The following is a 106,264-nucleotide window of genomic DNA, read 5'->3' as shown; positions in this document are numbered from 1 at the left end:
CGACTTCCTCCACACCTACAATCACGACCGCGGCCACACCGCACTCAAAGGCGCCTCACCCGCACACCGCGTACCCAACCTGGCGGGTCAGTACAGCTAGCGTGGGGTCCATGACCACGCGCGCGACGACACCGGCGGCCGGGGACACCCCCGTCGGCCGGGTTCCCGGCCCCGACGGCGACCGGCGCGCCCACCTCGACCTGACCGGCGCCGGCTGGACCCTCACCAGCCCGTGGCGTCGCCCCCTTCGCGGTGCGTGGGCGCAGGCCGGCGGACTTGTCGACGGGCTCTCCCGGCTCGACCACGTCCACGCCCTGTCCGTCGAGGCCGAGCCCTCGGGGCCGGCACCCGACGCCGGGACGACCGCGGCGCTCGCCGACTTCGTCACCCGCGCCGTCGCCCGCGGCACCTTCGTCGTCGGCGACCTGCCCGCCGTCGTGGCCCGCCGGGTGCACGCGGTCGTGCCGGGCGCGGCCCACGGGCGGCCCGGCGACCTCGCCTTCGACGTCGCGGCGGTGCGGCAGCGGCGCCAGGTCCTCGCGCCGTTGGTGCACCACGAGCTGACCCCGACGATCTCCGTCCTGCTCGCGACCCGCCGCCCGCAGCTGCTCGGCGCGATCACGGCGATGATCCGGGCGCAGACCCTGCCCCCGCACGAGGTCGTCGTCGCCGTCCACGGCGGCGACCCCGATGCCCTGCCCGTGCCCGACCTCGGCGACATCGGGGTCACGGTCGTCGCCGCACCGGGCGACCGCAGCCTCGGCCACGCCCTGCAGCTCGCGGCCGACGCCGCCGACGGGCAGCTGCTCACCAAGATGGACGACGACGACCACTACGGCCCCGACCACCTGCTCGACCTGGCGATCGCCCGCCACGTGTCAGGGGCGCCGGTCGTCGGCAAGAGCAGCACCGTCGTGCACGTCGAGTCCCTCGACACGACCGTGCGCCGGGTCATCGGGACCCCCGAGTCGGCGGTCCACCGGGTGGCCGGCGGCACGATCCTCGTCGGCGCCGACGAGCTGCGCGACCTCGGTGGCTGGGCCGACGTCCCCCGCGCCGTCGACAGCGCGCTCATGCGGGCGGCGACCGCCGCCGGCGCGATGATCTACCGCCCGCACGACATCGGCTACGTCTACGTGCGGCACGCCGGCGACGGCCACACGTGGTCGGCCGACGCCGGGCACTTCCTCGCCAATGCCCGCGAGCAGTGGCTCGGACTGCTGCGGCACCCCGACTTCGGCACCTGAGCGGTCCGGCGTGTGGCGGCAGAGGGCCCCGGGCGCCCGTGACACACTGACTGGCTGTACGTCCCACCCGAGAGCGAAGGGCTGACATGGCTCCCCTTGTTGTGCACGTCACCGGTGCGCGTCCCAACTTCCCCAAGGCCGCCCCGGTCCTCGAGGCCCTGGCCGGATACGACGTCGAGCAGCTGCTCGTGCACACCGGCCAGCACTACGACGACAAGATGTCGGACGTTTTCTTCCGCCAGCTGGGCATCCCCAAGCCCGACGTCAATCTCGGTGTCGGTTCCGGCGCGCACGGCGCCCAGACGGCCAAGGTGATGATCGCCCTCGAGGAGCTCTTCACCGAGCGCCGCCCCGACCTCGTCGTCGTCTACGGCGACGTCAACTCCACCGTGGCCGCTGCCCTCGTGGCGAGCAAGCTCGGCATCACCTTCGCCCACGTCGAGGCCGGCCTGCGCTCCTTCGACATGACGATGCCCGAGGAGATCAACCGCCTCGTCACCGACAAGCTCTCGGACCTGCTCCTCACGACGAGCACCGACGCGATCGGCCACCTGGGCAACGAGGGCACCGACCCCGACAAGATCCACTTCGTCGGCAACCCGATGATCGACACCCTGCTCAAGAACAAGCCCCGCTTCGACGCCGACGCCGTGCGTCAGGAGGTCGGCATCGAGGGCGACTACATCGTCGCCACGCTGCACCGCCCGGGCAATGTCGACGACCCGCAGGACGTCAAGGCGCTCGTCGCCGCGATGCACGCCGTCGCCGACCAGGCGCAGGTCGTCATCCCGCTGCACCCGCGCGGTCGCGCCCGCCTCGAGGAGGCCGGCTTCCTCGACCACCCGGGCATGCGCGTCATCGACCCGCTCGGCTACATCGAGTTCATGGGCCTCGTCCGCGGTGCTGCCGCGGTCGTCACCGACTCCGGCGGTGTCCAGGAGGAGACGACGATCCTCGGCGTCCCCTGCCTCACGCTGCGTCCCAACACCGAGCGCCCCGTGACCATCACGCACGGCACCAACCAGCTCGTCACCCGCGAGATCCTCGCCGAGCGGGTCCGCGAGGTCCTCGCGGTCGGTCCCCTCAGCGAGTGGGACACCCCGCCGCTGTGGGACGGCCACGCGGGTGAGCGCATCGCCAAGGTGCTCGCGGCGTCCGTGTCCGCCGCCCGACGAGGCGAGGCGTGACCGCAGGACCAGGGGACACCGCGGCCACGGCCGAGGCCACGGAGGCCGCGGCGGAGGCGCACCACGGGGCGAAGGGGAAGAAGAACCTCCGTGGCGACATCGAGGGTCTGCGGGCGGTCGCCGTCGGCACCGTCCTGATCTATCACGTCGGCATCCCCTTCATGCCCGGCGGTTTCGTCGGCGTCGACATCTTCTTCGTCATCTCGGGCTTCCTCATCACCTCGCTGCTGCTGCGCGAGAGCGTCAAGACCGGCGGCATCTCGATCGCCGACTTCTACGCCCGGCGGGCCCGGCGCCTGCTGCCCGCGGCCTCGCTCGTGCTCATCGTGACCGCAGTCCTCGGGTGGGCGCTGCTGCCCGGGCCAGACCGGCTCAACCTCGGCACCGACGTCATCGCCGCGACCTTCTACGTCATCAACTGGGCGCTGGCCATCAGGTCGGTCGACTACCTGGCGGAGGACGCCGCCCCCTCGGCCCTGCAGCACTACTGGTCGCTGTCGGTCGAGGAGCAGTTCTACGTCGTCTGGCCGCTGATCATCATCCTCGGGCTCTTCGTCGCCCGGCGCACCCGGCTGCGGCCCAAGCCGCTGCTCTTCGGCGTGCTCGCGGTCATCGCCGCGGCCTCGCTCGCCTACTCGGTCGTGCACACCAAGAGCGACCCGGCGACGGCCTACTTCTACACGACGACCCGCGTGTGGGAGCTGGCGATCGGTGCACTCCTCGCCTTCCTCGTGCTGCGGCTCACCGCGCTGCCGCGCATCGCCGCCGAGGTCCTCGCCGGCGTGGGCCTGCTGCTCGTGCTGTGGTCGGCCTTCTTCCTCACCGGCAAGACGCCGTGGCCCGGCTCGTGGGCGCTCGCCCCGACCGTCGGTGCGGCCCTGATCATCGCCGCCGGCTGCGCCTCGCAGAGCACGGTCACCGCGCGTCTGCTGAGCCTGAAGCCCATGGTGTGGATCGGCGGCATCTCCTATGCGATCTACCTGTGGCACTGGCCGCTCATCACCATCGCCAAGCAGACCTGGCCTGAGGTGCGCATCCGCCACCTCGTGCTCATCGGCCTGCTCTCGATCGTCCTGGCCTGGATCACCAAGCACCTCGTCGAGGACCCGGTGCGCTTCCACCCCGGGCTGAGCGCCAAGGCCTCCCGCGGTCTGCTCTTCGGCGGCGCGTCCATGCTCGTCACCGCCCTCGTCGGCGGTGCGGTCTGGGCGACCGTGCCCAAGCTCGACGAGGACGCCCAGGTCCGGGGCGCCACCGCGCTCGTGGCCGACCCCGACAGCGACGCGTGGAAGGTGCGCGAGGACCTCGGCGACGTCGTGGCGACATCGGGCACGACCACCCCGGACCCGGCCGTCGCCCCCGAGGACGTCCCGCGCTACTACGACGACGACTGCCAGGTCCAGCCCGGCGACACCGAGGTCGACACGACCTGCGTCTACGGCGAGACCGACGGCGACCAGACGATCGCCATGCTCGGTGACTCCAAGATGGGGCAGTGGTTCCCCGCGGTCGAGGCCATCGCCAAGGACGAGGGGTGGCGCCTCGAGCTCTACCTCAAGTCGGCCTGCGCCTTCACCTATGACGGCGCCAAGGACGACTGCGAGGAGTTCGGCAAGAACGCCAACGCGCACTTCGACGTCGAGGGCGCTCCCGACATCGCTCTGGTCTCCCAGGGCGCGGGCAGCTCGCCCGAGCTGCGCGCCGGCATGACCGAGGCGATCAAGGAGCTGCGTTCCAAGGGCACCGAGGTCGTCGTCCTCGCCGACAGCCCCCGCCCGCAGGGGCAGGTCTACACCTGCGTGGAGGACAACCCCGAGGACTACTCGGCGTGCGACTTCCCCGCGGAGGGCAATGGCCGCAAGGGCCGCGGCTCCAAGCCGCTGGAGGCCGCCGCCGAGGCGACGGACACCCCCTTCGTCGACCTCAACCAGTGGATCTGCCCGCCGGGCGAGACCTGCCCGCCGGTCATCGGCGACTCGCTCGTCTACCGCCAGGGCAGCCACGTGACGGCGACCTACATCCGCACGCTCACCCCGATGCTCTACCGGGCCCTGGCTGCGGAGGACCTCACGGCGAAGAACTCGAGCGAGGTCTCCGTCGACGACATCCCCTAGCAGCACCAGCACGGCGAAGGGGGGCGCTCACCGCGAGGTGAGCGCCCCCCTTCGTCATGGGCACGGGCGGTCAGCCGAGGAGGCGGTGGTAGGCCTCGTCGGCGATCTTGGTGACATCGCTCCAGTCGCGCTCGGCGAGGACCCACTCGCGGGCCTGCCGGCCCATCCGCTCACGCAGCGCCGGGTCGTCGAGGTAGCGCGCGATCTGCCGGGCGAAGTCCTGGGCGTCGCCCTTGGCGAAGACCAGGCCGCGCTCGTCGGGCTTGACGATCTCGGTGAGGGCCGCGACCGAGCTGGAGATGCAGGCCTTGCCCATCGCCATCGACTCGAAGGGCTTGATCGGGCTGATCAGCTCGCACACCGGCAGCGGCAGACGCGGGAAGGGGGTGATCTGGAAGATCGACAGATAGCGGGCGACCTGCTCGTGCGGGACGCGCCCGGTGAAGGTGACGACGTCGAGGACGTCGAGCTCGCGGGCCATACGGTGCAGCTGCCCCTCGAAGTGCCCGTCGCCGACGATGATCACGGCGAAGTCGTCGCGGGTCTTCTTCAGCTCTGCGGCGGCGAGCAGCAGCAGGTCAAGGCCCTCGTAGTCGACGAGCCCGCCGGCGTAGCCGATGACCGTCTTGTCGCGCAGGCCGAGCTCGTCGAGCAGCTCCTGGTCGGGCTCACGGGGCTCGAACTGCGCGGTGTGCACGCCATTGGGCAGCACGGCGATCCGGTCGGCGGGGCCGCCACGACGGATCATCTCCTCGCGCAGCGCCTCGGTGATGACGAAGGTGAGGTCGGCCTGCTGCACGATGTGCAGCTCGAGGCCGGTCATGTAGCGGTAGGCGTCGGTGCGACCGAACTCGGGGTTGCGCGAGATCTTCATCAGGTCCTCGAGACCGCGCATCTCGTAGACGAAGGGGATGCCGAGCCGGCGGGCGGCACGCAGCCCGGCGAGGCCGTTGTTCTGGAAGCTGCTCGCGTGGATCAGGCCGGCGCGGTGCTCGCGGGCGACCTCCTCGAGGCGCTCGGCGAAGCGCTCGATGTAGCCGGCCATCGGGGTGGTCCGGTACTCGCGCTCGCCCGGCTCGAGCAGGCGGCGGTAGGTCATCGTGTCGACGACGTCGAAGGGCTCGACCTCGCGGGTGTCGCCCTGGCCCCAGAAGTCGTAGGGGAAGCCCAGACGGGTTGCGGCGAGCATGTCCCAGCCAAGGCCCTGCAGCCCGGTGAGGATGCCGTGGCTGCGGGTGGCGTAGCCGCCGGAGCGGTGCGGCAGCGACTGGGCGAGGACCGACAGGACGGCGCGCGGGCGGGGCTCGTAGGAGCGCTCGTGGGCCTCGTCGACGGGCCAGCCGGTGCGGCCGATGTGGATCTGGTCGGAGACCTGGTCGTGGGTGGCGCGCGACTTCTTGTGGCCGAGCTCGATGAGCCGCCCGGTGATGACCTGGGCGGTGTCCAGCCAGCCGGCGCGGGCGGCCCGCTGGGCCAGCGAGAGCGAGGTCTTGTTGGGCACGACGGCGATGGTCTCGAGGTCGTGCTCGCGGTAGAGCTCGCGCAGCTCGTCCCAGCCCTTGAGGTTGCCCAGGGCGCGGGTGGCCGAGCGGAAGCCGGCCTTGCCGCTGCGCCCGACCTCGAGGGCCGTGGCCCGCTGGTCGTCGGGCTCGCCCGCGGCACGGATCGCGGTCTCGGTGCGGATCAGCTCCAGCGAGTGCGAGGAGTGGCTGACCTTCCACCTGTCGACATTGGCGAGGAAGGCCTCGGCCTGGTCGACGTCCTGGGAGGTGTACCACCCGAGGAGCCGCTCGGCGTCCTTGGTCGTGCGCGGGGTCGTCGTCGCCGCGAGCTCGTTGACCCGGGTGATGAGGTCCTTGTGGTTGGCCCGCTGGGCCACGGCCATCGACAGGCCGATCGCCTCGGCGTCGGGCTCCAGGCGCACGGCCGCCCAGGCCTCCTCGACGGCTTCGTCGAGCTGGCCGAGGGACAGGTGCGACCAGGCGCGCAGGCCGTGGCCGGTGGCGCCGAGGGCCGACTCGGGGACCCTGGCCAGCAGGCGCAGCCCCTGCTCGAACTGCCGCCCCGACAGCACGAGCAACCGGGCCTGGGCGAAGATCGCCCGCTTGCCGACGGAGCCACCCTGGTTGGGCAGGGTCGCCAGCGGTTCGAGACGCACCCGGCGCACGACCGCGCGGGCGGCGCGCTTGCCCTGGGACTTCGCAGCTTTTTTGTCGATGGGGGCCAATGGGGGTCCTTGTCGTCGTCGGGGCGCGGGGTCGCCGCGGGTCAGAGGCTCACGTGGGTCGTCGGGTCACCGTAGAAGAGCAGGCGCCCGGTCGCGGTGAGGAAGGTCGAGTCGGTGACCGTCCAGGTGTGCGAGTGCCGGTCGTCGCCGCGCACCGACACGTAGTTGTAGCGGTCGCCGGAGTAGACGCGCACGCCCTGCTCCATCGAGCGGTCGAGGATGTCGGAGTCGACGGCGCGCGGGATGTCGCTGAAGCGCACCTCGCGGGCGACGTCACCGGCGAAGAGCATCGAGCCGCCCTGGATGCGCCGCTCGTAGCGGTGCTCGGAGTCGGGGTAGCGCAGGACGACGGCGCCGGTGGAGCGCAGCCACACGTAGTGCGCCCACTTCCCGACGATCCCGGCGTCGGTGTAGGCGAAGGCGGCGAGCAGGTCCGACAGGTAGCGCGGTCCGTAGATGTTGTCGTCGTCCATCTTGGCGATGTACTGCCCGCCGGCGGCGTCGACGCCGAGGTTCATGCACGCGCCGAGGGTGAGCGAGCCGTCGGCGTGGACGATCTGCAGGTCGCGCACGCCCGCCTCGGTGGCCCGGCGGCGCAGCTCGGCGTCGTCGGTGTCGAGGCCGTGCAGCACGAGGACGAGCTCGGTCGCCGGGTGGTCCTGACGGCCGAGGTTGGCGAAGACGTTGTCGAGCTCGTGGGTGCGGTTGGTCGGCACCACCGCGGAGATCGTCGCGGGGGCGATGGCGGGCACGTCGAGCCCGGCGGCGCCCGCGAGGGCGCGGGCGCGGTGGGCGAAGGTGTGCCCGGCGAGGACGGCGCGCTGCAGGCGCAGCCCCTCGCGGGCGACCAGCTCCTCTTGGTTGACCCGGGCGACGAGCTCGCTCCGCAGCGACTTGGCGTCCTCGACGCGGGGGACGAGCGCGTCGACCTCGGCGGGCAGGTCGGCGTGCGTGGTGGTGCCGACGACGGGGGTCTGCGCCGCGGCGGCGGCGACGGTGGTCCACGCGGCGGCCGGGGTGGTGGCCGACAGGTCGAGCAGCACCCGGGCGTCGCCGAGCGGGCGGTCGTCGCCGGCGCGCTCGGCGAGGGCCGGTGGAAGGGTGACGACGGAGGACTTGCCGGGTCGGCGGGTGAGGTGCGTGGCCGAGCGCTGCATCGGCGTGAGGGCGTCCGCCACGAGACGAAGGGAGGAGTCGTCACCCAGTCGGGACAGACCGTCGACGACGACGAGGGCGCCCGAGCGGCGGCGGGTCGTCGCGTCCCCACGGGCCGGGCCGAGGGCGCGCGGCTGGGCTGCGGGGGCCCAGTCGTGGACCTCGCCGCCGGTGGCGGCCAAGGCCTCGCGGGCGGCCGTCGTGGAGGTGCCGACGACGTCGACGTCCGCGACCCACGGGCCGGGGGCGGTGTCGTCGGTGACCCACAGGACCGACGGGACGCCGGCCCCCTTCGCCGCGGTGAGCAGGTCGGTGAGGGCGCTGCCGTCACCCCAGCCGGGGACGGAGCCCTCGAGGCCCTCGAGGAGGAGCAGGTCGGCGCCCTCGAGCGCCTCGGCGTGGCTACGGCGCTCGACGAGGCGCTGGTCCCACTCGGGAGCCAGCAGGTCGGCCAGGCGTGGGCTGGCGGCGACGGCGACGGTGAGCGCGAGGGTCGGCACGGGGGAGTGCGGCGCGGTCACGGTGGTCGCGGTGGTCGCGGTGGTCGCGGGCTCGCTGGCGGGCTCCGGCTCGGTCGCCGTCGGCGCGCTCGGTCGGGGCTTTGGTGCGGCGGCCGGCTCCGTCGGTGTCTGCGGTGACGCGGCCGGGCGGAGCTCGGCCAGTGCGGCACGTGCCGCCCGCCGCACGCGGAGGGGGATGGCAGCTGTCGTCGATCGGCTCACGAGCGGTCAGTCTTCCACGTCACCGTACCGGTCGACGAAGGGCGCGACGGCCCGGCGTGGTCAGCGCGAACCGGTGACGAGGTCGCGCAGCGGTGCCTCGAGCGCAGGTGCCGCGGCCCGCACGAAGGTGTCGGTGAGGTGCGACCCGTCGCGCTGCACGAGGACGTTGCCGAAGACCGGTCGGCAGGTACCGCCGGGGCACACGGCGTCGGTGAGGTCGACGAGGGTGGCGGCCCGGGCGCGCTCGGCCGCGGCGCGCATCGCCGGTGTCCCCATGCCCTCGGCCGAGTCGAGGATGCAGGCGTCGGTGTCGTCGCGGTGCTTCGCGACGCACTCGGGGGCGTTGCCGCCCCGGTCGACGGTGGGGGTGTCGGTGAGGGCCGCGACGGGGATCCCGGCGTCGGCGAGCTCGTCCCACCGGCTGACGAGGCTCCGTGTGGCAGCCCCGGTCGTAGGCGTCCGGGCGGTCGTCGAAGGCCTCCTCTGGGGCCGGTCGCAGTCCGTCGCCCGAGGGCGTCGGCGCGGCGGTGGCGGTGATGACGTCGGGGGCACTCGTTGGCCGCGGCCGAAAACGTCGAAGGGCGCCACCGCTGTGCGCTGGCGCCCTTCGAGACGAAGCTCCGGTGGACCTGGCTGGGTGCTTCTCAAACCCCCGCAAGCCTCTGCGGACGCTGATTCACCGCGTTCTTAGGGGGTCGAGGCCGTCGAGACCGGCGCGAGTGCGTGGTCCGATCATAGATGAGCGGGGCCCGGTCACGGAAAATTCGACGCAGAGTCAAACCCGTTTGAACGCCTCGACTCGCGCTGAACTGCTCGATGGCTATGCCTCGGGTGTCCCGGTGAGGCTGCTGGCGGAACGGTTCGGTGTGCATCGTTCAACGGTGCGCGAGATAGCCGCGAAGGCCAAGATCAGCCCGCGTCGACGTTCGCTCTCGGAGCGAGACGCGCAGGAGGCGACTCGCCTCTATACGGATGGGATGACGCTCGTCGAGGTCGCCGCTCGGCTCGGTGTCGGTGATGAGGCTGTGCGTGCCGCGGTGGTCGCCTGCGGCGGAACCATCCGCCCTCGTGGGCGGCGTGCCATGTGAAGCTTAAGGATCCGCTCGGTGTCGCTCATCTATGAGGATGATCTTGAGCTTCAGAACTGGCAATAACGTTGGCACGCTGCCAGTTCTAATCATTTGGTTCAAGCGATCGCAACTCTTCCTGAAGAACAGCAACGTCAGCAGCTGCCTTCCGCAGCATCGCCGCTCCACATTCAGCACAGTACCCCTTCTCCGGCGTTCCTGGGCCCGGCTCCTTCACGACGAATCTCGTATTGCCCTTCATGATTTCGTGGTTCTTGTTTCGAGAACATCGCGATAGCCGCTCAGCAGTCCTCACGGACAACTTCAACAACACTGATCTAGTCGCTGGCATCAGCGAGCTTCCCTTCAAGCTCGTTTTGAACGACATCGGCGATGTCATCCAGCATGGAGATTGCTCGCTCAAGCGCCTGAGTGTTCTGATCGCGACGCTCGTTGTTTTCGATCCCCAATTCAGTGTTCACCGCACGATTCATGAGTACAATCACCGCGGCCAAATTATTCTGTGCGCCGGTTCCTCCAAGGAGTGCGATGCGGCGTCCTGCGGCACGCTGTCCGAGCGCATCACAGATGCGATTGGCCGCCGACCGAGTTTGCTCATTGAGTCGCCGACGCAACATCTGGCGGTGTGCCTGAGGCTGGACTGGGATGCGCTCCGGAGTGTCTGGAACGGGACGGTGACGCGCCTGCCCAAGGCGTCGTTGAAGCTCGCTTCGGTCGAGGCCCAAGCTCTCAAGGTCTAGACCTTGTTCACGGAGGACGTTCATTGCGTTGTCGATCAGCGTGTCGTCAGCCGGGTCCAAGTAGGGGTCTGCGAGAAACCGATCAATGATCTCTTGAGTGACGTCCATGTCGTGAGCAAGGCGACGACGGCGCCCCGTAGAGTCGCTGTCGCCACCGGGTACTATCTCATCAGATTCGAGCCAGTCGTGAATCAGCTCTTGATCACCGCGGTCAATTGACTTGAAGTCATCCCAGAACCGATCAATGTTCAACCCGACATGTGAGACGATGACTCCTTGGTTGTCCGCATGCCCTGGAGCGTTCTGCACGTTTACTCTCATTGCACGCCCGACGAACTGAATATATGGACTAAGCGAACGGAAAGGACGGAACACTGCCGCAACAGACAAGCGCGGGTGATCGAATCCCTCACCGAGCATTTGAACTTGGACGATCGCATCAAGGGTGCCGTTTCGCAGTTCCCGGAGGACTTCTTCGCGTTCATCTGCGTTTTGTCCACTATGAATTTCTCGTGTATTGATGCCTCGCTCCTGGTAGAGGCCACGAATCTGTCTGGCGTGGTCGACCGAGCAGGCGACAGCAATCAGTTGATGCGGTAGGCCACCTTCTTGGAGATGGCGAAGCCACTGTATCGAATGGTCAACGATAGAGATGTTGCTCTGTGGTGCAAGGGCAACACCCTTGGAGTACCAGTCGTTCTCACGCATCTCCATAACTTCCGAGAGGGTGTGCTGGTATTCATCGCCACGATACGTGAAGTACAACTCGCTCGGCGCAACGTTCGACGACGTCATCTCCTTGATATAGCCGCACTGCATCGCATCTCGAAAAGTGTACTGGTAGATCGGCTCACCCTCGACGGGCTGTTCATCAGCGCGGAACGGTGTAGCGGTAAGGCTGAGAACGCGTGCCGACGGGAATCTCGCAAAGACGTTCTGCCAACTTGGCGCAGCATTGTGATGCCCCTCGTCGACGATGATCAGGTCGAAATAATCTTCGGAGAAATGAGGTAGCCATCGATCTGCACGTTCAGCTAGCTGGTGAATATTGGTGACCACGATGTGTGCGTCGTCGCAATCGCTGAGGTTGGCATCGGCGTCCAGAACCGCACGGAAAGGGCCGGCGCTCATGTCGGCCAGCACACCTGCTCTGCGGTAGAAGTTGTCCGAGCTGGAGACGTTGACGGCCTCTGCGATCTGATCGCGGATCGTCAGGTTGGGCGCTATGACAAGCACCCGGCCCCTCGCAATCCCAAATGGTAAGACCGAGATCAGCCCAGTCTTTCCGCATCCCACAGGAATTTGCTCGATAGCACGTTGACCTCCTCCGTTGAAGAACTCCATCGCAGAGGTCCAACCTTCTTGCTGAGGTTCACGGAGCGATTGGTTGCCTCTGATTGCAGCCGGCGTCTCCTGGAAAAGGGCTGCTATTTCGGTATTGGTCAGCATCTCTTATCCCTTAGAAGACCGAGGATCGTTACCTGGAGCGATAGTGTCTTGCTCACGGATCGTCCCTCGCCGCGACCGGACTTGGAGCTCGCCACCCCATCACCACTGAGAATCTCGCGGCCGCGTTTGATCCCATCGGATTGCGTAGGGGTGATAGCACTTGCCCGCTTGGCACCAGGTTTGCGCACCTCCCACTTTCCGTCGTCACGAGCCTGCACGAGGCGCTTGTTCGGCTTGCCCATTTGGGTTCTCCCTTACTGATCACGAGCTTGAGGGCTCGCCTGGTTCAATCGTGGTAGTAGTGAGACGACCTTGCGCCCGTCGCTCGTTTTCTGCGCCGTTTGAGAGTCCAAGGCTTCCTCGGATGGAAGCGGAGTCCTTGCCGTCACCGTTCGGAAGAGCTCGGTCGGCACACGGCACTGTTCGACGAGATCGTGTTCGACAACGCCCTCTTGTCTGAGGAGCTCGATAGAGCGTGGCAGAAGGGAGGGGTGCTCTATTGTCGTGATGAGGCCGGGCTCACTGCGTCGCCATCCTCGTGACGACAGCGTCATCATCGCGTTGCGGTAGGAAACATCGTTCAGTCGACCAAGTCGACGTGCCCTGAAGAGAAGGGCCTGGATGCTCACGCCCCAGTGCTCTTTAAGTTTACCGAGGGCTACCCACGCAGCCCGGTTCATCGCCGACGGTAGTTCGTCTGCAATCTCCGCAGCTGGCATGAGGAGTTCTGATGCGAAGCGGTGTGCCTGTTCCTCGACAATGCGGCCGCCTGGTTCGGCGTCTGCGTGCATGACGAGGTGTCCAAGTTCGTGGGCGACATCGAAGCGCTGCCGATAGTAGTCTCGCTTAACGGGGTTCAACACCACGACCGGCCGCAGCCTGCTGTCGAAGGAATATGCGTCAACTGAAGCAGCTTGCTCAGGACTGAAAACAACGAGCACCCCGTGATTTTCTAGGGCGCGAACAAGGTGTCCAACGGAGCCAGCGTCCATACCCCATGCGCTTCTCAGCTCTCGGGCCGCCTCTTCCGGTGAATCATTGTCAAGTTCGTCAGTGTTTACTGGCGAGCTTGGAATATCTATCCCCGGGAACTCGACGTGGCGCTCAATCGATTCGGAAATGTCGAGAGCCACCTGTCCGTAGGCGAATGCCTGATCTCGTGCAAGTTGGCTAGTTGATCTCAGCGAGCGGAAATGCGGCAGTGCGCTGACTTTCGCGATGTCGTTCGGTCGCGCAGCGAAGAATCCGGGGTTTACAGATAGGCCGAGCGCAAGCTGAGCCACGGTGGCCGCCGTTGGGCGCTTGGCTCCAGTTTCCCATGCGGATACGGCGGTCGGGCTCTTATTGACTAATGATGCAAGCTGGCTCTTACGAAGACCGGCTAGATTACGTGCCAGGGTTAGGCGTGCGCCATCAAAGAAGACGGCGGCCGAGGCCGTGCGATCGGTATCGCTCACTCTCAGGCGTCCTTCCGGAGATCGTGGTGTTCGGCCGCGGGACGGCGCAGACGGACGGGAGCGTCAGGTGCATCCTCAGGACCTGTCGGCGCAGGCTTAGTCGGGCGGAGTCGACCACCGTCATCCGGCGGCAGCTGCAGTAGGTCGTGGCGCCAATACCAGGCCGAACCGCCCCCGGCGTTCAAGCGGGGCTGACCGATCGTCAACTCGCGGTTGCCATGGTCAGCTTCCAGTGAGTGAGCTACAACGAGGGTGCGCAGATCGAGTTGGGGTTCGGACACCGCAGTGGCGAGTCCAGCCTGTTCGTCTGCCGTGAAGTGGTCAAACAGCGTGGGCTGATCGGCGTACGTGCTGGGTTGCTGTGCGACTCGCTGCTTGGTCGGGCTCTTTTGGGGCCACGAAAGCCCGTCAAGCTTGCCGAACGGTGCGGAGGCGAGAAGCCAGCGGACTCCACCGTGCGCCCAGCCAGGGCTACCACTCAAGTTCGCCCGTGACACCAAGGTCGGATCGATGTCGGGAAGCGTCGCGATGTCGCGATCGGACAACTCAGCATGAAGCACATCTAGGCTCAGCTCGCCGTCGATGTTCTCAGGTACGGAATAGTTTCCGCAGGAGAAGACACGGTCAAGCCGGTCCCGGAGTAGCGTGAAACGGCTCACGCCGACCCACGTCGCATCATGGCCGGCCGCCGCGGAGTAGTCCGTAAGTACGCGCTCGGTCGCCGAGAGGTAAGCCCAGCGGATCGCCCCGAGTACACCAGTGTCGTTCAGCTCCGCAATCAGCTCATCTCGATCGATCATGTAACGAGTCTACACCCATAGGCAGTAAGCTTGGCCCCAGACTGAACCAGAGGCGTGTCTGACGGGCCGCACTAGCACCGCGCTGCCCTGCGAACCCGTGCGTGGCGGCTGGACCCGCCCCGTCGTTATCGCCGTCGACGCTCGCTGGCGAGAGTGTGGGGCAGAGCCTCCTGAGTAGCGTTTCGGCGCAGTTGCCGACGTCGGTCCGCGTGTGGGTTGCGGGGTGTCCTGGCCTACCTGCTCTCTAGCGATGAGAGGAGAGCGTGATGGATGGGCTCAGTGCGCTGGGGTTCAACGAACGGTACGGGCGCGTCGTTCTGGCGTCCCTGGTGGACCCTGGTGAGCCACTGACGGGTTGGGTGGTCTCGCAGGTCGGCGCGGCAGAGGCCGTGCGAGCGTTGACCGGTGATGGTCCGGCGCCGGCGCTGAACAGAGTCGAGGCGGACCTGTGGCGGGCGAAACGGAACCCGAACGTCGATGCCCGCACCGTGCAGGCCACGATGGTCGCCGCCGAGCGGCACGGGTACACCACGCTGATCCCCGGCGATCCGAACTATCCGACCTCGCTGGAAGACTTGGGCGAACGGGCACCGCTGGTGCTGTGGGCCAAGGGCGCGGAGTCGCTGCTGGGAACCCACGTCGGTGAACGGGCCACGATCACCGGGGCACGAGCCTCGACCGCCTACGGCGAACAGGTCGCCAGCGAAGTGGCCGCCGAGCTGGCACGTAACGAGATGGTCGTGGTCTCCGGTGGGGCGTACGGGATCGACGCTGCGGCGCACCGTGCGGCTCTCGCGGAGGGCGGTCACACGATCGCTGTGATGGCCGGCGGCGCCGACCGGCTCTATCCTCGCGGCAACGCCGACATGCTCGACCGCATCGGTGACGTGGGCCTGCGCATCAGCGAAGCGCCCCTGGGAGCACCGCCCTCGCGGACCCGGTTCCTGGCGCGGGCACGGATCGAAGCGGCGCTCTCGGGTTCCACAACGATCGTGGAGGCCGGCGCCCGCTCGGGCTCGCTGGTGACGGCCGAGCAGGCACGCCGCCTGGGCCGCCCTGTCGGCGCGGTGCCCGGCCCGGTGACCTCGGCGGCGAGCACGGGCACGAATCTGCTGCTGCGTGATGGCACAGCACGGGCGGTGACGAACGCACGCGATGTCACCACCCTACTGGACCGTGCCCCTACACAGAACAGGGAGTCAGCCGGCCTTGCCGGCCCTGATTCGTTTCGACATGCTCGCGGAAGCATCGAACGCGGCCATCACGGCCATGAGCTGTAGCTGGCTGGCCGACGCCACCGGTTGATCGCACAGATACAGCGTGATTCCCGCCGCCTCGAACTCGTCCACGAGCGCCCGGACGGCAGGGTAATGGCGACCCAGCCGGGCGAGGTTGATAGTGACGAGCACGTCGAACTCACCAGCTCGGGCACGGTCGAGCACCCGTTCCATCTCCGTCCGATCCCTTCCGACGTCGTAGACGATGTCGAGGACGGTGTATCCCTTCTCTCCGGCATGCCGGAGACATAGGGCCTGCTGGTACTCGCGGTGCTTGCGGTTCACGCTGGCGTTGGAGGTGTAGATGAGCGCTCGCATCAGGCCACCCCCGCCAGGTCCGCATCGGAGGTCTGAGCATGCTCGGGTGCTGGGGCGTGCTGCCTGCGGTTGCCGCGTTCGGCCAGGCGGGCACGCAGCAGCCAGGCGATGCCCAGCGGGCCGAGCCAGAGCATCTTGAACCCGTTCCAGATCGCCAGCAGCACGAGCAGATGCAGCCAGCCGGGGCCGCCGGTGTCGATGAGGTGGACGAACCAGACAGCGAGCAGGAAGTACGGGCCGGCCAGCAGCATTGCTGCCGGTCCCCACTTGTGGCCGCGCCGGGTACGGATGGCGTCGGCGAGGATGTTGGTGGGCATGTAGCAACGCAGGAAAAACCGGATGCGGATGCTGGCTGCGGCTATCAGCCGGAACATGATGGGCTCCTCTCAATCGCACGTTCGATGAACGAGACGGTGCGTTGAGAAAGGGCCCGGTGAGGGCCGACCGCGAACGGCCGAGTGAGCGAAATGAAACCCGCCTCTGCTGCCAGGATACGCCCGAACGGCGTGGACCGGAAGACGCCCGTGACCTCTACTCGCTGGCCTATAGGCCGAGGTCGCGGCCTTGCCGCTGGGCGACAGCGCGGTCCTGCTCGGGGCGGCCGGGCTTGGCTGTGAGGCGGCGCAGCGCGGTCTCGGCGCGGGCTCGATCGACCTTCTGCGCGTCGTTCTGCGCCGGTGGCCCAAGCGGGCTGGTGTCGGTGATCTGGTAGCGATCGCGGTAGGCGGCGACCACGCGGGCACTGGATCGCCACCGTCTCGCCGCCTTCTCCTCATCCGGTGTGGGGCCGAGTTTCCGGGTCCAGGGCTGCTTGTCGGTCAGGGCGGTGTCGAGGACGGCTGATGCTCGCTGCTCGATGAGCCGGTGGCGTTCATCGAGAGCCTGGCGCATCTGATCGGTCATCGGGCCATCGGCGCGGGCGATGAGACCAGCGATCAGCCGTGGGGCCACGCGAGCGCGGGCCGAGCCGGCCGTCTGGGCGGTGGCGCGGGCGAGCCGGTAGTGCAGCACCTTGGCGATGTCCTCGGCATCGTCGAACCCGCGAGCAGCCACCAGACGCGGAAACAGCCGGTCGATGTCGTGGTGGTTGGCCTCGGCCCGCCGGAGCTCGGCGGTCAGCGCACCGAAGGCATCGGAGACCAGCACCGAGTCGGCCTGTTCGTCATCGAGGCCGCTGTCACGGATGAGGGCGGCCCAGCGGTCCTTCTGCGCGGCGGCAGCGACGGTTTCGTATTCGGCTGCCAGTTGCGCGATCGAGCCCCAATGGTCCTGCTCGGCGGTGATCGTCTCGTGGGCGGACAGCTCGGCGCCGGAGTGCTGCACGACCCCGTAGAGCACGCTGCGCGAGCTCGCGTCGGGGTTGTCCGAGGGGTGGGGTTCGGTGTGGTCGTCGTCGGCGCGGTCGAGGATCACATAGGCCTGGTTGGACTGAGCGCCGCGGGTCATCGCGACGTAGAAGTTCTCCCGCGTGGTAGCAGGCTCGACCAGCACATGGGCGGTATCGACGGTCAGGCCCTGGGCGCGGTGGGCGGTGACGGCGTAGCCGAGGTCGACGTGCTCGGCGACATAGGAGGCTGGGAGCACGATGCTGCCGCCGGCCCGTTTACCGGGCTGGCGGATGGTGACCGATCCGTCCTCGCGCACGTCGGTGACCTTCCACCTGGCTCCGTTGCGGACCCAGTCCTTGCCGTTGCGTAGCCGGCGGTCGTTACGGCGGGTGATGATCAGGTCACCGACCCCGGCGCTGGTGCCATCGGTGAGGGTGACCTCGCGGCTGGGACTGATGGTGCCGTCCAGGATCAGGTCGGCGCGGGCACGAGCGTTGAGACTGATGACATCCTCGCGGGTCTCGGCGATCAGCAGCGAGGAGAGGCCTTGGTCGCGGTCGGCCCGCCAGGCCGCATACGCCGCGTCGATCATCGGCTCGGAGTCGCCGCCGGTGACCCGGCCGTGGTCGAGATAGGTGTCGATGACGTCGGTGCGTCCGTGGCGCAGGTCCAGTGAGGCGGTCTTCTCCCACTCGTGAGTGAAACGGTGGATGTCGACGAGCTCAGGAGCGTCGTCGCGCTCATGCACGAGCAGTCCGTAGGCGCCGCCGGCATCCACGGATTGGAGTTGGGCGTAGTCGCCGACCAGCAGCACTTTCGCCCCGGCCCGTTCGGCGACGTGGGTGAGCCGGTCCAGTGAGAGGGTGCCGGCCAGGGATGCCTCGTCGATGATCACCAGCTGCCCGGCATCGAAGGTCGTGCCGTGCATCAGGTGGTTCTGCCACCACTTCGCGGTGTTCTCGGTTGCGATGCCGAGGTCATCGGCCAGGGCCTGCGCGGCGACCGCCGAGGGCGCCAGCCCGATCACCGACCCGGTGCCGTGCTCGGCCTCCCACGCTCGGCGCAGCGCCGACATGGCGGTGGTCTTGCCCGCACCGGCCGGGCCGACCAGCAGATCGAGCATCCGCCCGGACACGGCGATCTGTTCGAGCGCGGCCGCTTGATCCGGCCCGAGCCGTCGACCGTAGGCGTCGGGCTTGGCGATGGTCTTCTCCACCGTCGCCAGTGGCACAGTGGGCGCTGACCGATCGCGGGTGCGGGCAAGGAGCCGGTCTTCGGCTTCGAGGAGCTGGGTCGAGGAGTAGACGGTGGAGTGTCGGGGACGAAACACCGAGGACCCGTCGTCACGTTGGAAGGCGACCGGGCTGGTCGCCAGCTCCGGCGGAGTCAGGCGCAGCGATCCCTGCTCGGCGGCATCGGCGATCATCGCGACGATCGCCTCGCGGTCCTCGGGCGAGGCGAACCGCCAGCCCATGGTCTGCCTGCTCGCCTCGGCGTGTAGGTTCCACCGGCGCCACGTCGCCCGCTTCTCACTCACCGTGGCCACCACCTCGCCTGCGAGCTCGGCCACCGTGTCCAGCGGGATGTCATCGGCCCGTAGCAGCATCGCCGCCGGGTTGTCGGTGACCGTGCGGGACCACTCGGTCGCGTCTGTGCCCAGCAGGCCGGTGGCGCGGGTGCGCCAGTCAGCGGTGAGGTCCGCCAGCGAGCGGACCTCTTTCTCGGGCCGGGTCGCCAGCGTGGCCTGTGCTCTGAGCTTGACGATCGTCCTGGCCGAGGGGCGGCGGCCGTGCTCGCTGACGAACGCCTCGATGAGCCGGTCGGTCTCGGCGTCGATGTCGCGTGAGCGGGTCGAGAACGCCTCGATCAACGACTCCGGCACACCGGCAATCTCCCATGCCGGGTTCCGGTCACGTCCCCGGTCGCGGGCCTCCCACTCGATCCCGAAACTGCGGGTGAGCCGGTCGGCCAGGATCGCGTTGTAGTGCTCGGATAGCGCGACCACAGCCGCGTGCATCGGCCGGCCATCGAGCGAGCGCCATCGGTCATCGAGCACCGTCTGGACCTTGTTCGACACGACCACATGCGTATGGAGCTGCGGGTCGCCGCCGCGGCTGTCGTAGTGATCGAACCCTGTGGCCAGCAGTCCCTTGACGTCGACCTGGGCGACCGCTCCGTCTCCGGCGGTCGTGCCGGTGCGGGTCGCGGCGACCTCGCGCTCCATCAGATCGAGCACATCGCCGATCGCCTCGTGGTGGGCTTGGGCGATGAGCGCCTGCGTACCGGCATCAGAGATACCCCACAGAACCGAGACAGACTTCGGCACCGAGAACGTGTAGTCGAACCCAGCCACCGGCCGGCGGACACGGCGGCTGCCTTCCTCGGTCTCGATCTCGGCGATCGCTGCATCCCGCGTCCCGAAATCCCACTCCTCTGGCAACGCATCGACTCGCGCCCTCACCCGCTCAGCCAGCGGCCGATAGGCCGGGAACGCCCGCCCCAACGGGTCTCCCGTCAGCGGGTCACGGCCCATCCCGATCAGCAGCTGCAACTGCGCCTCGGAGACCTGATCACCCGTCGCGAGCTGCCCGTCACCCAGGCCAGCGAGCCCGGACCCCAGCCATTGACCCGGCGGAGTTCCCTCCTCCGTGTAATACCTCGTCAACGGGGTCGACAGGCTCCGGTCACCATCGGCAGCCGCGATCGTGCGCAGCAGGTACCTATACCCGTCGCCCGCACTCATCACCCGCATCGAGACCGTCACGCCGACCAGGTGAACCAGGCACTCCGCACGACCTCGCCGCCGACTGTCGGTGGCGAGGTCGCCACCCCAACATGCGAGATGGCCATCGACACGGCTGTCTCGTGAGCGGTGAAGTGACGTGCATGTTGGTGGACGTGTTGCAGGTGACAGGGCTCCTTCGCGCTCTGGTGGTCGAGACGCCGATCGCGGGCGACGACGGTGCAACACGGTTCCCGCTGGGAGGTTTCGGCATCGAGTGGTCGGGAAGCAACCTGATTGCATTCCGCGCCCGCCATCGAGGCCGTAGTCCGCAACCCCATCGACGCGCAACTGGCCTCGCGGCTCGACGCCGGTGAGACCGTCCTGGTTGCAGGGCTCCTGCGACTGCTCAAAGCCAACGACACCGCATCGCGTCTCGACAGCGGTCTGGTCCTCGCACACGTCGAAATGGATGTACGGATCATCGGGGCGCCACTGCGATGAAGAAGGTCGACGATCACGAGCGGTGGTCACCTCGCGGTCCCGGCGACGAGGTGCTACTGGATGCCGAGTACCACGTCGATGACGACATCGGCCGACCAGCGGTACTGCGTCTGATCCCGCCATGGCCAGGCAGGGAGCAGGCTCATCTGTACGTTGAGGCCGAGACGGCTACCGGGGAAGTCTCCTTACTCATCGCCTGCTCCCCTGTCAGAGCTCGCGCTGTGGTGTGCCAGCACTACAGCAGCCAGGTTCATCGCCACCGGCGGCACCGACGACTTCACCGCCACCCTCGACGACCTCTGAACCGAAGTAGCGATAGCACTTTCGGAAGGTCAGCTTTGCATGCGGCTGGGCGTTCCCCCGCGATCTGCAAGAGGTGTGATCGCTCGGAACGGGAGCTTGGAACGATGAGCGACGACAGGCTCAAGTGGTGCCTCTCGACGGTCGGCAGACAGTTCAGGTGAACAGACGATGAGGGTGCTGATAGCTGGCCTTCTGATGGGTGAGGGCGAGCGAGCACCTGGCAGGTGACCTGCCTGACGAAGGACCCAGAACGGGGTTCGGAATCGGGCTCACCGACCCGCCGGAGCGCTCATGCACGACACACCTTCCAGCGATGATCGCCCGCCACGGATCGGGTCGCTGTTCAGCGGATATGGCGGCCTCGACCTCGCCGTCGAACACGCTACCGGCGGCCAAACGATCTGGTTCTCCGAGGTAGACACTCCTGTCGCTCGCGTCTTCACTCATCACTGGCCGGAAGCTCCCAATCTCGGTGACATTGCGGCCGTGGACTGGACCGCCGTTCCTGCAGTCGACGTGCTGATCGGAGGGTTCCCCTGTCAGGACGTCTCGACCGTCGGCAAGGGCGCGGGCCTCGCGCCCGGTACCCGCTCTGGTCTCTGGTCGTACATGGTCTCGGCCATCGAGGCGCTGCAACCCCGGCTCGTAGTAATCGAGAACGTGCGTGGCCTGCTCTCCGCAACCGCAACCAGACCCCAGAGACAAGGAGCAACCCGTGCCCGCAATCACGATGATGCAACCTCCGCACACGCAACCCCTCGCGACGTGGAACCCCGACCTCGGGTGCTGGGAGACGAGCCAGCTCGACCTCTTCGGGCACTCGGAGCCGTACTCGGCGATCTGGCCGACCTCCGGTATGACGCGCAATGGATCGGCCTACCCGAATCCCTGGCCGGCGCACCACACCACAGGTTCCGAGTCTTCATCACCGCACACCCCCAGAACCTTGTTTCGCACTCCGCTGGCTTCGGACTACTCCCGAGGCGGGGAAACGCTGGATCAAGTACGAGCCCGGCGGGGAACGATCGCCCTGTCTCACCAGGTCATCGACTTCGCCCTGCACGGACCGGATGGCTCACCGACCAACAGGAACGACTCGGAGACACTGTTCAACCTGATCGAGACCGTGTTCGCCGATGGGGACGTTACGCCGAGGCCATCGCACGATGGGAGCACATCACCGGACACGCCGCCCCTGCCCCCGCAGTTCTGAACGAGGACAGAGGGCCACGTCCGTCGCCGAAGTTCGTGGAATGGCTTATGGGTCTGCCAGCCGGATGGATCACCGATCCGATGGGTGAACTGACTGCAAATCAGCAGAAGACCGCCTTGGGTAACGGGGTCCTGCCACTTCAAGCGCTCGTTGCACTGCGCAGTCTTGCATTACGTATGCAACCACGCTGAGTCGGGCGACCATCAACTGCCGCGCAACGGTCGGCGGAGTTCGGGAACAGTTCGACGGCCGAGCCTCAGATAATGCCTTCGAGGCGTTGCTCGATCTGCGGCTTCGGCATCGCCCCGATGATCTCGCGCACGATCTCACCCTTGTCGAAGACCTTCATCGCAGGGATCGAACTGATGTTGTAGCGCGAGGCGATGTCGGGATTCTCGTCGACATTGAGCTTGGCGATGAGGAGCTTTCCATCCTGCTCGGCCGAAATCTGGTCCAGGACCGGCGCGATCGCACGGCACGGGCCGCACCAGGCCGCCCAGAAGTCCACGAGAACGGGAACCTCGCTCTGGAGCACAACCTCATCGAAGGTCTGGGTGTCGACGGTGATGACTTCGCTCATGGGACTGCTTTCCTTCCTGTTACACGTCGCGTGCGATAGACCGCACGCACACCACAACGCCCTACCCTGTGGGGGTATTCCCGTGGTGCTGGTTTCAGACCAGTCGCATCGTGGTCAGGCAGGTTTGCGCATCGTCGCCGACGGTCGAAAGTTCGGAGGTGGCGGTCTGGCCGTCGTGGGTGATCGAGATCGATGTCTCGATGCCTCGGGGCAGCCAGATCCCGACGAAGCCGTTGTCGAGGGTTCTCAACTCCTCGTCAACGATCGTCTCGCCGGTCGTCGCATCCGTCACCGTTACGGCCACGTCTGCGTTGCGCAGCTCACCCAGGCATCCGGTCGGGCTGTGGTAGTAGCAATCATGGGTCTGCGACCGATACGGGGCGACGGATACGTAGATCTCGTCACTGGGCAACCGCACCTCTGCCGTGCGTTCGTGCTGATCGGTGAGCGTGACCGTCTCCGCAGTGATCGACGTGGTCAAGGTCTCCGTGCGATCGTCCAGCGGGATCGCATCGAGCGTTTCGATCAGCTCCCGCACGTCGAGGCCGTCGAGGCCATTCTCGGCAAGGATCTCGGCTCCGCTGGCCGAGGTGACTGAGGGTGAGTCGTTGGCGGCCGTGCATCCGGTGAGCAGGAAAGCGCCGACCACGACGGTGATTGCAGCGGTTTTCTTCCCGCCGTACTTCGGGAATGACCTGAGGTTCTTCATGGGATTCCTTGTCGTGTCTGCCCGCGGTGCCAATTGGCCATAGTACCCCATAGGGGTAGTGCCTACCTGCGTGATGCGGAAGCGCCCCCGCCCGGTACGAGCCCGGGAGGGGGCGCTGCGTTCAGTCGTGCTTGCTGACTTCCGGTTCATGTTCGGCAATGTGCTCGGTCTCGATCTGGAAGGTCGAGTGATGGACGGAGACCTCGAAGTGTCCTGCGACGCAGTCTTTGATCTCTTGGAGCGTCTGGGCGGCATGACCGTCGGTGAAGCACTCGTCGTCGACGACGACGTGGGCGGTCAGGGTCGGTAGGCCGGTCGCCACAGTGGAGGCGTGCAGATCGTGGACATCCTGGACGTGGTTGAGTTCGAGGATGTGTGAGCGGACTTTGTCGAGGTCGAGGCCCTTAGGAGTGAACTCCATGAGGACGCTGGTGGTCTCGCGCATCAGCTTGAACGCGCGAGGCACGATCAGTGTGGCGATGAGCAGTCCGGCGATGGCATCGGCCTGCATGAACCCGGTCGTGGCGATGACGATCGCCGCGATGATCACTCCGAGCGAGCCGAGAGCGTCGTTGAGGACTTCGAGGAACGCGGCGCGCATGTTGAAGTTCGAACCGCGGCTGGAGGCGAGGATGGTGATGGCGATGATGTTCGCGACCAGGCCGATGATGCCGAAGATCAGCAGTTCGCTTGCGGGCACCTCCGGCGGCTCGAACAGTCGCCGGATGCCTTCGATGGCGGCGTACGTGCCCACCACCAGCAGCAGTGCCGACTGTCCGAGGGCTGCGATCACCTCGATACGCCGGAACCCCCAGGTGCGCTTGGAGTTGGCGGGCTTGAGCATCAGCGTCGCGGCGATCAGTGCGACCAGCAGGCCGGAGGCATCGGTGATGGCGTGGGCGGTGTCGGTCAGCAGCGCGAGGCTGCCGGTGATGACCGAGCCGATGGCCTGGGCGACGACGATCGTCGCGGTGATCGAGAATGCGATCCAGAGTTTCTTGCGGAAATCTCCGGGGTGCCCGGTCTCGCTAGCGGCGGGGCCGTGATTGTGTCCTGCGCCCATGTCTACTTCTTCTCCGTATCTGTCGCGTGGTGGATATGTGGGAGTCGCAGGTGCGTGCAGAGCAGGGCCTGCGTGCCGGTGGCATCGAGGAGGGATTCGGCAGCGGCGATGAGGGTACGCAGGAGCTCGGGCTGTGTCAGCGAGTACCAGGTGGAGCGCCCTTCCGGGCGCATCGTCGCCAGGCCGCACTCGACCAGGAAGCCGACATGTTTGCTCACCGTGGACTGGGCCAGGCCCATGTGCTCGACCAGATCGCGGACCCGGTGCTCACCCGAGGCGAGGTGCTGCACGATCGCCAACCTCGTCGGTTCCGCAAATGCCTGGAACAGGTGGGCGTACGCTGCCGTCGCCACCTCGTCGAGGGTTGCCCCCTCCTGTTGAATCATCGTCATAGGACGATCATATCGCTCTAGGGCGATATTGTCGAGTGTGATCTGTCGCTCGACGCGGAATGAAGCTCAGAGGTCCCGGCGCGCCCGAGGGTGGACTACCGGCCTCCTGCGACGCGTGTCCTATTGGACTCAGCGGAAAGTGGAGGTGCCTACGGGACTCGAACCCGTGTAAACGGTTTTGCAGACCGCTGCCTATCCTCTCGGCCAAGGCACCAAGTCGCCGGCGAGATCAGTCGCCCGGCGTGAGGCCGGCAACCAGGTTGAAGGCGCCGGTGAGAATGTTCAGCGACACGACCCCGACGACATCAGAGATCTCACGGTCGCAGTACCCGTATCCCCGAAGCTCGTCGATCTGCTCGTCGGTGATCGACGCAGGCTCACGGTAGACCTGGAGGCCGAGCGCGATCATCGCCGCGACCGGGCCGGTCATCGCCGTACCCTGCTGGGCGAGTGCGATCTCGTCATCGCTGACCCCGAGCGATCGTGCCGCGCTGATGTGCGAGGCCAGGCACATTCCGCATCCCTGCTGCGACTGCACGGCGATCGAAACGAGCTCGCTGACCTTGCGGTCGAGCTTGGCGCGACGCATGGCTTTGCTCAGCTGGAGATAACCGCCGAGCACCGCCGGGGAGTGCGCCATCGTCGAGACCATGTCTCCGACCTCGCCGTGCCGCTCGACGAGATCGCCGAGCAAGTCTCGTGAGGCCCCCACTGCGGTCTCAGGGGTCAATCGGGAAAAACGGGGCATGATGCCTCCTTCGTCAGTTCGGTCGCGAGTTCGAGGTGGGAGAACCCGCACGAATGCGTTCCTGCTGCTGATGCTCGGCATGGAAGATCGCAGCCTCAGCCAGCGCCCCGGCATGCACACCGGTCAATAGGTAGAAGTCGCCGGACTCGCGTCGCTGCCGACTCACAATCCCGGCCGACTCCAGACGGTCAAGCTCGTGGGAGGTCTGGTCGATGGGAAGGTCGACCATGTCCGCCAGGTGATTGGCAGAGGCCTCGATGTCGCGAATGGCGAGGATCATCTTCACTCGCACCGGATTCGCCAGCAACGCGAAGACTTCGACCGCCGCATCCAGGTGCGGTGTGTCATACGTGGCGTGCGCGTGTTCAGCCTCTCTCATAGTCACCAATCTTACCCATTACCCCTATGGGGTATCAAGTATCATCCGATTGGTGTGAAGGACTCGGAGACGCGTGGCCGGGTGCGGCGGATTGAGGTGAGGCCAGAGACGACGGGCCCGCGCAGGAGCACGTGTCCAGTCGGGAGGGTCAACCGCGTCCAACGGCCGGCGGTGGAGATCGCGGCCTCTCCTCCGGCGCTGAGGAACCCGAACACGTAGGCGGCGAACGCGACGCCTTGCGGCAGCGACGAGAGGGCTGTGTCCGGGGTGCCCCAGACCATGCCCCGGATCTTGCGGACGACATCGTCGCCGGGTTTGTCGGGAAGTGCTTGGGCGACGGCCTCGATGCCGGCACGGGCGCTACGCATCAGCGTCAGACTGGACACAACCGCAATGTGTCTCCACCCGTGTTGCGGGGGTTCGACGCTGGTCCAGGTGGGTGCCAGCGAGGTCTCCGGCAGTTCGAGGGCCAGGGGGTCGACGGTCGCGGTCAGGGTTTCGACGGTGACGTCGCACTGCAGCTCGGCGTCGGAGCGGAGCGTGCGAAGGACGAGGATCGTAGGGGTGCGGTCGAGCGGACCACGGGGCGTTAGCGCAGCCGCACTCATGCACAGCAGCCCGGCCGCGGCCTGCAAGCGCACGCCGTGGGCGCCGGCCCACGCGGCCCGTTGAGCGAAGGTGAGCGCATCGCGGGCGGACGGCGCGTCGGCGAGGATCAGGCGCGCTGGCATCGTGAGGGTTTGTGCCCGCCGTGTCCTGGAACGCGGCCGTCGGGGTCCGAGATCAGGAGCGCACGAGCCGGTTGATGGCGTCCGTGGCTTCCTGGATCTTCTCGACGGCCGCCTCGTCGCTGAGCTTCGCTGCATCGAGCACGCAGTGCTTGAGATGATCGTCGAGTAGACCGGTCGCGACCCCCTGGAGGGCGCGGGTCAGGGCGGATACCTGGGTGAGGATGTCGATGCAGTATTTCTCCTCATCGATCATCTTCGCGATCCCGCGGGCCTGACCCTCGATGCGCTTCATGCGGCCGAGGTAGCGCTCCTTGTCGCTGATGTATCCGTGCTGATGAGGATCAGTGTCGACAGACATGGGCATGTCCTTACTTCTGGCGTTCCAGGACGGAACGCGTGCTGGCTTCGGGTGTGAGGTCGATGCGCCGCAGGAGTTGGGCGTTGAGCGCAACCACCACGGTGGAGGCCGACATCAGGATCGCGCCGATCGACATTGGCAGGACGAATCCCACCGGTGCCAGGATACCGGCCGCAAGCGGCACGGAGATGAGGTTGTAGCCGGCTGCCCACCACAGGTTCTGCTTCATCTTGCCGTATGCGCGTCGTGAGAGCTGGATGATCGAGAGCACCGACCGGGGGTCGGAGCTGGCGAGGATGACCCCGGCCGAGGCGATGGCGACGTCGGTGCCGGCGCCGATCGCGATGCCGACGTCGGCCTGGGCCAGTGCCGGGGCGTCGTTGACGCCGTCGCCGACCATGGCGACCTTCTTGCCCTCGTGCTGCAATTGGGCGACCTTGGCGGACTTGTCCTCGGGGCGGACGCCGGCGAAGACGCGGTCGATGCCGAGCTCCTTGCCGACCTCGTTCGCCACTGCCTCGGCGTCGCCGGTGATCATGACGACCTCGACGCTCAGGGCGTGGAGGGCGTCGACGGCGTCGCGGGATTCGGGGCGGACCTCGTCGGCGAGCTTGAGGCCGCCGACCACCTGGCCGTCGCGGAGGACGTGCAGGATGATCGCGCCCTCAGAGCGCCATTCCTCGGCTGTGCCGACCTCGTCCTGGCCGGTCTCCTCAAGCAGCCGGGGGCCGCCGACGCGGACCTCCTGGCCGGCGACGGTCGCGGTGACTCCGACGGCGGGCGAGGATGAGAAGCCGCTGGCCTGCTGAAGGGCGAGTCCCTTGTCCTTGGTGGCGGTGACGATGGCCTTGGCGAGCGGGTGCTCGCTGTCGGCCTCGGCCGAGGCCGCGAGGGCGAGGACCTGGTCGGCGTCGAGGTCGCCGGTCGGTTCGACGCCGGTGACGGTGGGCTCGCCCTTGGTCAGTGTGCCGGTCTTGTCGAAGAGCACTGCGTCGACCTGCCGCATGGACTCCAGGGCGAGGCGGTCCTTGACCAGCACGCCGCCGCGGGCGGCGCGCTCGGTGGCGATGGAGACCACGAGCGGGATCGCCAGGCCGAGGGCGTGGGGGCAGGCGATGACGAGCACGGTGATTGTACGGACCACGGCCTCGTCGGGCATGCCGATGAGCGTCCAGACGACTGCGGTGACCAGCGCCGCGCCGAGGGCGAACCAGAACAGCCAGGCCGCGGCCTTGTCGGCGATCCGCTGGGCGCGGGAGGAGGAGTTCTGGGCCTCGGTGACGAGCCGGTTGATGCCGGCCAGGGCGGTGTCGTCGCCGGTGGCGGTGATTTTCACCCGCAGGCCGGAGTCCGTGGCGACGGTGCCGGCAGTGACTGTCTCGCCCTCGCCCCGAGAGACCGGGCGGGACTCGCCGGTGATCATGGACTCGTCCATGTCGGCGCGGCCGTCGACGATGGTGCCGTCGGCCGGGACGCTGCCGCCGGGACGCACGATCACGACGTCGCCCACGTCGAGGTCGGCTGGGGCCACCTTAACGACGTTCTCGCCCTCAACGCGCTCGGCCTCGTCGGGCAGCAGTTCCGCCAACGAGTCGAGCGCCGAGGTGGTCTGGGCCAGGGAGCGCATCTCGATCCAGTGGCCCAGCAGCATGATCACGATCAGCAGCGCCAGCTCCCACCAGAACTCCAGCTCGTGATGGACGAGCCCGAGGGTCGCGGCCCAGGAGGCGAAGAAGGCCACCGTGATCGCCAGAGCGATGAGCAGCATCATCCCGGGCTTGCGGGACTTCAACTCGCTGACTGCGCCGGTGAGGAAGGGCCTGCCGCCCCAGACGTACATGACGGTGCCCAGTACCGCGGCGACCCAGCCCGCCCAGCCGGGGACCTCGTAGCCCAGCAGCATGGCGAACATCGGCGAGAGGGTGACCGCGGGGATGGCGATGACGAGGTTGATCCAAAACAGCCGGCGGAACTGGCCAACGTGATCACCGTGACCGCCATGGCCGCTGTGATCTCCGTGGCCACCGTGCTGGGCGTGCTCACCGTGGCCGCCGTGCTCGTCGAGGCCCGTGTGGTCTGAGTGCTGCCCGTGGTCCATGGCGTGGCCCTGGTGCCCGGTGTGCTGACCCTCGCGCGTGCCGTGCGCCTCCGCCGAGGCGTGCGCGGACACAGACCCGTGGTGATGCTCGCCGTGAGCGGGTGCATCGGTTCCGTGACCGTGGTGCTGGTGTGAGTTCGGGTCCGTCATCGTTCCCCTCCTCCGTCATCGAGCCATGCCGATTGCCGCTCACCCGGTCGCCGGGCAAGCGAACGTCGGCTCAGGACGCTGGTTGGATCTCGCTCTCGACGACCCACTTGTGGTTCGTCATCTTCATGCCGTCCGTCTCGTAGTCGACCATGTAGACCGTCTCATCGGTGGACGAAGCGATGGTGGCCGTCGCACCCTCCATGCCCTCCATGTGCTCGGCGAGCAGCGTCACCTCTGTGCCATCGGCCAGGCGCTCGTCGCCGGCATCCTCGATTTCTTCCTGCACGACCCACTTGTGGTCCGTGACGGGGGCGCCGCCACCTGCGGGCGTGTAGTTCACGGAGTACGTGTACGTGTCGAATGCGCCGGAGATCGTCGCCGTCGCACCGTCCATGCCTTCCATGTGGTCGGCCGTGAGCTGTACCTCTGTGCCGACCGGGTAGGCGGGGTCGCTGGCTTCGGCGATACCCTCGGGTGCCGGTCCGCCGTCCATCGGGTGCTCCATCGAGTGATCCATCTCCTCATCACCGCTTTCTGCGTTGTCGCCGCCGTGGCCCTGATGCTCCTCAGTAGCCGAAGGGTCGGCCTGCTGGTCTTCGTCTGCTCCGCTGCCGCAACCGGCGAGCACGAGTGTCACTCCGAGCGCTCCTGCTGCCAGCCCTGCTCGCAGTCTCCTCTGCATGTCAGCTCCTTTCATCAACATGCCTACCTTATACCCCCAGGGGGTACTAGTCAAGGATCGCGCGTTGTACCGGTGTGGATAGATCGAATTGTCCTTCTCAGAGGGACTGCTCATGTTGGATGGGCAATGCGGCGATGAGGGGATGGTCGAAGCCCGCCGGTCCGATCTTCGCGGCTCCACCGGGAGAACCCAATTCGTCGAAGAACTCGACGTTGGCCTTGTAGTAATCAGACCATTCGTCGGGCAGGTCGTCTTCGTAGTAGATGGCCTCGACGGGACAGACCGGTTCGCAGGCTCCGCAGTCAACGCATTCGTCGGGATGGATGTAGAGCGAGCGTTCGCCCTCGTAGATGCAGTCGACAGGACATTCGTCGATGCAGGCGCGGTCCTTGACGTCCACGCAGGGAAGCGCGATCACATAGGTCATGGCTGCTCTTCTCGGTCGGGTGCGGATCGGCGGTGAGAGTCAGTGGGAGGCTCGGGGAGGTCGTCAGTCTCTGCCGGGCCTGCGACCGCCTGCGGGATGCGCAGGCGCAGGACGGTGGCTGCAAGGCTGAGGGCGATGATGATCGCACCGAGGATTGTCATGGTTCCTGACAGGGTGAGCACCGGCACGAGCAACCCGGCGACAATGGTGGGCACACCGAATGCGAGGTAGGCGACCGTGTAGATCACAGCCATCACGGCGGCGCGTTCCGACGATGCCGTGTGGGGCATGAGTGTGCGCAGCACCCCGAGGAACGCTGTGCCGAACCCGGAACCGACGATCGCGACCGACGCGACGTAGGCCGGGTAGGAACCGAGTGCGAGGGCGCCGATGCTCACTGCGGTGCCGAATGCCAGGGCGCTGGTCGCATACAGGCTGATGGTGCGGGCGGAACGCCGCTGCAGGACGGACGAGGCGGTGACTCCGGAGATCGCCAGTGCGAAGATGACGATGCCCGCGTGGGTGTGCGTGGAGCCCCCGAGCTCACTGCCGACGAGGCCGGCTCCGAGCGCGAGGAAGAGTCCGTTGGTCGCCCACCCAGCGATGATCGCGGGCACACCGGCGGTGAACATGCGGCGCAGGTGCGGTGGCACGGTGAACCGCGGGCGGAGGTCGCCACGTCGTAACCGGGTCTTGGGGACCAATTCCGGTGTGATCCACACCGTCGCTGCCACGATGAGGAAGGCGAGCACGAGCAGGCCGAAGACCGCAGCTGTCGGTTCGGGGGTGAGATCGAGGAGAAGCGCAGCACCGAGTGCCCCGGTCCCGAGACCGATCATCGGCCCGATCGTGTTCCACAGGGCTGCGATGTTCGGATGCGACGGCGGCTCGAAGTCGATCATCATCGCCGACAGGGCCGGGATGAGCAGACCCGCTGCGAGCCCTTGCAGAGCGCGTGCGACCAGGAGTGTCGCGAGGCCGCCGGCGAACCAGAACATGGCCAGGCTCAGTGCCAGCGCCAGGGAACCGGCGGTTACGACCGGACGTCTGCCGATGTAATCGGAGAGCGGTCCGAGGTAGAGCAGCGCGGCCAGGAGGGTGAAGGTGTAGACCGCGAATACGAATGTGGTGGCGACGGGAACGAGCTCGAGCCGTTCGGCGATCTGGGGGTAGAACAACGACGGCGCGCTGGCAGCCGCCATCATGAGAATGGTCGCTGCCAGCGAGAGCAGGAAGCCCCGCCGTGGGATCTGCCTGGTACAGTCTCCCGCCATCGCCTAGGCCTGCACGCCGTGGAGCTGCTGTCCCCACTGGTAGACGGTGCCGACCGCGTCGATGCCGGTGACGCCGACGACCATACCGTCGGTCTCGTGGCGGACGATGAACTCCTCGCCGGCTTCCAGGTAGGTGTTTGTGCCGGCCGTGTACCCGACTCCGGAGATCATCTGACCGTAGACCATCGCCATGTAGGGGCTGCGTGGCAGGTAGGTGCTCGGATCGTCGCTGATGCCGAGGTCGTGCAATGCGGCCTGTGCGGCGTGCGCACCCTGCGCGGCGGCGTCTTCCCAATGGTCGATGCGCCAGGCGCCCAGTGCTTCGTCGTGATGCGTGGCCACACCTCCAGCGGCGTAGACGTGGTCTGCTGCGGCGCGGAGGTGATCGTCGACGTCGATGCCGTTCGTCCACGGTGACGGGGCTGCGGGCGTCGTGCCGAGCGCAACGAGGAGGAAGTCGGCCACAATAGGATCGCCGTCGTCGAGGGTGATGGCGACACCGGATTCTGTTTCGTCGACATGCTGGAGAGTGCGACCGAATCGAGTCTGCACCTTGGCGGCATGGTCGGCGGCGAGGCGTTCAGCCACGGGCGCCCCAAACGCTCCGATGCCGGGAACGGAACTGCGAGAGACCAGCGTGACCATGTGTCCGTCGGCTTGCAGCGACGAGGCGGTCTCGGCTGCGATGATTCCGCCGCCGTAGATCGCCACGCGCGCCGGCCGTCCCAGGCCGGTCAGCAACTTTCGGATGCCGAGGGCATCCTCCACGGAGTGAAGAGCGGTGACCCTCCCTTGTCCGGCGTCGTCGCCGAACACGTCAGCGGGCAGGGAACGGGGCATGCTCCCGGTCGCGACGATGAGCGCGTCGTAGGAGACCTGTGCGCCGGAGGTCAGCCGGACCTGCTTCGCCGAGGTGTCGACTTCGAGCACGGTGTCGGCGATGACCTCGATCTGAGGCAGCGGGAGCTTGATCATCTCCGGCGGTGTCGGACCGAACGCGATTCCCTTGATGAGCATCCGCGTATAGGGCGTCTCCCCGGTGCGGGTCACCAGCGTCACCCGGACATCGTCGCGTGAGGCGAGAGTGCGGGTGGCTGCGGCCCCGGCTGCTCCCGAGCCGAGGATGAGGACGTGCTGGGTGGTCATAGAGGAACTCCTGGGCTGCTGGTCGTGGTCGAACTGGTGCGTCGGCGTCAGGAGCGAACGAGGCGGGCGATGGCCTCGGATGCCTCGCCGAGCCTCTGCTCGCTGACTGGTCCGCCGGCGACTGCGGCGTCGAGGACGCAATGCTTGAGGTGATCGTCGAGCAGGCCGAGGGCGACGTTCTCGAGTGCCCTGGTGGCTGCGGAGATCTGGGTGAGGATGTCTATGCAGTAGCGGTCCTCGTCGACCATCCGATCAATGCCGCGGATCTGGCCTTCGAGGCGTCGCAGGCGATTGCGGTACTTCGTCTTGTCGCTGATGTATCCGTGGTCGGACGCGTCGCCGTCGCCTCCTGCGGGGTAGGTGTCGAGGTGGGTTTCGGTGGTGGGGGTCGTAGTGGTCATGTCGGTTCGCTCCGATCAGGTGGCGGGGTGCCGCAGCGGTGCCGCGGCACCCCGCACGCTGGTGGATTACGCCATGTTGGCGGCGTACTTGGCCGGATCCGAATCGAACGCGGGGCCGCAGCCGGCGCAGCAGAAGTAGTAGCGCTCGCCGTCGAAGTCGCGGTAGAGTCCGGCGGCTTCGGCGGTCTTCTTGCTGACCGGGGTTCCGACCATGACCGGGCAGGTGGTCATGTCATCGGCTCCCCCGCCGAGCAGGTTCTCGCGTCCACCGTTCTCGGCGGCGGGGTTAGTCTCGTTCGTGCTGCAGCAGCTGCTCATTCTCTGGTGTTCCTTCGTTGTTGGATTCGTGTGGATGGGTGGGTTCTCGTTCGTCACTTCGTGGCGACGCTCTTGAACCCGCGCAGGCGGAGGCTGTTGCCGACGACGAAGACGCTGGAGAACGCCATCGCCGCGCCTGCGAGCATGGGGTTGAGCATGCCCAGCGCTGCGACCGGGATCGCGGCGGTGTTGTAGGCGAATGCCCAGAACAGGTTGGTCTTGATCGTCGACAGGGTCTTACGGGACAGACGGATCGCGTCGACCGCGGCCCGCAGATCACCGCGGACCAGGGTGATGTCGGAGGCCTCGATCGCGACGTCGGTGCCGGTGCCCATCGCCAGGCCCAGGTCGGCCTGCGCGAGCGCGGGGGCGTCGTTGACGCCGTCGCCGACCATCGCGACGATCTTGCCCTCGGATTGAAGACGGGTGACGACGTCGACCTTGTCCTTGGGCAGCACCTCGGCGATAACCTCCTCGATGCCGACCTCGGCGGCGATCTGGCGGGCCACGGCCTCATTGTCACCGGTGAGCAGCACCGGGGTCAGGCCGATCTCCTTGAGCCCGCGGATCGCCTCTGCGCTCGTGGGCTTGACGGTGTCGGCGACGACGAGGATGCCGCGCGCAGCACCGTCCCAGCCGATCGCGACGACCGTCTTGCCTTCACCCTCGGCCTGAGCCTTCGCCTGTGCGACCTCCGGAGAGAGCTTCTGCGACCAATCGGCCAGCAGCGATTCGCGTCCGACGACGACCGGGGTGCCCTCGACGATGCCCTGCACGCCCTTGCCCTCGACATTGGCGAAGTCTTCTGGCGTGGGCAGCTGGCCGACTTCCTGGGTGGCGCCCTTGGCGATCGCCTGAGCGATCGGGTGCTCCGAGGAGTCCTCCAGCGCACCCGCGAGGCGCAGCAGCTCGGCACGGTCCACACCGGCTTCGGTGATCACATCGGTAAGGGTCATCTTGCCGCTGGTGACGGTACCGGTCTTGTCGAGCACGACGGTATCGACCTTGCGGGTGGACTCCAGCACCTCCGGGCCCTTGATGAGGATGCCCATCTGCGCCCCGCGGCCGGTGCCGACGAGCAGCGCGGTCGGAGTCGCGAGCCCGAGCGCGCAGGGGCACGCGATGACGAGCACGGCGACCGCTGCGGTGAACGCGGCGGCGACGGGGAATCCGCCTCCCAGCCAGGCGCCGAGGGTGATGAACGCGACGACGATGACGATCGGCACGAACACGCCGGAGATCTTGTCGGCCAGACGCTGCACCTCGGCCTTGCCAGTCTGCGCGTCCTCGACGAGCTTCGCCATCTGCGCAAGCTGCGTGTCCGAGCCGACACGGGTCGCCCGCACGACAAGGCGGCCGCCCGCGTTGACGGTGGCACCGGTGACCGAGTCGCCCTCGCGGACCTCGACCGGTACGGACTCGCCGGTGAGCATGGAGGCGTCCACCGCGGAGGAGCCGGAGGTCACGATGCCGTCGGTGGCGATCTTCTCGCCCGGACGAACGATGAACTCGTCGCCGACCTGGAGGTCAGAGGTGGGGATCTTCACCTCAACGCCGTCGCGGAGCACGGCGACTTCCTTCGCGCCGAGCTCCAGGAGGGCGCGCAGCGCGGCCCCGGCCTGGCGCTTGGAGCGCTTCTCGAAGTAGCGGCCGGCGAGGATAAACATCGTCACGCCCGCGCCAACTTCGAGATAGATGTTCGCCGCGCCATCCGAGGGAGCGATCGTGAACTCGAACGGGTGCGTCATCCCGGGTGTGCCAGCGGTTCCGAAGAATAGTGCGTAGACGGACCACAGCAGTGCGACCGAGGTGCCCATCGAGATGAGTGTGTCCATCGTCGCGGTGCCGTGCTTGAGGTTCGTCCATGCGGCCTTGTGGAACGGCCAGGCTGCCCAGATGATCACCGGGGCGGCAAGCGCGAGCGAGGCCCACTGCCAATATACGAACTGCAGTGCGGGGATCATGGCCATGGCGATCACGGGAACCGTGAGCACAATGGCGCCGACTAGCCGATGGCGCAGCGAGGTGAGCTCAGTGTCTTCCTCCTCCCCGGCCTCGGTCTCCGACGTGTTCGCCGTGGTGTCCTTGGGCTTGGGCAGCGCAGCCGTGTAGCCGGTCTTCTCGACCTCGGCGACCAGCAGTGCCGGATCGTAGCCGGCAGGCACGGTGACCTTGGCCTTCTCCGTGGCGTAGTTGACCGTGGCCGCGACGCCGTCGAGCTTGTTCAGCTTCTTCTCGATCCGGTTCGCACAGGAGGCGCAGGTCATCCCGCCGATCTCCAGCTCGATGTCCGGCCCACCGGTGGGGGGCGCTGATGTGCTCATCCTCTTCCTTCTCTCTTCAGCTCTCGTGCGACGCCAGTCCCTGCGGGTCAGTGGCCGTCGGTATGCGAATCGTCTGTCTGCGAGCCGTCACCATGCTTGGCGTCGATCACGAACTCGGCGGTGTGCACCTGCCCGTCGACCTGGAAGTCCAGGTAGAGCAGGTAGCGGTCGGCGGTCGGGGCCTCCGCTGCGAATCCGATCTCGGGTCCGGCCGTGTCCCCGGCCTGGGGCTCGTCGCCCTCGGCGTGGACGTGCAGGTAGGCGAGGTCGCCTTCGCGCAGCGCCACCAGGTGACCGAACGCGCCCAGGTAGGGCTCCAGCGTGGTCACCGGCTCCCCGTCGCGCTCGACCGAGATGGTGAGCTCGCTTGAGGTGCCCGCAGTGAGGTCGCCGTTCAGGGAGACGGTGTATCCGTCGACCTCGTCGGTGATCTGAGCCTCGGTCTCGACGGGGGTGAAGTCGCCCGCCACCTCGACGGCGCGAGTCAGGGTGATGCCTTCGGCTCCCTCGCCCGCGGGTGTGAAGTCGGCGTACACGCGGTAGGTGCCGGCTTCGTCCCAGGTCCACGGCACCGACCAAGTGCCTGTGCTCGTGTCGAGTTCGGGGTGCACGTGCTGGAAACCGGTACCATCGGTGCGAACGGCGATCAGATGCAGGTCCTTCTCGTGTGCGGTGGTGTACTCGGTCACCGCTTCGCCAGACTCGTCGAGGATCTGGAAGCTCAGCTTTCCATCCTCGCCTGCAGCCGTGGGAGCCTGGACCGGGGAGAGCACGAAGCCGTCCGCGCTTGCGGAGACCCCGTTCAGAGCGGGCTCCGCAGTTTCCTGCGCAGCGCCGCCGTGCCCTTCACCGTGTGTGTTCACGTCACTTCCTTCTGCCCATGCTGCTACGAAGCTGTCGGGAATGACGGCGCCGGCGAGGCCGAAGGCCCCGCCGAACGCCACCACCAACCCGGCCCCGTAGAGCGCGAGCCGTCCTCCGGCCTTCATCAGACGCGCACCGCCGAGTAGCCGGCCTCCTCGACCGCCGCGAGGACCTTGGCATCGTCGATCTCGCCCTCGGAGGTGACGTTGAGCTTGCCGGTCTGCGCGCTGACCTGGATGTCCTGGACGCCGGGGATCTCGCCGACCTCCTCGCGGATCGACATCTCGCAGTGCCCGCAGGTCATGCCCGTCACCTGGTAATCGTTCGAAGCCATCAGGTATCCTCCTTCTATGCAGTAGTACCCCTACCGGGTACGTGTACAAGTCAACGGTATACCCCTGGCAGGTATTCCGCAAGAAGGGAGGCGATCGTGTGAGCCGCATCGCAGATGTGCTGCGGGCAATGGTTGGAGCGTCCGAGGTGAGCCTCGTGGCGCAACGATGCTGCGGGGCGACCCGCTGGGCGGTGTCGCTGCGCGTCGGAGAGTAGTGAGCCCCGGCCTTATGAGAACCGTGGACTGCCTTGCCGCGTCGGCGAAGGCAGTGACGACCGGTACGGGCCGGACACCCACCAAACGCCGATCAGTCGCTGGTGCTCATGGTACGAAGCCGGCCGTGCCAACTCGATTCGCAGGCGTTCGAGATTGGTGAGTGGATCAGACGAATCCCAGCTGGAGTGCGCAGTTACGCCGGAGACAGTTAGCGGCTCCTGTGCTGCGCATTGGCATATCCCTCTGGTCGCGGACACACGCACGATGCATAGGCCTGTCGGTCCGATGGTCTACGACTGCCTCAAGATCGTGTTCATCCGATCGGGATCGGCGATCATGTTCAGCGAGTTCGGTCGTCAGGCAGTCAACGTCGGTGACGCAATTCTCCTTGGCCCGAACGTGCTGTTCAGCAGCGAGCCCGAAGAACTCGTCACGTTCACCTCGATCTACGTCGATACCGATTTCGCTCTCGATCAGTTCTTCTGGCAGCACTCTGCGGTGCTGCATGACCGGCTTGAAGCGCCCAGCTTCGCGGAGAAGGTCTACTCTGAACCTGCGCAGATCCTGCGGCTCGGCAGAGATCGGGCCGGGATGGTTGTGCCGTGGCTGGACGAGATGGTGGCCCTCAGCGTTGAGGAGCAATTCCGAGAGAGATTCAATCGACTCCAGGCACTCTGGTTCGCCGTCATGGATGTGCTCGGACCATTCATCCGCGTCTCGCCTGTGAGGCTGACACCGTTGCAGCGGGCGCGCTCGCGTCCGGTGCTGCCGCGCAGTCGTCGGTTTGCTCCACTGCGTCGTGAATCGCTGCTCGCTCGTGAAGCTCTCCACGAGAACATCGCACATCCATGGACGCTTGGTGAGCTGGCCGAGACTGTGCGGTTGTCCCCGCAGCAGCTGACTCGCGTGTTCGCTGAGGCGTTCGGGAAGACCCCGATCGCCTATCTGACGATGCTGCGTGTTCAGGAGATGGCCCGGCTGCTGCGCGAAACCGATCTCCCCGTTGCCCGCGTCGGCCGGCGGGTCGGGTGGTCGAGCCGGTCGCGGGCGACGGAGGCGTTCATCGAGCACATCGGGCTCAGCCCGAGCCGCTATCGGGCCATGCGCCCCGTTGGTGAAGAACGCCCGCTGTAGGGGCAGTCGCGTCCGGGAAATCATCACTTCGTCCGGCGTCCGACCGTACTTGACCTCCGCTCGCCCAGTAGGAGAGCCGTCGCTGGTAGTCCAGTGAGTCCACGTCAGGTGCCGCCGCGTTCCTGATGGCCAACATACCGATCCTGTCGTTCGCTGACCGTCTGACTCGCCGGATGCGCCTGGCGCACCTCGCTGGTGCAGGGTCTGCCGCTTCTACGCGGTGGCCTGCCGAGAGGAGGCCGGACGATGGCGACGAGGGAAGAGGCCCGCCAGAAGCGGGAAGCGAGGCTCGATGAGCTCCACGAGACGCTGACCGGCGCGGTCGAGCAGCTCATCACGGGCGAGGACTGGGCCGACGCGCTGAGGTTCGCCGCCCGGTTCCGGTCACGGTCGTTCAACAACACGCTTCTCATCTGGAAACAGCACGAGGCGAACTATGCGGCCGGGAAAGTGGCCTCGCCGTTCCCGACCTATGTGGCCGGCGCCGGGCAGTGGCAGAAGATGGGTCGGCACATCCTCAAAGGCCAGAAGCACTACGGTATCCTCGCTCCGTTCAAGGCACGGTTCGCCACGGCGACACCGAAGGACCCTGACTCCTGGCGGCGCCTGGGCCGGTATGAGAAGCCCAAGCCCGGCGAGGCCGTCCGCACACGCATGGTCGGTGTGGTCCCCGCGCGGGTCTTCGATGTCGCCCAGACCGGCGGCGACCCGATACCCAAGGCACCGGAACCGACGCTGCTGCAAGGCGAAGCGCCCGAGGGGTTGTGGGAGGGACTGGCCGGGCAGGTGCAGGCCGCCGGGTATGAGCTGATGCGTGTGCCGCATGAGGGCATGATCGACGGCGCGAACGGACGGACCAACTTCACCGACCGATCGGTTGCGGTGCGGGAGAACATGGACGCCGCCTCCCAGGTCAAGACGCTGGCTCATGAGCTCGGGCATGTGCTGATGCACAGCCCCGACCAGGAGGAGGCTCGCCAGCATCGTGGGATCGCGGAGGTCGAAGCCGAGTCCGTCGCGCTCATGGTCGGCGCCGCTCATGGAATGGACACCAGCGACTACACGATCCCGTACGTGTCGGGGTGGGCGGCAACGGTCGATGGCACAGAGCCGGTCGAAGTCGTCAAGGCCACCGGGGAGCGGGTACGTCGGGTAGCGATCGACATCCTCGATGGTCTCGACACTGTTCGACTGCCCGACGGCACCCCACCCGGTCTGGCCAAGGACGGCCCAGCTCGCACCAGCGCGGGCCGCGAGCGGACACCCCAGCAGAGTGCAGGGCCCGATACGGCGAGACGCCCGGCCTCGACAGCCCGGCCGGAGCGGAGGCTGTGATGGCCAGCCGGCGAGGATTCATCTGGGCGGTGCAGCAGATCGATGCGACGACGCCGCTACCGGAGGCAGCCGTCATCTTCGCTCGCGCCGGGGTGCCGGTGTTCCCGTGCGCACCGGGCGGCAAGCAGCCCGTCACCGGGCAGGGGTTCAAGAACGCGACCACGGATCTGGCCCAGGTGCAGGCCTGGTGGCACCGTTTCCCGGCCGCGAACATCGGGATGCCCACGGGTGCCGCCTCGGGGGCGGTGGTCGTGGACGTTGATGTCCATGGCCCTGTCAACGGCTACGACGCGCTCAACCGCGCCGACCGGGCCGGACTGGTGTCGGGGTGGGGGCTGGCCGCACGTTCTGCCTCGGGCGGCCTGCATCTGTACTTCCCGGCCACCGAGGGCGTGGAGCAGCGCTCGTGGCAGGCGGGGCGGGCAGCGATCGACTTTCGCGGTGATGGCGGCTACATCATCGTCCCGCCCTCGCGACGTGCCGTCGGTGGCACCGAGGCGGTCTATCGGGTCGAGAGGATCAATCCCGGCCGGGTCTCGACGGTGGATGCCCAAGCCCTGCGTGACTTCCTCGATCCGAAGCCACCGCCGCGGCCCCGTCCCGCAGGGCTTGCGGCCAATCCGAGCGAGGCAGCGGGACGGCTGGCCGGCTGGGCTGCTCGGGTACCCGAGGGGCAACGCAACTCAGGTGTGTTCTGGGCCGCGTGCAAGATGGCCGAGAACGGCGTGGACCCCTCTGTTGCGGCCGGCACGTTGACCGAGGCCACCGAGCAACCAGATTTCGATGCCCGCGAGATCGGCCGCATCGTCGTCAACGCCTACCACCGCGTCCACGCCACCACCCCGACGACTCGGACCGAGCAGTCGACAGGCCCACCGACCGTGGATCGTTGCCGTGTGGCGGCCTCGCGGGCTCCGACATCGCCACGGGGTCTGTGATGGCCGAGGGCGTGAAGGGCCGGCGATCCGCCGTGGCAGCCGCCGCGGTCGGCAACGTCGTCATCGCGACCGGCGCGTTCTGGTTGTCCTACACCGCATTGGCCGATCTGGCGCAGCGCTCGGGCATCGCGGCCGGCCAGGCGTGGCTGTGGCCCATGCTCGTCGATGGTCTGATCGTGGTGGCCACGGTCGCCGTCGTCGCCCTCGACGGGCACACGACGGCCTGGTACGCCTGGGCACTGCTGATCGCCGGAGCCCTGGTGTCGGTCGCAGCCAACGCCACGCACGCGATCCTCGCCGCCGACACGAGCGTGCCCGGTCTCCTCGCGGCGCTGGTCTCGGCCGTCCCACCCCTGGTCGAGGTCGCCACCACACACCTGCTGGTCGTGCTCATGCGCTTCTCCCGCGCCACCGGCCAACGAGAGCCCGGCACCGATGCCGAAGCTCTGAACCCAGCTCAGGACGCGCACGCCCTGATAACCCGACCACCGCGGGCCGAGCGCGAGTCGCCGCCGGAGCCGCCGACGAGGCCTGTTGACCCCGCACCGGCGGGCCTTGCTCTCGTGGTGGACGAGCCCTCGGCGCAGGGCGAGCCTGCGCCTCGTCGTCTCCGAGCGGCACGACTGCGGGAGAAGGGCTGGTCGAACAAACAGATCGCCGCCGAGCTCGCCGTCCACCCCAGCACCATCGGCCGCTGGTTCACCGCCGCCGACGCAGACCATCCGGAAACCGACGAGAACACCCAGGAGGACCCATCATGAACCCCGACACCCATCCCCAGCACCTGAGCCCACGGCATGCGCTTCGCCAGGGCCCGAGCACTCGTCATCGGGTCGATCCGAGTCCGAAGCAGCCGGACTCCTCGCCTGCTCCCGGCACACCCGAGGCGGTGCAGGCCGCCGACGTCGACCAGAACCGAACCGCCGCCGTGGGCGGGTCGCCACGGAACGCACGGCGCGGACTGGAGTGGGTCCGTCCCACCGATCTGATCGCTCGCGGCTCGGCCACAATGGCCGGACGCGGGATCGACTTCCAGACCGAGCTGGCCCGTAAGGCCCGCGCACCGATGATCCGGGGACTTCACCGGGTGGGCGAGCGAGCCAAGCAGCTGCCACCGATCCAGGCGTTCGGACGCGGCCACGCCCACCGGGCGGCCACGCGCGACGCGGTCGGAAGGTCGTAGGCGGTGACCGGCCATGCGAAGACTAACCATCCCCGAGCGCCCGCTGAGGGCCCTCGTGCGCACCTGCCTCCCAGGAGGTGCCGCGATCATGACCACACACACCACACGAACCGGCGAGCCGGAGGACTACACCACCAGCGAAGGGCTCCGTCGCCTGCTCATCCGGCTGCACGAGGGCGAGGCCGGCGCTTGGCAATCGGACCCTGTCGCTGCCGAGCTGATGGAGTACGCCGCCGAGAAGTACGCGGCCCTGGCCCACAAGCACGGGCTGGACAAGTGGGAGGCCGCATCGGCGGCGTTCGACGTGATGCGCAGCAAGGCCGCCCGCACCGCGTGCGATCCGTGGGGCGTGATCACGCACGCGGTGCGGATCACCTGCATCGCCGAGGAACGCGCCGCCGGGCTGCTGTGCTCGGTGCATCAGGCTCGCCGCCCGACGTTCTCGCGCTTCCACGACGCCGAACGCATCTCGGACCGGGAGAACCCGCTGACGGACTATCGTCCCGAGTTCCAGGTCACCGACCCCTATCCCACCGATCCGGTGACGCTGCACTACGGCGGCGAGGCCACGATTCGGGCGTACACCTCGGCGACCAGCGCCGTCGAAGACGCGATCGCGCTGTTCGCCATGTTGGGCTGGCCGCCGGACACGGCGCGTGCTGCCGTGGAGCACGTCAGCTCCGAGCTGGCACGAATCGGATCGCGCAAGAGCGCGTTCGAGGCGCTGCGCCGTGACAAGTACTCCCGTGCTCTTCTGGACTTGTCGGCGTGGTCCTGGCTGTCGGTGATCAAGACGCTGCTGGGACACCCGAACCCGGCCTATGCGGCCACCAGCCAGGGCAAGGGCCTTCTGCTGCGGCTGGTGATCGGCGAGAACCTGTCGATGCTGCTGCTCGATGACGACCTGGTGCTCACGATCAGCGTGGCCGCACCGAGTCTGAGGTGGCGCGATGGGCTCGCGTGACGGACACATCGAGCTCGACTGGGCCGTCGACGCGATTGTCGTGGGCACCCGGCATCGCACCGACCTGGGCGACATCGACGCGCTGGCCTCCTCGATCGACCGGCACGGGCTGCTCCAGCCCCTGACGTTGACCTCCCAGGGCGTGCTGGTCTGCGGCTACCGCCGGCTCACGGCGATCAAGAAGCTCAACTGGCGCACGACCGGGGTATGGATTCGCTCGGGCGTCTCGGACCGCCTCGGGCACCTGCTGGCCGAGCAGGACGACAACAACCATCACAAGGCGCTGACCCAGACCGAGGCCGCCGCGCTGTACCGCGAGACCAAGACGCTGATGGCCGAGGACGCTGCCCGGCGGAAGAAGGCCACACAGTTCAGCAGCGACAACCAGCCCGGAAACGGCGGTCCTGCCAATTTGGCAGGACCGTCACCGGCTGACGCCGCGGAGGCTCCAGCCGGGGCGATGGGCACCGCCCGCGAACAGGCCGCCCGGCTGATCACCGGCCGCGCCTCCTACACGACACTGGAGCGCACCGGATTCCTCCAGCAGCTCCTCGAAGACCCGGCCACAGCCGAGCATGTCCGGGCCGAGGCCGCGACCGGGCTCGAACAGATCGAGGCCGGCGCACCCGTCCACCCGATCTACGAGCGCCTGCGCTCCCTGGCCGGTCAGGCCACCGAGCGCCGCCAGGACGACCTGGACGAGATGGCGAAGCAGGCCCTGGCCCGCGTGCGAGCCGCCGAAGCGACCAAGCGGCCCCGTAGCGGGCAGCCCAGCCGGCCCCGGCAGAGCGTGCCGGGCCGCTGGCCGGTGCGGGCCTTCCTGACGACGTTCGAGGAACTGACCGACTGGTGGACCCACTACGACCCAGCCACCTTGGCCGCAGAGCTCACCGACGAGCAGGCCGAGATGTTCCTGGGCGTGGCCACTGGCACCGCCGACTTCGCCGAGCAACTGCGTGCCGCACGAGAGGCACTCGGCGACGAGCAGGCCCGCACCGCACGCGGGCACCTGCACGCCATCTGAGCCCGGCCGGCCCAGGGAGCCACGCACGTACCTGGGCGTCATGAACACCACTGACGACTCCCACGCCCGCCGCCGGCTGGTCGCCTGGATCATCGCCGGGATCGCCCTGCTCGTGCTGATCGCCGTCGGCGTCTACGGCCTGCTCATCGGCCCACCCGACACCGACACCCCGCCGGCACCGGCACCGTCGGAGCGAACGGTGGGCCCGCCGCCGAGCGAGAAGCTCACGCCACGACTGCCGGTCATCATCGCCACCGACGACCCCGAAGGCTTCGCCCGGTCGGTGGCCGAAGCCCTGTTCACCTGGGATACCGGCGATGGCCTGATGCCAGCGGACTACAGCTCAGTGATCGTCGAGGTCGGCGACCCGACCGGGTACGAGCAGGCCGGGCTGGCCTCCGACATCTCGACCTACCTGCCCTCGCGGGAAGCGTGGATCGAGCTGCGCAAGCACTCCACCAGCCAGTACCTGAGCATCGAGACCGCCGCCGTCCCCGAAGCCTGGGCCGAGGCCGTCGATCAAGCCCAGCCCGGCCAGCTCCCCGAGGGCGCCACCGCGATCACGATCGAGGGAACCCGGCACCGAGAAGGCATCTGGCAGGACGATCCGGTCTCATCCGAGCACTCGGTGGCGTTCACCATCTTCCTCGCCTGCCCCGAGGACGCCGACTCCTGTCATCTGCTGCGCCTGTCCGAACTCGACAACCCCCTGCGCTGAGAGCACGAGAGGCCCTGCTGTGACCAAGAAGCTCGCCCTGGTTGTCATCGCCGTGCTGCTGCTCGGCCCGATGTTCGCACTCGTCGGCGTCGGGCTGCTGATGAACCCCGCCGCCACTGCCGACTGCACCGTGCCCGGCGGCTCGGTCGAGGTCGGCGAGGTGCCCGACGAGCTCGACGTGGAGACCCGCTCCGGTGAGCGCTTCACCCTGAACCACGACCAGCTCACGCACGCCGCCACGATCATCGAGACCGGCTCGGGGATCGAGGGCGTGGGCCGGCCTGGCATCAAGGTCGCCCTCATGGCGGCCCTGACCGAATCCACCCTGCGCCAGCTTGCCAACACCTCGGCCTACCCCGAAAGCGCGGACTACCCGAACGACGGGGACGGCAGCGACAACGACAGCCTCGGACTGTTCCAGATGCGCCCGCAATCGGGGTGGGGATCGGTCGAAGACCTCATGGACCCCACCTATCAGGCGTCCGCGTTCTACGGCGGACCCGACGGGCCCAACCATGGGTCACCGCGCGGCTTGGTGGACATTCCCGGCTGGGAGCAGATGGACCCCGCCGAGGCGGCCCAGGCGGTCGAGGTCAGTGCCTACCCGGACCGCTACCGCGACTACGATCCGGTCGCCGAGACGATCCTCGACGCGCTCTCGGCCAGCGGCGGCCCCACCGTCGAGCCTGCTGGTCGCGCCGTGACTGCGGCGGCCCCTGCGGAGCGTGGCTCCTCGGGCGTGGTGTTCCCGCTGCCGGAGGACACCTGGGTGGCGACCTCGCCCTTTGGTCCGCGGACGCATCCGATCACCGGCGAGCAGACGATGCACACCGGCAGCGACTTCGCCGCCCCGGACGGAACCCCGATCTTGGCCGCCGCCGATGGCAGCGTGACCGTCGCCGAGTACAGCGACGCGAGCGGCGGGATCGTCGTCATCGAGCACACCATCGATGGCTCCACCGTCGCGACCGCCTACATCCACTCCTGGGCCGATGGCATCCACGTCACCGTCGGCGATCAGGTCAGCGCGGGCCAGCACATCGCCGATGTCGGCAGCTCGGGCATGAGCACGGGACCCCATCTGCATTTCGAGGTCCGCGAGGGCGGCGCCGACGGGGACCATGTCGATCCTGCCGCCTGGCTGAACTCGCATGATGCCGCGGGCCTGCCCGAGGCCGAGACCGGCGCACCGGACGGGGATGAGGGCTGCGTCACCGAGGACGGGGCCACACCGGGCGGCGAGCCCGACCCCATCGAGGGCGACCCGAGCCGGATGGTCGATGACCCCACCAGCGACGGGCAGATCACCGCCCGGCTGCTCCACCTCCACGACCAGACGCTCGGTCGGTACCCCCAGACCTCCTGGGCGTGCTGGTCGCCGCGGCCCGGACAGTCCTCGGAGCATCCGCTCGGCCGCGCGTGCGACATCGCTTTCGGCAATGCCATCGGCCAGTACCCGACGCCCTCGCAACTGGAGGCCGGCTGGGAGGTCACGAACTGGATGAAGGACAACGCCGAGGCCTTGGGCGTGGAGTACCTGATCTGGCAAGGACAGATCTGGAGTCTCAGCCGCGACGATGAGGGGTGGCGTGACTACGGCGGCGGTGGCATGCACGACCCGGACAATGTTACCGGCGGTCACTTCGACCACCTGCACGTCACTGTCGCCGAATAATCTCCGAAGTTGCATCTGATGCACGAATCATGCGTCGGAGGCCGGTGCCGTCGCGCCGCTGTTTCGGCTGGTGCGGCGGCGTTGCCCCACCCTGTCGTGCCCGATCCGGGCGGCGTGCCCCCTGAGCATACTGCGCCTGCGAGGGGCCGTGGGGGTGATGACGGGCGGCCGGCGCACCTGAGGGGCATGGATGCTGTCTACTGCTGGTGCCGGACCACGCCCTGCGGGGGTGGATGAGCGATGGATGTCTTTCCCGATTTCGAGGGCTTGGGTGGCATCGGCGACCTCCAAGAGGTCGTCGGTGCGGCGTTGATGATCGCGCTGATCGTCGCGGTGCTGATGCTGATCGTCTCGGGCATCATCTGGGCGATCGCCACTGCGACCGGCAACTACCAGGCGGCCGCGAAGGCACGCGCCGGAACCCTCGTTGCCCTCGGCGGCGCGATCCTGGCCGGTGCCGCGGTGACCTGGCTGAACTGGCTCATCGACCTCGGCGGCACCCTCTAGACCCAGCACCGTTGCGCACCCGTGACGCCCGCCCCGGACCGGGGCGGGCGTTGTCATGTCCTTGTGCCGAGGGCAGCCGCGCTCACCTCGCAGCAGAACCGACCCATTTCTCGACCAAGGGAGTTCTGCCGTGATTGACATCGACCCCAATAGCGAAGGCCTGCCGGGCATCGAGGCGCTGCGCACGATCGTGGGCGCGACTATGACCATCGGTCTCATCCTCAGCGTCCTCGCCCTGATCGTCTCGGCGATTATCTGGGCTTACGGCTCCAATTCCAGCAATCCGCATCTGAGCGGGAGGGGAAAGATCGGCGTTCTGGTCTCCTGCGGCGCGGCGATCGTGTGTGGCGCGTCGGTCACGCTGATCAATTTCTTCTGGAACGTCGGCCAGGGCGTCTGAGCTCACCCATCATCTTTGGAGGTCCGTGATGGGTGTGTGCGATGTTCCCGTCATCTCAACCGTCTGCGATACCGCGGGCGAAGCCGCTGCCAGCCTCATCTCGGCACCGTTCGACTGGCTCGCCCAGGCGATGGGCGAAGCGGCGGCGTGGCTGTTCGAGTCGGTCTGGACGGTGTTCGACACCACGACTCTGGTCGACGTCCAGCGCCCGGAGTACGTCGAGGTCTACAACCTCGTGTTCGGGATCGCCGCCTTTTTGATGCTGCTGTTCTTCTGCTTCCAGCTCATCACCGCCATGATCCGCCGAGAACCTGGTGGCCTGTCCCGCGCGGCCCTTGGGCTGGCGAAATCGGTGCTCGGGTCGTTCGTGGTGATCACGGTGACCGCGTTGGCCCTGGAGATTGTCGACCAGCTCTGTGTCGGGATCATCCAGGCCGCCGGAGAGACCACCGAGTCCCTGGGCGACAAGATCGCCGCGCTCGTCGTCGGCCTGACCGCGCTGAACATGGGCGCTCCGGGAGTCGCCGCGATCCTGACCATCTTCCTGGCCGGCCTGGCGATCGCGGCGGCCGCGATCGTGTGGCTGAGCCTGTTGGTGCGCAAAGCCTTGCTGCTGGTGACGATCGCCTTGGCCCCGTTGGCGTTCTCCGGCGCGTCCTGGGATGCCAGTCGCGGATGGATCAGCAAGTGGGCGATGTTCGTCATCGCCCTGGTGCTGTCCAAGCTCGTGTTGGTCGTGATCCTGTTGGTTGCGGTCACCCAGGTTGCCGCCCCTATCGACGGTGATCTGGCCTCGGTGAGCGATCCGCTGGCTGGGATCGTGCTGATGGCGATCGCCGGGTTCGCGCCCTACATGACCTATAAGTTCCTCTCCTTCATGGGCTTCGACCTGTATCACGCGATGGGCGCCGAGCAGGAGGCCAAGCAGGCACTCAACCGGCCCGTCCCGACGCCCGGCAAGCCCGGCGGCGATCAGCCCAAGAAGGTCCTCGACGGCGGCAAGGACGGCGGCGGCCCCGGCGACGGCGGAGGCGGTGGTGGTGGGGGTGGTGGTGGGCCCAAGCAGAGCCCGACCCCGGCGAAACCACCCGCGGGTACTCCCACCGGATCGAGCACCGCGACCGCCGGCACCAGCGGAGGCGCCACGGGTGGCACCGCGGCAGCAGCGGGCCCCGCCGCGGCGGTGGTCATCGGCGCGGAGGTCGCCAAGAAGGCCGCCACCGCGGGACCGAAGGCCGGCCAGGCCGTGGCCGGGCAGGCCGAGAGCGCCTCCGATGGCGCCGACCAGAACGGCCAGAACAACCAGGGCGGCCAGCCCCCGGCCTCCCAGCCGCCGTCCTCGCAGCCTCCAGCGCCCCAGCCGCCGCTGCCGACCAATCCGACTCCGCCGGCTGGCGGCGGATCGGCTCAGACGCCCTCGGGGAAGGAGTAGGCCATGTCCGCGAGTGATGACAGCTCGACGCCGGGCACCGAGCTGGTCCCGGTGAAGTTCTCCCGGTTGACGCGCAGGGGTGTCCTGCTGGGCCTGTCGGTCTCCCAGCTCGTCGCCCTGGGCATCGGCGGAGCCTCGCTGGTGTGGGCGTTCTACGCCGGTGGTGGCCTGCTGATCGCGATGACCGCGCCGATCTGGCTGGTCGCCGCGGCCATCACCTGGGTGCCCGTGGCCGGCCGGCCCCTGGTGGAGTGGCTGCCCGTCGTCATCTGGTGGGCCTGGCGCACGACCATCGGGCAGCTGGCCTACCGTCGCCGGATCGTCGTGCCGCGCCCGGAGGGCACGCTCGCCCTGCCCGGTGACATGGCCCGACTGCGCGAGTACGTCGACCCCGAGACCGGGGCGGGCATGATCCATGACCCGCACCAGTCCACGTTGACCGCGATCGTCGAGGTCACCCATCCAGCGTTCGTGCTCCTCGACCCGGCCGAGCAACAGCGCCGGGTCACCAGCTGGGGGCGGGCGCTGGCCACGGTCTGCCGCTCCGGACGGGTGGCGACGGTGCAGGTGCTGGAGCGCACCCTGCCCGACGCCGGGCAGGGGCTGGCCGAATGGTGGTCCGAACACGGCACCGATGACGGGTCCTGGCCGGCGAGGACCTACGCCGAGCTCATCGACCGGGCCGGACCCGCCGGTGAGCGGCACGCCTCGACGATCAGCCTGAGCCTGGACATGAAGGCCGCCGCCCGCCAGATACGCACCGCCGGCGGCGGTATCCGCGGGGCCGCTGCCGTGCTGCGCCAAGAGATGACCACCGTGACCGCGGCACTGCGGGCGGCGGACCTGAACCCCGGCGACTGGCTCGGCACCGGGCAGATCGCCGTCGTCCTGCGCTCGGCCTACGATCCGGCGATCGCAGCGACCCTGGAACGCCACGGCGAGCTCGGCCACGACCTGGCCACGGCCGGGCCGGTCGCGGTCACCGAGACCTGGACGCGGCTGCGGACCGACTCGGCCCACCACGCCGTGCTGTGGATCAGCGAATGGCCACGCTCGCAGGTGTATCCGGGCACGTTCCTGGCGCCGCTGCTGCTGACGACGGGCATCCAACGCTCGTTCTCGCTGATCTGCACGCCGATGCGCACCGACCAGGCCGTCCGCGACATCCGCAAGAAGAAGGTCGAATACGTCTCCGACGCCTCCCAGCGAGCCCGGATCGGACAGATCGAGGACGCCGGGCAAACCGCCGAATACCAGGACGTGCTGCGCCAGGAAAGCGACCTGACCGCAGGACACGGCGTGCTGCGCTACACGGGCCTGGTCTCGGTCTCCGCCGAGACCGTCGACGAGCTCGAAGCCGCCGTCTCCGCGATCGAGCAGGCCGCGATCCAGTCCTCCTGCGAGACCCGCCGCCTGGTCGGTCAGCAGGCCGTGGCGTTCACCGCCGCCGCGCTGCCGCTGTGCCGGCGCGTATGACACCCCACTCGTTCGTGGTCGCGGCACCGGGCCGTGACCGTCCCCACCACCGATCCCAGAAAGGGCCCATCATGCCGACGTTCTATGATCCCGCCGCCGACTCCACCGAGGCCGCCGAGGCCCTACGGGGGCTGGCGCACGCCTCCCGCCACTTCGACTACCCCCGCGACCTGCACCCGGTGATCGGCGACCTGCTGGCCAGCACACGCTCACTGCGCCAGACCCTCGACCAGCTCGCCGCCGCGCACATCGACCACCGCTCCCGCGCCCACGACGACGCCGGTGATCACCTCACCGGCGCTCACGACGCGCTGGCCGCCGCCGATGAGCTGCACCAGGCCGGCACCCTGCTCGACGACGTCACCGAGCGACTGGACGCCGGCTCCCAGGCCACCAGCCGCATCGCCTGGCACGATCCCCTCGGCCACGAAGCAGCCCAGACGCTGCCGCCGGTGCGCGAAGATCCCACCCACCAGGGGCCTGCTCACCGGTGGGTCAGCGTCGCGTTCCTCCAGGGCGAGGACGCCGACACGGTGCTCGACGTGATCGACCGCGACGGTGTCGAGGCAGGTCTGGACCACATGACCGGCTTCGACTACGGCACCGAGACCACCGACGCCGCGTTGGAGAACGGGCACGTCTACGACGATCCGCCCAGCGGGATGCTCGATCGTGAGGCCGACCGCGGCGACTACCGGATGGTCTACAACCCGCAGGCCGGGCACGTCGCCCTCTACCGCCAGCACACCATCGACCCGGCCGACCAGCTCCCGCCCGAACCGGGGCTCGGGACCCGCGAGCTGCTGAGCAGGCCAGCAGGTTCTGCTGGCGGCCCGGCAGTCGGGCAGGCTGGACTGGGCCGTGGGGCGGCTGCCTCGGCGTTCGCCCGTGAGAGCACGCACAAGACCACGACCGATCGCGGAGCCAGTGGACGGGACGGCTCATGGTTCGCCCATCGCGGTGTCGCCGCGGTCAAGCGCGATCGAGGGCTGGGACTGTGAACCGCGAGGAGCGTCTGCACACCGCGGTCCTGGTCGCCCCGGCCAGCGAGCGACGCAAGACCCGCAAGCAGCGCCGGGCCGCCGCGGCCCGGATCGCCGCCGAGCAACGAGAAGCCGACCGCGAGACTGCCCGGCAGGAGGCCCGCCAGCAGCGGGCCGAGCAGAAGGCCACCATCACCTTGCCCACGGCCGGGCAGCCCGGCCCGGCGGCCCTGCGCACGCCGGGTCGGTTCCGGTTGCCGCGCCACCAGGACACCAGCGCCACCCTCGCGGCGAGCTATCCCTTCCTCGCCGAAGGCGGTCTGGGGCCACAGGGAGTGTTCGTGGGCCAAGACCTCTACAGCGGAGGATCATTCGTGTTCGACCCGTGGGTGCTCTACGCCCGCGGGATCATCACCGCCCCCAACGTCATCGTCGCCGGCATCGTCGGATCGGGAAAGTCCTCCTTGGCCAAGAGCTTGTATACGCGCAGTCTGCCGTTCGGGCGCCGCGTCTACATCCCGTGTGACCCCAAAGGGGAGCACACGCGAGTCGCCCGCGCGGTTGGCGGCAAGGCCATCGAGCTCGGCCACGGGATGCCCAGCCGGCTCAATCCGCTCGACGAGGGCTACCGGGCATCGACCATCTCCGATGAGGAATGGGCCGTGCAGGTCGCCTCACGCCGCCGTGACTTGATCGGGGCGCTGGCCGCGACCGTGCTGGAGCGGGCGCTGACGCCGCTGGAACACACCTGCGTCGACACCGCCCTGGCCGCGGCGGTGCGCGAGAACTCCACGCCGATCCTGCCGCAGGTGGTCGATCGCATCCTCGCCCCGTCCGACGACCCGGACGGGCGGCTGGCCGAGGACGGCCGCATGGTCGGCCACGGGCTGCGCAGACTCGTCGGCGGCGACCTCTCCGGGTTATTCGACGGGCCGAGCACCGAGACCTTCGACCCCACGTTGCCGATGATCAGTCTCGACCTGAGCCGGGTCACCGAGAACAGCACCTTGATCAGCGTGCTGATGACCTGCACGAGCGCGTGGATGGAAGCGGCCTTGCAGGACCCGGCCGGCGGGCAGCGGTGGGTCATCTACGACGAGGCCTGGCGTCTGATGAGCCATCCCGCCCTGCTCAAACGCATGGACTCCCATTGGAGGCTCGCCCGCCATTACGGCCTGGCCAACATGTTGATCTTCCACAAGCTCTCCGACTTGGAGACCGTTGGCGATGCAGGCTCAGCGGCCCGAGCCCTGGCGACCAGCCTGCTCGCCAACGCCGAGTGCCGCATCATCTACCGCCAGGAATCCGACCAGCTCGGCAGCACCGCCAAGACGTTGGGGCTGACGGGCACTGAGCGTCAACTGCTGCCCACGCTCTCGGTCGGGCAGGGGCTGTGGCGGATCAAGGAAAGAGCCTTCCTTTCTCAGCACCAACTCCATCCTGCCGAGCTTGAGCTGTTCGATACGAGCTCTCGGGCAGCAGCACGCGACTGACCCACGAGCCGTGATGGCAGGCTGGGCGCACCTTCGGCTCATGACGAGCAGCCATGAGAACCGCCGCCACCATCGGCGCCAGACCACCAGCCCGAAACCTCACCGCCAGGACCGTGAGGACGCGCCGCCGGTGCGTCTGCCGCACGTCGTGGTCACCGTCGACGAACCTGGCACGCTGAGGGTCACTGTCGATGGCATCGACCTCCCGGCACCCGAGGACGAGCAGTCGTGGACCCGTGCCCGGTTCGCCGACATGCTCGATCTGGTCACCGACGACCGCCGTGTCGCCGTGCGCGTCGAGGTCCACGAGAGCGACGGCAGCACCTTCACCGACCTCATCCACGCCATCCGCCGTCCGGCACCCGACCCCCTCGTCGAACTGGCGACTGAGGCGCCGGCACCAGGCGAGACACCGATGGAACCGGCCACGCCCGAAGGACCGGTGGAGGTCACGGCCGACGGTTTCACCGCCGGAGAAGAGATCACCGTCGCCCTGGCCATCGCCACCACCGCCGCTACTGCCGATGGTCGCGCCCGTGCCCAGGTCGACCCGTCCCAGACCGGTGCCGGCGAGGTCCTGCTGGTCGGGCGGGTCTCGGGCACCATCGCGGCAAGAGGCCTGTCATGAGCACCTCGCAAGGACGTCAGACCGGCGGATTCGGTGACGAGCTGACCAACGCGCTGATGATCGGACTGGTCGGGGTATTCGCCCTCGCGCTGATCTTGCGGGCGGCCGGGTCGGTGACGGCGTTCGTGACCGGTGCCGCGCAACCGGCGGCCGGGCCAGCAGCCGGAGCGCTGGTGCTGTTCGCCCCGAACGATCCCGGCCGAGTCCTGGAGGCCGAGGGGTTGAACCCGGTCGTGTACTGGATCGTCACGGTCGTTCTCCTGGCGGCGCTGACCGCCGCGATCGCCTGGGTGTGGACGCGGATGCGCCGCCACACCCGCAAGACCGAGACCGATCCGCGCCGCCTGGCCGGTGTCGCGACCCGGCACGAGGTCGCCCAGGCCGCCTCGGAGACGGCACTGATGCGCCGCGGCGGCAACCTGCGCCCGTCGCTGGAACACCCGAAGCCCGCCGACATCGGCTACCGGCTGGGCCGCTCACGCGGCCAGCAGGTCTGGGCCAGCGTCGAGGACTCGATGCTGTTGCTCGGCCCTCCTCGCAGCGGCAAGGGCCTGCATGTGGTCATCCCGTTCATCGTGGACGCACCGGGCGCGGTCGTGACCACCAGCACTCGCCCGGACAACCTGACCGCGACCCTGCGGGCTCGCGAACGGGTCGGCCCCGTCGCGGTCTTCGATCCGCAGCACCTGGCAGAGGGCGTGCCGGCGGGTATGCGCTGGTCACCGATCCGAGGATGCCAGTCGCCCCTGACGGCGATGATCCGCGCCACCGGCCTGGCCTCGGCGACGGGCCTGAGCGCTGGAGGTGTGGAGTCCGGAGGATTCTGGGAAGGCAAGACCCGTGCCGCGCTTCAAGCGCTCTTACACGCTGCCGCGCTCGACTCTCGTCCGCCTTCTGAGCTGTTCCGCTGGACACTGGACCCCACCGCCGCCAGCGACGCGGTGGCGATCCTGACCAACAGTCCGGACGCGGCCGCCGGGTGGGCCGAGTCGCTGGAGTCGATGATCGACGCCGACCCGCGCACCCGCGACTCGATCTGGCAGGGCGTGAGCCTGTCGCTGGCCGCACTGGCCGACCCTCGCGTCCTCGATGCCGTCTCACCGGACCAGGGTGAGGACTTCGACCCCGAAACGTTCATCCGCGACCGCGGCACCCTCTACCTGCTCGCGACCGGCGCCGGAGCAGGCGCATCGGCGGCGCTGGTGGCCGCGCTGGTGGAGGACCTGATCGAGACCGCCCGCCAGATGGCCGCCCGTTCACCGGGCGCGAGGCTCGACCCGCCCATGCTGCTCGCGCTGGATGAGATCGCCAATCTCAGTCCACTGCCGTCATTGCCGGTGCTCATGGCTGAGGGAGGCGGCACCGGGATCACCACCCTGCCGGTCTTGCAATCGTTGGCGCAGGCCCGCGACAAGTGGAACGAGAACCAGGCGAACGCGCTGTGGGATGCCGCGATCGTCAAGCTCATCCTCGGTGGCGCCTCCAACAGCAAGGATCTCCAAGACCTCAGCAGTCTCATCGGGGAGCGCGACGAGTACACCGACAGCGTCACCCTCGGAGACCACGGCACCCGCTCGAACCAGCGCTCGGTGCGCCGAATCGCTGTCCTGCCCCCGGACCGGATCAGGACGCTGCCGTTTGGCACCGCCGTGACCCTGCTGCGGTCGGCACCACCGATCATCACCGATCTGGCCGCCTGGCCCGATCGGCCCGACGGCGATCGGCTACGGGCCGACCGGACCGAGGTCGAGGCGCTGCTGCGCCGGCGCGATACGCCGTGATGCCGCGCCCGCGCACCTGACTGCACCAGCGGCCATCACCGGGGTGGTCGCGCGAGCAGGAGCACGTCGATGAGCACCGAAACCCCGACCGGCTTAGAGGTCAAGGACAGCATGTACGCCTTCGTGGCCTCCAAGCCGCGCCTGACCTACACCGAGAACGGCGACCCGCGCCTGTACTTCAAGGCCGGGCAGCGCCACCGCCACTACGACCCGGACAACGGGTGGACGAACTCGCCGACGACGTTCCACGACGTCGTGGCCTACAAGGGCGCTGCCAAGTTCGGGATCGAGAACCTGCGCGAGAAGGACCGCTTCATGGCCCAGGGCACCGTCGCGCCCTACGTCAACAAGCGGACCGGAGAAGCCGAGGAACAGTTCGAGGCCAGCCGCTTCCTCATCGCCAGGGCAACACCGAACACCACCACGGGCCGGGCCCCGGCCAGGAACCTCGGCCACGACGCCCAAGCCCAGGACGCCACCGGCCGCGCGGCCGCCGGCCCCAAACGCGCCGAACCGGCCCAGCCGGCCAGACGAGGTCTGCCGCAGTTCGACAACAGCGGCCCGCGACAGCAGCAGGCCAGCGGCCACTCGATGGGCCTGTAAGAGACGAGGAGGAGACCACCATGGACGAGTTCACGCCCGGCGAGCAGGCCCCCGACCCCGATGGCGAGGAGGCGCCCGCGTTTGATGAGGCCGATATGCACGCCGTGCCGCGACCGATCAACTGGAACCTGCTGAGCTCCGATGATCTGGAAGCCGAACTGCTCGCACTGAACGAGTGGGTCACCTGGCTACGGCGGACCTACGGGTTGCCCGCCTCGATCATCCCGCCGTACTGGCACCGCCACGAGGAGCTGATCTGGGAGCTCAGCGGGTTGCATCTGCACTGGCTGGGCGCCTACGACCCCGAGCAGGACGCATCAGCGCCGCTGGGCTGGCATCGAGACTTCGCCGATGCCCGCCAGCGGCTGCGCGAGTGGGTCTCCACCAGCGGCACCCGCCTGGATCGCGACCGGCCGACCCGGCAGACGACCTGGCCCGGCGAGGAGCCAGCCGCCCCGGTCGAGGACACCATCATCACCGACCGCGACGCGGACTTCGTGCAGTACGTCCTCGACGAGGTCGCGACCCGGCGTGAAGCCGAGGAAGCGTTCTTCGCCGGCATCGATCTGGACACTGGAGAACTGCGATGACCAGCAACACCAACAACCTGCCACCGCAGCGGATGCGCGACTACCGCATCGAGGCCGAGCTGCGAGACAGCCCCGATCTGCACAAGCTCGCCCAGGTCTTCATCGGCATGGCCCAGGCCCGCGCCGCCAACGAGCACCGCGCCCACACCGCACCGCAGAACCCGCCCGCTGTCGACGACGCTGATCACGACGTAGAATCGTAGACGTACCAAGCCAGTGGTCGCCCGCAACGGCGACCGTGGTGCGTTGTCTTATCTACTAGCCCTTCGTGGCCTACCCAGCCCGCCCCTCGCGGACGGCACGGGTCGTGTTCCTTTCCTACCTCGCACCGCACGAGCAGCCGCCCGTGCTGTCTCGTGTTGGCCCCACCTCTGTTGGGGAAGGAACGCGACCCATGACAACCACCAACGCGCCCGCTTCGCTGCACCGCAGCGCCACCCAGACCCGCACGGCCGGCTGCACCGAGCTCGATCAGGCACCCGAGCCCTCATCAGGATCGGCGTTCGGGCTGGACCAGATCGGGGAGACCACCACGCTGGCGGTCTCCTACCTGCGCGTCTCGACCAAGGAGCAGGCATCCAAGGGCGGCCGGGACGAAGGCTTCTCGATCCCCGCCCAGCGCGAGGCGAACCTGCGCAAAGCCCAGGGCCTGAACGCGATCATCATCGAGGAGTTCGTCGACGCGGGCGAGTCCGCCCGCAAGGCCGACCGTCCCGCGCTGATGGAGCTGATCGAGTACGTCAAGACCCACCCGGTCGCCTACTGCATCGTCCACAAGGTCGACCGGCTGGCTCGCAACCGCGCTGACGACGTGGCCATCCACCTCGCTCTCAAAGAGGCCGGGGTGTTGTTGGTCTCGGCCACGGAGAACATCGACGAGACCCCCTCCGGGATGCTCCTGCACGGCATCATGTCCACGATCGCGGAGTTCTACTCCCGCAACCTCGCCAACGAGGTCTCTAAGGGCATGACGCAGAAAGCCATCACGGGCGGCACCAACGGCAAGGCCCCGATGGGCTACCTCAACGTCACCCGCCGTGACGAGCTCGGCCGCGAGCTGCGCACCATTGAGGTCGACCCGCACCGCGGCCCGCTCATCCGCTGGGCATTCGAGGCCTACGCCACCGGCAACTACTCCACCGCCACCCTGCGCGAAGAACTCATCGACCGCGGGCTGACCACGGTGGCAACGCCGAAACGCCCCGCACGGCCACCGGCGCTGTCCTCGATCCAGCGGATGCTGTCCAGCCCGTACTACAAGGGCAACGTGCTGTTCAAAGGCGCCACCTACGACGGCCTGCACGAGCCCCTCGTCGCCCCGGAAATCTGGTATCGAGTCCAGACCGTGCTCGCCGCGCACCAGGTCTCCGGGGAGAAGACCCAGGCCCACGACCACTACTTGAAAGGGTCGGTGTTCTGCGGCATCTGCGGGTCCCGGCTGATCCTGACCAACGCCAAGAGCCGCCGCGGGGTGATCTACCCGTACTTCATCTGCTCGGGCCGGCACAAGAAGCGCACCAACTGCAACCGCAAGGCCATGTTCGTGCCCGATGTCGAGGCCGCCGTGGAGGACTACTACCGCACCGTGCAGATCCCCGCACACATCATCGGGCCTCTGCGCGAACTGATCCATGCCGAGTTCGACCGGCTCCACGCCACGGCCAAGACCGAGCGCAAGGCCCAGATCGCCGAACGCGACCGGCTCTACGACGAACGCCACAAACTGCTCCAGGCCCACTACGCCGGAGCCGTACCCCTTGACCTCTTGAAGTCCGAGCAGGACCGCATCGGCCGTCAGGTCGCGTTCCTCGACTCACGGATCGAGGCCAGCGAGGTCGAGTACGACCAAGCACGAGCCCACCTCGATGACTGCCTGGCGCTAGCCGGTGACGCGCACACGATCTACATGAGCCTGGACGACTCGCTGCGCCGGATCGCGAACCAGGCCTTCTTCAACCGGCTCGTCGTCACCGACGGCGACGTCGTTGAAGGGGAACCCGGAGTGCCGTTCAACATCTTCTTCGACCCCGGCGTACAAGCAACCGCCCTCGCCCGACAGGGCGAGGGCGGAAACGAGGCGGGTAAAACCGGAAACGTCGGTGGTTTGAACAACGACGCTCTGGTGGCCAGGGGCGGGGTCGAACCGCCGACCTTCCGATTTTCAGTCGGACGCTCGTACCAACTGAGCTACCTGGCCGAGCCGGTCCGAACCGGACCAGCGAGCGACCCTGACGGGACTCGAACCCGCGACCTCCGCCGTGACAGGGCGGCGCGCTAACCAACTGCGCTACAGGGCCTTGGTGTGCAAGGCATGTGCACGATACTGCTGTGCGTATCCCCAACGGGATTCGAACCCGTGCTACCGCCGTGAAAGGGCGGGGTCCTAGGCCGCTAGACGATGGGGACCCGTCTCCGAGAACCCCTCGCTACGCAGCAGGCAGCACCCGAATCCGTCGAGGACTCGGAAAGCATACGCAGACTCGAGCCGGATCGCCAAAACGAGTCATCCGGGCCGTGCCCAGGCCCGCAGACGGTCGGCGTCCCACGTCGTGACGATGCGGTCCAGGGGCACCCCGAGGCGCTCGGCGCGCTCGGCCCCGTAGGCCTTCATCTCCAGCTGCCCGGGGGCGTGCGCGTCGGAGTCGACGGCGAAGAGGCAGCCGATCTCGAGGGCCAGGGCGACGAGCTCGTCCGGCGGGTCGCAGCGCTCGGGCCGGGAGTTGATCTCGACGGCGACGTCGTGCTCGGCGCACGCCTCGAAGACCGCGCGGGCGTCGAAGTCGCTCTGCGGCCGCGTCCCCCGGGAACCGGTGACGAGGCGGCCGGTGCAGTGGCCGAGGACGTTGACCCGCGGGTTGCTCACGGCGGCGACCATGCGCCGGGTCATCGGGGCCCTGGACATCTTGAGCTTCGAGTGGACCGAGGCGGTGACGAGGTCGAGCCGGTCGAGCATCTCGGGCGTCTGGTCGAGGTCGCCGTCGTCGAGGATGTCGACCTCGATGCCGGACATGACGGTGAAGGCGTCGCCGAGCGAGTCGTCGATCGCCGCGAGGAGCTGCAGCTGCTGACCGAGGCGCTGCGCCGACAGGCCGCCCGCGATCCGCAGCCGCGGCGAGTGGTCGGTGAGCACCATCCACTCCTGGCCCAGCTCGACGGCGGTGAGGACCATCTCGTCGATCGGGCTGCCGCCGTCGGACCAGTCGGAGTGCAGGTGGCAGTCGCCGATGATCGCCGCGGCGTAGTCCTCGCCGCCTTCGACGAGCGGCCCGCCGTGCTCCTCCTGCTGCCGGACGAGGTAGTCGGGCAGCTCGCCGCGCACGGCCTGCTCGATGACGCCGGCGGTGGACGTACCGATGCCGGCGAGCTCGGTGACGGTGCCGTCCTCGACCCGCTGGCGGACCTCCCCTTCGTCGAGGTCGCGCAGGACGGCCACGGCCCCGCGGAAGGCCTCGACCCGCCGGCTGTGCTGCCGGGAGCGCTCGAGGAGGAAGCCGACCCGGCGCAGCGCCTCGACCGGGTCGACGGGCGCCTGCAGCGGCTCGAGGGACCTCACGACGTCACCAGGAGGTGTGCAGCGGTCGGCCCTCGGCGAAGCCCGCTGTCGACTGCAGCCCGACGAGCGCCCGCTCGCGGAACTCCTCGAGCGTCGTCGCGCCGGCATAGGTGCACGAGCTGCGCACTCCGCCGATGATCTCGTCGATGACGTCCTCGACGCCGGGGCCGGCCGGGTCGATGTACATCCGGGAGTTGGAGATGCCCTCCTCGAAGAGGGACTTGCGGGCGCGGTCGAAGGGGGAATCGCTCGCCGTGCGGTTCTGCACCGCCCGCGCGGAGGCCATGCCGAAGGACTCCTTGTAGCTGCGCCCGTCGGGGTCGGTGACGAGCTCGCCGGGGGACTCGAGGGTCCCGGCGAACCACGAGCCGATCATGACATTGCTCGCGCCGGCGGCCAGGGCGAGGGCGACGTCGCGGGGGTGGCGGACGCCACCGTCGGCCCACACGTGCTTGCCGAGCTCGCGGGCAGCGCCCGCGCACTCGAGGACCGCGGAGAACTGCGGGCGGCCGACGGCGGTCATCATCCGCGTCGTGCACATCGCCCCCGGGCCCACGCCGACCTTGACGATGTCGGCGCCCGCCTCGATGAGCTCGCGGGTGCCGGCGGCCGAGACGATGTTGCCCGCGACGACGGGGACCTGCGGGTCGAGGGCGCGGACCGCGGCGAGCGCGTCCAGCATCTTGGTCTGGTGCCCGTGGGCGGTGTCGACGACGAGGACGTCGGCGCCCGCGTCGAGCAGCGCGGCGGCCTTGCCGCCGACGTCGCCGTTGATGCCGACGGCTGCGGCGACGCGCAGCCGGCCCTGTGCGTCGACGGCGGGGGTGTACATGCTCGCGCGGACCGCCCCCTTCCTCGTCTGGATGCCGACGAGGCGGCCGTCGGCGTCGACGACGGGCGTCACGCGGCGGCGGGCCCGGTGCAGCTCCTCGTAGGCGGCGCGCGGGTCGGCGTCGGCCGGCAGTGTCATCGGCTCGGGCGACATGACGTCACGGACCTGGGTGAAGCGGTCGACGCGGTCGAGGTCGCGCTCGGTGACGACGCCCACCGGGCGACCGTCCTCGACGACGATGCCGGCGCCGTGTGCGCGCTTGGTGATGAGCGCCAGCGCCTCGCCGGCGGTCACCGTCGGCTCGAAGGTGATCGCGGTGTCGTGGACGAGGTCACGGCTCTTGACCCAGGAGATGACCTCGGCGACGACCTCGACGGGGATGTCCTGGGGGATGACCGTCAGGCCGCCGCGGCGGGCGGTCGTCTCGGCCATGCGGCGCCCGGCGATGGCCGTCATGTTGGCGACGACGAGCGGGATGGTCGTGCCGGTGCCGTCGGCAGTGGTCAGGTCGACCTCGTGGCGGCTGGCGATCTCGCTGCGCCGCGGCACCATGAAGACGTCGTCGTAGGTCAGGTCGAACTGGGGCATCAGGCCGTTGATGAACTCCACGGGAGTCCAGTGTAGGCCGCGCGATGGGGGATCATCGGGGAGTGAGCTTCCTCCAGGAGTCCCCGGCGGACGAGCGGCGCCGGGCCGGGCTGCGCCGCATGCGCCTCGTCGCCACCGGCCTGCTCGTCCTCGCTGCGATCGTCTTCGTCGCCACCCTGCGCCTCGACCACGGCGGGGTGTGGGGCTTCGTCAACACCGCCGCCGAGGCGGCGATGGTCGGCGCCCTCGCCGACTGGTTCGCCGTGACCGCGCTCTTCCGCCACCCGCTCGGTCTGCCCGTGCCGCACACGGCGCTGGTCAAGAAGCGCAAGGACGAGCTCGGGCGCAGCCTGCAGGAGTTCGTCGCCGACAACTTCCTCACCGAGGAGATCGCCCGCGACCGCCTGGCCTCGGCGCACGTCGCGCAGCGCCTCGGCGCCTGGCTCGGCGGTGCCGACCACCGGCAGCGGGTGCTCACGGAGGTCGCGCGTGGGGGCACGCGTGCGCTCGAGCGGGTCGACGACGACGACGTCCGTGACTTCCTCGAGCAGCTCCTCCTGCCGCGGCTGTCGCAGGAGCCGATCAGCCCGATCGCGGGATCTCTCCTCGAGGGCGTCGTCGACGGGGGCAGCCACACCGGGCTCGTCGACCTCGGCATCGACGAGATCAGCCGCTGGCTGCGGGACAACCCCGAGCTCTTCAAGCAGGTCGTCGGCGACAAGGCGCCGTGGTGGACCCCCGAGTGGGTCGACGACAAGGTCATCGACTGGACCTACCGTCAGGCGCTGACCTGGCTCGACGAGATGCGCTCCGACGCGCGGCACCCAGCCCGCTCCGCCCTCGACGACCTGCTCCGCCGACTCGCCGCCGACCTGCAGCACGACCCCGAGGTCATGGCGAGCGCCGAGGCGCTCAAGGAGCGGCTGCTCGCCCACCCGCAGGTCTCGACGAGCGCGGTGGCCGTGTGGCAGTCGCTGCGCACCTCGCTCATGGGCGCGATGGCCGACCGCGACTCCTACTTCTGGCGGCGCGGCGACGAGCTGCTCGCCCACCTGGGGGACCACCTCGCGCACGACGGGGCCTGGCAGCAGCGCCTCGAGGCTCACCTCGGCGAGATCGTGGCCTTCTTCGTCAACACCTACGGCGACGAGCTCGCCGAGGTCATCTCGGTGACCGTCGAGCGCTGGGACGCCGACGAGGCGAGCGAGCGGATCGAGCTCTTCGTCGGTCGGGACCTGCAGTTCATCCGGATCAACGGCACCGTCGTCGGCGCGCTCGCCGGTCTGGCGATTCACACCGTCGCGGTGCTCATCGCCTGACCTCTCGCAGCCGAGTTGATGTATCGCGGTGCGCCGGGGCTCACCCTCGTACACCGACCCGTCGCTCAGCGCAGGGGGTCGAAGGGGGTCAGCTCCGCCGCCGGACGACCGGTGACCATCGCCTCGGCGAGCAGGCGGCCGGTGGCCGGGCCGAGCGTGATGCCCCACATGCCGTGGCCGCCGGCGACGCACACCCGCGGGGAGCTCGTCACGCCGATGAGCGGCAGCCCGTCGGAGGTGCACGGGCGCGAGCCGACCCACTCGTCCTGCCGGTCGTCGAGGTCGACGCCGGTGAGGTAGGGGCGGGCCGCGTCGACGATCGCGGTGATCCGGCGCGGGTCGAGCGCCGCGTCGGGCTTGCGGAACTCCATCAACCCGGCGACCCGGAGCCGGTCGCCCAGGGGCGTGCAGGCGACGCGCTGGGCGGGCAGGTAGACCGGGCCCTGCGGGGTGTGGTCGATCGGCACGCTGAAGCTGTAGCCGCGGCCGGCCTGGACGTGCATGCGCACGCCGAAGGGGCGGGCGAGGTGGTCGAGCCAGGTGCCGGTGGCGACGACGACCCGGTCGAAGCGCTCGTCGCCGCCGCCGCGGACGGCCAGGCGCACCCCCTTCGTCTCGTCGGTGATGCCGGTGACCTCGGCGCCCTCGCGGATCGTGCCGCCACGCGCCCGCACCGAGTCGGCGAGGGCCGCGACGTACTCGCCGGGGTTGAGGTAACGCTGGCCGAGCAGTCGGATGCCGGCGCCGATCCGGTCGGAGAAGGTCGGCTCGGCGGCGCGGACCTCGTCGCCGGTGAGCTCCTCGAAGCCGACGTCCTGACCGGAGTCGGCGATGTGCTCGAGCTCGGTGAGCAGGAACTCGGTCTGCTCCTTGGTCTCGTAGCCCGCGATGAACGAGCGCGCCTCTCGCGCAGGGGAGTCCACGCCGCCAGCGGCGAGGTCCTCGAAGGCACTGATCGCGTGACCGTTGATCGGCACGAGGGCACGCATCGAGCGGCTCCACCGCCGCATCGTGCTGTTGCGGGTGAAGGTCGCGAGGAAGCGCAGCAGCCGCGGGTCGGCCGTCACCGGCACGTAGACCGGGGACGCGGGGGAGATGACCGCCTTGATCCCGTAGGAGAGGACGGCCGGGTCCGGCAGCGGCGTGGAGATGCCGGGGGTGATCCAGCCGGCATTGCCCCACGAGGAGCCGGCGGCGACGCCGTCCCGGTCGAGGACCTCGACCTCGACACCGTGCTCCTGCAGGAACCAGGCGGTGGACAGTCCGACCATGCCGGCGCCGATGACGGCGACCTTCTTCGGCGCGGGATCCAGGGTGCTCATCGCGTCCTCTCGGGCTCGGCCCGCAGGGTCTCCGCGGGGCATCAGGCCACTGTGCCGCAGATCACGTCGGCTGGGCAAAGAGACACCTGAGGACGGAGCGAAGCGAGCGCCGCCGCCGGCCCTCGTCCGGGCTACTACGCTGTGCGCGCCGGGCCTCTAGCTCAATTGGCAGAGCTGCGGACTTTTAATCCGTAGGTTGTGGGTTCGAGTCCCACGGGGCCCACCCACCTGCACCCAGGAGCGCACTGTGACCTCAGCCCTCGCCCTCGACCTGGTCCTCGTGCTCGCGCTCGCCCTCTACGCCGCGGGCATGTACCGCGCCGGGCTGGTCGCCGGAGCGCTGGCGCTGGTGGGGCTGCTCGGCGGTGGGCTGCTCGCCCTCTGGGGCCTGCCGCCCCTGCTCGACCGGTGGTCGCCGGCCGACGGTGACCCGGCCGCCCGAATCGCCCTCCTCGTCGGCGGTGCCGCCGTCGCGGCGGTGCTCGGCCAGCAGTTCGGGGCCGCGATCGGGGCACGCTGGCGATCCCGTCTCGAGAGCCGCTCGGCGCGCGTGACCGACTCCCTCCTCGGTGCGGCCGGCGCCCTCGTCGTCGGCGCGGGGCTCGTGTGGCTGGCCGCGTCCGCGGTCGTCGGCGGGCTCTCGTCGACGCCACAGGCCGTCTCCGACTCCCGGGTCCTGCAGGGCATCGACCGCGTGATGCCGGCGTCGGCGGACCGGGCCGTCGCGGGCGCCTACCGCTCGCTCGACAGCGGGCTGCCGCGGGTCTTCGCGGGCGTGGCCCCCGAGGAGATCCGGCCCGTCGAGGCCCCGGCCGAGGGGGTGACGCAGGGGCGCGGCATCGAGGCGGCCGGCCAGTCGGTCGTCCGGGTCGCGGGCGGCGCCTGCGGTCGCACCCAGACCGGCAGCGGGTGGGTGGCCGCCGACCAGCGGGTGGTGACCAATGCGCACGTCGTCGCCGGCGTCGACCGGCCCCGGGTCCAGGTCGGCGGCACCGGTCGCTCCTATGCCGCGACGACCGTCGCCTTCGACCCCAGGCGCGATGTCGCGGTCCTCGCCGTGCCAGACCTCGAGGCGCCGGCACTGCCCACCGGCGAGCGGCAGGCCCACGGCGACGACGTCGTCGTCGCCGGGTTCCCGCTCGGCGGCCCCTACGATCGCGAGGCCGGCCGGGTCCGCGACGTCCTGCAAGCCCGCGGAGCCGGCATCGACGGCTCCCTTGGCGTCACCCGCGACATCTACTCGATCCACGCGCGGGTCCAGCAGGGCAACTCGGGTGGCCCGCTCCTGTCCCCGACGGGCCAGGTCGTGGGCACGGTCTTCGCGAAGTCACCCACCGACGAGCGCACCGGCTACGTGCTCACCCTCGAGGAGACCCGCCCGGTGGTCGAGGCCGGCCTGCGGGCCGGGGCGGCCGTCGACACGGGGGAGTGCGTGCGCTGAGGCAGCGCTTCGAGACGGTCGCTGCGCGACCTCCTCAGCGACCGGGAGGGGTCAGCGCACCGCCCGGTCGGCGTTGACGACGCCCTCGCCGAAGATGCCGTTGCGCTGGTCGTCGCCGACGCAACGCACGCTCCCTTCGTCATCGGGGCAGGGGATCTCGGTGGCGCTCTCGCCGAGCCGCTCGGCCACGTCGTCCGGGGCCATCCGGTCGCCGTGGGCGCTGATGATCAGCGCGGCGACGCCCGAGGCGTGGGGCGAGGCCATCGAGGTGCCCTGGTTCCAGACGTAGAGGCCGCACCGGCCGTCGGGGTCGGGGTCGTTGCCGCTGATCGACTCGGGGCAGCTGCGCACGACGATGTCGGCGCCGGTCTCGGTGACCCGGCCCTCGGCGTCGACGAGGCCCTCGGCCGTGACCACGGAGCGCGAGGCCGCGGAGAGGATGCCGCCGCGGCCCGAGGTCTCCTCGCCGCCGGGGGCGGCGACGTCGACGAGGCCGTCGTCGGGCGTCGAGGTCCAGTTGCTGAAGGTCGAGCGCACATTGCCCTCGTCCACCGAGGCGACCGAGATGACGTGCTCGCCGGCCAGCGGCAGTCGCTCGCAGGTCTTTGGGTCGATGGTCCGGTTGCGCGGGTCGCCGCCGTAGTTGGGGCTCGAGCTGTCGCGGCTCGGGTCGCCCATGTCGGCGCCGTCGTTGCCAGCGGAGGTCACGAGGGTCACGCCGGCCTCATGGGTGAGGTCGAGCGACCGGTGGACGAGCTCGAGCATGACGTCCTGGAAGGCGGCCTGCTCCGGGCTGTCGCCCGGCGCCCCGCCCTCGCAGGCGTAGAGCCACGGGTCGACGTAGAAGCTCATGTTGACCACGTCGAGCCGCTGGTCGGCGGCGTGGGTCAGGGCGTTGACCGTGGGGCCGAGGAAGAAGAGCCCGGCGTCCTGCCCGGCCCGCAGGTCGACGAGCGTCACGCCCGGGGCCACGCCGGTGACGCCGAGGTCGTTGGCCGCGGCGGCGATCGTGCCGGCCACGTGGGTGCCGTGCCCGCCGTCGTCCTCGCCGACGGGGTCGATGCAGCTCTCGTGCTCGCACTCGCCGTCGATGTCGGGGATGTCGCTGACGAAGCTCTTGGACAGGCCCCTGTCGAGCACCGGCGCCAGGTCGGGGTGGCTGGCGTCGATGCCGGTGTCCATGACCCCGACGCGCACCTCGGGGCGCCCGGGAGTCACCTCGTGGGCGCCGCGGGCATTGACCGCCTCCATGCCCCAGAGCCAGCCGTCGAGGGGGTCGCCACCCTCCGGCACGTCCGGGGGCGAAGGGAGGTCCGCTGCGGGAGTCGTGTCGCCCGGGTCGGGCTCGGCAGGCGGCTCGGGGGTCCAGGAGGCGCTGCGGTCGGTCACCGCGTCGGTGACGCCGTCGACCCCCTTCGCCCGCTCGGCCACGTCGTCATCCTCGCTGCGCAGGGTCACCATGCCCACCGCGGTGTTGACGGAGGTGAGCGAGAGGCCCTCGGCCTCGAGCTCGTCGGCGACCTGGTCGGTGTCGCCCGGGTCCTCGACGAGGACCACCCAGTCGCGGCCCTCCCGCGGCGGGTCGAAGAGCTCGAAGCTCGACTGCGCCGGCGTCGAGCTCGGCCGGCTCGTGGTGCTGCTCGAGGTGGGCGACGAGGTCGCGTCGTCGTTGCCCTCGATGAGCGAGCAGCCGCCCACCGTCAGCGTCAGCGCGACGAGCGCACCCCAGGTCCTGCGTCCGCGCATGGTGGTCCCCTCTGTGCGTGCGGTGTGCCCCGAGTCTAGGAGGCGAAGGGAGGTCGCGGCTGGCGGTGTCGTAGGGTCGGGGGCGAGCCAGACGCACACCAGTGCAGAGGGAACCCGGTGCAAGTCCGGGACTGTCGCGCAGCGGTGAGGGTGACTGGCGGGGTACGACGCCACTGGGCAACCAGCCCGGGAAGGCACCCCGCCGGGATGACCCCGAGTCCGAAGACCTGCTGGCTCGTCACATCCGACCGGGCCTCGCGATCAGGCCCCCGATGCACCTGGAGACCCCGGTGTCCCACGACCGTCCCGGCGGACGACGTGTCCCCGCCGTCCCGCTCCTCGTCGCGCTCGTCGTGGCGACGGCGGTGAGCGCGGTGGTCTCGCTCGCCTTCGGCTCCGAGCCGCTCAGCGTCTCCGGCGTCGTCGACGTGCTGCGCGCGCGGCTCGCCGGCGGCCGGGGCAGCGACCCGACCTACGACACGATCGTCTGGGAGTTGCGCGCGCCGCGCGTCATCATGGCCGTCGTCGTCGGCGCGGGGCTGTCCATCGCCGGTGCGTGCATGCAGACGCTCGTGCGAAACCCGCTCGCCGACCCCTACCTGCTCGGGGTCTCCTCGGGCGCCGGCGTCGGCGCCACACTCGTCATCGTCCTCGGGGTCTTCAGCGGTCTGGGCATCTGGGCGCTGTCCGCCGGCGCCCTCGGCGGCGCCCTGCTCGCGACCGCCCTCGTCTTCGGGATCTCCATGGCCCAGGGCGGGATCACCCCCCTTCGGCTCGTGCTCACGGGCGTGGTCATGTCGGCCGCCTTCTCGTCCGTCTCGAGCTTCCTCGTCTTCTTCAGCGCCGACCCGCGCGCGACCCAGTCGGTGCTCTTCTGGCTGCTCGGCAGCCTCTCCGGCTCGGTGTGGGAGCAGATCCTGCCGTCGGTCATCGTCGTCGTGCTGGCGACGCTCCTGCTCGTCGCGCTGCACTCGTGGCTCGACGCGCTCGCGGCCGGCGCCGATGTGGCCTCGGCGCTCGGCGTGCCGGTCAAGGCCCTGCGCATCGCCCTCTTCGTCCTCGTCTCCGTGCTCGTCGGCGTGCTCGTCGCGGTGTCCGGGGGGATCGGCTTCGTCGGTCTCGTCGTCCCGCACCTGGCCCGGATCGTCGTCGGGGCACGGCACCGCGTCGTCCTGCCGGTCGCCGCGGTCGGTGGCGCCCTCTTCATGCTCTGGGTCGACGTCGCTGCCCGGACCGTCGTCGCGCCCCAGGAGATCCCGCTCAGCGTGGTCACCGGTCTGGTCGGGGCACCCGTCTTCCTCCTGCTGCTCGGCCGCCGTCACTACACCTACTCGGGAGGCGGCGAATGAGCCACCTGACCTGCCACGGGCTCGCCGCCGCGATCGGCGGGCGCACCATCGTCTCCGGCGTCGATCTCGACGTGCCGCGCGGCTCGATGCTCGCGGTCGTCGGCCGCAACGGCAGCGGCAAGTCGACGCTCCTGCGGGCCCTCACCGGCCTGCGCCGCCCCGTCGCCGGGACCGTGCAGGTCGACGGTGTCGACCTGGCCGGCCTGACCCCGCGGCAGCGGGCGACCCGCCTGGCCCACGTCGCGCAGGAGGACGGACCGCCCGAGGACCTCCTCGTCGGCGAGATGGTCGCCATGGGCCGCATCCCGCACCGGCCGCCGTGGGCCCTCGACGCGAAGGGGGAGCGTCACCTCGTCCTCGCCGCCCTCGAGCACGTCGACCTCGCGGACAAGGTCGACCACCCCTGCCAGCACCTGTCCGGTGGCGAGCGCCGCCGGGCGATGCTCGCCCGCGGCATCGCGCAGGGCAGCGACCTGCTCGTCCTCGACGAGCCGACCAACCACCTCGACGTGCACCACCAGATCCAGCTGCTCGAGACGGTGCGCTCGCTCGGGTGCACGGTGATCGCCGCCGTGCACGACCTGCAGCTCGCGGCCGCCCACTTCGACGCCGTCGCGGTCCTGCACGACGGCCGCCTGCACGGCGTCGGTCACCCGGCCGACGTGCTCACCCCAGAGGTCCTGCGCGAGGTCTTCGACGTCGAGGCGCGGCACCTCACCGACCCGGCCACCGGTCGGGTCCACCTCGTCGTGGGCGCGGGAGCGCCCGTACCCGCCCACCGGAAGGCCCACGCATGATCCCCCTTCGCCCTGCCCACGCCACCGTCGCGGTCCTCGCGGCGGGCCTGCTCGCCGCCTGCGGCGGTGACAGCGACACCGGCACCACCGCCGCCGACGGCGAGGTGACGATCTCCAACTGCGACACCGACGTGACCCTCCCTTCGCCTGCGGAGCGGATGTACGTCGGCGGTGACGGCAACCTGCTCGCCATGGTGCTCTCGCTCGGCGCACAGGACCAGGTAGCCGGCGTCAGCGGGCTGAGCGACACCAAGGCCGCGCTCTCCACCGCCTACGGCGCGGACGTCGTCGACGCACTCCCCGTGGCGACGAAGGACTACCCGACGATGGAGAACGTCATCGCGCAGAAGCCGGACGTCATGCTCGCCGGCTGGAACTATGGCTACTCCGAGGAGAAGAACCTCACCCCCGACCTGCTCGAGCAGCGCGGCATCGCCCCGTACGTCCTGTCCGAGAGCTGCCGCCAGGCCGACGGCAAGCGGGGGACGATGGCGCCGTGGGAGGCGCTGTCGGCCGACATCGACAACCTCGGCAAGATCACCGGCCACGAGGAGGAGGCCGAGGAGGTCAACGCCGACATCGATGCGCGGCTCAAGGCCCTCGAGGCCGCGCCGCAGCCCACGAAGGCCCCGACGGTCTTCCTCTTCGACTCCGGCACCAAGCAGATCTTCACCTCCGGCTCCTTCGGCGGCCCGCAGGCGATCATCGAGGCCGCGGGAGCGCGCAATGCCACGGCCGAGGTCGAGGACACCTGGACCGAGGTCTCGTGGGAGCAGCTCGTCTCCTCCGACCCGGACTTCTTCGCCTTCGTCGACTACGACGGGCAGAGCTTCGAGGACAAGGTCGAGGTGCTCAAGAGCAACCCGGCGACCAAGGACCTGCCGGCGGTCACGGAGGAGCGCTTCCTCAACCTGCCGATCCCGGCGTGGACGAGCAGCCCGCTCAACATCAACTCCGCCGAGCAGCTGCGCAAGGCCCTCGAGGAGCATGGCCTCGTGCCCGCCAGCGACATCGAGCCCGAGCACGACCTCGTGCCGAGGGCATCGAAGAACTGAGCCGTGGTGACTAAGGTGCGTGGTGTGGGAGTCACGTACGAAGCATCCGACCGCCTTGCCCGCATCGTCCTCGACCGGCCCGAGGCCGGCAACGCGCTCGACCTCGAGATGGCCCGCGCCCTGCGCGAGGCCGTCGAGCGGGCGCTCGGGGACCCCTATGTCGACATCATGACGCTCACGGCCAACGGCGCGGACTTCTGCCTGGGGTCCGACACGATCGATGCCGAGTCGGCGGACGACCCGACGACCGCGGTCTTCGAGCTCGCGGCCGCCCTCGAGGAGCTCTTCGCCCTGCTCAACTCCTCGAGCAAGCTCGTCCTCGTGGGTGTCCACGGCCGCGCCATGGGGTCCGGTCTGGGCCTCGTCCTCGCCGGTGACCTCGCCTTCTGCGCCGACGACGCGACCTTCTGCGTCGCCCCCAAGGGCGGCACCGGTGCGCCCGACCCGGGCCTGGCCTGGCTGCTGCCCCGGGCCATCGGGCAGCAGCGCGCTCTGAGTTTCGGCCTCGGTGGACGCACCCTCGACGCGGCGACCGCCGACGACTGGGGCATCGCCGAGCTCGCGCCCGAGGGCGACGTGCCGGCCGCGCTCGAGGACGCCGCCGACAACCTCGGCGGCAAGCACCTGTGGGCCAACTCCGAGATGCGTCGCCTGCTGCACGCGTCCTGGGAGACCTCCCGCACCGAGCTCTCGCAGTCCGAGGCCGTGACCCTCGTGCGCGCCCTGCTCAACCGCAACCGGGCCTGACCGTGGGCGATCCGGGCCGTCCCCGCCGGCCGCTCCACTTCGGTCCCGACGCCATGGAGGCGCACGGCGGGACCTTGCCCGACCCCGCCGAGACGCCCGCCGCGGCCCACGCCGCGGCGCAGACGGTCGTCGAGGCCGGCCGCGGCGGTGCCTCGCCGGAGACGACCGCGCGCCTCGTGCGCCTCGTCGAGGACATCGGCATCGACACCCTGGCCCAGCTGTGGGCCGACCGCCCGGCCCGCTCGCTGCCCGGCGCACTGTGGCGGGTCTACGTGCTGCGCGCCTGGATCCAGCGCGCGCCCGAGGTGGCGGCGCGCGAGTACGCGGCCGGCATGGCCGTGGCGCAGGTCAACCACGCGATCGCCGGCGTCGTCGACCCACCGGGTGCCGACGAGGTGCGTGACCTGTCCGACCGGATCCTCGGAGGCATCTTCGACGGCGACCTCGCCGTGGCGCTCGAGCGCGCCGCGGCCTTCTGCCGCGTCGTGGCCACTGGTCGGGCGAGCCTCGACGACGGTGACGTCACCGCCGCGGCGGCCATGGTGGGCACGGCCGAGGACCTCGAGGCGAGCGCCCGGCTGTGGCGCGCCGGCAGCCTGGACTGAGCCGCGGGAACATCGTGACCCTCATCGCCGTTACGCTGTGTCGGTGCGCCGGGTCGCGGTAGCCCCGGGTCCCAAAATTCGCCGCTACGAGCGGCCGTGCGCCGTGAGGCGCTCCCGACCCGGCGCACTCCCCACGGTGGCGTGTGAACTCCCGATGGCGCACAGGTGGCGAGTCGGTTCTAGGCTGTGCACCGACCACTGACTCCACCCCCTGATCCGGAGACCCGCACCGTGGCCTTCTTCAGACCGGCTTCTGCCCGGGACGATGCCTTCTTCCAGCTCCTCGCCGACAGCGCCCGCCATGCGGTGACCGCTGCCGAGCTGCTCACCCAGCTCATCGCTGCACCGCCGGCCGATCGTGCCGAGATGCTCCCGCGGCTCAAGGACATCGAGCACGAGGCCGACGAGGCGACCCACGCGATCATCCACAAGGTCAACTCGAGCTTCGTCACCCCCTTCGACCACGTCGACATCCTCGAGCTGGCGGCAGCCCTCGACGACTGCACCGACATCCTCGAGTCGGTCGGGCAGCACATCGTCCTCTACCGGATGGAGGGGCTGATGCCCGACGTCTCCCGGCAGATGGGCGTCATCGTGCGCATGGCCGAGCTGACCGCCGACGCGATGCCCCGGCTGGCCGGCATGAAGTCCCTGCCCGAGTACTGGGTCGAGATCAACCGGCTCGAGAACGAGGGCGACGTCATCTACCGCACCCTCCTCGGTGACCTCTTCGACGGGGCGGTGACCGACCCGATCGAGGTCATCAAGCACAAGGACATCATCGAGCGCCTCGAGCAGGGGGCCGACGCCTTCGAGGGTGTCGCGCACCGCGTCGAGAGCATCGCCATCAAGGAGTCCTGACCCTCGTGGAGTGGCTCCCCGTGGCCGTCGTCACCCTCCTGGCGATGGGCTTCAACTACACCAACGGCTTCCACGACGCGGCCAATGCGATCGCCACGTCGGTCTCGACCCGCGCCCTCACGCCGCGGGCGGCGCTCCTCATGGCGGCCGTGGCCAACCTCGTCGGTGCCTTCTTCGGCGCCAAGGTCGCCGAGACGGTCGGCAAGGGCATCATCGAGGCGCCCGACGGCCACCTCGGCCTCGTCCTGTGCGCCGCGGCCCTGCTCGGCGCCATCGGGTGGAACCTGCTCACCTGGTGGTTCGGTCTGCCGTCCTCGTCCTCGCACGCCCTGATCGGCGGTCTGGGCGGGGCGGCGCTGGCGGCCGGCGCGGCGGTGAAGTGGACGGGCATCCTCGAGAAGGTCGTCGTGCCGATGGTCGTCTCGCCGATCGTCGGCATCTTCGTCGGCTACCTCGTCATGAAGCTCATCCTGCGGATCTTCCGTGACTCCAACCCCGGCCGGACCAAGCGCGGCTTCCGCATGGCGCAGACCGCCTCGGCGGCCGCCATGGCCTTCGGGCACGGCATGCAGGACGCCGCCAAGACCGCGGGCGTCGTCGTCCTGGCCCTCACCGTCTCCGGCTACCAGTCCTCCGCCGACCACCACATCCCGATGTGGGTCCTCGTCATGTCGGCCGTCGTCATCTCGATGGGCACCTACTCCGGCGGCTGGCGGATCATGCGCACCCTCGGGCGCGGCATCATCCACCTGGACCCGCCGCAGGGCTTCGCCGCCGAGCTGACCGCCGCCTCGATCCTCTACGTCGCGACGATGCTCAAGGCCCCGATCTCGACGACGCACGCGATCACCGCCGCCATCATGGGCGTCGGCTCGACCCGCTCGCTCAAGGCGGTCCGCTGGGGCGTGGCCAAGAACATCGTCGGCGCGTGGATCTTCACCTTCCCCGGTGCGGGCCTGACGGCCGTCCTCTTCATGTGGATCCTGCGGCCCCTCACCGGGGTCTGACGCCCCACCCAGCCGGTACGACGAAGGCCGGCGGATCCCCCCTGTCGGATCCGCCGGCCTCGCCGTTTCCCCCTTCGCTCCCCGGCGAAGGGGAGGTCTCTCACCCGAAGCGGCCGGAGATGTAGTCCTCGGTCGCCTTCTCGCTCGGGTTGTTGAAGATCTTCTGGGTGTCGTCGAACTCCACGAGCTGGCCGGGCTTGCCGGTGCCCTCGATGTTGAAGAAGCCGGTCCGGTCCGAGCACCGGGCCGCCTGCTGCATGTTGTGGGTCACGATGACGATCGTGTAGTTCTCCTTGAGCTCGGCGATGAGGTCCTCGACGGCGAGCGTGGAGATCGGGTCGAGGGCCGAGCACGGCTCGTCCATGAGGACGACCTCGGGCCGGACCGCGATGGTGCGGGCGATGCACAGGCGCTGCTGCTGACCACCGGAGAGGCCCGAGCCGGGCTTGTCGAGGCGGTCCTTGACCTCGTTCCACAGGTTGGCGCCGCGCAGGCTGGTCTCGACCAGCTCGTCGGCGTCGGACTTCTTGATCCGCTTGTTGTTGAGCTTGACGCCGGCGAGGACGTTCTCGCGGATGGACATGGTGGGGAAGGGGTTGGGCTTCTGGAAGACCATGCCGACCTTGCGGCGGACCATGACCGGGTCGACACCCTTGCCGTAGAGGTTCTCCCCGTCGATGACGACCTCGCCCTGGACGTGGGCGCCCGGGATGACCTCGTGCATGCGGTTGAGCGACCGGAGGAAGGTCGACTTGCCGCAGCCCGAGGGGCCGATGAGGGCGGTGACCGACCGGGGCTCGATGGTGACGGAGACGTCCTTCACGGCGAGGAAGTCGCCGTAGTAGATGTCGAGGTTCTTGACGTCGATGCGCTTGGACACGTCGTGGTTCCTTGTCTGTCGCGTCAGCGACCGGTCTTGGGGGCGAAGAACTTGGAGATGAGACGGGCGACGATGTTGAGGACCATGACGATCACCATGAGGACCAGCGCTGCGGTCCAGGCGGCGTCGAGCAGGCCACCGGTCGGGTCGCTGCCGTTGTTGGCGTAGGAGCTGTACGCGAAGAGCGGCAGGGCGGACATCGAGCCGTCGAAGGGGTTGAGGTTCACGGCCTTGGCCGCGCCCATCGTGATGAGCAGGGGAGCGGTCTCACCCATGACGCGGGCGATGGCCAGGGTGATGCCCGTCGCGAGCCCGGCGATGGCGGTGGGCAGGACGACCTTGACGATCGTCAGCCACTTGGAGACGCCGAGGGCGAAGCTGGCCTCGCGCAGCTCGTTGGGCACCAGACGCAGCATCTCCTCGCTGGAGCGCACCACGGTCGGGATCATCAGCACCGACAGGGCGACGGCGCCGATGATGCCGGCCTGGTAGGCCTCGTCGTCGAGGATCATCGTGAAGAAGCCGATGGCGAAGAGGCCGGCGACGATCGACGGGATGCCGGTCATGACGTCGACGAAGAAGGTCAGGCCCCGGGCCATCGGACCCTTGTTGCCGTACTCGACGAGGTAGATCGCGGCGAAGAGGCCGATCGGTACGGAGATCAGCGTCGCGATCCCGGTCGTGATGAGCGTGCCCATGATCGCGTGGTAGGCGCCGCCGGTGTCGCCGGCGGCCACGCCGCGCATCGAGTAGGTGAAGAACTCGACGTCGAAGCGGGCGAAGCCCTTGGACAGGATCGTCCACAGCACCGAGACGAGCGGCACCATGGCGAGCAGGAAGGTCGTCGTGACGACGCCCGTGACCAGACGGTCCATGGCGTGCCGGGAGCCCTCGATGCTGCGCGAGACGAGGTAGATGGCGATGCAGTAGAAGAGGGCGCCGACGAGGATGACGGTGAGCGGGCTCAGGCCGCCGACCACGGCCAGCAGGGCGATGGCGGCGACGGCCGCACCGGCGAGGATCGCCAGCCGGGCGGGCTGGTCCAGGCGGCCCTCCGCCTGGACGTCGTCGTGGGTGGTGGCGGTCATCAGTTGGCTCCAGAGAACTCGGATCGGCGGGAGATGATCCACCGGGCGAACATGTTGACGAGGAAGGTGACGATGAACAGCGCCAGACCCGAGACGAAGAGGGTGCTGCGCTCGACACCGAAGGACTCGGGGAAGTTCAGCGCGATGTCACCGGCGATGGTGCCGGGGGTGTTGGGCGTCAGCAGCTCCCAGGAGTAGCCGCCGCCGCTCGAGGAGAGAATGATCGCGACGGCCATCGTCTCGCCGAGGGCGCGGCCCAGGCCGAGCATGGACCCGGAGACGACACCGGACTTGCCGAAGGGGATGACCGTCTGGCGGATCATCTCCCAGCGGGTGGCGCCGAGGGCCAGCGAGGCCTCCTCGTGCAGGCGCGGGGTCTGCAGGAAGACCTCGCGGTTCACGGCCGTCATGATCGGCAGGATCATGATCGCCAGGACGATGCCGATCATCAGCATCGTGCGTCCGGTCGTCGTGACCGACTCGCCACCGAAGAGCGGGATGAAGCCCAGGTGCTCGTGGAGGAACTCGAAGGACGGGACCGCGCTCTGCGCGATCTGGAAGCCCCACAGGCCGAAGATGATCGAGGGCACGGCCGCGAGCAGGTCGACGACGTAGCCCAGGCCCGCCGCGAGGCGACGCGGTGCGTAGTGGCTGATGAAGAGCGCGATGCCGATCGACAGGGGCACCGCGATGATCAGCGCGATGATCGAGGAGAGCAGGGTGCCGAAGATCAGCGGCCCGACGTAGGCGAGCAGGCCCTCCTGTCCACGGACCTCGGAGGGATCGGCCACGAGGGCGTCCTTGGCCCCGAAGAAGAGGAAGAAGGTCACCCCCACGAGGACGAGGAGGATGACGGCTCCGGCCGAGACGGACAGACCGCTGAAGATCGCGTCGCCGAACCGGCGTCCGGACTTCAGCTCGCTCCGTCCGGGGGAGTCCACTGCTGGGGTGCTGCTCACGGTGTCCTGCTGCTTCCTTCAGGGGGTGGGGAAGTTGAGTGAGGGCCGACAGGCCGATCGGCCCTGCGACTGCACTGCAGCCACAGGGCCGATCAGATCGACCCTGAGGGTCACTGAGGTCAGTCGGTCTTGATCTGGCCCAGGGCGTCGGTCGCGTTCTTGGTCGCGGCCTCGCTGAGCGGGGCCGAGCCGGCCGCCTCGGCGGAGGCCTTCTGGCCGTCCTCGGACACCGCGTACTCGAGGTAGGACTTCACCGTGTTGGCGACCTCCTTGTCCTCGTAGTCGCTGCAGGCGACGGCGTAGGAGACCAGGACGACCGGGTAGACGCCCTCGCCCGCGTTGCCGCGGTCGAGCTCGACGGCGTAGTTGGTCTTGCTGCTCTCGTCGACGCGCTTGGCGCTCTCGAGGATCTTGGCGGCGGCGTCGGGGCTGTACTCGATGAACTCGTCGCCGGCCTTGATCTTGGCGGCCTTGAGGTCACCGATCTGCGAGGCGTCGGCGTAGCCGATGTTGCCCTCGCCGGCGCCGATGGTGTCGACGACACCGGAGGTGCCCTTGGCGGCCTCGCCACCCTTGATCGGCCAGACGTCCTCGGGCTCGTGCTTCCAGTTGTCCGCAGCCGCCTCGGAGAGGTAGGCGGAGAAGTTCTTGGAGGTGCCCGACTCGTCGGAGCGGTTGACCGGCGTGATCTTGGTGTCGGGCAGGTCGACGCCCTCGTTGTCAGCGGCGATCTTCGGGTCGTTCCACTTCTTGATCTTGCCGGAGAAGATGTCGGCGATGACCGGGGCGCTGAGGTTGAGGTCCTCGACGTCCTTGAGGTTGTAGGCGACGGCGATCGGGGAGACGTAGACCGGGAACTGGATCGTCTCGCCGGTGCAGCCCTTCTCCTTGGCCGAGGCGATCTCCTCGTCGTCCATCGCGGAGTCGGTGCCGGCGAAGTTCACGGCGCCGTTGATGAACTTCTCGCGGCCGGTGCCCGAGCCGTCGGGGGCGTACTCGACGGTGGCGTCAGGGGCCTCCTCGGTGAACTTGGCAATCCACTCGTTCTGGGCCTTCTCCATCGAGCTGGCGCCAGCACCCTTGATCGTGCCGGCAGCGGACGAGGCGTCGCCGCCCTCGCCGGACGAGGAGCCGCCCTCGTTGCCGGCGCCGCAGGCGGCCATCGAGAAGGTCAGGGCAAGGGCAGCGGTCGCGGTCAGGAGCTTGCGGCTGCGGGTGGAACGGATCACGTCAGGCCTCTCATACAAGGATGGGGACACGTGGCACGACGAGGGCAGCCCGCCGCGACCGCCGTGGTCGTACGCATCGAAGGTAGGGACGCCTGGTGACCGGACGGGTCGCGATCGGTGAACAGTCGGTGAATGACGGCTGCACAGTGCGTGGTCGGGTCGCGAAGTGCGGCTGGGCGGGGTAACGCGCGCGTCAGCCGCGGTCGCGCGGGTGGTGTCGCTCGGCCGCGATGATCCGGGCCTCGTCGCCCGTGCCGACGACGTGCACGAGCAGCACCTCCCCCTTCGCCAGACCGGTCATCAGGGCGTCCTCGATGACCGACCGGCCGACGAGGCCCGGGGCGAGGGAGGGGTCGCTGCGCTCGAGGAGCAGGGCGACGAGGTCCGGCAGGACCGGTCCGTGGCTGCACAGGGCAGCGGGCACGCCGCGCTCGAGCAGGCGGCCGAGGTGGTGGCGGGCCTTCGCCGGGTCGGCGGCATGGCCCTCCTCCGACAGGCCGGGCTTGAGCCGCAGCCGCTCGCCGCTCGCGGTGGCGTAGGGGGCGAGGGTGTCGGTGGCGCGCGTCGAGGGGCTGCTCACGAGGCGCTCGATGCCGTAGCCGGCGAGCAGGGGCACGAGGTCGGCCGCCTGCTCACGGCCCCGGTCGTCGAGGGGGCGCAGCCAGTCGTCGTCGGTCCACGAGGACCGGGGGTGGGCCCTGGCGTGGCGCACGACGGCCAGGGGCCAGGTCGAGAGGGTGCCCCGGGCGTCGGCGGCCATGAGCGCCTCGACCTGGGCGACGTCGTGGGGGTAGGTCAGCCGCGAGAGGGCCTCGCCGGCCTCGAGCCAGGCCACCTCGTCGACCTCGTGGACGAGGCCGCCGTCACCGCCGGTCACCTCGGCGGCCCAGTAGCGCACCTCCTTGACCGCCGGGCCCGACTTCGAGGCGACGGTGTAGGTCGTCGTCGGCAGCGGGTGCCCGAGCCGCACGCGGAGCCCGGTCTCCTCGAGGGTCTCCCGCGCTGCGGCGACGGGGAAGGTCTCGCCGGGGTCGAGCTTGCCCTTGGCCCATGACCAGTCGTCGTAGCGGGGCCGGTGGACGAGGGCGATCTGCAGGCGTCCTCGGCGACGACGCCATGGCAGGGTCCCCGCGGCCAGGACGGTGGCCATCGTCAGCGCCGTGCCTTGCGGCGACGCTTGGCGTGCATGGCGATCAGGGCGGCCTGGATGTCGGGCAGCGGGGCGCCGTCGGCACCCTGGTGCACTCGCGTCCAGCGGCCGTCGCCGTCGAGGCTCCAGTGGGCGTAGTCGCCGGACATGCCCCGCTCGACGAGGTCGAAGACCTGGTCGATGTGGCGGGGTTCCTTGATCCGCACGAGAGCCTCGACCCGCCGGTCGAGGTTGCGGTGCATGAGGTCGGCGGAGCCGATCCAGGCCTCGCGGTCGGCGCCGGTGCCGAAGAGGAAGATCCGGGAGTGCTCGAGGAAGCGGCCGAGGACGGAGTGGACGCGGATCGTCTCGCTCAGGCCGGGGACACCCGGCCGGATCGCGCAGATGCCGCGGACCCAGACGTCGACCCGCACCCCCGCCTGGCTCGCCCGGTAGAGCGCGTCGATCGTCCCCTCGTCGACGAGGGAGTTGACCTTGACCGCGACGTAGCCGTCGCCCGTGCGTTGCTGGCGCTCGACCTGGCGCTCGACCCGCTCGACGAGACCGTCGCGGATGTGCCGGGGCGCGACGAGCAGCCGCTTGAACTTGCTGCGCGGCGCGACGCCGGACAGCTGGTTGAACAGCCGGGTGAGGTCCTCGCCGACCTCGGGGTCGGAGGTGAGGATGCCCATGTCCTCGTAGAGCCGGGCCGTCTTGGGGTTGTAGTTGCCCGTGCCGACGTGGCAGTAGCGCTTGACCCCGTCGGGCTCCTGCCGCACGACGAGGGCGAGCTTGCAGTGGGTCTTGAGCCCGACGATGCCGTAGACGACGTGGACGCCCGCGTGCTCGAGCTTGCGGGCCCACTCGATGTTGGCCTGCTCGTCGAAGCGCGCCTTGATCTCGACGACGGCGAGCACCTGCTTGCCCGCCTCCGCGGCGTCGATGAGCGCGTCGACGATCGGGCTGTCGCCGCTGGTGCGGTAGAGCGTCTGCTTGATCGCCAGGACGTGCGGGTCGGCGGCCGCTTGCTCGATGAAGGCCTGCACCGACGTCGAGAAGGAGTCGTAGGGGTGCTGCAGTAGCACGTCCTGACGGGCGATCCGTCCGATGAGGTTGGCGGCCTTGGCGGACTCCGCCGGCGCCAGGTCGGCATTGGTCCGGGCGACGAAGGGAGGGAAGTGCAGGTCGGTGCGGTCGAGGTCGGCGATCTCGTTGAGACCCCGCAGGTCGAGCGGGGCGGGCAGCCGGTAGACCTCGTCGGCGGAGACCCCGAGCTCGCGGCTCAGCAGCTCCATGACGTGGTCGTCGAGGTCCTCCTCGACCTCCAGGCGCACCGGCGGGCCGAAGCGTCGTCGGGTCAGCTCCTTCTCCAGCGCGGCGAGGAGATTTTCGGCGTCGTCCTCCTCGACCTCGAGGTCCTCGTTGCGGGTGACCCGGAAGGAGTAGTGCTCGTGGACCTCCATGCCGGGGAAGAGGTGGTGCAGGTGCGCGGCGATGACGTCCTCGAGCGGCACGAAGCGCGCCTCGAAGAGGTCGGAGGTCACCGACGCCTGGGCGCGGCGCACCTTGAGGAAGCGCGGGAGCGAAGGCGGCATCTTGATCCGCGCGAAGTGCTCCTTGCCCGTCTTGGGGTTGATGAGGATCACCGCGAGGTTGAGCGAGAGGCCGGAGATGTAGGGGAAGGGGTGGGCCGGGTCGACGGCGAGCGGGGTGAGTACCGGGTAGATCTGGTCGCGGAAGAGCTCACCCAGGCGGTCCTGCTCGGCCTGCTCGATCTCGCTCCAGCGCACGATGTTGATGCCCTCCTCGGCGAGGGCGGGGCGCACGCTCTCGTCGAAGATGCGGGTCTGCATGAGGGTCAGGTCGTGGGCGATGCGGGCGATCTGCTCGAGCACCTCGCGCGGCTCCAGCCCGGAGGGGCTGCGCACCGCGATGCCGGTGGCGATGCGGCGTTTGAGGCCGGCGACCCGCACCATGAAGAACTCGTCGAGGTTGCTCGTGAAGATCGCGAGGAACCGGGCGCGCTCGAGCAGCGGGACGCTCTCGTCGGCGGCCAGCTGCAGGACCCGCTCGTTGAACTGCAGCCAGCTGATCTCGCGGTCGAGGAAGCGGTCGACCGGCAGGTCGGGTGCCGCGACGTCCTCGTGGGAGCCGGCCCGGGTGAAGCGGCCGTTGGCCGCGCGGGGGCGCAGCTCGGGCGTCGCGTCGGGCGCCGAGGAGCTGATCGAGACGTCCCCGGTGGCCGCGCCGGGCCGCGGGGTGCGCACGGCCGGCCGTGGGGCTGGGGCGGAGGCATCCGACATGTCGCTCATCCTGCCATCGGGGGGTGAACCTCGCGTGAATACATCACGTGGAGCGCCTTGCGCTCGAAGCCCGCCCGGCCGTAGGTGGCCAGCGCCGGTGCATTGTCGCCCTCGACGTAGAGCTCGACCTCGCGCACCCCGCGGCGGGCGAGGTGGGCCAGCCCCAGGCCGGTGAGCGGCCCGGCGATGCCGTGCCCCTGGCAGTCGGGGTGCACCCCGACGACGTAGACCTCGCCGAGGTCGCCGCCCGGCGGGTCGATCTTGGTCCAGTGGAAGCCGGCGAGCCGGCTCGGGTCGCCGTCCTCGAGGAGGATCACGCCCTCGGGGTCGAACCACGGCTGGGCCGCGCGCTCGGCCAGACCTGCCTCGTCGAGGGCCCCCTGCTCGGGGTGGTCGGCGAAGGCCGCAGCGTTGACGGCGAGCAGCGCCGCCTCGTCCTGCCCCGGTCGGAAGGTGCGGTGCCGCAGCCCCTCCGGCAGCCTCGGGTCGACCTCGTCGCCCGGGCGCACCGCGCGGGAGAGCACGAGCAGCCGGCGCACGACGTGCAGGCCGAGGCTCTCGGCCAGCGCGCGGGAGGCCGGCAGGTCCCCGTGCGCCCACGGCCGGGCGTCGGGTCGGCGCTCCAGGACGCTCGTCAGCAGAGCCGCGCCGACCCCCTTCGCCCGATCACGGGGGTCGACGAAGGCCTCGACGGACCCGTCGTCGGCGCACGCCGCGTAGCCGAGGAGCCGGTCGCCGTCGGTGGCGACGACGTGGTCACCCGCCCGGGGCAGGGCGAGGACGAAGGCCTCGCTGAGCGGCTCGACGCCGTCGACTTCGGCGGCGGCCGCGGCCGCGGTGCGCACCTGCTCGAGCATGCTCGGCTCGAGGACATCGAAGGGGGTGATGGTCACGGTCACAGGGACACCGCCTCGTGGTCGGTCTGGTCGTCGTGTGCCGGCACGAACCGGTAGCCGACGTTGCGGATCGTGCCGATGAGCTGCTCGTGCTCGCTGCCGAGCTTGGCCCGCAGGCGCCGCACGTGCACGTCGACGGTGCGGGTGCCGCCGTAGTAGTCGTAGCCCCAGACCTCCTGGAGCAGCTGGGCCCGGGTGAAGACCCGGCCGGGGTGCTGCGCGAGGTGCTTGAGCAGCTCGAACTCCTTGTAGGTCAGGTCGAGGAGTCGGTCCCCCAGCCGGGCGGAGTAGGTGCCCTCGTCGATCGTCAGGTCCCCGGCGACGATCCGCTCGTCGGTGTCCTCGTCGTCGGCATCGGACCGGGTCATCACCAGGCGCAGCCGCGCCTCGACCTCGGCCGGGCCCGCGCCCTCGAGGAGGATGTCCTCGACCGCCCACTCGGCGTTGACCGCGGTGAGGCCGCCCTCGGTGAGGATCGCGATCACGGGGACCGTGGTGCCGGCGGTGCGGATGACCCGGCACAGCGAGCGGGCCTGGACCAGCTCGGTGCGCGCGTCGACGAGGACGACGTCGACGGCAGGGGCGTCGACGATGGCCGAGGCCTCGGCCGGGAGGGTGCGCACCTGATGACCGAGCAGCCCCAAGGCTGGAAGGACCTCGGCGCTCGGCGCCAGGTCGTCTGTGAGGAGCAGGAGTCGGGCCATCACGGGACAGAATATGTGGCGAGCCCGCTACCCTCGCCGGGTGACCACGCCCGTACCTGCCGAACCCGAGACCCGAGCCGCCCGACGTGCCCTGCGCGCCGGCGGCCGGGCCGCCGCGGATCCCCAGGCTCCGGCGGCCCGCCCGCGCGTCGTCGTCGCGGCCGCGACCGTCGTCACCGCACTGCTCCTCGCCGCCGCGGCCGCGACCGGCGACCGCTTCGTCGAGGTCGTCGCCGTCACCGTCGCGGGGCTGCTCCTCGCCGTGGGTTGGCCGGCGCTCGTCGACTCACGCACCCCGCTGGGCACCACGGTCGTCCTCGGCCTCACCGCCGTCTCGCTGGGCGGGGCGCTCGCGCTCCAGGACGAGGAGCCCTACCTCGAGCACGTGCCCGCCGCGCTCGCGGTCGGCATCATCGCCATGTGCCTGCACCCGCTGCTGCAGGCACCGGCTCGCGTGCAGCTGGCCCGTGCGCTGGCCGGCACCTCCCTGGGCATCCTGCTCATCGGTGGTGGAGGACTGCTCACGAGCACCGTCTACGCCGACAACCACGGCCCCGTCGTCATCGTCGGCGTCAGCCTGGCCGTCGCGGCCCTGACCGATCTCGTGCTGGAGCGTCCCGGCACGAGCGCCTGGATGATCCCGGCGGCGATGCTCGCCGGTGGCCTCGCCGGCCTGCTGGCCCACCTGCTGCTCTCCGGCTCGGTGTCCGCGTGGTCGGCCCTGCTCGGCGTCATCGCCGCGGGCTCGGCCGCGGCCCTGCGCCGGGCCCTGTCGCAGCAGCGCGCGATCGAGTCGCTGCCCGGTGCCATCGCCGCGGGGGCGGCGTCCGTGCTCATCGCCGGCCCGCTCGTCCACCTCGTCGCCAGGCTGCCGCTCGCCTGACCGGTCGCGGGCGGGTCCGCTCTACGATGGGCGGGTGTTCACCCTCGACCCCACGATCCATCCCGACATCGCACCCCTGGCCTGGCTCGTCGGCCGCTGGGAGGGCGCCGGCGTCCTCGGCTACCCGACGATCGAGTCGGCCAACTTCGGCCAGGAGATCGTCGTCACCCACGACGAGCGCCCCTTCCTGCGGTGGGAGAGCCGCTCGTGGATCCTCGACGAGCAGGGCAACAAGGTGCGTCCGTCCGGCACCGAGCTCGGCTTCTGGCGTCCCGGCGGCGAAGGGGAGGCCGAGCTGCTCCTCGTGCACCCCACCGGCATCGTGGAGATGTACTACGGCACCGTCGAGCCGGGGCGGATCGAGCTGCAGACCGATGGCGTCATCCGCAGCCCCCACGCCAAGGAGTACGCCGCCGCCAAGCGGATGTACGGCCTGGTCAAGTCCAACCTCATGTGGGTCATGGACATGGGCGCGATGGGCCAGCCGCTGACCAGCCACCTGTCCGCCGAGCTCAAGCGCGTCGACGGCTAGCTACTCCTGGTAGCTCTCCATCTGGTCGGTGCGCAGGGCATCGCTCAGGTCGGCCATGCCGGCCTCGTCGAGGATGTCGATCGAGCCGCCGTTGGGGGCGGTCCCGTAGCCGCTGAAGGGTGCGGTGACGAAGTGGATGTCGCTGCCGCGGACCCCGCGCAGCTTGATCGCCTCGCTGCGGATCGTCCCGGTCGTCAGGTCCTCGTCGACGATCGTGTGCTGGGTGCCGGCGTCGATGACCCCGCTGAGCTTGCTCGGGTTGAGCAGCACGCCGGGCGTGAGCGTCTCCGACATGATCCCCTTGAGCCAGGCCTGCTGGCGCTGACCGCGGGAGATGTCGCCCTCGGCGAGCGTCTTGCGCTCGCGGACGTACTCGAGGGCCTGGTCGCCGTCGAGGTCCAGGGGGCCCTCGGCGTACTTGGGGCTGGCCTGGGCGTTGTTGACCCGGACGCCGCCGAGCGAGTCGGTCAGCTGCTTGAAGCCCTCGAAGTCGGTCTTGGCGACGTGGTTGATCTTGACGCCGACGAGGTCCTGGATCGTCTGGACGAGCAGCGGGGACTGGCCGTAGGCGTAGGCGGCGTTGATCTTGTCCTCGCCGTGGCCCGGGACCGGCACGTAGAGGTCGCGCGGGAAGTGGATGATCCAGACGTTGTCGTGGTCGGCGTCGACGTGGACGAGCTGGATGACGTCGGCGCGGCTGGCGGTCTCGCCCGGGCGGGCGTCGGAGCCGATGAGCAGGTAGTTGGTGCCGGCGTCGTCGACGAGCTTCTTGCCGGTGGTCGTCTCCGTCTGGCTGCGGGCATCGCCCAGGAGGTTTTCGCGGGCGAGGTTGCGGTCGACCTTGCTGCTGAGGAACCACGCGTAGCCACCGATGCCGATGACCACGAGCAGGAGGAAGGCGAGCACGGACACGGTGAGCCGGCGCCCCCACCCCATGCGGCGGCGGGGACGTCGGCGGGTGGACTCATCGGTGGTGTCGTCGTCGAACTCCTCGAGCATGCCGCCATGGTACGGGGGCGGGGGGCCGGATCGGTCGGGTCGTAGATTGGTGCCATGACCGCGTCACCGCTGCTCCAGACCTCCGGCGCCGTCCCCGGCGACGGGCCCGACGCCGGCGTGGCCGCCCACTACGGCGACCCGCTGCGTGAGCAGCGACTGCTCACCGAGGGGCTCGGGGTCGTCGACCTCTCGCACCGCGGGGTGGTCACCGTGACCGGCCCCGACCGCCTGTCGTGGTTGCACTCGCTCACCTCCCAGCAGCTGGTCGACCTGCCGCCGCGCACGTCGACCGAGACGCTCGTGCTCACCCCCAAGGGGCACGTCGAGCACGCCCTGCACGTCGTCGACGACGGCGAGACGACCTGGCTCACCGTCGAGCCGGGCACCGCGCCGGCGCTCGCGGCGTGGCTGGACTCGATGCGCTTCATGCTGCGCGTCGAGGTCGCCGACGTCAGCGACGACTACGCCGTCCTCGGCGAGGGCATCGCCCGCGAGGGGGCCGAGGGCGAGCCGCCGACCTGGCTCGACCCCTGGCCGCGGCTCGCGGGTGACTCCGCCCTCTACGGACCCGCACCCGAGGCGCACCCCGGTCGGGAGCGTCGCTGGCGCGAGGTGATCGTCCCGGTGGCGGACCTCCCTTCGGTCGTCGGTGACCGCGAGCTCGTCGGCACCTGGGCCGCCGAGGCCCTGCGCATTGCCGCCTGGCGGCCCCGTCTCGGCGCCGAGACCGACCACCGCACGATCGCCCACGAGCTGGACTGGCTGCGCACCGCCGTCCACCTGCACAAGGGCTGCTACCGCGGGCAGGAGACGATCGCCCGGGTCCACAACCTCGGCCGACCGCCTCGCCGGCTGGCCTTCCTCCACCTCGACGGGTCGGGCCACACCCTCCCCGACATCGGCGCCGACGTGCTCCTCGGCGACAAGGTCGTCGGCCGGGTGACCTCACGTGCCCGGCACCACGAGGACGGCCCGATCGCCCTCGCCGTGCTCAAGCGCAACACCGACGACGCGGCCGACCTGCTCGTCACCCCCGACGTCGCGGCAGCCCAGACGGTCATCGTCCCCCGCTGACGGTCCGTGGTGACTCCGGTCACCACTGCTGTCTTTGGCTTGCACGTGCTAACTACGGCAAGCACAATGGGGGCATGTCGAAGAATCCGCTGGAGGGGCTGCCGAGCACGCTCGGCAACTCGCTGGGCGACTACCTGCGCGAGCAGCGTGTCCTCGCCAAGCTCTCCGTGCGGCAGCTCTCGGCGCTGGCCGGGATCTCCAACCCCTATCTCTCCCAGATCGAGCGGGGGGTCAAGCGGCCGAGCGCCGAGATCCTCCAGCAGATCGCCAAGGGGCTGTCGATCTCTGCCGAGACCCTCTACGTCCAGGCGGGTCTGCTCGACCCCAAGGACGCGGTCGCGGAGGCCGGGGCGACCACCCGGGCCGCCATCCGCACCGACCCCGCGCTGACCCCGCGTCAGCGCCAGACCCTGCTCGAGATCTACGAGTCCTTCGTCGGTGCGGAGCCCGCCCCGACGCAGCCGGCTGCCGAGCCCGCCAGGCCCACCCCGCGGTCCCGGGCGACGCACAAGGCGGCCAAGCAGGCGAAGAAGGCCCCTGCGGCCTCGGGGAAGAAGGTCACCACCACGGCCGCCGCCAAGAAGGCGACGTCCCGACAGAAGGGCTCGACGTCGTCGTCGGGCTCGAAGGCCGCGGCCCCGGCCGCCAAGCGCGGGTCGCAGTCCTCGTCTCGCACGACCACCACAAGGAGAACCTCATGAGCGTCACCACCACCGTCAAGAAGGCCGTCACCGACCAGACCTACGCCACCATCGGCGCCACCGACCTCACCGTCGAGACCTTCCGCGGCTACACCGCCCAGATCGCCGCCCTGCGCGCCGAGCTGGAGCCCAAGAAGGTCCAGGCCCGCGTCAAGGCCGCCCCGTCGGACGCCCAGGCGTACTACGTCGACCTCACCAAGCGCGGCGAGGCCCTCGTGACCCGGATCAAGAACCAGAAGGCCACCAAGGACCTCGTGGGCCAGGCCGAGGCGACCGTCGCCCTCGGCAAGGGCGTCGTCACGACCGTCAAGAAGGCCGTCGCCGACGTCGAGCGCTCCGCCAAGGCCACCCTGACCATCGGTCGCAAGGAGGCCGTCAAGGCCGCCGAGGCCGTCGCCGACTCCGTGGACGTCGACGTCAAGGTCGACACCGCCAAGGCGAAGAAGGCCGTCTCCGGCTCCGCCAAGCGGACCACCACCGCGGCCAAGCGCACCAACACCACCGCCAAGAAGGCCGCGACCCGCACCCGCACCGCGACCAAGTCGACCGCGACCGCCGCCAAGAAGACGGCCGCCAAGACCACCACGGCCGCCGCCAAGGCGACCGAGAAGGTCGGCGACTGAAGGGGTGGCCCCCCGGCTGCAGAGCAGCCGATGCTGTGGTGACGTAACCTCCGGCAGGTGACCGCACAGGCCTCCGACACCGCAGCCCTCGACGCAGCCCCCGTGCTGGTCCACGTGACCCGCGGGGGCTGCGTCGAGTCCGCCCACCGCGCGACGCTTGTCGCGACCGACGCCGCCGGGGGGACCCCCCTTCGTCACGGCCGGGTCGACGACCCCGTGCTCCCGCGCTCCTCGCTCAAGCCGATCCAGGCGCTCGCCATGGTGCGCCTGGGGCTCGACCTGCCGCCCCACCTGCTTGCGCTCGTCTGCTCCAGCCACTCCGGCGAGGCGGTCCACCGCGACGCCGTCGCCGAGATCCTGGCGACCGCGGGCCTCGAGCTCGACGCCCTGCGCACGACCCCCTCGCTGCCGCTCGGCGAGCTCGAGCACGCCCGCTGGCTGGCGGCCGGGGAGGCGCCGACCCCGGTCGCCATGGACTGCTCCGGCAAGCACGCCGGCATGCTCGTCACCTGCACGCTCCACGGGTGGCCGACAGAGACCTACCTCGACCCCGAGCACCCGCTCCAGGTCGCGATCCGCGACACCGTCGCCGAGATCGTGGGCGAGGTGACCCATACGACCGTCGACGGGTGCGGCGCACCGCTCTTCGCCGTCCCGCTGTCGGGTCTGGCGGCGGCCTTCGGTCGGCTCGCCGCGGCCGGCCCCACGACCGACGAGGGGAGGGTCGCCGAGGCCATGCGCACCGCGCCGCACATGGTCGGCGGCACCGGCCGCGACGTCACCACCTTCATGGAGGCCGTGCCCGGGCTCATCGCCAAGGACGGCGCCGAGTCGGTCTACGCCGCCGGGCTGCCCGACGGCCGCGGTGTCGCGGTCAAGGTCGCCGACGGCGCCCCCGTCGCCCGTGCCCGCCAGGGGCTGCTCGCCCACGCCCTCCTCGCGCTGGGCGCCGACACCCCGGGTCTGCGCGAGCTGGCCGACCAGCCGGTCCTCGGTCACGGTCGCCCCGTCGGCGCCGTCGAGGTCCTCGACCTGACCGCCCCGTGAGGACCGTCCTGCAGCGGGTCACCGCGGCCCGGGTGCGTGTCGAGGGCGAGGTCGTCGGCGAGATCGGGTCCGGGCTGGTCGCGCTCGTCGGCGTGACGCACGACGACGGCGCCGACGAGGTCGCGACGACCGTGCGCAAGATCGCCGAGCTGCGGATCATGGCCGACGAGACCTCGGTGAGCGACAGCGGTGGCGGCGTGCTCGTCATCAGCCAGTTCACCCTCCACGCCGACGTGCGCAAGGGGCGCCGGCCCTCGTGGAACGCCGCCGCTCCTGGCGCCGTCGCCGAGCCGCTCGTCGACGCGGTGGCCGCGGGCCTGCGTGAGCGCGGCATCGAGGTGGCGACCGGTCGCTTCGGTGCCGACATGGCCATCGACATCCACGCCGACGGTCCGGTGACGATCGTCGTCGACGTGCCCGCCTAGGCTGAGGTCGTGCAGCTCTTCACCAGCGTCCAGGCGACGATCGTCCTCGTGCTCAGCCTCCTGGCTCTCGGAGCCGAGGTCTTCGCGCTGCTCCACGCCGTGCGCCAGCGCGCCGATGCCTTCACCGCGACGAGCAAGCAGAGCAAGACCTTCTGGGTCGCCGCCCTGGCGATCGCCACGCTCATGGGTGTGGCCTCGGTCGGGGGCGTGGGGCTGCTCGGCATCATCGGCATCGTCGTGGCGGGCGTCTACCTCGCCGACGTCCGCCCGGCCATCGACGAGGTCCTCGGTCGGCGGCGCTGATCTCGGGCACAATGGCCACGCACCGCACCACCAGCCAGGGGGACCCGTGACCGACCTGCCGGACCCGCGCGAGGACATGTTCGTGTCCGAGCGTCCGTGGGGCAGCTTCCAGCAGTTCACCTTCAACGAGCCGACGACGGTCAAGGTCATCACCGTCGAGCCGGGGCAGCGGCTGTCGCTGCAGACCCACGCCCTGCGGGCGGAGTTCTGGCAGGTCCTCGACGGCCCGATCGACGTCACCGTCGGCGAGCGCACGTGGAGCGCGCAGCCTGGTGAGCAGGTCTGGATCCCCGTCGGGACCCGGCACCGCATGGGCAACAGCGCCGAGGTCCCCGGGCGGGTCCTCGAGGTCGGCTACGGCGAGTTCGACGAGGCCGACATCGTGCGGCTCGAGGACGACTACCAGCGCTGAGCGAGCGGTCCGCCGCGCGGCGCGACCTCCGACCACGGCACGGTCAGCTCGCCGAGGCGCCACCGGTCGGCCCCGCCGACGACCGCCACCTGCCGGGCGACGTCACCCCAGGCGGCCACCGCCTGCTGCCGAGCCCCGTACGGCGCGAAGGGGGAGGCCCGCCGCCACGCGTCGTCGAGCCGCAGGAGCAGCTCGTGGACCGGCTCGCCGGGGACGTTGCGGTGGATCAGCGCCTTGGGCAGCCGCTCGGCGACGACCGAGGGCGGCCGGTCTGGGCCCAGGTCACGCAGCCGCCACGAGAGGGTGAGCGTGCGGGGCCCGTCGCCGTCGAGCGTGACCCAGCTGCCGAGCCGGCCCAGCTCGTCGCAGGTGCCCTCGACGAGGATCCCGAGCGGGTCGAGCCGGTCGAGCATCGTGCGCCACGGACCCTCGACCTGGGTCTCGTCGTACTGCCGCAGCACGTTGAAGGCCCGCAGCACCCGCACCGGCCGGTCGCCGGGGAGGGACACCTCGAAGCCCCCGAGGGCGAAGTCGAGCCCGGGCCGCGCCCAGGCCTGCGCGGTCGCGACCCGCTCCGGGTCGATCTCGAGGCCGGTCACCTGCACGTCGGGCCGCACGGTGCGCACTCGGTCGGCCCACTCGAGGGTCGTCACCCCGCTCGCGCCGTGGCCGAGGTCGACGAGGTGCGGCGGGTCCCCCTTCGTCAGGCGGTGGCGGTGGGTCGCGAGCAGCCAGCGGTCGCACCGACGCAACCGGTTGGGGTTGGTCGTCCCGCGGGTGATGTTGCCCAGGGGGCGCTGGCTGACCACCCCGGCAGCGTAGGCGGTCCCCGTCACTAGGCTGACGGCGTGTGGCACCCCGACCGACGCGTGAGCCGGAGCATGGTGGCGCTCGTCGTGTCGCTGTGCGGGGCGCTCGCCCTGGCCGCCGTCACCTGGGTGCCGCCGGCGCTCGGCCGTGACTCGGGGCTGCGGCCGGTCCAGCCCGGACTGCTCGTCGTCGCGCCCGAAGCCGCGGGCGTGGTGACCCTCGGCAGGGGCCGGGCGGTCCAGCTCGACGACAGTGGCCTGCGGGTCACTCACCGCGGTGACCGGCTCCTGCGCACCGTGCGCATGGGCTCGCCCGTCTCTGCGCTCCTCGGCCGCGTCGAGGGCCGAGGGGAGCAGCGCCGCGAGGAGGTCACCCACACGCTGGCCGACCTCGAGATCGACCGGCTGGCGATCCGTCCCGGCGAGGCCACGTGGTCGGGCCGGCTCACCGGCGACGACCGCGAGCTCCCGATCACCCTCACCGTGCGTCTCGAGGGCCTGCACGTCACCCTCACGGCCGAGGCGAGGGGAGCCGACGCCCTCGTCGTGCACTCCCACCAGGAGCTGGCCACCCGTGGACTCGGGTCCGGGCTGCCCGAGCGGCTGCTGCGGCAGCGGGCGTGGTGGGTCGGCAGCGGCCCCGGCCCGGTCACCGAGGCCTACTCGACGAGTCTCGGGACCCTCGTCGGGGTCGGGCCGCGGGGCAGCGCACGCGGTGTCGACCTGCGTCGGATGGGTCACACGGACCTGCACGTCTGGTCGTCATCGGCGACAGTGACGGTGACGAGCTATCGGAGGATGGTGGAGGAGTGAGCGAGCACAGCGCAGGCACGCGCGGGATCCGGCGGGTGGCGATGGTCAGCGTCCACACCTCGCCGCTGGCCCAGCCCGGCACCGGCGACGCCGGCGGTCTCAACGTCTACGTCGTCGAGTCCGCGCGCGAGCTGGCGGCGCGCGGCGTCGAGGTCGAGATCTTCACCCGGCGCACGGCCGTCGGCCTGCCCGACGTCGTCGAGATGCTGCCCGGGGTGACGGTGCGGCACGTCGACGCCGGCCCCTACGAGGGCTTGGTCAAGGAGGACCTGCCGGGGCAGCTGTGCGCCTTCGCCGCCGGGATGATGCGCGAGATCGCCCGCGTCCCCCCGGGGCACTACGACGTCGCGCACTCGCACTACTGGCTCTCCGGCCAGGTCGGCTGGCTCGTCGCCGAGCGCTGGCAGGTGCCCCTCGTCCACACGATGCACACGATGGCCCGGGTCAAGAACCGCCAGTTGGCCGCCGACGACGTCCCCGAGCCCCCGGGCCGGGAGATCGGCGAGGCCCAGGTCGTCGAGATCGCCGACCGGCTCGTCGCCAACACCGAGCGCGAGGCGAGCGAGCTCGTCGGCTACTACGACGCCGACCCCGACCGGGTGGTCGTCGTGCCCCCAGGCGTCGACCTCGACCTCTTCGTGCCGGGGGAGCAGCGCGCGGCCCGGGCCCGGCTCGGGCTCGCCGACGACGCCGTCGTGCTGCTCTTCGTCGGCCGGATCCAGCCGCTCAAGGCGCCCGACGTGCTCGTGCGGGCGGCGGCCGAGCTGCTCGAGCGCCGGCCCGAGCTGCGCGAGCGGCTCGTCGTCGCGGTCCTCGGCGGGGCCTCCGGGCGCGGCCTGACCGCCCCCGACCGGCTCGAGCGTCTCGGCGAGGAGCTCGGGGTGGCCGACGTGCTGCACCTCGCCGCGCCGGTGAGCCGCACCCGCCTGGCCGACTGGTACCGCGCGGCCGACCTCGTCACCGTGCCCTCCTACACCGAGTCCTTCGGCCTCGTCGCCGTCGAGGCGCAGGCCTCCGGCGCGGTCGTCCTCGCCGCCGACGTCGGTGGTCTGCCCACGGCGGTCGGTGATGCCGGGGTCCTCGTGCCGGGCCACGACCCGAGCACGTGGGCCGACGAGCTCCTGGCCGTCCTCGACGACCCCGACCGGGCGGCCGACCTGCGTCGCCGGGCGCGCGCGCACGCCGAGGGCTTCGGCTGGGCGAGCACCGTCGACCGGCTCCTCGACGTCTACGCCGGCGCGGTCGCCGAGCGCGCCGCGACCCTGACACCCGACCCCCTGGAGGTGGCCCGATGACCGAGCAGACCGACCGAGAGCAGGCCCTGGCCGTCGTGCGGCGCACCGTCGAGGACGCCGACCTCGAGCACGAAGGGGGTGCCCGCGACGGTGAGCTCGTCGTCACCCTGCCGGGGGAGAAGAAGCTCAAGACCGTCGTCTCTCTCCTCGTCGGCGAGCAGGCCCTGTCGGTCTCGGCCTTCGTCATCCGCAATGCGGACGAAAACCACGAGGAGTTCTACCGACACCTGCTGCGGCGCAACCTGCGGATGCCGCTGCTCGCCTACTCGATCGACGCCTCGGGCGACGTCTACGTCGGCGGGCGGATCCCCCTTCGCGCGGTGACGGAGGAGCTCGTCGACCAGGTGCTCGGCGTGGTCCTCGACGCCGCCGACGCGCCCTTCAACGAGCTGCTGCTGCTCGGCTTCCGCAGCTCCATGCAGAAGGAGTGGGACTGGCGGGTCTCGCGCGGTGAGTCCCTGCGCAACCTCGAGGCCTTCCGGTCCGTCCTGGAGCACACGGACGGGTCAACGCCGGAGTGAGCGGCGTCGATACGCTGGCCCCATGTCGACTCTGATCCTGCTGCGCCACGGCCGTTCCGACTGGAACGAGAAGAACCTCTTCACCGGATGGGTCGATGTCGACCTCATCGACAAGGGCCGCGAGGAGGCCGTCCGCGGCGGCCGCCTCATCAAGGAGTCCGGTCTGCTCCCGGACGTCGTGCACACCTCGGTACTGCGCCGGGCGATCACCACCGCCAACCTCGCGCTCGACGCGGCCGACCGTCACTGGATCCCGGTGCGTCGCGACTGGCGTCTCAACGAGCGCCACTACGGCGCCCTGCAGGGCCTGGACAAGGCCGCGACCCGCGACAAGTACGGCGACGAGCAGTTCATGCTCTGGCGGCGCAGCTTCGACACCCCGCCCCCGGCCATCGAGCCCGACGACGAGTACGCCCAGACCGACGACCCGCGCTACGCCGACCTGCCGGAGGTCCCGCGCACCGAGTGCCTCAAGGACGTCATCGCGCGGCTCATGCCCTACTGGGAGGGCCCGATCCGCGAGGACCTGGCCGCCGGTCGGACCGTCCTGGTCACCGCGCACGGCAACTCGCTGCGCGCCCTGGTCAAGCACCTCGACGGCATCAGCGACGAGGACATCGCCGGCCTGAACATCCCGACGGGCATGCCGCTCGTCTACGACCTCGGCGAGGACTTCATGCCGACCCGGCCGGCCGAGTACCTCGACCCCGAGGCCGCGGCCGCCGAGGCGGCCGCGGTGGCCAACCAGGGCCGCTGACGGTCACGCCCGCTCGGACTCCTCCGGCAGCTCGATCGACCCGGCGTCGCCGGTGACGAGGAAGCCGACGCGGCGGGCGACGGTGACGGCGTGGTCGCCGAAGCGCTCGTAGTAGCGGCTGAGCAGGGCGACGTCGACGGCGCTCGTCGTGCCGTGCTGCCAGGCACCCTCCGCCAGACGGGTGAACATCTCGCGGTGGTGGGCGTCGAGCGCGTCGTCGACGTTTTCGATGTCGCGCGCTTGGGTGAGGTCCTGGGAGCGGATGACCTCGCCGACGCGACGGACGAGGTCCTCGGCGATCCGGCCCATGTCGGCGAAGGTCTCGCGCAGCTCGTCCGGGAGTGCGTGCTCGGGGTAGCGCATGCGCGCGACCTGGGCGACGTGCCGGGCGAGGTCCCCCATCCGCTCGAGGTCGCCCGACATGCGCATCGACGCGACGACGGTGCGCAGGTCGCTGGCGACCGGCGCCTGACGGGCGAGGAGGTCGACCGAGCGGGCGTCGAGGTCGTTGCGCCGGGCGTCGACAGCCTTGTCGCCCTCGATGACGCGGTCGGCGCGCTGGACGTCGGCGTCGAGCAGGGCCCGGGTCGAGTCGCTGATGGCCGCGGCGACCAGCTCGGAGAGTGCGACGAGATCGCTGGCGATCTGCTCGAGCTCGTCGTGGAACAGCTGACGCATGGCGTCCCCTTCGCTGGTGTGGCAGAGATCCAACGGACTGTGTACGCCGAACGGGTGAACGCCTGCAAGCGCGCAGGTGAACATCGCGGGTGCGCGTCTCGGCGGTCACGGCCCGGTCCCAGCATGCCCGACCGGAGAAGTACTCTCGGTGACGTGGAGCCAACGACCGCGGCAATTCTCGGGGGTGCTGCCGGGCTGCTCATCGCCTTCCTCGTGTGGGCTGCGATCACGATGAGCGACCGGGAGCGGGCCATCGCGCCGGAGCCCGAGCCCGAGGTGCCCCGAGGCGTCGGTGACGTCCTCGCCGTGCTCCGCTCGTCGGGGGTCGTCCTCGACCACGACGGGCGGGTCGTCACCAGCTCCCCGGCGGCCGTGACCTACGGTCTGGTGCGCCACGGACGGCTCGTCCACCCGGCGATCCAGACGATGGTCGAGCAGGTCGCCCGCGACGGCGTGATCCGTGAGCGGGACCTCGACATCGACCGGCCGGGCATGACGACCACCTCCTACGTCGCCGCCCGCGTGGCGCCGCTCGGCGTGCGCCACCTCCTGCTGCTCGTCGACGACCAGTCCCAGGGGCGCCGGGTCGAGGAGACCCGCCGTGACTTCGTGGCCAACGTCAGCCACGAGCTGAAGACCCCCGTCGGCGGCATCTCCCTGCTCGCCGAGGCGGTCATGGACGCCAAGGACGACCCGGAGGCCGTCGACCGCTTCGCGCGGCGCATGCAGGGCGAGGCCACCCGTCTGTCGAGCCTGATCCGCGAGATCGTCGAGCTCTCCCGGCTCCAGGGCACGCCCGTGCTGCAGGACCCCGCGCTCGTTGACGTCGAGGACGTCGTCGCCCTCGCCTTGGAGCACCTGCGGCTCGAGGCCGGGGCCAAGGACATCACCCTGACCGACAAGGTCGCCGAGGAGCTCTACGTCCGGGGCGACCAGGACATGCTCGTCACGGCTGTGCGCAACCTCGTCGGCAATGCCATCTCCTACTCCGACCCGGGCACCGCGGTCGGCGTCGGGGCGCGGCTGCACGACGGCACCATCGAGATCGCCGTGACCGACCAGGGGCCGGGGATCCCCGAGCCGGAGCAGACGCGCATCTTCGAGCGCTTCTACCGCATGGACGCCGCCCGCTCGCGCGCCACCGGGGGGACCGGCCTCGGGCTGTCGATCGTCAAGCACATCTGCGCCAACCACGGGGGCGACGTGCGCGTGTGGAGCGACGGCGCGCACGGCTCGACCTTCACCATCCGCCTGCCCATGGCGCCCGAGACCCTCGAGGCGCTCGAGGCCGCCGGCTCGTCGGAGCCCACCTCCGACTCCCACACCGACCCCACTCCACCACCCCTCACAAAGGAGCCCCGCTGATGACACGCATCCTCGTGGTCGAGGACGAGGTGTCCTTCTCGGACCCCCTGTCGTACCTGCTGAGCAAGGAGGGATACGACGTCGAGGTCGCCGAGACCGGACCCGACGCCATCACCGCCTTCGACTCCGAGGGTGCCGACCTGGTCCTGCTCGACCTGATGCTGCCCGGCCTCTCCGGCATCGACGTCTGCCGGGCGATCCGGCAGAAGTCCAACGTGCCGGTCATCATGCTCACGGCCAAGGACGGCGAGATCGACAAGGTCGTCGGCCTCGAGATCGGCGCCGACGACTACGTCACCAAGCCCTACAGCTCGCGCGAGCTGCTCGCCCGGATCAAGGCGGTGCTGCGGCGCAACAACGAGCCCGAGGAGCTGCTGCCGTCCACCATCGAGGGCGGTCCGGTCCGCATGGACGTCGACCGGCACGTCGTGGCCGTCGACGGCACCCAGGTCTCGCTGCCGCTCAAGGAGTTCGAGCTGCTCGAGATGCTGCTGCGCAATGTCGGTCGGGTGCTCACCCGCGTGCAGCTCATCGACCGGGTCTGGGGCAGCGACTACGTCGGCGACACCAAGACGCTCGACGTCCACATCAAGCGGCTGCGGGCCAAGGTCGAGCCCGACCCGGCCAAGCCGGTGCACATCGTCACCGTCCGCGGCCTGGGCTACAAGTTCGAGGCCTGACCTCCCTTCGCCCGGACACGCGTGAGGCCGGCACCCGCTCGGGGTGCCGGCCTCACGTCGTGGTCGGGGTGGGGCCTCAGTGGCCGCCGGACTCCTCCGACTCCTCGTGGGTCTCGGTCGGGGTGGGGGTCCAGCCCTCGGGGGCGTCGTCCTCGTAGTAGCCCGCGGGGTCGAGCACCGGGACGCTCACCGGGGTGGTCGACCCGCCGGTGCTGATCTCGACCTCGGTCATGTCGCCCGGGCCGGCCTCGAGGCCCTCGAGCGTCAGCTTGTCGTCGTCGCTGAGGTTGACCAGGCGGTGGGCCGGGACCTCGGCCTCGACCTTGGCGTCACCGGCGCTGAGGGTGAAGGTCAGGTCCTCGCCCGAGGTGTTCTCGACGACGCCGGTGACCGTCGCGTCACCGCCGGCCTCGCCGCTGACGAGCGCGAGGTTGTTGACGTGGACGTCGTCCAGCTCGACCGCGACACCGTCGGAGATCGACTGCGTCTTGGAGGTCTGGAAGGGGGAGTTGACCGAGCAGCCTGCGGTGCCGGCGGCGAGCAGGGCCGCCAGGGCCACGGCGGGGGTGCGGGTGAGGAGATGGCGCTTCACGGGCGACAGCCTAGCGGGGGCGTGCGCGTGGGATGCGCCGGGCCACGCTCGTACTCTCCACGCGCGCGCGAGAGGGCATTGTGGCGGGGTGGAGGACTGTGCGACGTACGACACGCCGTGATAATCTGGAGGTCGCGAAAGGGGAAATCTCCACATGGTTTTCAAGGTCGGCGAGACGGTCGTGTACCCCCACCACGGGGCTGCTCTGATCGAAGAGATCAAGATTCGAAAGATCAAGGGCGAGGACAAGCAGTACCTCAAGCTCAAGGTGGCCCAGGGTGACCTGACCATCGAGGTGCCCGCAGAGAACTGCGACCTCGTGGGTGTCCGCGACGTCGTGGGCAAGGAGGGTCTGGACCGCGTCTTCGAGGTGCTGCGCACCCCGCACGCGGAGGAGCCGACCAACTGGTCGCGCCGCTACAAGGCCAACCTCGAAAAGCTGGCCTCCGGTGACGTCATCAAGGTGGCCGAGGTCGTGCGCGACCTGTGGCGCCGCGAAAAGGACCGCGGCCTCTCGGCCGGCGAGAAGCGCATGCTGGCCAAGGCCCGCCAGATCCTCGTCTCCGAGCTCGCGCTCGCGGAGAAGACGGACGAGGACAAGGCCGAGGTCATCCTCGACGAGGTCCTCGCGTCCTGAACGACTCGCTGCTGACGCAGTCCGACGCCCACACCGATCGCGGTGTGGGCGTCGTCGTGGTGGCCGCCGGGTCGGGGACCCGGCTCGGGGCCGAGCGGCCCAAGGCCTTCGTCGAGGTCGTCGGCACGACGATCCTCGAGCGGGCGGTGGCCGGAGTGCTCGAGGCCGCCGTCGACGAGCTCGTCGTCGTCGTGCCCGAGGACCTGGTGGCCGAGGCGACCGGGCTCGTCGACCCCCTTCGCCCCGAGGGTGTCGACGTCACGGTCGTCGCCGGTGGTGCCGAGCGCACCGACTCGGTCGCGGCCGGTCTGGGGGCGCTCAGCGATGCCGTCTCCGTCGTCCTCGTCCATGATGCGGCGCGCTGCCTGACCCCGGTCGTCGTCTTCGAGCGGGTGCTGGCCGCCGTGGCCGCCGGTGCTACCGGGGCGATCCCCGGGGTGCCCGTGGTCGACACGATCAAGGTCGTCGATGCCGGCGGGGTCATCACCGCGACCCCGCTGCGCGATTCGCTGCGCGCGGTGCAGACCCCGCAGGGGTTCGACCGGGCGGTGCTCACCGCTGCCCACGCCTCCGGCGCCGCGGCGACCGACGACGCCGCCCTCGTCGAGGCGCTCGGCCACGACGTGATCGTCGTCGAGGGCGACCCTCTCGGGCTGAAGATCACGACCGTCGACGACCTGGCGCGCGCTGAGCGGCTTCTCTCCGACCACTGACGCCATCGAGTCTGCATTGCCCTACGGCAATGCAGGGCCGGTGCCGGCCAGGTGGGCGCGCACGGCCAGGGCCGCAGCGCGTCCGGCGCGGTTGCCGCCGATCGTGCTCGCCGACGGCCCGTAACCGACGAGTTGCACCCGCGGGTCCGCCGCGGCCGTCACCGAGGTCTGCACGTCGCGCGATCCCGGCAGCAGCGCGATGCCGCCCTCCGGGCTGCGCAGACCCAGCGGCGCGAGGTGTCGCACGGCGGGGCGGAAGCCGGTCGCCCACAGTCGAAGGGGGTCACGCTGCGTCCAACGCAGGTACGGCCGTGGTTGATCCCGGCTGCGAGACTGTCGCCATGAGCGCACACGAGCTGACCGGGCTGCCGCGCACCGGGATCGGTGTCGACGTCCACGCCTTCGCCGCGCCCGACTCCGGGCGTGAGCTGTGGGTCGGCGGGCTGCTGTGGCCGGGTGAGGTCGGGCTCGAGGGGCACTCCGACGCCGACGTCGCCTGCCACGCGGCGTGCGATGCGCTCTTCGCCGCGGCGGGCATCGGTGACCTCGGCCAGCACTTCGGCACCGGTCGCCCGGAGTTCGAGGGAGCCTCCGGCACAAGGCTGCTCGCCGAGGCCGCCCGTCTCGTGCGCGAGGCGGGCTTCGAGATCGGCAACATCGCCGTCCAGGTCATCGGCAACCGGCCGAAGATCGGCACCCGACGTGACGAGGCCCAGCAGGTGATGTCCGCGGCCTGTGGTGCACCGGTCAGCCTGAGCGGCACGACGACCGACGGGCTCGGGCTCACCGGCCGGGGAGAGGGCGCCGCGGCCGTGGCCACCGCCCTCGTCGTCGCGGTCGCCCAGGAGTCATAGGCGCGCGGCGAAGGCCTCGGTCACCGGGCGCCAGGCGGCCTCGATGGCCGGCTGCGCATCACGGACGGCGGCCAGTGCCGCGGGCAGGTCGATGCCCTCGACGCCCGGGGTCCCCGAGTCCGAGACCGCCCACGCGGTGACGATGACGAGGTCGGCCTCGGGGTGGCCCTGCACGCCCCAGACCGTCGGGGCCAGCCGGGCGAGCAGCAGGTCGCCGCGCTCGTTGTCGGCGAGGGCGACCCCGCCCTCGGGCAGCCGGGTGACGATGTCGTCGTTCCACTGCGGCACCGGCGCGCCGGCCGCGCCGGCGAGGACCGCGTCGGTGGCGAGCTGCGGGGTCTCGTCGACGGTGAGCACGCCGACGGTCCGGCCACCGGGGTTGCGCCCGACCTCGCCGCCGAGCGCGACGGCCGCGAGCTGGTGCCCGAGGCAGATGCCCAGGGTGGGCGTGCCCCCCTTCGCCGCGGTGCTGATGAGGTCACGCACGGCCGGCAGCCACGGGGCCACCTCGTCGTCGCGGCAGCCCATCTGGCCGCCGAGCACGAGCAGGCCGTCGTGGCCCGACAGGTCGGTGGGCAGCGCCTCGCCGGCGTAGGGCCGACGCACGTCGAGGTCGACCCCGGCGTCGCGCAGCCATGTCCCGACCCGGCCGGGCGGGCAGGTCGTCTGGTGCTGGACGACGAGCAGGCTCATCGCGACCTGCCCTGCGTGCCGCGGCCGCCCGAGACGGCGCCGGCGGCGAGGAGCGCGGCGACGCCGTCGATGACGAGTGCCGCGACGGCCAACGGAGCGGCCCATCCCACCTGCGTGATCAGGTGACGGAAGGCGACGTCGAGTCCCATGGGCCGACCCTATGTCGCGGTCGTCACGTGATGGGCCAAGATAGGGGCGTGAGAGCCGGGCCACCGGTCTCCGCCAAGCGAAGGAGTTGCACCGTGCCGCAGACCGTCAAGGCAGTCATCGCTCGTTCGAAGGGAGCCGATGTCGAGCTCGTCGACATCGTCGTGCCCGACCCGGGCCCGGGTGAGGCCGTGGTCAAGGTCCAGTCGTGCGGGGTGTGCCACACCGACCTGCACTACCGCGAGGGTGGGATCAACGACGAGTTCCCCTTCCTTCTCGGCCACGAGGCCGCGGGTGTCGTCGAGGCTGTTGGCGAGGGGGTCACCGAGGTGGCGCCCGGTGATTTCGTCATCCTCAACTGGCGAGCGGTGTGCGGTCAGTGCCGCGCGTGCCGCAAGGGCAAGCCGCAGTACTGCTTCGACACGCACAACGCGACCCAGAAGATGACCATCGCCGAGACCGGCGAGGAGCTGACCCCCGCGCTGGGTATCGGCGCCTTCGCCGAGAAGACCCTCGTCGCTGCGGGGCAGTGCACCAAGGTCGACGGGGACGCCGACGCGGCGGCCGTGGGCCTGCTGGGCTGCGGTGTGATGGCCGGCTTCGGTGCCGCGGTCAACACCGGTGAGGTCACTCGTGGTGAGTCGATTGCGGTCATCGGGTGCGGTGGTGTCGGTGATGCGGCGATCGCGGGCGCGAAGGTTGCGGGTGCGACGACGATCATCGCGGTGGACATGGATCCGCGGAAGTTGGAGATCGCCAAGGGCTTCGGTGCCACGCACACCGTGGATGCGAGCACCGAGGACACCGTCGAGCGGGTCCGTGAGCTGACGGGCGGTTTCGGTGCCGATGTCGTCGTCGACGCGGTCGGCCTGCCGCAGACCTACGAGCAGGCCTTCTACGCGCGCGACCTGGCCGGTCGGGTCGTCCTCGTCGGGGTCCCGGCCCCGGACAAGGAGGTCACCCTCCCCATGATCGAGATCTTCGGCCGAGGTGGTGCCCTCAAGTCGAGCTGGTACGGCGACTGCCTGCCGAGCCGCGACTTCCCGATGCTCGTCGACCTCTACCGCCAGGGGCGCTTCGACCTCGACGCCTTCGTCACCGAGCGGATCGGTCTGGGCGACATCGAGTCGGCCTTCGACAAGATGCACTCCGGTGACGTGCTGCGCTCGGTGGTGGTCCTGTGACCGCGCGGGTCGAGCGGGTCGTCACGTCGGGCAACTTCGAGCTCGACGGGGGCTCGTGGGAGGTCGACAACAACGTCTGGCTCGTCGGGGACGACAACGAGGTGCTCGTCATCGACGCAGGCCACGAGGCCGGACCGATCCTCGAGGCGATCGGCGAGCGGACCGTCACGGCGATCGTGTGCACCCACGCGCACAACGACCACGTCAACGCCGCGGCGCAGGTCGCCGAGGCGACGGGCGCGCCGATCCTGGTGCACCCCGACGAGGCGCCGTTGTGGCGGATGACCTACCCGGACCGGGCGCCCGACGGTGCGCTGGCGAACGGCCAGGTCATCACCGTGGCCGGCACCGACCTGACGGTGCTGCACACGCCCGGTCACGCGCCGGGCGCCTGCTGCCTGCACGCCCCCGAGCTCTGGGCCCTCTTCTCCGGGGACACCCTCTTCCAGGGTGGGCCCGGCGCGACGGGTCGCTCGTACTCCGACTTCCCGACGATCGTGGAGTCGATCCGCGACAAGCTGTTGACCCTCCCTTCGGAGACGGTCGTGCACACCGGGCACGGGGACGACACGAGCATCGGCGCGGAAGCCCCGCACGTGCAGGAGTGGCTCGACCGGGGGGAGTGACCCTCACCGCTCTCGTCCGGGGCGCCAGGTCGAAGCGGCCAGGACGATGAGCCGGGTCGAGAGGGCGATCGAGCACAGCGCTGCGACGCAGGCGCCTCCGACGATGACATAGGTCAGCGGGTCGAGTGCGCCGGGGACGTCGATCTTGCGCAGGGTGGGGATCGCCTGGGTCCGGCCCGCGTAGCCTGCGGCAACCCCGGACATGACGAAGGGGAGGCCCGCCGCGATCGTCGTGATCGCGAGCACCCCGCGCCGACGTGGCGCAAAGAGGGCAAGCGCTCCTGCCATCTGGCTGGCCAGATCTCGGGCTGCCCCCAGGCTGCTGAGCACCAAGGCGGCAAGCGCGATGCCGAGTCCAAGGACCGTCATCGGCACGATCCATCGCGCCTGGATGACGTAGCCCTCGCCGGAGCCCCAGTCGTCACCGGGACGGCCAACCTTGGCCAAGCCTCCATCCGCCGCGTTGGACGCCACCGCGAGCTCGCTGAGCCGCACCGTGCCCCCATCCCGTGCGACGACGAGATAGGTACCTGCGTCTTGTGCCACGGGAGCGGAGGAGGCTCGCGTTGTTGCGCCGTCCGGCAACACGAGGGTGGAGGTGAGGGCACGCGCTCTCGGAGTCAGTTCCCCGGGCGAGATCGGCTCGTCGCACGGCAGGTCCACCGCATTGAGGAGCGCGCACTCGCCGACCAGCACATCGTCGCGCACGGCGATGACACCGTAGGTACTCGGCAGGTGATCGTGCCATTCGGCGGTCGGCTGGCCGCGGTACAGCTCAACTTGCGCCACCCCGGGGCCGACCGTCTGGGCGATGCGACGGCCCTCGGCGCCGGGTTCGGTGAGCACGAGAGAGTTTTGAGCTGCCTGGAAGGCAACCGTGCTGATTCCGAGGACCACCAGTGCGAGGACGAAGGCGCGCCGTCCGCCGTTGCTCAACCACGCCCCGGCGACGATGCCAGAGGGGTTGCCGCGCCGCAACGCCCATCGACGCAGGGCAGATCCGATCCCCGTTGTGGCCGCCGCCGCGCTGATCGCCACGGCAGGGACGCAGAGCAGGGCGAAGAACCACGTCAGGATGGCGAAGGCCGTGGCGTTGTCGCGGACCTGCTGGGTGATGGCATAAGAGGCCCACAGGAGGAGAGGGCCGAGGAGGACCAGCCACGATGGCAGCCGCAGGCTGCGTACCGTCGGGCGGTTGCCCTGCATCCGCGATCGACCCATGAGGGCCCACACGATGGTGGTGACCGCCGCGGCCGTGATGGCGATGCCCACGGTGCGGGTCGTGGGGAGAGCCCCCGATGCGAGCTGCGATCCGACGATGGGGACCCGTGGTGAGCTGGCCACCCAGATGCTGACCAGCGCAGCCCCGAGCGCGGCGCCGGTGATCGCGCCCGGGAGGCCGCCCGCGAGACGCGTCCTCCGCCGAAAACCGGGGGGCGATCCGAGGGCCGTCAGGATCAGGTCATGCCGTTGCCGGGGACGGACGCCGGAGTGTGCTGCCGCCGTGACCAGCAGCAGGGCGGGCAGGAGGATCAGGATGATGACCCCGAGGAGCGGGTACGCGAGCCCGAAGATCTGCATGGACTCACCGAAGATGGCCGATCCATTGCCGACCTGCCACGGACTGAATCCAGGGTTGGCCCCAAAGGCCGAGACGACCTGGGTGGGCTTCGCGGGGGTTGCAGGAGCCGCGTAGACGAGGTGCTCGTCGGGAGCCGACAGCCCGTCGGGGGCGATGGTCGACACGACCTTGCCGTAGCGCTGATCGATGTGTTCGTCGGGATGCCGCTCGGCGTAGGCCACGAGGGCCGGGGACAGCGCGACCTCTCCGGGTGCGAGGTCACGCTCGAGACCGGGGGGCATCGGCGCCTCGTCTCCGCGAGCTTGCAGATAGACCACGCTGAACTGGCCGACTCCGGGAAGCTCCGCGAAGTCCGTGGTGATACCCGTCGTCCCCGATTCGAAGGTGGCGGCGTATTGCGGAGCCCGACGCGCATCGCCTGCTGCCCGCACCTCGTACATCCCGTAGGTCGTGGCCACCAGCGCCAACGCAGCGGCGAGGGCACCGCCCGCCGCCAGGGCCCGCCAGAACTCGGCTCGCCACCGGGAGAGTGCCCCATGACCGCCGGGTTTCGTCACCGCTCGCCCTCGGTCGCCGCGGTGGACAGGGTCAGCACCCGATCTGCTCTCTCGGCGACCGCGCGCGAGTGGGTGACGACGAGGAGGGCGCACCCCTGCGAGGCAGGGAGGTCGAAGAGTAGGTCGCTCATCACCTCGGCGTTGCGCTCATCGAGGGACCCGGTGGGCTCGTCGGCCACCACCAACTGCGGTGAATTGATCAGTGCGCGCGCGACGGCGATGCGTTGCCGCTCACCGCCGGAGACGACGGCTGTCGACTGCGCCCCGGTGCGGACCTGGAGCCGCTCCAAGAGCTCCTCGCCACGAGTGCGAGCGTCCGTGGGATCTGTCCCTGCCCACACGCTGGGGAGGAGAACATTTTCCAGGGGAGTCAGGTCGTCGATCAGTTCACCGAACTGGAACACGACCCCCAGGTGGGCCGAGCGGTGAGCGGCGCGCTGCCGGCTACTGAGCTCGGCCCAGTCGGTTCCGAGGACGGACACCTGCCCGTGCGTTGGCGCGAAGAGGCCCAGGACCAGACTCAGCAGAGTCGACTTGCCGCTGCCGCTCTCTCCCATGACTGCTACCGACTCATGGGTGGCGACGTCGAGGTCGAGGCCCTCGAAGAGCGGGGTCGAACGCTTGCCGAACTGGTGTGTTACTGCGCTCATCAGGATGGCTGACGTCACGAAGTCTCCTCGTCGCGATTGATGTGGAGGGGGGCCCGGACCTGCCGTGCCCCCCTCCAGCGTGATTGCACTCAGTACTGCCTGGACGTCCAAGCGCTACAGGGGTCCTTCTGAGCGGGAATCACGAGGCAAGCGCGGATCTGCGTCACGGTTCCGCCGGTCGTGAATTGCAGCACTGTGCCACAGCCCTCGCCGTTGGTCTTTTCAAACACGGTGGACGAGCCGGTGCGCTGCCAGTTGGCCTGTGCACCGCGGCCGTCGCACGATGTGTCATATGCCTTGAGGGTGCTACCGGATGCGGTCACCCGGACCTTATCCGAGTATCGCGCATCCATGTAGGCGTGCGCGGGTGCAGCGAAAAGGACGGCAGCAACCGGTGCCGTGGCGAGGACCCGCCGAATCCTTGTGGACGAAGTGAACATGATCTCCCCAATCTTGGTGCCTTCTTGGCGAAGGCGCGTGAGGCAGATGCTTCCCCAGCAGGGGGGGGCCGCAACTCGAAAGGGGATCTGACCCCCCTTCGCCATCGTGCCTGCGCCCCCGCGCGATAGGGGCGTAGGCTCGCCTGCCCGTTAGCCTTGGCCGTGTGACCCTGCAGCTCTTCGACACCGCCACGCGCACCCAGCGCGACTTCGTGCCCGTGACCCCCGGCCGGGTGGGGATGTACATCTGCGGGCTGACCACCCAGGGCGCGCCGCACATCGGGCACCTGCGGTTCGCCGTCGCCTTCGACGTGCTGCGGCGCTGGCTGGAGCGCGGGCACGGCTACGGCGTGACGCTCGTGCGCAATGTCACCGACATCGACGACAAGATCCTGCGCAAGGCCGCCGAGAGCGGCGAGGACTGGTGGGCGCTCAGCTACCGCAACGAGCGCTACACGACCGAGGCGCTCGAGCTGCTCGGCGTGCTGCCGCCGACCTACGAGCCCCGGGCGACCGGGCACATCACCGAGATGGTCACCCTCGTCGACGAGCTCGTCGAGCGCGGTCACGCCTACCCGGCGGCCGACGGCAGCGGCGACGTCTACTTCGACGTCAAGAGCTGGGCCGACTACGGCGAGCTGTCCAACCAGGGCCTCGACGACATGGTGGCGGCCGAGGACGCCGACCCCCGCGGCAAGCGCGACCCGCGGGACTTCGCGCTGTGGAAGGGCCGCAAGGCCGAGGAGCCGGCCACGGCAAACTGGCCGACCCCCTATGGCGAGGGGCGCCCCGGCTGGCACCTCGAGTGCTCGGCGATGGCCCGCAAGTACCTCGGCGACACCTTCGACATCCACGGCGGCGGCATCGACCTGCGCTTCCCCCACCACGAGAACGAGCAGGCCCAGTCGCGCGCGGCGGGGCTCGGCTTCGCCGGCTACTGGCTGCACAACGGGTGGGTGACGGTCAAGGGCGAGAAGATGGGCAAGTCCCTCGGCAACGCCCTCGAGGTCCAGCAGCTCGTCCAGGAGCACGACCCGCTCACGGTCCGCTACTTCCTCACCGCCGCCCACTACCGCTCGATGATCGAGTACCACCCCGGCTCCCTCGAGGAGGCGGGCGCGGCGGTCGAGCGGATCGCCGGCTTCCTGCGGCGGGCGCTGCCCGGACAGACGGTCGTCGAGGCCGACCCGGCCGTCGAGCTGCCCGCCGACTTCGCCGCGTCGATGGACGACGACCTCGGCGTCGCCGGTGCGCTCGCCGTGATCCACGAGGCCGTCCGCGCCGGCAACACCGCCCTCGACGAAGGGGGCCGGGACGAGGCCGCGGAGATCGCCGCCACGGTCGTCGCGATGA

At 69.7% G+C, this 106,264-nt stretch carries 105 protein-coding genes, 5 tRNA genes, 2 pseudogenes and 1 riboswitch (1 of these 113 only partly in view); of the genes and pseudogenes, 59 read left to right on the top strand and 53 right to left on the bottom strand.

What is annotated here, in order from left to right; all coding sequences use genetic code 11:
• The first annotated feature begins 110 nt into the window (after positions 1-110).
• The 3 genes from B9B60_RS11525 to B9B60_RS11515 all read left to right on the top strand — a co-directional run bounded on the left by B9B60_RS11525 (position 111) and on the right by B9B60_RS11515 (position 4,548).
• The gene (locus tag B9B60_RS11525; protein ID WP_084451553.1) at positions 111-1,247 is read left to right on the top strand and encodes a hypothetical protein; all 1,137 of its coding nucleotides are present in this window, start codon (positions 111-113) and stop codon (positions 1,245-1,247) included.
• A gap of 86 nt (positions 1,248-1,333) precedes the next feature.
• On the top strand, positions 1,334-2,434 hold the full coding sequence (gene wecB, locus B9B60_RS11520; protein WP_084451551.1) for a non-hydrolyzing UDP-N-acetylglucosamine 2-epimerase: 1,101 nt from the start codon (positions 1,334-1,336) through the stop codon (positions 2,432-2,434).
• Entirely contained in the window at positions 2,431-4,548 is a 2,118-nt protein-coding gene (locus B9B60_RS11515; RefSeq protein WP_084451550.1) for an acyltransferase family protein, read from the top strand. The genes wecB and B9B60_RS11515 overlap by 4 nt, the downstream gene beginning before the upstream one ends.
• Positions 4,549-4,618: 70 nt before the next feature.
• Here the strand turns inward: B9B60_RS11515 and B9B60_RS11510 are convergent, their stop codons facing one another.
• The 3 genes from B9B60_RS11510 to B9B60_RS16935 all read right to left on the bottom strand — a co-directional run bounded on the left by B9B60_RS11510 (position 4,619) and on the right by B9B60_RS16935 (position 9,240).
• Entirely contained in the window at positions 4,619-6,775 is a 2,157-nt protein-coding gene (locus B9B60_RS11510; protein WP_084451547.1) for a glycosyltransferase family 4 protein, read from the bottom strand.
• 41 nt (positions 6,776-6,816) lie between these two features.
• Complete coding sequence (locus tag B9B60_RS17705) at positions 6,817-8,451, bottom strand: glycosyltransferase family 2 protein (RefSeq protein ID WP_143445550.1); 1,635 nt, start codon at positions 8,449-8,451, stop codon at positions 6,817-6,819.
• A gap of 261 nt (positions 8,452-8,712) precedes the next feature.
• Positions 8,713-9,240 carry an SGNH hydrolase domain-containing protein gene (locus B9B60_RS16935; protein WP_143445549.1) on the bottom strand — a complete coding sequence of 176 codons (528 nt, stop codon included), beginning with the start codon at positions 9,238-9,240 and terminating at the stop codon, positions 8,713-8,715.
• A 251-nt stretch (positions 9,241-9,491) separates the two neighbouring features.
• Between B9B60_RS16935 and B9B60_RS11495 the strand changes: the two genes are divergently transcribed.
• Complete coding sequence (locus tag B9B60_RS11495) at positions 9,492-9,740, top strand: helix-turn-helix domain-containing protein (protein WP_234993851.1); 249 nt, start codon at positions 9,492-9,494, stop codon at positions 9,738-9,740.
• A gap of 317 nt (positions 9,741-10,057) precedes the next feature.
• Here the strand turns inward: B9B60_RS11495 and B9B60_RS11490 are convergent, their stop codons facing one another.
• The 4 genes from B9B60_RS11490 to B9B60_RS11475 are packed head-to-tail and all read right to left on the bottom strand — an operon-like array spanning position 10,058 to position 14,186.
• The gene (locus B9B60_RS11490) at positions 10,058-11,929 is read right to left on the bottom strand and encodes a DEAD/DEAH box helicase (protein ID WP_075866886.1); all 1,872 of its coding nucleotides are present in this window, start codon (positions 11,927-11,929) and stop codon (positions 10,058-10,060) included.
• On the bottom strand, positions 11,923-12,171 hold the full coding sequence (locus B9B60_RS17855; RefSeq protein WP_083669149.1) for a DUF2188 domain-containing protein: 249 nt from the start codon (positions 12,169-12,171) through the stop codon (positions 11,923-11,925). Before B9B60_RS17855 ends, B9B60_RS11490 begins: the two co-directional genes overlap by 7 nt.
• Positions 12,172-12,183: 12 nt before the next feature.
• A complete protein-coding gene (locus B9B60_RS11480) occupies positions 12,184-13,386 on the bottom strand; it encodes an XRE family transcriptional regulator (protein ID WP_165357936.1) in 1,203 nt (400 codons plus the stop codon).
• Between the two features lie 2 nt (positions 13,387-13,388).
• The gene (locus B9B60_RS11475) at positions 13,389-14,186 is read right to left on the bottom strand and encodes a hypothetical protein (RefSeq protein WP_084451538.1); all 798 of its coding nucleotides are present in this window, start codon (positions 14,184-14,186) and stop codon (positions 13,389-13,391) included.
• Between the two features lie 266 nt (positions 14,187-14,452).
• Between B9B60_RS11475 and B9B60_RS11470 the strand changes: the two genes are divergently transcribed.
• Positions 14,453-15,466, top strand: a complete 1,014-nt coding sequence (locus tag B9B60_RS11470) for a DNA-processing protein DprA (protein ID WP_075866887.1) — start codon at positions 14,453-14,455, stop codon at positions 15,464-15,466.
• Here B9B60_RS11470 and B9B60_RS11465 read toward each other — a convergent pair.
• The 3 genes from B9B60_RS11465 to mobF all read right to left on the bottom strand — a co-directional run bounded on the left by B9B60_RS11465 (position 15,386) and on the right by mobF (position 19,861).
• The gene (locus B9B60_RS11465; RefSeq protein ID WP_075866888.1) at positions 15,386-15,781 is read right to left on the bottom strand and encodes a recombinase family protein; all 396 of its coding nucleotides are present in this window, start codon (positions 15,779-15,781) and stop codon (positions 15,386-15,388) included. The genes B9B60_RS11470 and B9B60_RS11465 overlap by 81 nt on opposite strands.
• Positions 15,781-16,155 carry a hypothetical protein gene (locus B9B60_RS11460; RefSeq protein WP_075866889.1) on the bottom strand — a complete coding sequence of 125 codons (375 nt, stop codon included), beginning with the start codon at positions 16,153-16,155 and terminating at the stop codon, positions 15,781-15,783. Before B9B60_RS11460 ends, B9B60_RS11465 begins: the two co-directional genes overlap by 1 nt.
• Before the next feature lie 169 nt (positions 16,156-16,324).
• Complete coding sequence (gene mobF / locus B9B60_RS11455) at positions 16,325-19,861, bottom strand: MobF family relaxase (RefSeq protein ID WP_084451581.1); 3,537 nt, start codon at positions 19,859-19,861, stop codon at positions 16,325-16,327.
• A 267-nt stretch (positions 19,862-20,128) separates the two neighbouring features.
• On the opposite strand from mobF, the gene B9B60_RS16930 reads away from it, so the two are divergent.
• Positions 20,129-20,335: a hypothetical protein gene (locus B9B60_RS16930; protein WP_129666707.1), complete on the top strand. Its 207-nt coding sequence runs from the start codon at positions 20,129-20,131 to the stop codon at positions 20,333-20,335.
• 594 nt (positions 20,336-20,929) lie between these two features.
• The gene (locus B9B60_RS11450; protein WP_084451536.1) at positions 20,930-22,042 is read left to right on the top strand and encodes a DNA cytosine methyltransferase; all 1,113 of its coding nucleotides are present in this window, start codon (positions 20,930-20,932) and stop codon (positions 22,040-22,042) included.
• 65 nt (positions 22,043-22,107) lie between these two features.
• Here B9B60_RS11450 and trxA read toward each other — a convergent pair whose 3' ends face one another.
• The 19 genes from trxA to B9B60_RS11355 all read right to left on the bottom strand — a co-directional run bounded on the left by trxA (position 22,108) and on the right by B9B60_RS11355 (position 36,829).
• Entirely contained in the window at positions 22,108-22,431 is a 324-nt protein-coding gene (gene trxA / locus B9B60_RS11445) for a thioredoxin (protein ID WP_084451534.1), read from the bottom strand.
• 94 nt (positions 22,432-22,525) lie between these two features.
• Complete coding sequence (locus B9B60_RS11440) at positions 22,526-23,140, bottom strand: CueP family metal-binding protein (RefSeq protein ID WP_075866891.1); 615 nt, start codon at positions 23,138-23,140, stop codon at positions 22,526-22,528.
• A gap of 121 nt (positions 23,141-23,261) precedes the next feature.
• Entirely contained in the window at positions 23,262-24,203 is a 942-nt protein-coding gene (locus B9B60_RS11435) for a cation diffusion facilitator family transporter (RefSeq protein ID WP_084451532.1), read from the bottom strand.
• A gap of 2 nt (positions 24,204-24,205) precedes the next feature.
• Positions 24,206-24,595: an ArsR/SmtB family transcription factor gene (locus B9B60_RS11430; RefSeq protein ID WP_075866892.1), complete on the bottom strand. Its 390-nt coding sequence runs from the start codon at positions 24,593-24,595 to the stop codon at positions 24,206-24,208.
• A 140-nt stretch (positions 24,596-24,735) separates the two neighbouring features.
• Positions 24,736-24,809, bottom strand: a tRNA-Cys gene (locus B9B60_RS11425).
• 15 nt (positions 24,810-24,824) lie between these two features.
• Positions 24,825-25,343 carry a carboxymuconolactone decarboxylase family protein gene (locus B9B60_RS11420; protein ID WP_075866893.1) on the bottom strand — a complete coding sequence of 173 codons (519 nt, stop codon included), beginning with the start codon at positions 25,341-25,343 and terminating at the stop codon, positions 24,825-24,827.
• Between the two features lie 13 nt (positions 25,344-25,356).
• Positions 25,357-25,722 carry an ArsR/SmtB family transcription factor gene (locus B9B60_RS11415; protein ID WP_075866894.1) on the bottom strand — a complete coding sequence of 122 codons (366 nt, stop codon included), beginning with the start codon at positions 25,720-25,722 and terminating at the stop codon, positions 25,357-25,359.
• A gap of 41 nt (positions 25,723-25,763) precedes the next feature.
• Positions 25,764-26,453: a DUF8185 domain-containing protein gene (locus B9B60_RS11410; RefSeq protein ID WP_075866895.1), complete on the bottom strand. Its 690-nt coding sequence runs from the start codon at positions 26,451-26,453 to the stop codon at positions 25,764-25,766.
• Positions 26,454-26,505: 52 nt separating this feature from the next.
• On the bottom strand, positions 26,506-26,817 hold the full coding sequence (locus B9B60_RS11405) for a metal-sensitive transcriptional regulator (protein WP_455429296.1): 312 nt from the start codon (positions 26,815-26,817) through the stop codon (positions 26,506-26,508).
• Between the two features lie 4 nt (positions 26,818-26,821).
• A complete protein-coding gene (locus B9B60_RS11400) occupies positions 26,822-28,723 on the bottom strand; it encodes a heavy metal translocating P-type ATPase (protein WP_226283133.1) in 1,902 nt (633 codons plus the stop codon).
• A gap of 406 nt (positions 28,724-29,129) precedes the next feature.
• Positions 29,130-29,741 (bottom strand): YdhK family protein, encoded by a 612-nt coding sequence (locus B9B60_RS11395; RefSeq protein ID WP_075866896.1) that lies wholly within the window; start codon positions 29,739-29,741, stop codon positions 29,130-29,132.
• A gap of 97 nt (positions 29,742-29,838) precedes the next feature.
• Entirely contained in the window at positions 29,839-30,168 is a 330-nt protein-coding gene (gene fdxA / locus B9B60_RS11390; protein WP_075866897.1) for a ferredoxin, read from the bottom strand.
• Positions 30,165-31,442, bottom strand: coding sequence for an MFS transporter (locus B9B60_RS11385; protein WP_226283131.1), 1,278 nt, complete (start codon positions 31,440-31,442; stop codon positions 30,165-30,167). Before B9B60_RS11385 ends, fdxA begins: the two co-directional genes overlap by 4 nt.
• Positions 31,443-31,445: 3 nt before the next feature.
• Positions 31,446-32,588, bottom strand: a complete 1,143-nt coding sequence (locus B9B60_RS11380; protein ID WP_084451526.1) for an FAD-dependent oxidoreductase — start codon at positions 32,586-32,588, stop codon at positions 31,446-31,448.
• A gap of 47 nt (positions 32,589-32,635) precedes the next feature.
• Positions 32,636-32,989 carry a metal-sensitive transcriptional regulator gene (locus B9B60_RS11375; RefSeq protein ID WP_084451524.1) on the bottom strand — a complete coding sequence of 118 codons (354 nt, stop codon included), beginning with the start codon at positions 32,987-32,989 and terminating at the stop codon, positions 32,636-32,638.
• 66 nt (positions 32,990-33,055) lie between these two features.
• Positions 33,056-33,307, bottom strand: coding sequence for a YHS domain-containing protein (locus tag B9B60_RS11370; RefSeq protein ID WP_075866898.1), 252 nt, complete (start codon positions 33,305-33,307; stop codon positions 33,056-33,058).
• Positions 33,308-33,360: 53 nt separating this feature from the next.
• Positions 33,361-35,631: a heavy metal translocating P-type ATPase gene (locus tag B9B60_RS11365; RefSeq protein ID WP_084451522.1), complete on the bottom strand. Its 2,271-nt coding sequence runs from the start codon at positions 35,629-35,631 to the stop codon at positions 33,361-33,363.
• A gap of 47 nt (positions 35,632-35,678) precedes the next feature.
• Positions 35,679-36,620: a hypothetical protein gene (locus B9B60_RS11360; protein ID WP_075866899.1), complete on the bottom strand. Its 942-nt coding sequence runs from the start codon at positions 36,618-36,620 to the stop codon at positions 35,679-35,681.
• Positions 36,620-36,829: a heavy-metal-associated domain-containing protein gene (locus B9B60_RS11355; RefSeq protein WP_075866900.1), complete on the bottom strand. Its 210-nt coding sequence runs from the start codon at positions 36,827-36,829 to the stop codon at positions 36,620-36,622. The genes B9B60_RS11360 and B9B60_RS11355 overlap by 1 nt, the downstream gene beginning before the upstream one ends.
• 501 nt (positions 36,830-37,330) lie before the next feature.
• Between B9B60_RS11355 and B9B60_RS11350 the strand changes: the two genes are divergently transcribed.
• The 21 genes and pseudogenes from B9B60_RS11350 to B9B60_RS17575 form a co-directional block, all read left to right on the top strand.
• Complete coding sequence (locus B9B60_RS11350) at positions 37,331-38,179, top strand: helix-turn-helix domain-containing protein (RefSeq protein WP_075866901.1); 849 nt, start codon at positions 37,331-37,333, stop codon at positions 38,177-38,179.
• A gap of 246 nt (positions 38,180-38,425) precedes the next feature.
• A complete protein-coding gene (locus tag B9B60_RS11345) occupies positions 38,426-39,514 on the top strand; it encodes an ImmA/IrrE family metallo-endopeptidase (protein ID WP_075866902.1) in 1,089 nt (362 codons plus the stop codon).
• A complete protein-coding gene (locus B9B60_RS11340; RefSeq protein ID WP_084451520.1) occupies positions 39,514-40,452 on the top strand; it encodes a bifunctional DNA primase/polymerase in 939 nt (312 codons plus the stop codon). Before B9B60_RS11345 ends, B9B60_RS11340 begins: the two co-directional genes overlap by 1 nt.
• A complete protein-coding gene (locus B9B60_RS11335; protein ID WP_084451518.1) occupies positions 40,452-41,213 on the top strand; it encodes a DUF2637 domain-containing protein in 762 nt (253 codons plus the stop codon). Before B9B60_RS11340 ends, B9B60_RS11335 begins: the two co-directional genes overlap by 1 nt.
• A complete protein-coding gene (locus B9B60_RS11330; RefSeq protein ID WP_075866904.1) occupies positions 41,210-41,635 on the top strand; it encodes a hypothetical protein in 426 nt (141 codons plus the stop codon). The genes B9B60_RS11335 and B9B60_RS11330 overlap by 4 nt, the downstream gene beginning before the upstream one ends.
• Positions 41,636-41,723: 88 nt before the next feature.
• The gene (locus B9B60_RS11325) at positions 41,724-42,599 is read left to right on the top strand and encodes a hypothetical protein (RefSeq protein WP_084451516.1); all 876 of its coding nucleotides are present in this window, start codon (positions 41,724-41,726) and stop codon (positions 42,597-42,599) included.
• Entirely contained in the window at positions 42,586-43,623 is a 1,038-nt protein-coding gene (locus B9B60_RS11320; protein WP_084451514.1) for a ParB N-terminal domain-containing protein, read from the top strand. Before B9B60_RS11325 ends, B9B60_RS11320 begins: the two co-directional genes overlap by 14 nt.
• A 40-nt stretch (positions 43,624-43,663) precedes the next feature.
• Positions 43,664-44,341: a hypothetical protein gene (locus tag B9B60_RS11315; protein ID WP_084451512.1), complete on the top strand. Its 678-nt coding sequence runs from the start codon at positions 43,664-43,666 to the stop codon at positions 44,339-44,341.
• A 19-nt stretch (positions 44,342-44,360) separates the two neighbouring features.
• Positions 44,361-46,016, top strand: coding sequence for a M23 family metallopeptidase (locus B9B60_RS11310; protein ID WP_084451511.1), 1,656 nt, complete (start codon positions 44,361-44,363; stop codon positions 46,014-46,016).
• 240 nt (positions 46,017-46,256) lie between these two features.
• On the top strand, positions 46,257-46,523 hold the full coding sequence (locus B9B60_RS11305; protein WP_075866908.1) for a DUF6112 family protein: 267 nt from the start codon (positions 46,257-46,259) through the stop codon (positions 46,521-46,523).
• A 130-nt stretch (positions 46,524-46,653) separates the two neighbouring features.
• The gene (locus B9B60_RS11300) at positions 46,654-46,923 is read left to right on the top strand and encodes a DUF6112 family protein (protein WP_075866909.1); all 270 of its coding nucleotides are present in this window, start codon (positions 46,654-46,656) and stop codon (positions 46,921-46,923) included.
• 28 nt (positions 46,924-46,951) lie between these two features.
• Positions 46,952-48,355, top strand: coding sequence for a conjugal transfer protein TrbL (locus B9B60_RS11295; RefSeq protein ID WP_084451510.1), 1,404 nt, complete (start codon positions 46,952-46,954; stop codon positions 48,353-48,355).
• 3 nt (positions 48,356-48,358) lie between these two features.
• The gene (locus tag B9B60_RS11290; protein WP_075866910.1) at positions 48,359-49,831 is read left to right on the top strand and encodes an SCO6880 family protein; all 1,473 of its coding nucleotides are present in this window, start codon (positions 48,359-48,361) and stop codon (positions 49,829-49,831) included.
• Positions 49,832-49,902: 71 nt separating this feature from the next.
• Complete coding sequence (locus B9B60_RS11285) at positions 49,903-50,832, top strand: hypothetical protein (protein WP_084451509.1); 930 nt, start codon at positions 49,903-49,905, stop codon at positions 50,830-50,832.
• The gene (locus B9B60_RS11280; RefSeq protein WP_075866911.1) at positions 50,829-52,307 is read left to right on the top strand and encodes a TraC family protein; all 1,479 of its coding nucleotides are present in this window, start codon (positions 50,829-50,831) and stop codon (positions 52,305-52,307) included. The genes B9B60_RS11285 and B9B60_RS11280 overlap by 4 nt, the downstream gene beginning before the upstream one ends.
• Before the next feature lie 40 nt (positions 52,308-52,347).
• Positions 52,348-52,935, top strand: a complete 588-nt coding sequence (locus tag B9B60_RS11275; protein WP_234993849.1) for a hypothetical protein — start codon at positions 52,348-52,350, stop codon at positions 52,933-52,935.
• A complete protein-coding gene (locus tag B9B60_RS11270; RefSeq protein ID WP_075866913.1) occupies positions 52,932-54,716 on the top strand; it encodes a type IV secretory system conjugative DNA transfer family protein in 1,785 nt (594 codons plus the stop codon). The genes B9B60_RS11275 and B9B60_RS11270 overlap by 4 nt, the downstream gene beginning before the upstream one ends.
• A 69-nt stretch (positions 54,717-54,785) precedes the next feature.
• Positions 54,786-55,319 carry a single-stranded DNA-binding protein gene (locus B9B60_RS11265; RefSeq protein ID WP_083669151.1) on the top strand — a complete coding sequence of 178 codons (534 nt, stop codon included), beginning with the start codon at positions 54,786-54,788 and terminating at the stop codon, positions 55,317-55,319.
• Positions 55,320-55,339: 20 nt separating this feature from the next.
• A complete protein-coding gene (locus B9B60_RS11260) occupies positions 55,340-55,909 on the top strand; it encodes a hypothetical protein (protein ID WP_075866915.1) in 570 nt (189 codons plus the stop codon).
• On the top strand, positions 55,906-56,112 hold the full coding sequence (locus B9B60_RS11255; RefSeq protein WP_075866916.1) for a hypothetical protein: 207 nt from the start codon (positions 55,906-55,908) through the stop codon (positions 56,110-56,112). Before B9B60_RS11260 ends, B9B60_RS11255 begins: the two co-directional genes overlap by 4 nt.
• A gap of 191 nt (positions 56,113-56,303) precedes the next feature.
• Positions 56,304-57,431, top strand: a pseudogene (locus B9B60_RS17575) (recombinase family protein); the annotation flags it as partial.
• Between the two features lie 598 nt (positions 57,432-58,029).
• Here the strand turns inward: B9B60_RS17575 and B9B60_RS11245 are convergent.
• From B9B60_RS11245 to B9B60_RS11225, 5 genes are all read right to left on the bottom strand, one after another.
• Positions 58,030-58,106 (bottom strand) — tRNA-Phe (locus B9B60_RS11245).
• Between the two features lie 26 nt (positions 58,107-58,132).
• A tRNA-Asp gene (locus B9B60_RS11240) sits at positions 58,133-58,206 on the bottom strand.
• A 36-nt stretch (positions 58,207-58,242) separates the two neighbouring features.
• A tRNA-Glu gene (locus tag B9B60_RS11235) sits at positions 58,243-58,315 on the bottom strand.
• Positions 58,316-58,412: 97 nt separating this feature from the next.
• Positions 58,413-59,462 carry a PHP domain-containing protein gene (locus tag B9B60_RS11230; RefSeq protein ID WP_084451508.1) on the bottom strand — a complete coding sequence of 350 codons (1,050 nt, stop codon included), beginning with the start codon at positions 59,460-59,462 and terminating at the stop codon, positions 58,413-58,415.
• A gap of 4 nt (positions 59,463-59,466) precedes the next feature.
• Complete coding sequence (locus B9B60_RS11225) at positions 59,467-60,903, bottom strand: GuaB1 family IMP dehydrogenase-related protein (protein ID WP_084451507.1); 1,437 nt, start codon at positions 60,901-60,903, stop codon at positions 59,467-59,469.
• Between the two features lie 41 nt (positions 60,904-60,944).
• Between B9B60_RS11225 and B9B60_RS11220 the strand changes: the two genes are divergently transcribed.
• Positions 60,945-62,201 (top strand): DUF445 domain-containing protein, encoded by a 1,257-nt coding sequence (locus B9B60_RS11220; RefSeq protein WP_084451506.1) that lies wholly within the window; start codon positions 60,945-60,947, stop codon positions 62,199-62,201.
• A gap of 65 nt (positions 62,202-62,266) precedes the next feature.
• Here the strand turns inward: B9B60_RS11220 and B9B60_RS11215 are convergent, their stop codons facing one another.
• Entirely contained in the window at positions 62,267-63,523 is a 1,257-nt protein-coding gene (locus B9B60_RS11215) for an NAD(P)/FAD-dependent oxidoreductase (RefSeq protein WP_084451505.1), read from the bottom strand.
• A gap of 150 nt (positions 63,524-63,673) precedes the next feature.
• Between B9B60_RS11215 and B9B60_RS11210 the strand changes: the two genes are divergently transcribed.
• Both B9B60_RS11210 and B9B60_RS11205 read left to right on the top strand, forming a co-directional pair.
• Positions 63,674-63,746, top strand: a tRNA-Lys gene (locus tag B9B60_RS11210).
• 24 nt (positions 63,747-63,770) lie between these two features.
• On the top strand, positions 63,771-64,964 hold the full coding sequence (locus B9B60_RS11205) for a MarP family serine protease (RefSeq protein ID WP_084451504.1): 1,194 nt from the start codon (positions 63,771-63,773) through the stop codon (positions 64,962-64,964).
• 51 nt (positions 64,965-65,015) lie between these two features.
• On the opposite strand, the gene B9B60_RS11200 is transcribed toward B9B60_RS11205, so the two are convergent.
• Positions 65,016-66,710 carry a S8 family peptidase gene (locus B9B60_RS11200; protein WP_084451503.1) on the bottom strand — a complete coding sequence of 565 codons (1,695 nt, stop codon included), beginning with the start codon at positions 66,708-66,710 and terminating at the stop codon, positions 65,016-65,018.
• Positions 66,711-66,781: 71 nt separating this feature from the next.
• Positions 66,782-66,959: riboswitch (cobalamin riboswitch) on the top strand.
• Positions 66,960-67,000: 41 nt separating this feature from the next.
• Here B9B60_RS11200 and B9B60_RS11195 point away from each other — a divergent pair.
• The 7 genes from B9B60_RS11195 (at position 67,001) to B9B60_RS11165 (ending at position 73,131) form a co-directional block, all read left to right on the top strand.
• Positions 67,001-68,059 (top strand): FecCD family ABC transporter permease, encoded by a 1,059-nt coding sequence (locus tag B9B60_RS11195; RefSeq protein WP_234993848.1) that lies wholly within the window; start codon positions 67,001-67,003, stop codon positions 68,057-68,059.
• On the top strand, positions 68,056-68,856 hold the full coding sequence (locus B9B60_RS11190; RefSeq protein ID WP_084451499.1) for an ABC transporter ATP-binding protein: 801 nt from the start codon (positions 68,056-68,058) through the stop codon (positions 68,854-68,856). The genes B9B60_RS11195 and B9B60_RS11190 overlap by 4 nt, the downstream gene beginning before the upstream one ends.
• Positions 68,853-69,911, top strand: coding sequence for an ABC transporter substrate-binding protein (locus tag B9B60_RS11185; RefSeq protein WP_084451497.1), 1,059 nt, complete (start codon positions 68,853-68,855; stop codon positions 69,909-69,911). The genes B9B60_RS11190 and B9B60_RS11185 overlap by 4 nt, the downstream gene beginning before the upstream one ends.
• A 24-nt stretch (positions 69,912-69,935) precedes the next feature.
• Positions 69,936-70,658 carry an enoyl-CoA hydratase/isomerase family protein gene (locus B9B60_RS11180; protein ID WP_159451198.1) on the top strand — a complete coding sequence of 241 codons (723 nt, stop codon included), beginning with the start codon at positions 69,936-69,938 and terminating at the stop codon, positions 70,656-70,658.
• Between the two features lie 2 nt (positions 70,659-70,660).
• Positions 70,661-71,263, top strand: coding sequence for a hypothetical protein (locus tag B9B60_RS11175; protein WP_084451493.1), 603 nt, complete (start codon positions 70,661-70,663; stop codon positions 71,261-71,263).
• 231 nt (positions 71,264-71,494) lie between these two features.
• The gene (locus tag B9B60_RS11170; protein ID WP_084451491.1) at positions 71,495-72,124 is read left to right on the top strand and encodes a DUF47 domain-containing protein; all 630 of its coding nucleotides are present in this window, start codon (positions 71,495-71,497) and stop codon (positions 72,122-72,124) included.
• A 5-nt stretch (positions 72,125-72,129) separates the two neighbouring features.
• Positions 72,130-73,131 carry an inorganic phosphate transporter gene (locus B9B60_RS11165; protein ID WP_084451489.1) on the top strand — a complete coding sequence of 334 codons (1,002 nt, stop codon included), beginning with the start codon at positions 72,130-72,132 and terminating at the stop codon, positions 73,129-73,131.
• A gap of 100 nt (positions 73,132-73,231) precedes the next feature.
• On the opposite strand, the gene pstB is transcribed toward B9B60_RS11165, so the two are convergent.
• The 8 genes from pstB to B9B60_RS11125 all read right to left on the bottom strand — a co-directional run bounded on the left by pstB (position 73,232) and on the right by B9B60_RS11125 (position 82,319).
• Positions 73,232-74,011, bottom strand: a complete 780-nt coding sequence (pstB, locus tag B9B60_RS11160; protein WP_072623531.1) for a phosphate ABC transporter ATP-binding protein PstB — start codon at positions 74,009-74,011, stop codon at positions 73,232-73,234.
• A 23-nt stretch (positions 74,012-74,034) separates the two neighbouring features.
• On the bottom strand, positions 74,035-75,099 hold the full coding sequence (gene pstA / locus B9B60_RS11155) for a phosphate ABC transporter permease PstA (protein WP_084451487.1): 1,065 nt from the start codon (positions 75,097-75,099) through the stop codon (positions 74,035-74,037).
• Positions 75,099-76,058 (bottom strand): phosphate ABC transporter permease subunit PstC, encoded by a 960-nt coding sequence (pstC, locus tag B9B60_RS11150; RefSeq protein WP_226282872.1) that lies wholly within the window; start codon positions 76,056-76,058, stop codon positions 75,099-75,101. The genes pstA and pstC overlap by 1 nt, the downstream gene beginning before the upstream one ends.
• Positions 76,059-76,177: 119 nt before the next feature.
• Positions 76,178-77,287 carry a phosphate ABC transporter substrate-binding protein PstS gene (gene pstS, locus B9B60_RS11145; RefSeq protein ID WP_200811214.1) on the bottom strand — a complete coding sequence of 370 codons (1,110 nt, stop codon included), beginning with the start codon at positions 77,285-77,287 and terminating at the stop codon, positions 76,178-76,180.
• A gap of 193 nt (positions 77,288-77,480) precedes the next feature.
• Entirely contained in the window at positions 77,481-78,437 is a 957-nt protein-coding gene (locus B9B60_RS11140; protein WP_084451485.1) for an NUDIX hydrolase, read from the bottom strand.
• 2 nt (positions 78,438-78,439) lie between these two features.
• Entirely contained in the window at positions 78,440-80,719 is a 2,280-nt protein-coding gene (locus B9B60_RS11135; RefSeq protein WP_084451483.1) for an RNA degradosome polyphosphate kinase, read from the bottom strand.
• A 5-nt stretch (positions 80,720-80,724) separates the two neighbouring features.
• A complete protein-coding gene (mshD, locus tag B9B60_RS11130) occupies positions 80,725-81,618 on the bottom strand; it encodes a mycothiol synthase (protein ID WP_234993847.1) in 894 nt (297 codons plus the stop codon).
• Positions 81,615-82,319 (bottom strand): response regulator transcription factor, encoded by a 705-nt coding sequence (locus B9B60_RS11125; RefSeq protein WP_084451481.1) that lies wholly within the window; start codon positions 82,317-82,319, stop codon positions 81,615-81,617. Before B9B60_RS11125 ends, mshD begins: the two co-directional genes overlap by 4 nt.
• Before the next feature lie 40 nt (positions 82,320-82,359).
• On the opposite strand from B9B60_RS11125, the gene B9B60_RS11120 reads away from it, so the two are divergent.
• Both B9B60_RS11120 and B9B60_RS11115 read left to right on the top strand, forming a co-directional pair.
• Positions 82,360-83,202 (top strand): hypothetical protein, encoded by an 843-nt coding sequence (locus B9B60_RS11120; RefSeq protein ID WP_125932757.1) that lies wholly within the window; start codon positions 82,360-82,362, stop codon positions 83,200-83,202.
• 34 nt (positions 83,203-83,236) lie between these two features.
• Entirely contained in the window at positions 83,237-83,734 is a 498-nt protein-coding gene (locus B9B60_RS11115) for a heme-binding beta-barrel domain-containing protein (RefSeq protein WP_084451479.1), read from the top strand.
• Here the strand turns inward: B9B60_RS11115 and B9B60_RS11110 are convergent, their stop codons facing one another.
• A complete protein-coding gene (locus B9B60_RS11110) occupies positions 83,735-84,733 on the bottom strand; it encodes an LCP family protein (RefSeq protein ID WP_084451477.1) in 999 nt (332 codons plus the stop codon).
• Between the two features lie 54 nt (positions 84,734-84,787).
• Here B9B60_RS11110 and ygfZ point away from each other — a divergent pair, with 54 nt between their 5' ends.
• The 7 genes from ygfZ (at position 84,788) to B9B60_RS11075 (ending at position 89,318) form a co-directional block, all read left to right on the top strand.
• Positions 84,788-85,807: a CAF17-like 4Fe-4S cluster assembly/insertion protein YgfZ gene (gene ygfZ, locus B9B60_RS11105; RefSeq protein WP_084451475.1), complete on the top strand. Its 1,020-nt coding sequence runs from the start codon at positions 84,788-84,790 to the stop codon at positions 85,805-85,807.
• 74 nt (positions 85,808-85,881) lie between these two features.
• Positions 85,882-86,508, top strand: a complete 627-nt coding sequence (locus B9B60_RS11100) for a helix-turn-helix domain-containing protein (RefSeq protein ID WP_143445548.1) — start codon at positions 85,882-85,884, stop codon at positions 86,506-86,508.
• Positions 86,505-87,131 carry a hypothetical protein gene (locus B9B60_RS11095; RefSeq protein WP_084451473.1) on the top strand — a complete coding sequence of 209 codons (627 nt, stop codon included), beginning with the start codon at positions 86,505-86,507 and terminating at the stop codon, positions 87,129-87,131. The genes B9B60_RS11100 and B9B60_RS11095 overlap by 4 nt, the downstream gene beginning before the upstream one ends.
• Positions 87,132-87,188: 57 nt before the next feature.
• Positions 87,189-88,178 carry an asparaginase gene (locus B9B60_RS11090; protein WP_084451471.1) on the top strand — a complete coding sequence of 330 codons (990 nt, stop codon included), beginning with the start codon at positions 87,189-87,191 and terminating at the stop codon, positions 88,176-88,178.
• Positions 88,175-88,603, top strand: a complete 429-nt coding sequence (gene dtd / locus B9B60_RS11085; RefSeq protein ID WP_084451469.1) for a D-aminoacyl-tRNA deacylase — start codon at positions 88,175-88,177, stop codon at positions 88,601-88,603. The genes B9B60_RS11090 and dtd overlap by 4 nt, the downstream gene beginning before the upstream one ends.
• Positions 88,604-88,612: 9 nt before the next feature.
• Entirely contained in the window at positions 88,613-88,906 is a 294-nt protein-coding gene (locus B9B60_RS11080) for a DUF2516 family protein (RefSeq protein WP_072623545.1), read from the top strand.
• Between the two features lie 46 nt (positions 88,907-88,952).
• Complete coding sequence (locus B9B60_RS11075; protein ID WP_072623546.1) at positions 88,953-89,318, top strand: phosphomannose isomerase type II C-terminal cupin domain; 366 nt, start codon at positions 88,953-88,955, stop codon at positions 89,316-89,318.
• On the opposite strand, the gene B9B60_RS11070 is transcribed toward B9B60_RS11075, so the two are convergent.
• Positions 89,306-90,127: an SAM-dependent methyltransferase gene (locus tag B9B60_RS11070; RefSeq protein ID WP_084451467.1), complete on the bottom strand. Its 822-nt coding sequence runs from the start codon at positions 90,125-90,127 to the stop codon at positions 89,306-89,308. The genes B9B60_RS11075 and B9B60_RS11070 overlap by 13 nt on opposite strands.
• A 39-nt stretch (positions 90,128-90,166) precedes the next feature.
• On the opposite strand from B9B60_RS11070, the gene B9B60_RS11065 reads away from it, so the two are divergent.
• Genes B9B60_RS11065 through B9B60_RS11050 form a run of 4 tightly spaced genes read left to right on the top strand, consistent with a single transcriptional unit; the run spans position 90,167 to position 93,513 of the window.
• Entirely contained in the window at positions 90,167-90,940 is a 774-nt protein-coding gene (locus B9B60_RS11065) for a hypothetical protein (protein ID WP_143445547.1), read from the top strand.
• A 41-nt stretch (positions 90,941-90,981) separates the two neighbouring features.
• A complete protein-coding gene (mshA, locus tag B9B60_RS11060; protein ID WP_084451573.1) occupies positions 90,982-92,235 on the top strand; it encodes a D-inositol-3-phosphate glycosyltransferase in 1,254 nt (417 codons plus the stop codon).
• Positions 92,232-92,756 carry a type III secretion system chaperone family protein gene (locus B9B60_RS11055; protein WP_084451463.1) on the top strand — a complete coding sequence of 175 codons (525 nt, stop codon included), beginning with the start codon at positions 92,232-92,234 and terminating at the stop codon, positions 92,754-92,756. Before mshA ends, B9B60_RS11055 begins: the two co-directional genes overlap by 4 nt.
• A 22-nt stretch (positions 92,757-92,778) precedes the next feature.
• A complete protein-coding gene (locus B9B60_RS11050) occupies positions 92,779-93,513 on the top strand; it encodes a phosphoglyceromutase (protein WP_072623549.1) in 735 nt (244 codons plus the stop codon).
• A 3-nt stretch (positions 93,514-93,516) separates the two neighbouring features.
• Here B9B60_RS11050 and phoU read toward each other — a convergent pair whose 3' ends face one another.
• On the bottom strand, positions 93,517-94,191 hold the full coding sequence (gene phoU, locus B9B60_RS11045; RefSeq protein ID WP_200811213.1) for a phosphate signaling complex protein PhoU: 675 nt from the start codon (positions 94,189-94,191) through the stop codon (positions 93,517-93,519).
• Between the two features lie 153 nt (positions 94,192-94,344).
• Between phoU and B9B60_RS11040 the strand changes: the two genes are divergently transcribed.
• Together B9B60_RS11040 and B9B60_RS11035 are read left to right on the top strand one after the other, a co-directional pair.
• Positions 94,345-95,556, top strand: a complete 1,212-nt coding sequence (locus tag B9B60_RS11040) for a sensor histidine kinase (protein ID WP_084451459.1) — start codon at positions 94,345-94,347, stop codon at positions 95,554-95,556.
• Positions 95,556-96,236, top strand: coding sequence for a response regulator transcription factor (locus B9B60_RS11035; protein WP_072623551.1), 681 nt, complete (start codon positions 95,556-95,558; stop codon positions 96,234-96,236). Before B9B60_RS11040 ends, B9B60_RS11035 begins: the two co-directional genes overlap by 1 nt.
• Before the next feature lie 76 nt (positions 96,237-96,312).
• Here B9B60_RS11035 and B9B60_RS11030 read toward each other — a convergent pair whose 3' ends face one another.
• Positions 96,313-96,828 (bottom strand): hypothetical protein, encoded by a 516-nt coding sequence (locus B9B60_RS11030; RefSeq protein ID WP_084451457.1) that lies wholly within the window; start codon positions 96,826-96,828, stop codon positions 96,313-96,315.
• Positions 96,829-96,982: 154 nt separating this feature from the next.
• Here B9B60_RS11030 and B9B60_RS11025 point away from each other — a divergent pair, with 154 nt between their 5' ends.
• Together B9B60_RS11025 and ispD are read left to right on the top strand one after the other, a co-directional pair.
• A complete protein-coding gene (locus B9B60_RS11025) occupies positions 96,983-97,465 on the top strand; it encodes a CarD family transcriptional regulator (RefSeq protein WP_007927253.1) in 483 nt (160 codons plus the stop codon).
• A gap of 44 nt (positions 97,466-97,509) precedes the next feature.
• Complete coding sequence (gene ispD / locus B9B60_RS11020) at positions 97,510-98,178, top strand: 2-C-methyl-D-erythritol 4-phosphate cytidylyltransferase (RefSeq protein ID WP_084451455.1); 669 nt, start codon at positions 97,510-97,512, stop codon at positions 98,176-98,178.
• Positions 98,179-98,199: 21 nt separating this feature from the next.
• Here the strand turns inward: ispD and B9B60_RS11015 are convergent.
• Positions 98,200-98,451: pseudogene (locus B9B60_RS11015) on the bottom strand (pyridine nucleotide-disulfide oxidoreductase); the annotation flags it as partial.
• A gap of 68 nt (positions 98,452-98,519) precedes the next feature.
• On the opposite strand from B9B60_RS11015, the gene ispF reads away from it, so the two are divergent.
• Positions 98,520-99,032 (top strand): 2-C-methyl-D-erythritol 2,4-cyclodiphosphate synthase, encoded by a 513-nt coding sequence (gene ispF, locus B9B60_RS11010; RefSeq protein WP_084451453.1) that lies wholly within the window; start codon positions 98,520-98,522, stop codon positions 99,030-99,032.
• On the opposite strand, the gene B9B60_RS11005 is transcribed toward ispF, so the two are convergent.
• Both B9B60_RS11005 and B9B60_RS17200 read right to left on the bottom strand, forming a co-directional pair.
• On the bottom strand, positions 99,027-99,725 hold the full coding sequence (locus B9B60_RS11005) for a type 1 glutamine amidotransferase (protein WP_159451197.1): 699 nt from the start codon (positions 99,723-99,725) through the stop codon (positions 99,027-99,029). The two genes, ispF and B9B60_RS11005, sit on opposite strands and share 6 nt — an antisense overlap.
• On the bottom strand, positions 99,722-99,874 hold the full coding sequence (locus B9B60_RS17200; RefSeq protein WP_159451196.1) for a hypothetical protein: 153 nt from the start codon (positions 99,872-99,874) through the stop codon (positions 99,722-99,724). Before B9B60_RS17200 ends, B9B60_RS11005 begins: the two co-directional genes overlap by 4 nt.
• A gap of 93 nt (positions 99,875-99,967) precedes the next feature.
• On the opposite strand from B9B60_RS17200, the gene B9B60_RS11000 reads away from it, so the two are divergent.
• Both B9B60_RS11000 and B9B60_RS10995 read left to right on the top strand, forming a co-directional pair.
• Complete coding sequence (locus B9B60_RS11000; RefSeq protein ID WP_084451449.1) at positions 99,968-101,056, top strand: S-(hydroxymethyl)mycothiol dehydrogenase; 1,089 nt, start codon at positions 99,968-99,970, stop codon at positions 101,054-101,056.
• Positions 101,053-101,682 (top strand): MBL fold metallo-hydrolase, encoded by a 630-nt coding sequence (locus tag B9B60_RS10995; RefSeq protein ID WP_084451447.1) that lies wholly within the window; start codon positions 101,053-101,055, stop codon positions 101,680-101,682. The genes B9B60_RS11000 and B9B60_RS10995 overlap by 4 nt, the downstream gene beginning before the upstream one ends.
• A gap of 3 nt (positions 101,683-101,685) precedes the next feature.
• On the opposite strand, the gene B9B60_RS10990 is transcribed toward B9B60_RS10995, so the two are convergent.
• Positions 101,686-103,722: a hypothetical protein gene (locus B9B60_RS10990; RefSeq protein WP_143445546.1), complete on the bottom strand. Its 2,037-nt coding sequence runs from the start codon at positions 103,720-103,722 to the stop codon at positions 101,686-101,688.
• 95 nt (positions 103,723-103,817) lie between these two features.
• A complete protein-coding gene (locus B9B60_RS10985; protein ID WP_200811212.1) occupies positions 103,818-104,489 on the bottom strand; it encodes an ABC transporter ATP-binding protein in 672 nt (223 codons plus the stop codon).
• 586 nt (positions 104,490-105,075) lie between these two features.
• Between B9B60_RS10985 and cysS the strand changes: the two genes are divergently transcribed.
• Positions 105,076-106,264, top strand: the 5' portion of a protein-coding gene (cysS, locus tag B9B60_RS10980) for a cysteine--tRNA ligase (protein WP_084451444.1). The gene runs 245 nt beyond the window's last position; the window shows 1,189 of its 1,434 coding nt (coding positions 1-1,189); it begins with the start codon at positions 105,076-105,078; the stop codon falls past the right edge of the window.

It is taken from the genome of Janibacter indicus (genome assembly GCF_900176385.1).
Taxonomy (GTDB): Bacteria; Actinomycetota; Actinomycetes; order Actinomycetales; family Dermatophilaceae; genus Janibacter; species Janibacter indicus.
Note: the sequence above shows the minus strand (reverse complement) of the source record. Positions and strands in the feature narration are given on the sequence as shown.

Bases quoted from the DNA above. Each gene is read 5' to 3' on its own strand.
- B9B60_RS11465 (WP_075866888.1), bottom strand. From the start codon at position 15,781: ATGCGAGCGCTCATCTACACCTCCAACGCCAGCGTGAACCGCAAGCAC.
- trxA (WP_084451534.1), bottom strand. From the start codon at position 22,431: ATGAGCGAAGTCATCACCGTCGACACCCAGACCTTCGATGAGGTTGTG.
- B9B60_RS11135 (WP_084451483.1), bottom strand. From the start codon at position 80,719: ATGTCGGATGCCTCCGCCCCAGCCCCACGGCCGGCCGTGCGCACCCCG.
- ygfZ (WP_084451475.1), top strand. From the start codon at position 84,788: ATGACCGCGTCACCGCTGCTCCAGACCTCCGGCGCCGTCCCCGGCGAC.
- B9B60_RS17200 (WP_159451196.1), bottom strand. From the start codon at position 99,874: ATGGGACTCGACGTCGCCTTCCGTCACCTGATCACGCAGGTGGGATGG.
- B9B60_RS11110 (WP_084451477.1), bottom strand. From the start codon at position 84,733: ATGCTCGAGGAGTTCGACGACGACACCACCGATGAGTCCACCCGCCGA.
- B9B60_RS11430 (WP_075866892.1), bottom strand. From the start codon at position 24,595: ATGACGATGATTCAACAGGAGGGGGCAACCCTCGACGAGGTGGCGACG.
- B9B60_RS11385 (WP_226283131.1), bottom strand. From the start codon at position 31,442: ATGGCGGGAGACTGTACCAGGCAGATCCCACGGCGGGGCTTCCTGCTC.
- B9B60_RS11330 (WP_075866904.1), top strand. From the start codon at position 41,210: ATGAACCCCGACACCCATCCCCAGCACCTGAGCCCACGGCATGCGCTT.
- wecB (WP_084451551.1), top strand. From the start codon at position 1,334: ATGGCTCCCCTTGTTGTGCACGTCACCGGTGCGCGTCCCAACTTCCCC.
- B9B60_RS11200 (WP_084451503.1), bottom strand. From the start codon at position 66,710: ATGCGCGGACGCAGGACCTGGGGTGCGCTCGTCGCGCTGACGCTGACG.
- B9B60_RS11185 (WP_084451497.1), top strand. From the start codon at position 68,853: ATGATCCCCCTTCGCCCTGCCCACGCCACCGTCGCGGTCCTCGCGGCG.
- B9B60_RS11215 (WP_084451505.1), bottom strand. From the start codon at position 63,523: ATGAGCACCCTGGATCCCGCGCCGAAGAAGGTCGCCGTCATCGGCGCC.
- B9B60_RS11365 (WP_084451522.1), bottom strand. From the start codon at position 35,631: ATGAGCACATCAGCGCCCCCCACCGGTGGGCCGGACATCGAGCTGGAG.
- B9B60_RS11270 (WP_075866913.1), top strand. From the start codon at position 52,932: ATGAGCACCTCGCAAGGACGTCAGACCGGCGGATTCGGTGACGAGCTG.
- B9B60_RS11475 (WP_084451538.1), bottom strand. From the start codon at position 14,186: ATGATCGATCGAGATGAGCTGATTGCGGAGCTGAACGACACTGGTGTA.
- B9B60_RS11025 (WP_007927253.1), top strand. From the start codon at position 96,983: ATGGTTTTCAAGGTCGGCGAGACGGTCGTGTACCCCCACCACGGGGCT.
- mobF (WP_084451581.1), bottom strand. From the start codon at position 19,861: ATGCGGGTGATGAGTGCGGGCGACGGGTATAGGTACCTGCTGCGCACG.
- B9B60_RS11350 (WP_075866901.1), top strand. From the start codon at position 37,331: ATGGTCTACGACTGCCTCAAGATCGTGTTCATCCGATCGGGATCGGCG.
- B9B60_RS11360 (WP_075866899.1), bottom strand. From the start codon at position 36,620: ATGAAGGCCGGAGGACGGCTCGCGCTCTACGGGGCCGGGTTGGTGGTG.
- B9B60_RS11405 (WP_455429296.1), bottom strand. From the start codon at position 26,817: ATGCCCATGTCTGTCGACACTGATCCTCATCAGCACGGATACATCAGC.
- B9B60_RS11340 (WP_084451520.1), top strand. From the start codon at position 39,514: ATGGCCAGCCGGCGAGGATTCATCTGGGCGGTGCAGCAGATCGATGCG.
- B9B60_RS17855 (WP_083669149.1), bottom strand. From the start codon at position 12,171: ATGGGCAAGCCGAACAAGCGCCTCGTGCAGGCTCGTGACGACGGAAAG.
- B9B60_RS11100 (WP_143445548.1), top strand. From the start codon at position 85,882: ATGTCGAAGAATCCGCTGGAGGGGCTGCCGAGCACGCTCGGCAACTCG.
- B9B60_RS11415 (WP_075866894.1), bottom strand. From the start codon at position 25,722: ATGAGAGAGGCTGAACACGCGCACGCCACGTATGACACACCGCACCTG.
- phoU (WP_200811213.1), bottom strand. From the start codon at position 94,191: ATGCGTCAGCTGTTCCACGACGAGCTCGAGCAGATCGCCAGCGATCTC.
- B9B60_RS11470 (WP_075866887.1), top strand. From the start codon at position 14,453: ATGGATGGGCTCAGTGCGCTGGGGTTCAACGAACGGTACGGGCGCGTC.
- B9B60_RS11320 (WP_084451514.1), top strand. From the start codon at position 42,586: ATGGGCTCGCGTGACGGACACATCGAGCTCGACTGGGCCGTCGACGCG.
- pstA (WP_084451487.1), bottom strand. From the start codon at position 75,099: ATGACCGCCACCACCCACGACGACGTCCAGGCGGAGGGCCGCCTGGAC.
- B9B60_RS11450 (WP_084451536.1), top strand. From the start codon at position 20,930: ATGCACGACACACCTTCCAGCGATGATCGCCCGCCACGGATCGGGTCG.
- B9B60_RS11190 (WP_084451499.1), top strand. From the start codon at position 68,056: ATGAGCCACCTGACCTGCCACGGGCTCGCCGCCGCGATCGGCGGGCGC.
- mshA (WP_084451573.1), top strand. From the start codon at position 90,982: ATGGTCAGCGTCCACACCTCGCCGCTGGCCCAGCCCGGCACCGGCGAC.
- B9B60_RS11460 (WP_075866889.1), bottom strand. From the start codon at position 16,155: ATGTTCCGGCTGATAGCCGCAGCCAGCATCCGCATCCGGTTTTTCCTG.
- B9B60_RS11290 (WP_075866910.1), top strand. From the start codon at position 48,359: ATGTCCGCGAGTGATGACAGCTCGACGCCGGGCACCGAGCTGGTCCCG.
- B9B60_RS11255 (WP_075866916.1), top strand. From the start codon at position 55,906: ATGACCAGCAACACCAACAACCTGCCACCGCAGCGGATGCGCGACTAC.
- B9B60_RS11050 (WP_072623549.1), top strand. From the start codon at position 92,779: ATGTCGACTCTGATCCTGCTGCGCCACGGCCGTTCCGACTGGAACGAG.
- B9B60_RS11355 (WP_075866900.1), bottom strand. From the start codon at position 36,829: ATGGCTTCGAACGATTACCAGGTGACGGGCATGACCTGCGGGCACTGC.
- B9B60_RS11005 (WP_159451197.1), bottom strand. From the start codon at position 99,725: ATGAGCCTGCTCGTCGTCCAGCACCAGACGACCTGCCCGCCCGGCCGG.
- B9B60_RS11305 (WP_075866908.1), top strand. From the start codon at position 46,257: ATGGATGTCTTTCCCGATTTCGAGGGCTTGGGTGGCATCGGCGACCTC.
- B9B60_RS11410 (WP_075866895.1), bottom strand. From the start codon at position 26,453: ATGCCAGCGCGCCTGATCCTCGCCGACGCGCCGTCCGCCCGCGATGCG.
- B9B60_RS11370 (WP_075866898.1), bottom strand. From the start codon at position 33,307: ATGAGCAGCTGCTGCAGCACGAACGAGACTAACCCCGCCGCCGAGAAC.
- ispF (WP_084451453.1), top strand. From the start codon at position 98,520: ATGAGCGCACACGAGCTGACCGGGCTGCCGCGCACCGGGATCGGTGTC.
- B9B60_RS11265 (WP_083669151.1), top strand. From the start codon at position 54,786: ATGAGCACCGAAACCCCGACCGGCTTAGAGGTCAAGGACAGCATGTAC.
- B9B60_RS11325 (WP_084451516.1), top strand. From the start codon at position 41,724: ATGACCACACACACCACACGAACCGGCGAGCCGGAGGACTACACCACC.
- B9B60_RS11285 (WP_084451509.1), top strand. From the start codon at position 49,903: ATGCCGACGTTCTATGATCCCGCCGCCGACTCCACCGAGGCCGCCGAG.
- B9B60_RS11395 (WP_075866896.1), bottom strand. From the start codon at position 29,741: ATGCAGAGGAGACTGCGAGCAGGGCTGGCAGCAGGAGCGCTCGGAGTG.
- B9B60_RS11525 (WP_084451553.1), top strand. From the start codon at position 111: ATGACCACGCGCGCGACGACACCGGCGGCCGGGGACACCCCCGTCGGC.
- B9B60_RS11380 (WP_084451526.1), bottom strand. From the start codon at position 32,588: ATGACCACCCAGCACGTCCTCATCCTCGGCTCGGGAGCAGCCGGGGCC.
- B9B60_RS11490 (WP_075866886.1), bottom strand. From the start codon at position 11,929: ATGCTGACCAATACCGAAATAGCAGCCCTTTTCCAGGAGACGCCGGCT.
- fdxA (WP_075866897.1), bottom strand. From the start codon at position 30,168: ATGACCTATGTGATCGCGCTTCCCTGCGTGGACGTCAAGGACCGCGCC.
- B9B60_RS11275 (WP_234993849.1), top strand. From the start codon at position 52,348: ATGACGAGCAGCCATGAGAACCGCCGCCACCATCGGCGCCAGACCACC.
- B9B60_RS11440 (WP_075866891.1), bottom strand. From the start codon at position 23,140: ATGAAGAACCTCAGGTCATTCCCGAAGTACGGCGGGAAGAAAACCGCT.
- B9B60_RS11335 (WP_084451518.1), top strand. From the start codon at position 40,452: ATGGCCGAGGGCGTGAAGGGCCGGCGATCCGCCGTGGCAGCCGCCGCG.
- B9B60_RS11140 (WP_084451485.1), bottom strand. From the start codon at position 78,437: ATGGCCACCGTCCTGGCCGCGGGGACCCTGCCATGGCGTCGTCGCCGA.
- B9B60_RS11315 (WP_084451512.1), top strand. From the start codon at position 43,664: ATGAACACCACTGACGACTCCCACGCCCGCCGCCGGCTGGTCGCCTGG.
- B9B60_RS11400 (WP_226283133.1), bottom strand. From the start codon at position 28,723: ATGTTCGCCATGCTGCTGGGCTACGAGGTCCCCGGCTGGGCGGGCTGG.
- B9B60_RS11375 (WP_084451524.1), bottom strand. From the start codon at position 32,989: ATGACCACTACGACCCCCACCACCGAAACCCACCTCGACACCTACCCC.
- B9B60_RS11035 (WP_072623551.1), top strand. From the start codon at position 95,556: ATGACACGCATCCTCGTGGTCGAGGACGAGGTGTCCTTCTCGGACCCC.
- B9B60_RS11345 (WP_075866902.1), top strand. From the start codon at position 38,426: ATGGCGACGAGGGAAGAGGCCCGCCAGAAGCGGGAAGCGAGGCTCGAT.
- B9B60_RS11295 (WP_084451510.1), top strand. From the start codon at position 46,952: ATGGGTGTGTGCGATGTTCCCGTCATCTCAACCGTCTGCGATACCGCG.
- B9B60_RS11420 (WP_075866893.1), bottom strand. From the start codon at position 25,343: ATGCCCCGTTTTTCCCGATTGACCCCTGAGACCGCAGTGGGGGCCTCA.
- B9B60_RS11125 (WP_084451481.1), bottom strand. From the start codon at position 82,319: ATGGCCCGACTCCTGCTCCTCACAGACGACCTGGCGCCGAGCGCCGAG.
- B9B60_RS11095 (WP_084451473.1), top strand. From the start codon at position 86,505: ATGAGCGTCACCACCACCGTCAAGAAGGCCGTCACCGACCAGACCTAC.
- B9B60_RS11055 (WP_084451463.1), top strand. From the start codon at position 92,232: ATGACCGAGCAGACCGACCGAGAGCAGGCCCTGGCCGTCGTGCGGCGC.
- B9B60_RS11435 (WP_084451532.1), bottom strand. From the start codon at position 24,203: ATGGGCGCAGGACACAATCACGGCCCCGCCGCTAGCGAGACCGGGCAC.
- B9B60_RS11260 (WP_075866915.1), top strand. From the start codon at position 55,340: ATGGACGAGTTCACGCCCGGCGAGCAGGCCCCCGACCCCGATGGCGAG.